The organism is Nocardia sp. NPDC102475 (assembly GCF_055584605.1).
Map to the genome: position 1 here is coordinate 115,343 of NZ_JBVJLS010000007.1, position 115,343 is coordinate 230,685.

Consider the following 115,343-nt stretch of genomic DNA (forward strand, 5'->3'; position numbering starts at 1 on the left):
CGATGTATGCCCGACCTTCGACGGCTTCGTAGTCCGCAAGTTTCGGCAGCCTGACGACCACGTTGCGTCGTGGGCCATCGCGATCAGGCACCTCGACGCTGACCAAGGTCGCTCCGTATTCCCAGACCGCCACCCTCACGACACCGTTGTCGAGCGCGAACTCTGAGACACCCCGTGATGGCCCTCGGCTGGTCCGGCCGACCACTCGACGCACGACTCGAACGCCCATCATAACCCTAGTTGAAGGAAAGTCCGGCGGCTCGGACCCGAGTCGTCCGTGCGGTAGCGGGTGAAACCGATAGCAAGCAACATCGGCAACACGGTCAGATCTGGGTTTGCTTCGGCACGTAGCGCGCCCGCCCCCGCTGTGCTGGCCTGCCGGACCGCGTAGCGGACCGCGTGAAAGCCGACGAGTTGAGCTGGCGACGCTGGATCCACCGCCAATCGCTGCATATACCAGGCGGCCATGACTTCCGGCAGGCCCGCTTCGTCCGGATTGAACGATGGCACCGGGCCGACGGTGACCGTCACCACCGGCGTCTCGCCGAGTAGACCAAGCCAGACGTGGCCACCAGCGACTAACCGTCGCGTTGATTCGGGGCTGCGTTGCGGCGCCTGGGTTGCAGTGGCCGTCGCCGCATATCGGTCGGAGCGCTCCACTAGCGCGTGCACCAGGTGCGAGTCTACGGCGACTTTCCAGCGGAGCATCATGCCGCCACCATCGCACGCAGTACGGGCGCGACCTCGAGTGCGAATCGTTCAACAGTCTCGATGTCGACCGGCGGCCGCGCGCCGAGGAGGAAATCACGGACTCCGAGCTCGACGTAAGGTGCCAGGCGATCCAAGCATTCGGCTACGGTCCCGAATCCGAGATATTCGGGTAGGTCGGCGCCGTGCCCGCGCCCGATGACAGCATTGCGCCTGTCCGTCACCGCATCTGTGGTCGTCCGGATCATCACGCGAAACGTCAATGAGCGCCGAAGTTCCTGGCTCCGGCCCGTGTCGTGGCACAGTTGGTCGAGCAGCCGCACCTTGTCTGCGTATGTCGTCAGGGGCAGCGTTGGGCTGTTCCATACGTCGGCATGCAGTGCGACCAGCGGCAACGTCCGCTGCTCGCCAACGCCACCGATGATCAGCGGCACCCTGCGCTGCACCGGACGAGGGTTTAGGTACGCTTCGCGCAGCCGATAATGGTTTCCGTCGAAATCCACTGGCCCACCGTCCCAGAGCAGTCGCAGGATCCGGCAGGTTTCGTCGAGTTGCTCGTATCGGGTTCGCAATGACGGCAGCGGGATCCCGTACTGTTCGACGGCGAGATCGGGTCCGCCGACACCGACCCCGAATTCCAGTCTGCCGCCACTGACCTGGTCGACTGTCGCGGCGACCGTCGCAGCGACAGCAGGGTGCCGCCAAATCGGGGACGCAACCAACAACGCGCACCGTACCCGCGGCGTAACCGCTGCTAGGGCTGCCAGCACGGAAGGACCGTCCATACAAGGCCCGCCTGGACCGAAGATCGGCGGACGATAGTGGTCAAACAGCGAAATCCAGTCGTATCCGAGTTGCTCAATGTCACGCCACAGCACCCGCATCGACTCGAAATCGGCATACTGCTGCCCGGAGTGCACACCGATACGGATGCGTTGTGGGAACTGGTAGACCATTTCCAGCCTATCCGTGGATGTCGCTCCAACCGGCTGGAAGCCAGTACGGCGGTATAGGTCCTGTGCCCGCCGGTTCCAGTCGTGCACGCTCAGCACTACCCGCTCGATCGATGGGTCCCCAGCCGACCAGTCGAGAACGGCACGAACCAGTGATTCGCCCACGTCCCGTCCCCTAGCTGCGGCCGTAACCCACAGTGAGATCAGCTCGACTTCACGACCACCGTCGCCGCGGGCACCGCTGATCATGCCAATCGGCTCCCCGGCATACTCGGCGACAAAGTTCGCCTCGACATCGGTGAGACGACTGCGCCACCGCTGCTCGGTATCGCCTGTGCCCTGCCAATCAGCGAGCTGCGAGTCGAATGCGCCCGGCGAGTCGGCCAAGGCGCTCAGGCGCAGCGCACGCCACAATCGCCATTCGTCGGGCCCGACTCGCCGGAGTTCGGTCATCGTCCTGCGGTCAATCCGGACACGCCCACTATGACCTCGACACCATCGACGGTGCCGGCGAAACCGTCGTCGAGGGCCTCGACCAAGCGGATCGACTCTGCCAACGTCTCGTCGGCGATAAACGCCATATGTCTACGGACAGCCGAAAACAGGGATTCCGGGCCAGAGATCGTGAGTTGGATACGATCGGAAATATCCAGTCCGGCTTCGCGGCGGGCTTGTTGCGCAACCCGGACCACATCGCGCGCCGTACCTTCAATCGCCAACTCGGAAGTGATGTGAGTGTCCAGCGCAATCGTCACCCCGCGCTGAGTCTCCACGGTCCAACCGCTGCGCGGCACCTCTGCCACCACGACCTCCTCCGGGGTGAGCTCGACCTGCTCGCCCTCGAATTCGATCGTGGCGATGCCGTGTTCACGTAGCTGCACGGCTATCCGCCGCGGTTCAGCGGCGAGGATGGTATTCGCGATTGCTTGTGTCTGTTTTCCGTACCGGCGACCGAGCATTCGGAAGTTGGGCTTCACATTGACGTCGACCACCTCACCTGTGGCGTCGAGCGTGCTTATCGTCTTTACGTTGAGCTCTTCGGCGATGTCATCGAGTAGTTCTCGCGGCAGCATGGTTCCTGGCGGGAGTCCGACAAAGCCACGAGCCAGCGGCTGGCGGACCCGCACTTTGCTAGCCTTTCGAGCCGCACGACCAGCCTCTACAGCGGCCCTCGCGAGGCGAACCTGTTCCGACAACACTGGACGGATCAGGGCAACGTCGACCATCGGGAACTCGGCCAGATGTACCGACTCGGGTGCCTCGGGCGAACCCGGGCGGACGACCTGCTGCCAGACCTCCTCTGTAATGAACGGCACGAACGGTGCGAGCAGACGTGTCAGCACGTCCAGGCACTTGTACAACGTCGACAGCGCATCTTGGTCTCCGACCCAGAATCGCTGCCTCGATCGGCGGACGTACCAGTTGGACAGGTCGTCGACGAAGTCGGCGAGTGTTCTCCCCGCGCCAGCGGTGTCGAAGTGCTCCAGCTTCTCATCGGTCTCACGTGCAACACGGTGTAACTCGCCCAGCACCCACCGGTCCAGGACCGGCCGATCCTCAACCGCCAGCGCCGTCCCTGGCTTCCATTCGGCGTGGCTGGCATACAGGCTAAAGAACGACGCAGTGTTCCAATACGTCATCAATAGCTTTCGTGTGATGTCGTCGAGTGGGCCGGACCCAACTCGGCGCGGTGCCCACGGCGAACCTGAGCAGGCCATGAACCAGCGGAGTGCATCGGCACCGTACTCATTCATCAGTGGGATTGGAGCAAGGATGTTGCCGAGGTGCTTGCTCATTTTGCGGCCGTCCTCCGCCATGATGTGCCCCAGGCAGACGACGTTCTCGTATGGAGAGCGGTCGAAAACCAGCGTGCCGACCGCCATTAGCGTGTAGAACCAGCCGCGAGTCTGGTCGATTGCCTCGCAGATGTACTGAGCCGGATACCGACGCTGGAAGGCTTCCTCGCTGCCAGCCACATAGGGATAGCCGAGTGCGGCGAACGGCATTGCGCCGGAGTCGTACCAGGCGTCGATCACCTCGGGTACCCGGGTTGCCACCTGCGCACAGTCCGGGCAGGGAAAGGTGACGGCGTCGATATAGGGGCGGTGCGGATCGAGATCGGTCAGATCCTGGCCCGTCAGCTGCCCTAGCTCATGGCGCGATCCGACTGGGGTCACATGCCCGTTTCCGCACCGCCACAACGGTAGTGGTGTGCCCCAGTACCGCGATCGAGACAGCGCCCAGTCGACATTGTTGTTCAGCCAATCACCGAAGCGGCCATGCTTGATATGAGACGGGAACCAATTCGTTTTCTCATTCTCCCGCTGCAGCTCCTTGCGCACACCGGTCGTGCGGATGTACCACGACGGCTGTGCGTAGTGCATCAGCGGCGTGTGGCATCGCCAGCAATGCGGGTAGGAGTGCTCGTAACGCTGGTAGCCGAACAGCAGGCCACGCGCACGCAGATCATCGATCAAGACCTGATCAGCGGACTTGAAGAACATGCCACCAACCGTGTTCACGTCATCAAGAAATGCACCGTTAGGGCCGATTGGGTTGATAACTGGCAGCCCATTGGCCCGGCATACCGCAAGGTCATCCGAGCCGAATGCTGGCGCCTGGTGCACGAGGCCAGTGCCGTCAACGGTGGTGACATAGTCGGCGAGTACGACGATGTGTGCGTCGGGGATGTCTACGAAATCGAACGGGCGGCGGTACCGTAGCCCCGCCAATTCGATACCCGGCACCGCGGCCAGTTGCTGCACCCCGTCTGTGCCGAGCACCGCCTCGAGTAGCGCCTCGGCCACAACGAACACGCCGTCACTGGTGCGGGCAATGGTATAGGTGACATCGGGATTGACGGCAATGGCGGTATTGGCCACTAGAGTCCACGGCGTCGTCGTCCAGACAAGTAGTTCGGCTGTGTCGTGTCCGGCCAGTGGCTCAGCTAACGGGAATCGGACATATACCGAGGGATCGCTTACTGTCTCGTAGCCCTGGGCGACCTCGTGGTCGGACAACGCCGTGCCGCAGCGCGGGCAGTAGGGGGTCACTCGGAAGTCTTCGGTCAACCGCCCGTCGGTAAAGATCTTCTTCAGCGACCACCAGACACTGTCGACGTACTCGGGCGACATCGTGGTGTACGGATGGTCGAGATCGACCCAATAGCCCATGCGCCGCGTCAGTTCCTCGAATTCACCAACATGACGCAGAACCGACTCGCGGCAGCGCGTATTGAACTTATCGATGCCTACCTTCTCGATGTCCGGCTTGCCGGAGAGCTGCAACTCCTTCTCCACAGCCAGCTCAACCGGCAGGCCATGGCAATCCCAGCCGGCCTGGCGCGGCACTGCATAGCCCTTCATAGTCCGATAGCGCGGAAACACATCTTTGAAGACGCGGGCCTCAACATGATGTGTCCCCGGAGAACCGTTCGCCGTGGGAGGGCCTTCGTAAAAGACCCAACTGACACCATCTTTCGTGCGTTCGATACTGCGCCGGAACACGTCATGCTCACGCCACCATTCAGTGATTCGAGCATCCATCGTCGGCAAGTCAAGCCGAGCTGGCAACGCGCTGAACGGAGACCCGAACGTATGCTTTTCAGACATCAATGCGATCCCTTGCCTCGTCGACCCGCATGGGTAGTCCACCACCTCATGCAGGGACGAAGCCGAAAGTCGCCTCGGCTCCGCGGTACCACCCCGCTTGCGTCGGCTGTTGCCGACACCCCTCGATTTTGTACCGCTATAACGTGCGGTCTTCCGTTCGGTTCTACTGGGAGGTTCGCCCTCTGTTCTTCCGAAAGCTCCCCGGTGATAGCCGGATCTGGGCCGTTGCCGCGAGTGTAACAGCTTGCGTCCCTGGGCATCTGCGTCGAGATAACGAACATCGCGATTACAGCGACCGCGATGACCACGAACACCAGATGCACTGCCGAACCCAGTTCAGCTGGCGCCGGATCACTGGTGCCACCGGTTGCCGCGGTAACGACGGCGCCGAAGGCGGCGACACCGAAGGCGCCGCCCACTGATCTGGCGAACATGTTCGTCGCTGTGACAACACCACGTTCGTTCCATTCAACGCTTGCCTGAGCGGCGATCATGGTCGGCGCTGTCACCAGTCCCATCCCAAACCCCGTCACAAAGCAGGCGACCGCTACCGCAGGCACTGTCGACCCAGGGGTCAGCAGAAGCAGAGCTGCGGCTCCGACCGCCGTGATCCCGCTCCCCAGTGACAGAGTCAACCGGAATCCGACGCGCAGATAGAGCTTGCCCGCCAGCGAGACAGCGAGTGGCTGGCCTAGAAGCAAGGCCCCGACGGCCGACCCCGTGAGCAGCGCGCTCGCGCCGAGCACACGCTGTGCGTAGGTCGGCACGTATGACGTGAGTCCGAGCAATACCGCCCCGGCGAGCAGGGAGATCGCGCTGCTCACCACAACCACTCGACGTCGGAAAACCCACAGAGGCAAAACGGGATTCGCAGCCCGTCGCTCGACCCCAAGGAACAGCGTCAGCATGGCTACGCCTCCCCCCAGCACGACCACGCTAGTTGGGGAGCCCCACGCCCAGGACCGCCCGCCCTCAAGGAGCCCGAGCACGACGGCGCCAGCGCCCACTGCCAACAACCCGGCCCCAAGAACATCAACCCTCTGAGGTTGCCGCGGTACGCGCTCGGCGAAACGGGCAAATAGCATCCACCCTGCAAGCGCCGACAATGGCAGGTTGAGCAGAAAAATCCACCGCCAACCGACATAGTCGGCAATCAGCCCTCCTGCCAGTGGACCGATGATAGATGACATCATCCATATGCTCGCGAAGTAGCCTTGCACCTTTGCGCGCTCTTGAACCGTGAAGAGGTCGCCGAGAATGGTGACCGAGATCGGAAGGACGGCACCCGCGCCGATCCCCTGCACAGCACGGAAGATGATCAGAGCGGTCATGTTTGCCGCCATTCCGCACAGCAGCGAGCCGAGCGCGAAAACGCCGATGCCGAAAATTATGAGCGGTTTGCGGCCGACGCTGTCGGCGAGTTTGCCGTAGATCGGTACGGTCACCGCCTGCGCAAGCACGTACAACGAGAACAACCAGGGAAACTGGGCGAAACCGCCGAGGTGGTCGCTCATCGTGAGCACGGCGGTAGCGACGATTGTTGTGTCCAAAGCCACCAACGCTGTGGCGAGCAGCAGCGCGGCAAGGATCGGGCCACGCTCAGAGCGCAGCCCGATCGCCCGCCCGGATTCAATCGTCACGCGCACCATCATGTCGACTTCTCACGCACGCGTCTTCAATTGTGTTCAGCCTGAACCGAAGTCGACGCGGACCCGCGGCGCAAGCACATGAGTTGCGTAGTGCCGCCGGCATCTTGCCCAGCTCGACATGGATCGGCCGGTGTTGACAGGTGTTGGTCAGCACGCAGCGACACCGTTACCGCCCGTGGCTATGACCACCTATGGGCCCGTATCGGTCAACACCTCCCCTGGGTCGTCCGGAAATCTGCCCTGCTCGAGGTAGTACCTGTCTGCGTCGGTAACCTCCGCACGCCACACCCCACCACGCTTCGACAGCACCACCAAACCCGCCATTCGAGCGCTCTGGCCGTCACCTTGTGGGCGTTGCCGGTCATCACACCATCCGCGGGCAGCCATACCCACCCAGCGCAAGACATCGAGCTGAGCTCCATTGATCGGATCGGTACGCGCCACCATCACCGACAGCCCGCGCACGAGATACAGCTGCTCGGAGGCAAACTCACAGCCTATGCGGCATCCCTGGCGGTATGACGCCCTCTGACGATTCTGTAGGTAGGGCCGGTCCCACGCCCCGACGACCCGCCGCGGCCAGGAGCCTGTGTCGGACGCAGCCACACCGACGTTCCAGCATGCTTGCACGCCAGCGTGATCGAATACCCCCGAAATCGTTCACGCACCCGACGGTGTGGCTGACCGCGACCTGGGCGGCGCGGTCGAGTGCCTCGACCACGGAGGTAAAGCCTTGGCCCACAATGTGATCCAGCGATCACGGACCAAACAACTCGGGATTGCCGACGGGTGGTGGCTGTCGTGCTGATCGCACCGGTCATCCCACCACAAACACCCGTCCACGAACTCATCCACGCCATACGCACCGCACCACGACAGGTCGCCACACCCATCGACCCCGGCATCGTCTACAGCATGTGCACCCTCGGCACCGCAGGACGCATCCACGACCGCGCAGTACTGGACGCCCTCGACTGGACCAGCGGCACCCGCCTCGGAATCCGCTGCTACAACGACGGCATCCTGCTCATCCACCCCACCGATCTCGGCACCGCACACGTCACCAGCGCCTACTTTCGCATCCCCTTCCGGCAACGACGCCAAGCAGACCTGGACATCGGTGACAAAGTCCTGCTCGTCGCTCACCCGGATCAACAGCAACTCGCAATCTACCCACCACCGATGCTGAACGCGCTGTTCGGCAACTACCTGCGGTCACTGGAGTCATAGCCGATGACAACAGACGTCCGCACAGTCGCCGACCCGACAGCCATCGACGCCACCCGAATCCTGTTGTCGCAGACAGGCACCGCCACAGACCTACTCACCACCCCCGCCGTACCCACCTTCAGCCAAGCCATCCCGAAACTGCGGGCCACCCTCACCCCGGGCACCCTGCGCACCTATAACACCCATCTCAACTGGCTCGAAACCACCTGGCACAACCACCCATTGGACCAAATCTCCAAAGCTGATCTCGACCACCGAGCCCACACCATCCAGACCACCAGCAGCGCTAAACCCGGCGCACGCAACGGAACCAGCGCACGAGAACACTTCGTCAGCACCGCACGCTGCCTCTACCGCTACGCCGAAGACAACAACTGGATCCACCCCACCCGAAACCCCGCCCGCCACCTAGCAATACCCACCCCGGCCACCATCGCAACGCCACGCGATCCCCTCTCCCCAACTCGCCGAGATCTGCCACGTCACCTCCCTTACCGGCAACGACCCCGAACTCGACACCCTCATCCTGCGCCTGCACATCGAAACCGCATGCCGCCGCAGCGGCGCCCTGCGCCTACGCCCCTGCGACCTCGACCCACACCAATGCCTAATCCTGCTCCGCGAAAAAGAAGGCATCGACCGCTGGCAACCCGTCTCCCCCACCCTCATGCGCCACCTCCTGCGCCACGCCGAACAACGCGGCAGCCCACCCCAAGGGCAGCTGCTGCGCTACCGCAACACCAAACCCATCACCGCCCGCCGATACGACCACCTCTGGACCCGCATCGGACAACACCTCCCCTGGGTCGCCACCCAACACATCACCACCCACTGGCTACGCCACACCACACTCACCTGGGTCGAACGCACCTTCGGCTACGCCACCGCCCGCACCTACGCCGGCCACCACACCCGAAAAACCCACGGCACCACCGCCACCTACGTCAAAGCCGACCTCCACGAAATCGCCGCAGCACTCACAGCACTCACCCAAGAACCCCACCCACTACTCACCAACCAACCCCACCCCATCACCCACTAACAACCACGGTGCCGGTCGCCCAACAACAAGCGACCGGCACCACCCTCCAACCAACAATTTCGCCCACGCCACAACACCTTTGAAGCAGCAAAACAAACCGAAGCCGAACCAACCACCAGAGTCCGACCCAGCCTCCAACTCAGCTACTTCTAGCGAAGCACTGAAAACTGTTGCAGATCAATAGCATTGAGACAACGGAACATGATCGCCCAGCCTGTGCTACTCTCTAGCGACGCACAATAGAAGCACTCGTGCACACACCTGCACCAATATTGTTGCGGCTCCGTGATCGATTCCCCTCTCGCGCACAGATTCACGTCAAACGTGACAGAAGTTCGTGCTCTGTGTGCGAGTGCCCTTGCACACACGGGAGCCGACCAGTGGAAACACGTTCTGACCTGCACCGATTTCTGGCATATCTGCCAAATTGCGTCACATCTGCCCCCTCGCGGAAGTTTGCTGGCGAGGGTGATAGCCGATGATCGCGCCCGTCATCCCGCCCCAGTCCCCGTTGCAGGAGCTCATCCACGGGCCTCTTCCGCCAGCCCCGGCGGTGCGTCCCGCCGACGGTGATGTCGTCTACGGGATCTGCACCGTCGGCGACGGGGGCCGCGTCCTCGACAAGCCCGGCTTCGCCGCCCTCGACTGGAGACCGGGCACCCGCCTGGAGCTGACCCGCCTCGACGCTGGAGTGCTGCTGGCCGACCGGCCCTCGACGGACACACCGCCATCGCCGCGGGTGGGTACTTCCGTATCCCGCATCGGCTGCGGCGGCAGGTGAGCTTGTTCGTCGGCGACCGCGCCTTGCTCATCGGGCACCATCGACGGCCCGTCTCACACTGAGGTGACCGACCAACACCGAACTCGATACCGCCGCGATGCAGCCCACACCGACGATGTCGCCGAGATACTCCGGGTGCGCCGGTGCCAGCCGTGCAACCGCGATCGATAGGTACTGGACCTGTTCGAGTTAAGCGCTTAAGCTCAGCCGCAACGACCATGAGTCCTTCGCCTCGGGACGCAGGGCCAGCCTCGAACTAACTGTCGGCGCTGCCCCGAGTCCTGCAGGCGGCAGGCGGCAGGCGGCCAGATCTTTCCTGTGCTGGACAGCGCAGGGTTCTCAACAACTGAAGGCATCGCGCTTCTCCGTGTCGGAGCGGCTCGGCGAAAGGATGAGGGATATTGAGTAACACGATCGACATCGATCCTGCGGTCGAAAGCCCTAGCTCGGGGATCATTCCCGTCTTCGACCCGTCCACCGAGGAGTTGATCGCAGAGGTCGTCGATTCCGACCAGGCGACCGTCGACGCGGCGGTGGCAAGGGCACGCGAAACATTCGAGTCGGGTGTCTGGCGCAAGCTGCCCGCCGCGCACCGCGCGGAGGTGCTCTTCCGCGCCGCGGACATCATCCGGGCCCGCACCGACGAGCTCGCCGAGATCGAGGCCCGTGACAACGGCATGAACGCGATGGCCGCGCGTCAGATCATCAAGGTGTCGCTCGAGATGCTGGTGTACTACGCCGGCTGGGTCGGCAAGATCCACGGCGAGTCGAGCAATCTCGTATCCGACGGACTACTCGGCCACTTCGAGAACTACCACACCTTCACTCAGCTGGAGCCGGTCGGTGTCGTCGGCCTCATCATCCCCTGGAACGGGCCGTTCTTCGTCGCGATGCTCAAGGTCGCGCCCGCCCTCGCGGCGGGCTGCAGCGCTGTTCTCAAGCCCGCCGAGGAAACGCCGCTCACCGCGCTGAAACTAGAGGAGATCTTCCGCGAGGCGGGTCTGCCCGACGGCGTCCTGAATGTCATCACCGGCTACGGGGAGACCGCGGGTGCGGCGCTCACCGCGCACCCGGACGTAGACAAGATCGCGTTCACCGGGTCGACGGAGGTCGGACGGCTGATCGTCAAGGCGGCCGCAGGCAATCTCAAGCGCCTGACACTCGAACTCGGCGGCAAATCACCGCTGATCATGTTCGACGACGCCAATCTGGAGAAGGCGATCATGGGGGCCGGCATGGGCCTGCTCGCCGGGTCGGGCCAGAACTGCTCTTGTACCTCGCGCATCTACGTTCAGCGCGGCATATACGAACAGGTCGTGGACGGTCTCGCCGCGTTTGCCAAGATGCTGCCGATGGGCGGAAGCGATGATCCCAACTCGGTCCTCGGCCCGCTGATCAGCGAGAAGCAGCGTCAGCGCGTGGAAGGCATCGTGAACGACGGCGTGGCCGCCGGCGCGCAGGTGGTGACCGGCGGCCAAGTGATGGACCGCCGCGGCTACTTCTATGAGGCGACGATCGTCACCGGTACCACGCCCGATATGCGTCTCATCCGCGAGGAAATCTTCGGGCCGGTCGGCTCGGTGATCCCGTTCGACGATGAGGACGAGGTGATCGCCGCCGCGAACGACACGGAATACGGGCTCGCCGGCTCCATCTGGACCGAAAACCTCGGCCGCGCCCATCGCGTCGTGAACGAGCTTCGCGCCGGCCAGATCTGGGTGAACTCCGCGCTCGCGGCGGACCCCTCTATGCCGATCTGCGGCCACAAACAGTCGGGTTGGGGCGGCGAGCGTGGCAAGAAGGGCATCGAGTCTTACTTCAACATCAAGTCGGTCTACATCGGCCACTGAGCGGGTCGACCGGGATTGTCGGCGGCAACGGTGTTCCCGCGCACTGGGGATGAATCCGGTAGAGGTGACTTCACCGGATTCACGGGCGATCGATCACCGTCTATGTGCTCCGCACGCTCCGGTGACCACGCCGCATCCGGCACCGGGTGCCGGGTGCAAGCTCGGCGCAGAAGTTGAACACCGGCCCGTTCCACGGACGGCTTCAGCTCCGCCATCGGTGATCTGCTCTTCGGTGACCGGATCGGGGATCGGAATCACCTCACCGGTCCCGGGCATTCACGGATCTAGTCCAACACCGATTGCACCGTCATGGGTATCACTCCTCGCGCATCTGCGACTTTGCTCGACCGGGTGACGGTCGGCCTCACCAACCAACCGTCACCCATAGATTAAGCGCTTAACCCAGCGCCGTCCAGAGGGCGACAATCCGAATTTCGGGGTTTTGCAGAGCTACATCGCCACCCTGGCGACGTCTGAGCGCGGCGTCCTGTCTAGGTCGAGGCGCGCACGACGAGCCGGGCGATGTCCGTGGGCTCGGGAGCCGATGGCACCGGATACCCCAGTTCGGTGAGGACTGCCGCGATCGCGGCGGTGGCGACGGCGGTGGGATCGAACTCCACGGTGGTCAGGGGCGGTGAACTGAACGCTCCCATGGGGTTTGCGTCCACACCGATGACAGCGAGGTCGTCGGGGCAGCAGAGACCGGCTTCGTGGATGCCGAACAGCACGAGGCCCGCGATCTCGTCGCTCTGCGCGCACACGGCGGTCACCCCGTCGCGCACCCACCCGGACACCACAGCCGCGACATTGTCCGGAGTGACCTCGCCCACGCTGATGGACGGCAGATCGTGCAGGCGTGCCGCCCGGGCAACGCCCTCGAACCAATAGTCCCCCAAGGCACGCCATTTCGCGATTCCGGTATAGGCGAAGGCGATCTTGTGGTGCCCACGCGAGACCAGATGCCCGACACGCAACGTGCCGACCGAGAGCAGCGGATCTCCGAGCGCGGGCAGCAGCCCGATCTCGATATGCGGCACCTTCGCCGCTCGCACCGCGGTCCGTACGCGGCTGCTCAGCGGAAACATGCTGACAACCGCGGTTGGATCGAGATTGCCGATGGCATCGAGGACCTGCTGATCGTCCTCGGTCTGGAAGATCTGCACCTGCAACAGCCCGTGGCGGGCGAGTTCGGTGGTCATCCGGTTACCGGCCTCGATCGGCATGTCACCGACCGCCACCCGCGGCACCACGTACAGCACCACGCCACCCTTACCGCGCGCCAGATTTCGCGCGGCGACATTCGGCCGATACCCCAACTGTTCGGCGGCGGCGTAGACCGCTCCCCGGGTTCGCGCCGAAATCCGCTTGCCCTCGGCATTGTTCAAGACATAGCTGACCGTCGCGGTCGATACCTTCGCCAGCCGCGCCACATCGGCGTTCGTAGGCCGCGCAGTCCTGTCCTCGACGCTCGACACGTCACCCTCACGAGCGGCCATGGCCTCATGATGGCACGCCGCGCCCTGCTCCTCCCCGTCGGCGGTGCTCGAAGAACTCCGCGGCGCGGCGGATCGAATTCTCCACCGGCTCCGGCTTCCACCCGAGTTCACGCTCGGCCTTGCCGTGGTCGAGCGGAGACATCAACTCGGCCATGCGCAAACCGACTGTGGCGAATGGGAGATCGCGGTTCACCAGACGGGCGGCCAGGTCGTTGCCACGGGCAGCGAGGTAGAGCAGTTTCAGAGGTAGGCCGATGGTCGGTGCGCGGACGCCCACGGCGGCAGCGGCGATCTCATGGACCTCGCGGCTGCTCATGTAGCGGTCGGAAATGATGTACCGCTCGCCGGGGCGGCCGCGACCGCCGGCGAGGACCATCGCCCGTGCAGCGTCCTCGATGCCGACCACCTCCGAGGAAAAATCGAAATAGAAGGGGAACCGCCCGGCGGCGACCCGGGCGATCACCGAACCGTGCGGTGTCGGCGCCCAGTCGCCGGGGCCATAGGTCGTGGAGACACACATGGCCACCACCGGGAGAGACTTTTCCCTGGCGTAGCGCATCACGAGATCCTCGGCCGCGACCCTGGCCGCGATGTAGGGGCCGCCGTCGTCCCAATTGTGTGGGTCGGTCTCGGTGACCGGGCGCTGATTGTTGATGGCCAGTGTTCCGGCGGTACTGGTGAAGACGAATTTCTCCAGTCCGGCAGCAACGGCGGCGTCCAGCACATGCCGCAAACCCTCGACATTGGTGCGGAACAGGGGCGCCGGATCGCGCAACCACATCCGCGCGTCCACGACACAGTAGTAGACGACGTCGCATCCGTTCATCGCCGAGCGCAACGCGATGTCGTCGAAAACCTCACCGTAAACGCGTTCGACGTCGAGGTCGTCGATTCCCTGTGTCGAACTGGTGGGGCGCAGCATCACCCGCACGTCCGCACCGTCGGTCGCCAACCGCCGGGTCACGTGGCTTCCCAAGAACCCGCTGGCTCCGATGACCAATTTCTTCGACTGTGTCATGGCCGCGGCATACCTACTTCAGCATGCTGCCCGCGTCGATCGGCAAAGGTACGCCGGTCACGTAGCGGGATTCCTCCGATGCCAGGTAGAGCACCGCATTGCTGATGTCGATCGGATCCACCCACGGCACCGGCAGGGTGTGGAACATTTGGCAGATCGGCTCGAGATCCTTCGGTCCCGGATTCTCCAGGTCAGGGCGGAACAGCTTGAAGGTTCCCTCGTTCAGCAACATATCTGTGCTGACATGAGTGGGATGCACCGAATTGACCCGGATCGAGTGCTGCCCCAACTCGACGGCGAAGGTTCGCATGAGACCGACCACACCGTGCTTGGCGGCGACGTAGTGTCCGACGTGCGGGTACGCCTTGAGGCCGCCGACCGAGCTGGTGAGGATGACCGAGCCGCCGCGCCCGGCCGCGATCATATGCGGCGCACCAGCTTTCACGGTTTTCCAGACGCCACCGAGGTTGACGCCGATCATATCGTCCCAAAGGTTTTCCTCGAGATCGACCAGCAGACCACCCTCGTTGCCGATGCCCGCGTTCGCGATGATGATGTCGAGGCGGCCCAGCTGCTCGACGCCACTGTCCACCGCCGCCTTCAGCGCCGCGTAGTCGCGTACGTCGACCTCGGCGGTGACGACGCGCCGACCTTCGGCCTTGACGAGATCGGCGGTGGTCGCCAGATCCGCCGGCGTCGGCATCGGGAAAGGTACGTTGTCCAGCTGTTTGCAAACGTCGACGGCAATGATGTCGGCGCCTTCCTGCGCCAACCGCACGGCGTGGCTGCGCCCCTGGCCGCGCGCCGCGCCGGTGATGAATGCGACCTTTCCTTCGACCCGTCCGGTCATGATTACCTCTATTCGTTGAATTGATTCGTTGGTCAGGAAGTGAAGGCGGGCAACGTTTCCCAGCCGCGGACGGTCGAGGTGGGCGACAGCTTGCTGTTGGCCGTGTCGATCTCCCACTCGGGGAACCGCGCCAGGATTTCCTCCAGCGCGATCCGCCCTTCCAACCGGGCCAACGCCGACCCCATGCAGTAGTGCGTTCCCACGCTGAAGGTCAGGTGTTGGCGGGTATCGCGATGGATATCGAAAACGTCACCGTCCGGCGCGAATTGCCGGTGGTCGCGGTTCGCTGCCCCGATAAGCATCATCATCACGCTGCCCTCCGGAACCGTCCGGCCATGCAGTTCGACATCCCGGGTCACATAGCGCGCGACGTGCGGTGCGGGTGGCTCGAACCTGAGCAGCTCCTCCACCGCGTTCGGTATGAGCCGCGGATTCTCGACCAGCTCACGCCGTTGCTCGGGATGTTCGGCAAGCACCTTGCCCGCCCAACCGATCAATCGCGTCGTGGTCTCGTTACCGGCACCGGACACCACGTTCACGTAGATCAGCAACTCATCGCGGGTCAGGCGCCGTACGACTCCGTTCTCGTCTTCGAACTCCACGTTGAGCAGTTCGGTCATGATGTCGTCGGAGGGGTGCTCGGTACGCCAGTCGATGTAGGCGGAGAAGATGTCGCCGGTGGCCATCCCCTCGGAGGCGGCCTTCATCGGCTTGCCCTCCTCGGTCCGCATTTGATCGTTGGCGAAGTCTCGGATGGCTTCCTGGTCTTCCTCGGGAATGCCGAGCAGCATGCCTATTGTGCGCATCGGCATCTGTGCGCCGATATCGGCGATGAAATCCAGCCGACCGGTACCGACCAGCGGATCGAGGCTGCGGACGCAGAATTGACGAATCTTGTCCTCGAGTTCCCGGATCTTGCGCGGAGTGAACATGCGGGACAAGAGCTTTCGGTGGATGTCGTGGACCGGCGGATCCTCGAAGATCAGAATTCCCGGCGGCATCTCGATTCCGGCCTTGATCAGCTCGAGGATGGCCCCGCGTGCGGAACTGTAGGTGCCCGTGTCGAGCAGGGCCGCATTCACATCGGCCCACCGGCTCATCGCATAGAAGTCGTGCTGCTCGTTGTAATAGATGGGCAGCTCCTCGCGGAGCCGCTTGAACATCGGATAGGGATCGGCATTGAGTCCGACATCGTAAGGGTCGTAATAGATGTCACTGATCGCACTGGTCGTCACGGAGATACACCTCTCTTCTCGAATTTCGCCATTTCATTTATTTGTTGGATAGCGAGGGTCGAGCGCCTAGGGCAGCTCGACCTTGCTCGCCAGCCACCGACCGTCGACGCGGTCCATGGTCATCAAGATGCGGTTGCGGTCGACGCGGGGCGTCGGGTTGGTCACATTGGTGATCTCGGCGTCGACGAACAGCATGATCACGGCCTGGTTCTCCGAGGCGGACTGCACACTCGCGGCGACGACATGTCCCTTGCTGACCGACTTTGCCTGCAGCAGCATCGGTTTGAGCTGATCGGCCGACTTGCTGTACATGCTCTTGAATTCCCCGGTCGCCCCGTTGAGGACGGTCGTGAAATCGTTGTCGATATGTGAGGAGTCGATGCTGGTCAGCGCTGTCGCGTAGTCCTGGGCGGCCGCCAACGCCGCCGCACCCGCGGCTTGGCGATCGTTGCGGGTCTCGAGTTTCCAGCCGAGCACCGCCGCGAGCACGACCGATACCACGACGAGCAGCATCAGGACTCCGCTCAGCGGGCGCGGCAACCATCGGCGCCAAGAGCGGCCGGACTTCCCGATGTCGTCGGACACTTCCGCGACCGCGCCGTCCTCGGCGTCGTCGGAGGCGGCGGCGGGCGCTTCCGCATCGGCAATGGCCAACGCCGAATCGTCGCGGCTCATCTCATCTGGATTCGCGGCCGACACCTGGTCCGACGCTGCACCCTCGCCATCGGACGAGACCGAGTCGTCGACCTTGTCCATGGCAATCACCGAGCTTTTGTTCATCTTTGTCTCCTGTTCACAATCGTCCTTCCCCCGGTGCGTTACCCCCCTTGTACGAACGGGCCGCCGTACGTCTGCGGAACGGAGTACGGCCCGGTCGGTGGCGGATCCGCTCGCTGCTGCGGATCCACGCCGGGGGGAATGGTCGCCGTGTTGTCGCCGGGCGGCCGCGGCGCATTCGCCGCGCCGCGTGGCAGGACCGACGGGTCGGAATTGGTGCACCGCGCGTGCAGGTACGGCTGCGGGAAATCCGGAATGGAGCCCGGGAGGCGCGGCAGGTCGTAGTCGCATGCGTACTTCGGGTAAGGACTCACCGCGGCCCACACCCCGCCGTCGTGCATGGCGGAGGAGATGGCATCGAGCGTCGAGCCGGTCCGCTGCTGCGGGAAGAAGAATTCTTGCAGCGCCGGTACGTGCAGGTAGGCCATCTGTGAGGTGGTGGCCAGGTTGCCGAGCAGCTGCACCATGGTCGGCGAGTTGTCAGCGATGATCTTGTCCAGCGCGGCCAGCGCACCCGGTGTGTTGTCGACCAGGGTCTGGTAACCGCCGGTCATCGATCCGACTCCGGCCATCGTCTGTGCCAGATTTGCGGAAGTCGCCCGTAGTCCCGGAGCGACGTCCCCGAGTGTGGTCAGTACCGCCTTGCTGTTGTGCAACAGCGAAACTGTCTGCGGCAGTACCGAATCCAGGGTCGAGAGCAGGAACATGCCGCCGTCGACGATCGCGGCCAGTTTTTCCGGACCTGCCGAACTCGCGCCGAGTTCGCGCACGATGGCCTCCATCCGGGCCGGGTCCAGCTGTGCCAACGTGCCGCTCATGCTGGCGAGCATGGTGGCCATAGTGACCGGGGTCGAGGTGTGGTCCTGGCTCACGACATCGCCGTCGGACAGATACGGCCCGCTGTCGGACGAGGGCAGGAAGTCCAGGAACTGCTCGCCGGCCGCGGACAGCGAGGCGACCCGTGCGTTCCCTCCCGCTGGGATCCGCACGCCGGACTGGATGGTGGCGACGGCAACGACCTTGTCTCCGTCGACGTCGACCGACCGCACGCGCCCGATCCGGACGCCGCGCAGCGTGACGTCCTGATCGGGCAGCAGGCCGCCCGATTGCGTTAGTTCCACCCGCACCTGAAACTGCGACCGGAACGGATTGAGCTGCAAGGAGCCCAACAGCAGGTACCCGGTACCCAGGACCAATACGAGCAATAGGCCGGCGCAGGAGGTCAACAGGCGGTGGCGCGACACTTGCCGCGCCGTGTACACCAGCGCCCGCGCGGGTGGCTCCAATATCACGTCTCGAACGACAGCTGTATTCATCGGCCCGGCTCAACCTTGTCTTTCAAGCGGTTCAGGGTGTATTCCAGCGATCCGATGAAGTTGACCCAATCCGTGGCGTCCGGCATTCTGCCGGCGGAGTCGGCGGGACTGTTCGGATCCGGCACCACACCGATGGCGAGCTTGGGGATATCGGCATTCACGTGCGCGGACGACGCACTCGTCACCTTCATGATGAGCGGGATCAGTGCGATCAGTGCGTCGAGATTCGCATCGGGATTGTTCGCTGAGGTGTTCATGCCCTCGGCCAGCTTGTCGACCGATTCGATCAGACTGCGGTCGTTGGTGCCGTTCACCGATGGGTAACGGGCGATTTGCTGGGTGATTCGGTTCACCTGCCCGATCAGTTCGACGATGCCCTGAGTGTTGTCGCCGATGACCTGCAGCGCCGGTCCGGCCGCAGCCATCGCGTCACTGACGTCGGCCCGCTGGGCTGCCAGCGTCGCGCTCAGATCGCCCGTCGTCGCCAGGATTTCACGGATCCGGTCGGACCGGGCCGTGAGGTTGTTCACCAATTGCCTGGTCTGCTCGATCATCTCGGCCAGGCGGTCACCGCGCCCGCCGACGGCCGCGCCGAGGCTGTTGGCCAGGCTGGTGAAGTTCTCGATGGCTCCACCATTGACGAACAAGGCGGCTCTGGTGAGCACCTCTTCGATGGTCGCCGCTGCCGACGTCGACTCCAACGGAATGCGCGCGCCGTCGCCCAGATCGGGAGCAGCGGGATCCGGCTTCGCCAGCGGCGTGAGTGCGACGAAGACGTCACCCATCGGTGTGGCCGAGCGCAATTCGGCAGTGGTCCCGGAGGGGAGCCGCACGCCGGATTTGATCCGCATCTGCACCACGGCCGTGTAGTTCTGGGCCCGCATCGACTCGACCTCGCCGACATCGGCGCCGTTGAGGCGGACCTTCGCTCTCGCCGGCAGGTTGAGCGCGTTGGCGAAGGTGGCCGTCAACGAATAGCTGTCACGGCCGACACCGGGCGCCGGCAACGGGAGTTTGTCCAATGTCACCGAACAAGCGGTGGCCGACCAGGCAGCAGCCGATACCGCCACCACAGCGCTGATGCGCAGGATGCGTTCTCGTGAGCCGAATTTCGTCATGTTTCTGTCATCCCTGCTATTTCGGCGGTGCTCCCGCGATGACCGCGAGCATCTGGCCGAGGCCGAAGTCCGGTCCCATATCCCGCGCGGTTCCGGTCGCACAGCCGAGCTCCTTCAGACCCAGAAGATTGCAAACCGACTTCAGCATCTGGCCGTCCAGCAGGAACTTGTTCAGGTCGACCGTGGCGCGCAGTGCGCCGATGTTCTGGTCGATGGCGTTGTACGCGTTGTCCGTCACCAGCGGGAAGACGTCGAGAAACTCGGCCAGGTTGTCGTTGTAGTCGGCCATGGATTTGGTGACGGTGTTCGAACTCGACGCCAGAGCCCGCAGATTGCCTTGATTGCGCTGCATGAGATCGGTCATCTGGATGATGATCTGATTGAGTTGCGCTCCGGTGTCACCCGCTCCCAGATTCAAATCGGCGAGTATGTCGCTCAGCTGGTGCACACCGGAACCGAACTCGCGCAGAGCCTGATCGTTGCGGGAAGCGGCCGCGGTCAGCGCGTCGAGATTCTGGACGACCGAGGTCACGGCGGCTCGGGTCGCGGCCCCGTTGTCCGGGCCGAGCTGGAGTGCGCGCGAGAGCTCGGTCATCGCGTCGCGCAGGTTGTTTCCGTTGCCGGCCACGATCTGCGATCCGACGTCGAGCAGACCGCCGACCGGTCCCTGCCCCTTGCCGTCCCCGCCCAGCGAGGTGGACAGCTTGTCGGCCATCGCCAACAGGCTGTCGAATTCCACCGGGGTCCTGGTGCGATCGGTGGTCAGAACGGTGTGGTCGGCCAGCACCGGGCCGCCGCGATAGACCGGAGTAAATTCCACATGCCGGTCGGTCAGCACGGAGTCCGACACGACAACCGCCTGGGCGTCGGCCGGAATCTTGACCCACTTGTCGATATCCATGGTGACATCGACGTAAGTCGCCCGCGCCTGAATACCGGTGACTCTGCCGACCCGCATGCCCAGAACCGAGACCGCGTTGCCGGTGTACACACCGTTGGCATTCGTGAACTGCGCGGTGATCGTGATCGATGTATCGATCGGGCCACTGGAACACCCTGCCACTACGGCGCCGATGAGGGCGAGGACCGCCAGCTTCGCTCCTCGGATCACGCTACTCATTTGCAGTCCTCGAAGTACGGTTGCTGGTTCACTTGTTTCGCGAATCCGCTCAGTGCGCACATGAACGAATCGATGAAGAGGCCGTCGGGTCCGTTGCCCACCATTTCCTGGCCGGTCCCGGTGGCGTTGGCGAACAACCGCCACGGCACCGGCAGGATCTGCAGAATGTTGCGCAGCAGGTCGTCGTGACCCGCGATCATCTGCATCATCTGCGTCAGATTCGTGAGCAGCTGCTGGATTTGCGGCCCGTCGTCCACCGCGATGGGCTTGAGCTGTTGGACCAGCGTGGTGGTGGCCTGCAGCAAGCCTTCGATGGCCTGCTGCCGGGAAATGATCTGCTGCAACACATTCCGGCCATCATTGACCATGGCCCCCAGCTCGGCCTGCTGATCGTGGAGCACCGTGACCACCTGATCGGTACTGTTCAGCAGCGATCCGATCTGGGTGCGCCGATCGGCGATAACCGAGCCGAGAGACCTGATGTTCTGCAGAACTTCGGGCATCAACGCCGGCGTACCGCGCAGTTGTTCGGTCAAGGCGTTCATCGTCTGCGCGACCCGATCGGCATCGATACTGCTGAAGGTTGTCGTGGCGTTCTGCAGCGCGGTCTGCAGGTCGTAGGGCACCTCGGTACGAGACAGCGCGATCGAATTATCGCGGAGGCGCCCTGCCCCGGCGGGGCGAAGTTCGACGTAGCGCGAACCCAGCATCGTCGTCAGTTTGATGGCGGCCCCGGTATCGGATCCCAGCGGCAGGCCGCGCTGCAGCTTCATGGTCACCACCACGTGGTCCCCGGCCAACTGCGTCCCGGTGACGTTACCGACCTCGATTCCGGCGAGGGTCACCGCGTCGCCGGCGCCGACACCGGCCGCCTGCGCGAAATCCGCCCGATAGGTCTGCTTGCCGAGGTGCAGCGAATTGACAAATAGCGTCACCCCGACGACAACCGCGAGAACGGTGACCGCCACCAGGCCGATCCGTAGCCTGCTGCGGTCCTCCAGCGGACGGCTGCGCATCCGCTGCCACACCGTGTTCAGTCGTCGCATCATTTCCGCCTCACCTGCAGATCCCCGAGTTCTCGACCTTGCCGCTGGGAGTCTTCGCCGCCAGAATCGTCGCGAGCAGCGGATCGAATCCGGGGATCATGCTCACGCTCACATCGCAGACGTATGCATTCACATAGGCACCTGTGTCGGTAATGCGGGACATACCTTGCAGCAGGTACGGCAAGTTGAAACCCAGGTAGGCGAACTTCTGCTTGTTGTCCATGAAGTGCTGGGCGAAGCCCGGTTGGCGATCCACGAAGGCATTCATCGAAGGACTCGCACCACGCACCACCTCCGCAGCGCGGCCCAGCACGCCGGAGATCGAATCGACCTGCTGGAACAGCGTGTCACGCTGGTGCGCAAGCGCATCGAAGATCCGGCGAGTCTGCTGCAGCACCGTCTGCAGGTTGCCGCTCTGCTTCGACAGGTCGCCCACTACCGCTCCGAGATTGTCGATCACCTGGCCCAGAGCCTGGTCCGGGCCCGCGAATGCCTGTGCGAGCGAGGTGGTTTCGGCAATCAGGGTGGTGATCGCACCGTCGTCGCCCTGCAGCGCCCGGACCACGGCGTTACTGATGTTGTCGACCTGTTGTGGGTCGAGCACGCTGAACAACGGCTCGAATCCGTTGAGCAGCTTGGAGATATCGAACGACGGCTCGGTGTGCTCGACCGGGATCTGCCCGCCCGGCGACAAGACCTTCGGATCGGCGAACTCACGTAGCGACAGTCCGAGATAGCGCTGCCCGATGAGATTCTGATAGATGACCGACGCCGCCGTGTTGCCGTACAACACCTGGCCGCGCTGGACCTCGAAGGTCACCTTCGCGCGGGTTCCCTCGAGTTCGACGGCTTTCACCCGACCGACTCGTACCCCGGCCATGCGCACGTCGTCGCGCGCGTGCAGGCCGGACACATCGGTGAATACCGCGGAGTACGTGTCGGTCTGCCCGCTGATGTTGCGTGACAGCGTGACGTACATCGTCCAGGTCAATGCGATCGAGACCACCAGGAACAAGATCAGCCCCAGCAACGGTTTGCGGTAACTCATCGAGGCCCTCCTGCCGGGGCGGGTTCGTCCGGCGCCGGGGTGAATTTCACATCGTTACCCCTGAGCAACGGGCCGAACAGGATGTCGGCCGCGGCGTTGGGCCCGCCGCCGAGGATCGAGGCAATCTGCTCCTGCTCCTGTCTGCTGCCGATCGCACCCACGTTTCCGCCGATCGGGGCCGGACTGCTCGCGGGCGCGGCGTTGGGCCCGATGATGGTGGGGCCGCCGACCGGCGCGGTGTGGCAACTGGGCCCTTCGAGATCGCCGTAGCGCGGGCAATCCGCACGTGTGTACTGCCGGTGTGGGGTGAGCTCGAGGATGATCTTGGCGGTCACGTTCTGATCCTCGGTGTCCCACAGCTGGACGAATGTGCGAGCCAGCCGGGTCTGCGAGACGGTCATCTGCACGAAGTTGCGACTTCCCTCGGCAATCGTGTCGAGTGCCGGGGACAGCTTGCCGGTGATGTCGGTGATCGTCGCGGTGTTGTTCTCCAACGCCGTGGCGAACGTCCCGGAGGTGGTCAGACCGCCCGTCAGCAGGGTGGCCAGCTGGTCTTTGCTGTCCGCCACGGCCCGCATGGGGCCCACCGCGTTGTGGACCGCGCTCAACAGGTCGGGTGCCGAGGACCGAAGTCCGGCCAGGGCATCCGACAGCGCGTCGAGCGTGGAGCCGGTCCCGTCCGGAGCCATCGCCGCGTTGAGTGCCTGTGAGATCCGGGTCAATTCGGCACCCGCCTGAATGGCCTCGGCGCCGCGGCCGCTGGTCGCGCGTTCGACGACGGCCAGGATCCCGAGTGTCGGATCCGATGCGGAACGCCCTGCGGCGGCGACGATTCGGCTCAGCGCGGTCAAGGATGTCTGCAACCGGACCGTCTCCAAACTCTGATCCTCCGGAATGCGCGCGCCCGCGGCGAGCGGCGCAGCCCGGTCCTTGTAGACCAATTGGACCGACGGCACCGCGAACACATTGCTCGGCACGACACGTGCGGTCACCGTCGCCGGAATTCCCGACACGTATTCGGGTTTCAGGTCGATCTGCACGTAGTTCGGGCCGCCATCGGTCGACGCCGTCACGCTGTCGACCTGACCGACCAGGACGCCCTGATACTTCACATCCGATTTCGCAGGCAGGCCGTCACCCACATTGACCAGCACCGCCGTAACCCGCACGGTCTCCCGGAAGACGCCTTGCGATCTGGCGATCATCAGCACCGCGGCCACCGCGAGGACCAGGAGAAAGGCGGTCCCCCGCAGGAGCAGCTGCCAGTCGGGCAGGACCTTGCCGTCGGATTCGAACGCAATCGACATCTGTTACCCACTGATTCTCGCGCCGGCGTCGAAGCCCCACAGGGTCATCGTCATCAGCAGATTCACGAAGATCATCGCGGTGATACTCGCGCGCATCGCACGCCCCGCCGCCACTCCGACCCCTTGCGGGCCACCCGAGGCGTAGAAACCGAAATAGCACTGGATCGTCGTGGTGATGATGACGAAGACGATGGCCTTCGACAGCGAATAGACAATGTCGGTGCCATTGAGCACCAGGCGGAAATAGTGTTCGTAGGTACCCGCCGACTGCCCGCCGGACAGACCGACGACGATTTCGACGGCAAGGTAGCTGGTCGCGAGGCAGGCCAGGTACAGCGGAACCATCGCCACGATCGAGGCCAGCATCCTCGTCGTGACCAAATACGGTATGGGGCGGATCGCGATCGAATCGAGCGCGTCGATCTCCTCCGCGATGCGCATGGATCCCAGCTGCGCGGTGAAGCGGCAGCCCGCCTGCGCGGCGAAGGCGATCGAGGACATGATGGGCGCCAATTCGCGGGTCACCGCCGTCGAGGCGATCATCCCGGTAGCTGGTGCCATGCCCAGCAGTTTCAGTGCGCTGAAGCCCTCGATGGCGACGATCGCCCCCGCCGCGGCACCGAGCACGAGAACGACCTGCCCGGTTCCGCCGCCCACGACGATGGAGCCGTTCCCCCACGTCACATTCGACAGAATGCGCATGAACTCCGTGCGATAGTGCCGCAGCACCACCGGAATACCGCCCAGCACACGGCCGAAGAAGGTGACCATGTACCCCAGCCGCATGACCGGAACCGCCACCGTGGTCCCGGCTACCATGACCGGCCGGACTCCTGGCGGATAGTAGCGCGACGCCATCAGAGAGTCGTCCTCGGAAAGAGGAGGGTGTACAACTCGGTGAATCCCGCATTCACCAGCATGAGCATGATGATGGAGGCGACGACGGCGGCGTTGACGGAGTTCGCGACGCCTCCGGGACCACCCTTGGTGCTCAGGCCTTTTTCACAAGCGACAACGGTGACGATGACGGCGAACACCACGGCCTTCACCATCGCCAGATAGAGGTCACCGATCCTGGCGAAAGAGGAGAACGTAGCCAGATAGCTCCCCGAGGTGCCGCCCTGGACATAGACGTTGAACAGGTATCCGGCCAGGAATCCGACGAAGGAGCTCAGAACCGTCAGCCCGAGCGCGACCACGATGCCCGCGGCCAAGCGGGGCACCACCAGCATCCGCAGCGGCGAGACGCCCATGACCTCCATCGCGTCGATCTCTTCGCGGATCGTTCGCGCTCCGAGGTCCGCGCAGATGGCGGATCCGACGGCTGCGGCCAACAGGATGGCCGTAACCATCGGCGCCGCCTGCCGGATCACCGCCAGGCCCCCCGCAGCACCGGCCAGTGAGGTTGCCCCGACCTGACCGGCCAGCAGGCCGAACAGGATCGACATCGTCGCGCTGATCGGGATCGCAACGGCGATGGTCGGCACATACGAGGTCTTGGCCATGAACACGGCCTGCAGTACGAATTCACGGAACGGAAACTTGCCCGTGACGATGTCGACGAACAGGTACTGGATCGCGCGCACGGCAAGGACGACCTGCCCGCCGACCGTCTCCAGGGACGCACCGGGATGGCGGCGCAGATATCCCCTTGCCCACAGCTCGATCTCACGGACCGCGGACCTCTCTGCGATCTCGCCCGAAGTCACCGGCATCTTTGCCCGTGCCATCATGTGTGCCTCTATCTGTCTGTGGTGCCGGAGTTTTCGATGATCAGTCGAGTCAAGGTGAGCGCGGCGAGTTTCCAGTCACCGTGGCGACGCACCCAGCGTTCGTGGTAGTGCCCGTACCCGGTCAGCGCCGACCCGTTGTCCCACACGACACGGTCCTGCATGGCCCAGATGACACGGGCCTCGTCGCCGTCGGCGTCGATCAGCGGCGTGTGGACCTGATGGGCGGTGCGGGCGCCGATCAGCGCGGTGCGGATCATCGCGACGGCGTTGTCTCGCCCGGTGATGACGGGGACACCGGTGTTGCTGTGGCTGACGTCCAGTTCGATGTCCGGGGTCATCAGGTCGGTGAGGGCTGCCCAGTCCTGGGTGTCGACGGCCAGGCAATAACGTGCTTTGGCCTGCGTCAGTTCATGGAAGGTGCAGACTATGTCGGGTGTGGCCATAGATGTTTCCCTCGGTTTGCTTCGCGAGTCACCCTCAGGTAGTGTTATCGAATACTCGATAATATCTATCAGATATTCGATGTGTTGACCGTAAGGCAGAGCAAGAAGGGAGTCAAGATGCGTGGTGCGATATCGGCACCGACCGCGCGCGTCGTCGATGTCGTGGAGTTGCTGGCACGTCGCGGCGATGTTCGGCTCCGCTATAGCGACATCGCGCGCGAATTGGACCTGACACTGGCCACCACGCATGCGATCTTGAAGACCCTGTGCGATCGCGGGTGGGTCACCCGCGATCCGGCCGGCAAGGCTTATGCACTCGGGCCCGGGCTCGCTGTCGTGGCAGCGGCGGTGAATACGCGCCCGTTCGTCGAGGCCGCTCGGGCCGCCGCGGTCGGGCTTGCGGCCGAATTCGGTTACGCCACATCGGTAACCGAGAAGGTCGCCGACTCTTTGGTGCTCACCGCGTTCGTAGCCGGTGAGCGACCGTGGCCCGGCGATCGCATCCCCTACGCGCCGCCGTTCGGCGCCGTGTTCGCGGCCTGGGACACCGCCGAGGAACGCCGCGCCTGGATCCAGCGGGCCGCGTCCACGAATACGGCGATCGCCGAGCGCCTGGACGACGCACTGGCCCGGATTCGCGAACGTGGATTCGATGTGGACTACACCTCACCCGCTATCGGGCAAGCCGCGAGCCTCATCGGCACGCTCGACACCGGCACGATCGCACTTCCATCGAATATCCAGGAGACCCTCGACCAGCTACGCGTGGAATTCACCACGCTCGGATTTCCGGACGTCACCTCCGCCCAACCCCACCCGGTATCCGCCATCACCGCGCCGGTACTCGACCCGCAAGGACACGCGGCGCTGCTGCTCTCGGTCCACCCCCTCGGCGAACTCCCGCCGGAACAGACCGAGACCATCGGTCAGCACCTGATCCGGATAACGACCGCGATCACCGGCGTCGCCCGGTCCGAGGCCTGACCGGGCGACGCGGTCCTCACATGCCGAACAGTTTCTCCTCTGCGAGCGGGTCGAGGTAGACGCGAGTGAGTTTGGAGCTTTTGATGCGCCAGCGGTCACCGTCGAGTGCGTAGGTTTCGTGGTAGTGCCCGAATCCGATGACTCGGATGTTGCCGGGAAAGATCAGCAGATCCTGCAGCGCCCACACCCCGGTCGCTGTGCTCGGCGACTGCACCTCGATTTCGGGCATGTGCCCCTGATGGACGGTCCGGGCAGCACCGATGGTGGCCTGGAGGTAGGCAATGAAGGCGGCCGCGCCGGTCGTGACGATTCCGGCCGAGCCGGTCGTGTCGATCACGACGTCGGGCGTCACCTGTTGCTCGAGCAGATCCCAGTCCTTGGTATCCACCGCCCGGAAATAGCGCGCCTTGACCTGCTTGATCGCGTAGACGGCCGCTACCGCCGCCGCGGGGTCCGGCGGCGCCTCGTCACCCGGGGCCGCAGACACACGTCCCGACACCGCTGCAGCCAGACCGAAGGCGGCCGCCCCGGTCCCGATCATGAAGGTTCGCCGCGTATAGGTCATGACTGGTCCGCCTGCAGGCGAGTCGATTTGATGCCCGTGATCACCCACCGGCCGTTACGAATGCCGTAGGTGTCGTTGTGGTGGCCGAATGCCAGGAAGCGGCCGCCGTCCGGCTTGACCAGTAGCACCTGCACTGCCCACGTTCCGGTCGCCGCGCCCGCGGCGGTGATCGCGATTTCGGGCATGTGCCCGTGATGGACCGTCACCGTTGTGCCGTAATCACGTTGCAGCGCAGCCACGTAGTTCGACGCGCCCGTGACACGGGTACCACCCAGTGCCGTCGCGTCCACGTCGATGTCATCGGCGAGGACGGAGCCGAATGCCGTCCAATCCTTGGTGTCGAGAGTGCGGAAATAACGTGCTTTGAGCGATTCGATCGCATTGATCGCCTGCAATGTGTCCGGATCCACCGCTGTTCCTACTCTTCCTGTTGTCGACGATCGCGACTGCGGCACCGTCGTGAAGAAATTCCAGCGGCAGAGCATGCAACGATCTATTATCGACTATTCGATAACTTGCATCGAATAGTTGACAGGACTTTAGGCTGGCCGGTGAAAACGCGTCAAGCCCAGGTTGCGCAACCCGGCACCGGGTACCGCGCCGCCGCCAAAGCCCGTGCCACTGAAGACGCCACAGTCAAGATCATCGGCGACGGCGCGGTCGAACTGTTGGCGGGTTCTTTCCGCGAAACAGCTCGGCACACAACACGCGGACAGTGACTCGGTGCCAAGGAACCGCGATGGCGCTGGGCGAACTCTCGCGGCTTGACGCGTTTTCAGCGCCAGCATAAGGTTTTGTCATCTATTCGATAGCTCTTATCGAATATTAGATACTTGACTCTGGCCTGCCACTGGAATTCCCTTCACGTCACCGCGGCAGGTCGCGATAGTCGACAACCAGGAAGGCGAGTGGAAACCGCGGTGGATCCGCAGACATTGCAGGTGATCAACGTGATCGAATCGCTCAAAGCGCATTATTTTCGCACTCTCGACACCAAGGATTGGTCCGCGTTCGGCTCCGTTCTCGCCGATGACATCGACGTGGATACCACGGCGGTCGGTGGTGACCGCGTAAGGGGAGCGTCGAACCACGTGGCGGCGCTGCAAACCGATTACGGCGATGCGGTGACGGTCCATCACGGGCACATGCCCGAAATCGCGATCACCGCCGCGGGCGCGGCGACCGGAACGTGGGCAGTGCAGGTGCTGTTGGTCAAGCCGGACGGCGGACGCTTACTGTCGTTCGGCCACGATCACGACACCTACGGCATTCGCGATGGCCGGTGGGTGATCACGGGCATGAAATCGACTCGCCTGCAGGCGGACCAGTCATGACCTATACGCGGCTAACCCTCATGACCGGGACGACAGCCCTCGGTCCGGCTCACGTAGCGGCGGTGGATCGTGTGGAATCCGGCGCCGCAGTAGCGGCTGTCCACGCGATCAAACAGCTCAAGGCGCGCTATTTCCGGGCGGTCGACACCAAGGACTGGGGGCTGCTCGAGCAACAGGTAATGCCCGACGTCGTGGTCGATACGACAGCCTCGGCCGGAATCAGGACGACCGGCGCGGACGCCTTGATCGGCTATCTCCAGGCCGTCATCGGTGCTGCCCGGACTGTCCATCACGGGCACATGCCCGAAATCGAGGTGCACACACCCGCCACCGCGACCGGTGTGTGGGCGCTGGAGGATCTGCTGATCTGGCCCGACAACATCCGAGGCAGCGGATTCGGGCACTACTACGAGACCTACACACTCGACGGTGACCGCTGGCGCATCAGCAGCTCCACACTCACCCGGCTCTACCTCGACCCGACCGCGGCGCAGAGACTGTTTCGGAGTAGCCGGCGATATCGGTGGAGTATCGGCCGATGGGCAGCATCCTTCCGCCGACGTCGATGATCTCGATGGTGCCTGTCGAATACAAAGTGCCACAAGGTATTTGAGGACAACATAAGATGGATCCGACCACATTGCAGACGATCGACACGATCGTGTCCGCCCGACCGGATGCATTGCCCCGTCGTCGTGCTCGCGTCGACCATGGCTGGGGATTAGCACACACGCGGTCGAACTTCCTGATCGACACCGCAGTGACAGCCGTCGGTCTCACCTGCGAGGCGTTCGCGAACGCGGATCCGGGACGCACGCCAGCCCAGAATGGTGTGGATCCCGCCGTTTCCGTGGCGGCCGTCCATTCGATCAAGCAGCTCAAGGCGTGCTACTTCCGGGCGATCGACACCAAGGACTGGGTGACGCTGCGACAACTGGTGACCGACGATGTCGTGGTCGACACCACCGCATCGGCCGGGATGAAGACGATCGGTGCGGATGCGTTCGCCGGATTTCTCCGGTCCGCGATCGGCTCCGCACCGACGGTGCACCAGGGGCATATGCCCGAGATCGATGTCGTCTCACCGTCCACCGCGACAGGGGTGTGGGCAATACAAGAAGATCTGCTGATCTACCCGGCCGACATCAGAGTCCTCGGATTCGGGCACCATCACGAGACCTATGCGCTCGTCGATGACCGATGGCGCATCAGCAGCTCAAAACTAACTCGGCTATATCTCGACCCCGTCGGGGAACAGAGACTCTTCGGTATGTGAGGGCCAGCCCGACCGTGACACCGGCCTCCAGCCACCGAGACGAAATGAATCCCTTGCCACACAACATAATCGAGCAAACAGCGCAACGGTACCGGGTGGTCCAGTGGGCCACCGGGAATGTCGGACGACCCGCTCTGCGCGCCCTCATCGAACACCCGAACATCACGCTGGTCGGGGTCCATACCCACACTCGGGACAAGGTCGGCACCGATGCCGGCCGCCTGTGCCAACTGCCGACACAGACCGGGATCACCGCCACCGGCGATATCGACGAAATCATCGAGTTGGGTGCCGATTGCGTGGTGTATACACCGCGCGTCTTCGACATCGACACCGTTTGCCGACTGCTGGCCACCGGCACGAATATCGTGACCACCCACGGCATGTTCCATCATCCGGCCAGCATGGATCAAGTCCTGTACGCACGCGTGGAGGCGGCGTGCTGGTCCGGTGGAGCCTCGATCCACAGCACCGGCCACAGTCCCGGCTTCATCACCGAAACCATGCCCATCGCACTCGGCTCGATCCAACGACGCCTGGACCGCATGACGATCGACGAATACACCGACCTCACCCACTCCGAAACCCCATGGACGCTGCTCGGCATGGGCTTCGGCATAAGCCAAGCGACCTTCGAGCATCACCGCCTGATCCAGGCCCGCCGCGCTATCGGCCCGTCACTGCGCCTGGCCGCCGACGCTTTCGGTCCGCCACTGGACGCGATCGACGTCCGCGGCGAACTCGCCACCGCGAACCAAGACGTCCAGGTCGGCGCCGCCGTATTCCGCAAGGGAACCGTTGTCGCACAACGGATCACGGTTTCCGGCACACGCCGCGGCCGTCCGCTTTTGCAGTTCCGCTCGACCCGCTACTGCGGTACCGACATCAGCACCGACTGGTCACTACGCCCGACCGGATGGCATATCTCGGTCGAGGGCGACACGCCTCTCGAGGTGGACCTGCGGCCGGGAGAAGCGTCGGTCCAGGCGAATGCGGCATCGCCGACCTACGCGGCCAATCGCGCCGTCAACACCATTCCCCACCTATGTGCCGCACCACCGGGCATCCGCACCGCCATCGACCTGCCACCCATTGCCGCGACACTGTGGTGAGCCTCGTCCCGAGGAGCTGCGATCCGATCCACGCGGACGTGGGACTGTTCACCTTTTCTGGCGATACGCTGGGACTGTCGAAAGGTGAGCGCATGGCGTCCGGTATTCGCGTACCTGCCGAGTGGGATACACCCCGCTGATGACCGACGGTGATCCACTCCGGACCCGCCGCGACAAGGTTACATCCGTCACGGCCGATTTGAGCGCGTCCGGGTTCGAGGGCGCCGAAGAGGTCGGGCGCGGCGGTTTCGGCGAGGTCTATCGCTGCAGACAGGTACGACTGGACCGCACGGTTGCGGTGAAGGTGCTGACCGCTGAGCTCGATGAGGACAACCAGGCGCGGTTCTTTCGCGAGCAGCAAGCGATGGGGCGCTTGACCGGGCATCCGAATATCGTCACCGTGCTGCAAGTCGGTGTCACCGCGAGCGGGCGTCCCTATCTGGTAATGCCGTACTACCCATTGGATTCGCTGGACGCGTGGATCCGTCGGCAGGGCCCCCTGCCGGTGCAGACCGCGTTGTGGATCGGGGTGAAGATCGCTGGTGCGCTCGAGAGCGCGCATCAGCTCGGCATCGTGCATCGCGATGTGAAGCCGGGAAACATTCTGCTCACCGATTACGGCGAACCGGCATTGACCGATTTCGGTATCGCGCGCATCGCGGGCGGGTTCGAGACAGCGACGGGGATCTTGACCGCGTCCCCGGCATTCACCGCGCCCGAGGTGCTCGGTGGCGACGACCCGACGTCGGCTGCTGATATCTACGGGCTCGGCGCGACCCTGTTCTGCGCGCTCACCGGGCATGCCGCCTTCGAACGCCGCCGCGGTGAGCAAGTAATGGCCCAGTTCGTGCGGATCACCAGTCAGCCGGTGCCGGACCTGCGCGAGGATGGCATTCCCGACGACTTGTCGGCGGTGGTGGCATCGGCGATGAGCCGGGATCCGCAGGCGCGGCCGTCAGCGGCCGAGGTGGGTGAGGCCATCCGGCAGGTCCAGCGCCACCACGGATACCCGCTCGGTGAGATGGCGCTGCACGGGAACACAGCCCCAGAGCCGCTGGACTACACCTCGGCGATGCGGGAATGGGGCCCTCCGGTGAAGGCTGAAGATCGCGGCAGTGTCGGCGAACTGCCGCTGGAGCTGACCAGTTTCGTCGACCGTCGCACCGAGACGGCCGCGGTGAAGAATCTGTTGTCCACCTACCGACTCGTGACGCTGGCCGGCACCGGTGGCGTAGGCAAGACCCGGCTGGCGCTGCGCGCCGCGGCCAACGCGCAACGCGATTTCGCCGATGGGGTCCGGGTTGTCGAACTGGCCGATGTGCGCGACCCGTCACTGCTGATCGACGTCGTGGCGGCATCCCTTGGCCTGCGCGACGATTCGACCCGATCGACGCAGGAAGTGCTGGTCCAGTTCCTGCAGTCCCAGGAAACCCTGCTCGTTCTCGACAACTGCGAGCAACTGTTGGTGGCTTCGGCAGAACTGGTCGAGACATTGTTGACGGCTTGTCCGAACCAGCGGATTCTGGTCACCAGCCGCGAGCCGCTCGACATCGCCGGAGAAGCGGTAGTTCGGGTGTTGCCGCTAACCGTGCCCGACCCCGATAGTGAACCGCCGCTGCGCGGACTGCCCAAATACGACGCCGTGACATTGTTCGCCGACCGCGCCGCCGCGGTAGTGCCGGGTTTCGAACTCTCCGACGACAATAAGGCGGCTGTAGCGGGTATCTGTTCCTGGCTGGACGGATTGCCGCTGGCGATCGAACTCGCTGCGGCACGGATGCGCGCCATGTCGCCGCACCAGATCCTGGCGCGGCTCACCGATCGATACGCACTGCTCACCCGCGGCAGCCGCACCGCGCCAACCCGGCAACAGACGCTACGAGAGTGCATCGACTGGAGCTACCAGCTGTGCACACCGGTCGAGCAGCGGATGTGGGCTCGGCTAACAGTATTCGCCAGTGCCTTCGAGCTCGACGCCGCCGAATACGTATGTGGTGTCGAGTTGGCGCCGGAGACTCTGCTGGACGCATTGTCCTCCCTGGTGGACAAGTCCATCGTGAACCGCGAGGAACCCGAAGGCGTCGTGCGGTTCCGAATGCTCGAGACCATGCGCGACTACGGTCGCGAGAAGCTGCAGAAGACCGACGAATACCAGGATCTGCGCCGACGACACCGCGACTGGTACCAGCAGTTGGTATTGGACGCCGAAGCAGGGTGGATCAGCGTTCAGCAGCTCGACTGGCTCGCTCGCCTCGACCGCGAACAACCGAATCTGCGGGAAGCGCTCGAGTTCTGTGTGTCGGATGCGAGCGCGGAGTCGGCCGAGGCCGGGTTGCGCACCGCCGCCGCGTTATTCGTGTACTGGAGCTTCCGAGGGCGATTCGGGGAAAGCCGACGCTGGCTCGACCGCATCCTCGACCACCCACACGCTCACTCGATACCCGATCGCGTCAAAGCACTGCATACGAGCACCTACATGGCTGCGGTACAGGGAAACCTGGAATATGCGGCCACCCTCGTCGAGCAGGCACGCACACTCGCTGAACAAGACCCCGAACCCACCACCGAAGCGCTGGCCGCATCAGCCGAGGGAGCCTTGGCACTGTTTCGCGGTGAACTCGATCGGGCGGTATCCGCACTCGAGCCCACCCTCGCGGTATTCGAATCCAATACTCGAGGACCTCTGTATATCTCCACGTTGTCCGACCTCGGATGGGCGCACGCACTCCGGGGAAACACCGAGCAGGCGATGCAGTATCACGAGCAGGTCCTGTCCATCACTCGAGCGTGCGGCGAATCGCTGTTCCGATCGACCACACTGTGGGGTATCGCCATCGCCGTATGGCAGCAAGATCAGCGGTCCCGCGCACAGGAGTTACTGCTGGAATCGCTACGAGTCAATCGGCGTGTGGCCAGCCCCGTCGTGGCGGCGCTGGCAATCGAGGGGCTGGCCTGGACCGACGCCGACCATAGTCGTGAACGCGCGGCCGTCCTGATGGGCGCTGCCGAACACCTGCTGCGCTCCGCCCCAGGTGTCACAACTTTTTTAACGGAGCTGACCCGCTATCACGACGAATGCGAGCGCCTCGTGCGTCGCGCACTCGGCGAACGAGGATTCGAGGCCGCCTTCCAGCGCGGGCAAGCCATGGGGATGAACGCCGCAGTGGCCTACGCCCTGGGAGAACCCCCAACCGCCAATCCACACGACTCCGGACCGACCTTGACCAAGCGCGAACGCGAGGTCGCCAACCTTGTCGCCCAAGGACTCACCAACAAACAGATCGCCGCAAAACTCGTGCTCTCCCAACGCACCGCACAGCACCACGTCGAACACATCCTGAGCAAACTTGGCTTCACCTCCCGCACCCAGATCGCGGCCTGGGTCATCGACGAAGCCCAGCAAGAGCCGGGCAGTGGATCCGACGCTGGTTTCGGCCCGATGCGCTGAACAGGATAGTTCATATCTCGGTAAACGGAATTTTCGGCTACCACACTGCTTTAAACCGGAATCGTGTGCTATATATTTGGTGGCCGAGCCTTGACAACCTCTCGCATTCATTCGATCGACCCGAGAACAATCAACAGCATGCGGTAATGCCACCGGGTTACTGCCGCAGCGGCATCCACCCTAAAGCTTGCTCTGTCAAATCCACCTCCCAGTGAGCGGGATGAAAGCGCACCGACCCGATCTCGCGGAGCGGGTCGAGATCGACATATTCCGCACGATTTTTATTTCTTCCGACTTCCCTTTCTCGGTGCTAAAAATGTAACCAACGTACGGCACCAGTTATACATACCTCCTATTACTTTAGGTAGATCGATTCGAGCCACTTCGGCTCAGAAAAACAGCAGTGCACGACATGAACCACCGGTGCCGCACGCCGAGTGGAGGAAATGCTTCGGGATTCAAAAAGACATCACCAATCGGGTCTGCACGGACCAGAGCACCGATTTGCTCGACCCTGCGAACATCCGCAACTGACCAAATTATTCGAGACATCCACTCAAAGAGGAGAAGAGATATGTCTACAGAAATCCATCGTCGGTTCCTTCCCAGACCGGGCGAGCGAGGTGTACTGCGCACTGCTGTCGCGTTGAGCACGGTGACAATGCTCGGCGCCGTCGGCATCTCGATCGCCAACGCCGAACCGTCCCCGCCGCCCGCTTTCCCTGGCGCCTTCTCGGCAACCGACGCGACCGCCGATATCGAAGCGATCAAGCAGCTCAAGACCAGCTACTTCGCGGATATCGACGCGAAAAACTGGGACGCCCTGCGCGACCTCCTCGCACCGGACGTCGTGGTGGACACCACAGGCAGCGGCGGCCCCATCCTTGTCGGCCGAGACCCGTTCATCGCCTTCCTGAAACTCACGATCGGTCCCGCCAAAACGCACCATCAGGGCTTCGATCCCGCGATCCAGCTGACGTCCGCGACGACCGCCGAGGGCGACTGGAGGTTGGAGGACATACTCATCTGGGGCGGCACACTCGGGGTGCACGGTTATGGCAACTACCACGATCGCTATGTAAACAGCAACGGCAAGTGGGTGATCAAATACTCCAAACTGACCCGCACCCGCCTGGATCTGATCAATCCCGATGACGGCACGGTAATACAGGCGAACGTTCCGATCGAGGAGATCGTCGAGAAAGTCAAGGATATCATCGGACCCTGGTAATCACGGCAAAGGCGGGAGACCACATACATGGTCTCCCGCCTTTCTGTTCGAGGCGAACCGACGACAGGATCGGACTCCACTCGGTGACCTCGATGCGTTTACCGGAAGATCGACTGAATTTCTGATCGAACCTTTGCCGTAATTCGAATGCAGAACGCATCAACTACCGGTTGTCCAGAATTCGATGTCGCGAACAGCTGAGGTGGATCCGAGCACGATGCCGGACATCACGGTGGAACTCGATCAGAAACCCTCAGCGATAGTTCATGTCACTGTCCTGGACCGGATATTTCCAGTTCTCGGACAGTGGGATGGGTTTTAGGGCTGGTGACCTGAAGGCGTAGGTATCGGGCGGTGAGTGAGTTTTGTACTGTGCCGGTTGCGGGGTCGGTGGTGACTGGTGACCAGGTGTGGTTGTCGCTGGATGCGGTGATTGTGTACGTCGGTGCGTGTTCGGCCCAGCGCGGGAGGATTCTGCTGATGGGTTGGTCGGTGCCGAGATCGACGGTGAGGTTTGCTTGGGCGGCCTCGGGTGCCCAACCGGTAGCGAGGCTGCCATCGACTGCGGCGGCTGCGTATCGGCCCGGTTCCTCGGAGGATGCAGTAACCGATGTGCATCGGGCGAGGTTTTCGGTGTGGTCCAGATCCGGTCGCCGGGTCGTGACGGTCAATGGCTGATCGGGACTGAGCTGGTGGATGCCGGTCGGGGTTTCGACCTGCATCGGTGCACCGTCGGCGAGCGTGATGGTGGTGCTTTCGGGTCCGAGTTCGGCGTCGAAAGTTCTTCCCTGCCAGTGCATTCCGTGTATGGACAACCCGGATTTCAGTTCGGGCGATAGGAGGGGGTCGATTCGGATCCTGTCCTCGCGTAGGCGCAGCCCGAGCAGTCCGTTGGTGAACGATTGCAGGAATCCACCGGCCGCGGTGACGAAGGTGAACGCTGGTGCGCTGAGCAGGACCTCCTTGAGACCACCGGTACCGCGCGACTCCGCGAATTGACCGAACGGTGCTCGCATGAATGAACGCACCGCACGTTCGAGATAGGTTTGGGTCACGCATCCGGGGCGCCCGATCGCGGCGGCGGCGATGGCGTGGATGGAGTCGGTCATCGCTGGGCCGTCGGGATCGGTGCGTTCGGCGTAGTAGTCGAGCGTCTGCTGCGAAACCTCTTGGGGCATAGGCCATTCCAGTGGATAGATCAGCAGCGCGGCGTCGGCTTGTTTGATCGGTGTGCCCGGATAGCCGTCGTACTGCAGGAAGGTTTGCCGTGCGGGGTCGAACGGTATGCGCAGCCGGTCGGCGATCGTGGTCCATTCCGGTGGGCTCGGTTCCCCGAGCAGGTCGGCGGCGTGTGCGGCATCGCGCAGGGCAAGCGCGGCCACGGCGTTGGTGTAGACGCCGTCTCGTACGTCGTTGCTGTATTCGTCGGGGCCTGCGACATTGTTGATGGAGTAGCTGCCGTCCGGATTCGGCGTGACTCGCGAGACCCAGAATTCGGCGACATTCGCCATGACCGGCCAGATGCGGGTGCGGAGATAATCCTTGTCGCCGGTGGCGAGGTAGTACTGCCAGGCGGCTAGGGAGATATCGCCCTGCAGATGGATCTGGTTCAGGCAGTGCGGCGGCAGCCAGCTCAGACATTCGCCCAGATCGCCGCGGCTGGCGCTGGTCCACGGATAGAATGCGCCACCGAAACCGAGCAGTCGCGCGTTCGCCTGCGCGGCCGGTAGCGTCTTGTACCGGTACTCCACAACCGATTTCGCCAGCTCCGGCGCGAACTGCAACAGCGTCGGGAACATCCACGTATCGGCATCCCAGAACACCGCGCCCGCATAGTTGTCGCTACTGAGCCCCACCGGTGAAATGCTGTTGTCCTCCTGAGAATTCGTGCTCGAATACAGTGAATACAGCGAGCCACGCACCCAAGCCTGGACTTCGGGATCATCCGGTATGACAATATCGCCGCGCCACAGCGCCCGCCACGCCGCCGCCGTGTCGGCGAGCAGCCGCGACCAGCCCTTGTCCGCGGCCCGCCGCGCGGCGTCGAACGCCGCAATCGCGGGATCCGAGGTGGTGAGCGTCGTGTCGACACCGACGAACTTCGTCACCTCGTAGGTTTCGTCCGCCCGTACCTCCCACCGCGTATCCCGGCTGATACTCAATTCGAGTGCCGGCGAAACCTGCTGTGCCGCCGATGCTGTCGTGCGTAACACTGAAGCGACCTCGCCGGTGACCGCAGTGCCATCAGTTCGGAAACCGACACCGATACTATCGGCGTCGCGCGCACCACCATCGGTCTGCGTCATTCGCCGCGACCCGGCACCGTCGAGCACATCGCTGACCGCGACCTGACCGGACCAGTGCGGAATCATCGTGAGCCGCACCGCCCCGACATGCTGATCGATGCGATCGGTGAGCACCTCGTACACCAGATCGGTGGCCTTGCCGTCGCGTGTGGTCCAGGTCAGGGAGGTGCGTACCAGCCCGCACCGCTGGTGCACGGTCTGCGCGAAATTGGTGATCTGCGCCGACGATGTCGCGCCGGAGTACTTCTCGTCGCCGACACCGACGGTGAGGCCGGACCAGTTCGGAATGGCCGCCGCGACCTCGCGGTCGGCGGCGACACCCGGCGTGTGACCGTACAGTCCGGCCACGAACGCGCCGTCGTAGCGTGGCGTGTACAGCGGCCAACCACTCAGCTCGTTCGTCACTGCGTAGCCCATACCGCGCGGGGGCACCCGCAGCCCGAGATAACCATTGCCCACGAAGGGATTCCGGTCGTAGGCGGCATCGACGGCGCTGCTCGACGGCGCCCACTCCGGCGCGGCGGCGAGCTCGTCATCCGAGCAAATAGTCCCCGCCGTCGCCTCGGACATGTGACGTACCGCGACCGCAGGAACCCGCACCACCAGCGCGAGGACCACAAGCATCGCCACAGCTATCCAAGCCCTGGCCCACACGCCGATCCGCCCGAAGCGCCTGCCGATCAAGGACAACTACGTACCTCTCCGTGTGGCGTACCCGTGGGTACGCCAGCGCCACCGAAAGTGGAGGCAAATTTATCAATTATTCGATACGATTTGACGAATAATAGAGAGAACCATAGTGGTGCGTCTATCGAGGGTCAAGGTCGATCGAGGGTCAGGAACCGTATTCCTGCTGCGATCGAGCAGGTTTCGTGCCTCATGACGGGTCGGTACCACGATCGGATGCGTCCGAAAGGTGGACCGCTACGTAGTCGCTGGGGCCGCCGGCAGCACGCTTGGCGGACCGGAGCCGACAGTGACCGCCGGTCCCAAGGATCTGCTCGACCTGGTTCCGGTTGACTACGCCGCCGAGCGCAGCGACCTACCGATCGCGACATCCACACCGAAGACGTCCACGGCAGTCACGCGGTTAGACGCGCGCTTCCACGGCGCCTGCCGCGCACCGTCACGCCGGCCCACCACGAGATCATCGGTTCCTATCTGGCGCGCCTCGCGTCGCTGAACCACCTTGATGGCGAAGAACTTTGGAAAAGCGTGAGCATTCCTGGACCGACACCGGCGCGACGGATCGTCACCGCCGAACGGGTGGCAGCTCTCACCGGCAGACCAGCCGAGCATTTGGCCGGGGCAGGGCACTACCCGAACTGCGAGCCACCGCCGAGCACTGGCCACTGTTCCGGCACGTCCCGCAACGGGGTTGCCTGCGCTGCGATGCCCGCCACCTGGGCGGGCCCGTCTGGCGGATCCTGCCGCACCACCGTTACGTCTGCACCCGACACCAGCAGTGGATCGGACCGCCCGATGATGACCGGTACGGCCCGTCGTTGCGGGGATGCCCCGAGGCGGTCGCCGCGCAACGGCGCCACCTGCGCCTGGTTCAACGCTTCGGCTGGGCCGCTGCCCATGACGGCACCAGTGCGGTCGAGCACTTCATCAGCGCCGTGCGCTGTGTATACCGCTACGCCGAGGACCACGGGTGGATCCGCCCGTGCGACAACCCCGCCCGCCAGCCCCCTACCTTTGGCTGCGCTACTTCGTATTCAGCTGAGCCACAACGCGATAACGAGATCCACTAAAGCTCGCGCCCGAAAGCAGCTCGGAATGGGCAGGGGCCGGAGGCAGGATCGCCCGCTTGCGACCGTCTATCGGGTGACGAGTCCTGTTCTGTAGGCGATGACGACCAGTTGCGCGCGGTCGCGGGCACCGAGTTTGACCATGGCGTGGCTGACATGGGTGCGGGCGGTCGCCGGGCTGAGGAACAGTTCGGCGCCGATCTCGTCGTTGCTCATCCCCTGCCCCACCAGCGCCAGGACCTCACGCTCCCGATCGGTGAGGACCGCGAGCCGATGTTCGGCGGCCTTGTCCGCCGTTCGTTGTGCGGTGAACTGAGCGATGAGGCGGCGGGTGATACGCGGTGCGAGCAGCGCGTCACCCGCGGCGACCACGCGGATGCCGTGCAGGAGTTCGGCCGGACCGCAGTCTTTGAGCAGGAAGCCGCTGGCACCGGCTTGCAGTCCTTCGAAGACGTAGGCATCGGTGTCGTAGGTGGTCAGGATGAGAATGCGAACGTCGCCTAACCCGTTCGTGGTGGCGATCTCCCGGGTGGCCGCGATGCCATCCATCTTCGGCATGCGAATGTCCATGAGGACGACATCCGGGCGCAGCGCGCAGGCTTTGTCCACGGCTTCGGCGCCGGTGGTGGCTTCCCCGACAACCGTGATGTCGTCCTCGATATCCAGCAGGAGCCGGAAACCGGACCGCACCAGCTGCTCATCGTCGACGAGCAGGACCTTGATCGGAGTATCGCCGTTCGATGCGCCTGTCGTGGCGTTCATACGTTCGCCCGTCCGGTCGGGGCCAAGGGCAGCCGGGCGGTGACCGCGAAGCCTCCGCGGGGGAGCGGACCTGCGTCGAGGTCTCCGCCCAAGAGCTGACAACGCTCACGCATACCGAGGATGCCGCGACCACCTGTGCCTGGATCGGCGAGCCCACCGTTCGCACGACCCTCCTCCGTGGGGTGAACTGCCCCATCGGTTTTCGAACCCGGCTGCCTGCCCTCGTCGGTCACCCGGACTTCGACGGTGTCGGCGCCGTAGTTCAGCGCGACCGTGACCCGGGTCGGCCCGACGTGGCGAATCACATTGGTGATCGATTCCTGCACGATTCGGTATACGGCGTTGCCGACCACATTGGGTACCGGCGCAGGCGGTGCGGTCGTCTCGAGGTCGACGTCGAGCCCGGCCTCGCGCGCCATGGCGCAGAGTTCATCGAGCTGCGCGAGACCAGGGTGCGGGACGCGGCCGTCGTTGTCGTCGCGGAGGACTCCGAGGATGGCCCGCATCTCCGCCAGTGCCCGAGAACTGGTCTGCTCGATGGCCTTCAGGGTCTCGCCTGCTTTTTCCGGTCGCTTGTCGAGCACGTGTGCGGTGACACCGGATTGGACGTTGATGATGGCGATGGCGTGTGCGACGGTGTCGTGGACCTCGCGTGCGATCCTGAGCCGTTCCGCGTCGACCCGGGCGCGAGCTTCTTCCTCACGATTTCGTTCAGCCAACTCGGCACGCTCGAGCGCTTGTGCCGCAATGAATTTCCGCGAGCGGACACTCTCACCGAGGGCGGCACTCATAACCGATGCGCCGATCCGGAAATACACCCAGCCGATGGCGGCTGGAGGTTCGATATCGGTGGCGGCGATCAGCCAGACCGCGGTCAAGGCGGCAATCCCGACACCGGCCACTACCAGCGAGCCACGCCCGTCGCCACGGGCGGTGAGGGTATAGAGGGCCACGAACAAGCCCAGCCATCCAGGCCCGTCAGGGAAATCGAGGGCATAGTAGGCCGCACTGGCGAGCGCGGTCATCGCGAACACCGCGACTGGCCAGCGGCGGCGGACGGCCAGGACCGCGCCCGGAGCAATCAACAGGATGTAACCGAGATATCCGAAATCGGACAGTGGGCGCAGCACAGCTTCGGGCTGCCCGCTGTTGCGTACAACGGTGCCCTGGACCTGCATCACGGTGATGAATACCGCCAGCAGCACGTCTTGTGTCCATGCAGGCAGGCGGAACAGTGTGACGCGATCCTGCATGGAGCGATCATAGAGTTCCCGGCTCGCCGAACAACTCCGACCGGTTGCGCGGCCGTCTACGCCGAGAAGCGCGTATCCGCGCGAGCCACCTACGTCGAACAACGTATCCATTGCCGCCGTCTGACCGACGACGCACCGGCGTCGAGACGCGAGGATCGTTGGCGTCTGATCAACGACGGAGACCTCCACGAATAACGCAGCCGGGTCCACGTCGTTCGACCGAAAGGATCCGCAATGTCGCTCCTCGATCTGTCTGCCGCACCGGTGGCCGCCCACATCTGGGTTGTCGCCGCCGGTTACGAACTCGGCGTCGGACGCACCGTGCCCAGCGTGGCAGCCGTACTCGGGCTGATCAGCGCCATCACCGGTGGGTTGGTGCTGGCCCGATCCCGTCGCCGCGGCACCGGGCAAGTCCAGATCATCGGGGCCCTGGTGCTCGGACCGATCAGCGCGATCGTCGGCGGGATACACGGGGCCAACGCCGCCGGTGGCCTCGGCACCGGCAACGGACTCGCCGGCGCCATCTTCGCCGTGGTACTGGGACTGACCGGCACAGTCCTCGGCGGGCTGGCTCTGGCTCGCTCCCGTCGGACCGACCATGGTGCCGAGTCGATGCCCACCTCGTGAATGCCGCCGCCAGAACCGGTTCGACAAGCCTTGCATCCGACCAGAGCCAATCCCAATCGCTCGGCGATTCCGGTGAAATCCTGGATTTGGTCAGCATGATCGCCCCGACCGGAATGCGAACGGGCACTTGATGATCGTACTTTGTGCGGGTGCACTGATCTTGGACCGGAGTCGAGCGAAGCAAACGGAATCCGAGTACACGTCGTCATTGACTCTGGCCTACTGAACAGACCTACGACCGGCGATTCGAGGTCAACTCATAGGTTGACGACCACAGAGTGAGTTGGGCGACACCGAGATCGGCGAAATACGTTCGCCGCAACTACACCGTATCCGGCAGAACGTGAGGGTAGGTACGCATGTGAGCCGAATGGCGGCAGCGCCGAGGGCGACGGCTTATCGAACGCGGCAGGCGCGCAGGCGTTTTCCGGGACGACCAGCCCGTGTCCTGGTTGGTCGCGGTCTACCACAGCGTTGTGCACGGCGCGGCCGCCGCGGGGCACCTCGCCGATAGCAATGCGACCGTGCTCATAACGACCACACCGCTGGCCGTCTACCCGCCACCGAATTGATCCGAGTGTGAGCCGTCAGCGACCGAACACACCGCGTGACCCGATGCTCGGGACTTCGCCGCCCAGTGGGAGGCCGGGGGTACCGGCCTCCCACCGTGGTTACCGCCGCGCGGCCGGAGTCGGCGGTAACTGATGCCGGCCGGTGGATTCGGATGGGCGGCCTGTCGATTCCCGCAGCACGCTCGCTGCCTGTGCGGCTTGTCGATGGCGAACCACGTGTGGTTTCGAATCCTGTTGCACCACACTGTATTTGCCCGCTGGACTGCGGTCCAGCCGGTGTAGCGCGCATGCCGCGACAATCCCGATGAGCGTGAGTCCGACCCACACCGCCCAATCGACGCCTGCCGCGCGGGCGGCACCCATCACAGCGCCGGTGGCCAGATTGCCGACCAGGATGCCGACGCCGACCACGGTGTTGTAGAAGCCGTAGTGGGTCGCCACCAGCTTTCCGCCGGACAGCGATACGACCGTGTCCATCTCGAACGGGAACACCGCGGCCGTGCCGACCGCGAGCAGCGTCGCCGCCAGCAACAGGACCACGGCCGCGGCGGCTACACCGAATCGACCCGGACCGGGCACCACAGCCAACGGCAGGAACGACACCGCCAGCACACCCATGCCGACAACCAGGCTGCGGCCGGTCCCCCACCGCGCGCGGAACCACGCGGTAATGCGCAGCTGCCCGGCAACCGCAACGGCACCGGACACCACGAACATCGCCGAGGTCAACGTGTCCGCGCGGGTACCGGCGATGAATTCGGCCTGCAGCGGCAACGCGAGATAGACCTGGAACGACAGCACATAGGAACCGATCATCGCCACCGCGAACGCGACGAAACGGCGGTTGCCGAAAACTGTTCGCCAATCCTCCAGCACGGAGGTTCGCTCCCCGGTCTGCTCGCCGCGACGGGTCGGCAACGCGAACAACTGCGCCACCGTCAACCCGGCGAATACCACCGCCGCCGCACCGGCCGTGACCCGGAAATCGAGTGCCATCAATGCCAATCCGACCAGCGGACCGGCGAGGATACCCGCTTGATAGAAGATGTTGAACACGGCGAACGCCTCTACCCGACGCTCGCCCGTATCGGCGGCGAGGTACGCGCGGACCGCCGGATTGAACAGCGCACCCGCGAAACCCGTTGCCGCCGAGGCGATCAGCAATCCCGGTAACGAGGTCGCGAACACCAGCAGTGCGAAACCTGCTGTGCGCAATAGACATCCAGCGACGATCAGCGGCTTGTAGCCCAGGCGATCAGCCAATGTGCCACCGACCAGGAACATGCCCTGCTGCGAGAAATTGCGCACGCCGAGCACGAGACCGACCGCCCACGCCGCCAGACCCAACGGGCCCGCCAGATATCCGGCCAGATACGGCATCAGCATGTAGAACCCGAGATTGATGCCGAACTGGTTGACCATCAGCAGCCGAGCGGCGAGATCGAAGCTGCGGAACTTCGCGATTACCGTCACGTCACCGGCCCCTTGTCCCGCACCGGATTTCGTGGATCGACAACGGTTGCGCAGCGGGTCCAGGAACGCACCACCCGCTGCGCCGGGTGGCTGATGGTAGCGGGCTCGACCGGTGGCGCGGCATCCAACAGCCCGTGCTCCTCGCAGTACGCGTCGTTGTAGACGGTGTCGAAATATCGGTGTGGACCGTCCGGGAAGACAGCTGCGATGCGGGTGCCCGCGTCATGTGTGCGCGCGGCCCATCCCGACACCAGCGCGACCGCACCGACACTCCACCCACCGCTGGCATGATGGGTCGCGGCCAGCGTGCGGCAGGCCCACACCGATTCCGACGGCGCGACCCAATGCACTTCGTCGAATGCTGCGTAGTCGACGTTCGACGGATGGATGCTCGACCCGAGCCCGCGCATCAGACGCGGACCCGCAGGTTGACCGAAAATGGTGGAGGACACCGTGTCAACGCCGATCAGCTTCAAGTCCGGGTTGAACGCGCGCAGCACCCGCGCAACCCCGGCCGAATGCCCACCGGTCCCGACCGCGCAGACGAGCACATCGATCCGGCCGAGCTGCTGGACCAATTCCAGCGCAAGGGATTCATAGCCGATGACATTGTCGGGATTGCTGTACTGATCCGGGCACCACGCATCCGGCTCGCGATCGAGCAGCTCCGCGACCCGGTCGCGGCGGGCCAGCTGCCAGCCCCCGGTCGGATGCGGCTCCGATACCGCATCCACCTGCGCACCGTATGCGGTGAGCATTCGCGCGACGATGGGCTCCAGGCCCGGGTCGGTCACCACAGTGACCGGATGCCGATAGACCATTCCGGCCAGCGCCAACCCGAGACCGAGTGTGCCGCTGGTGGATTCGATGATGCGCGCACCCGGCGCCAGATCACCACGTTGCTCGGCACGGCGCACCATGTGCAGTGCGGGCCGGTCTTTCATCCCGCCGGGATTGAATCCTTCGAGCTTGGCCCAGAATCCGCGATCCGCGGGCGCTAGCGGCGCGCCGACCCACAACACCGGGGTGTTGCCCACCAACGCTTGTGGTTCTCGGGCCGCCATCGGTGCGGTGACCAGAGCCAGCGCGGGTGCCTCGACGCGCTGCTCGAGCACGATCTTGTCCATGACTGTCGCTTCCTGTATCGAATCCGCCCCGTGGGCGGTGAAGACGTGAGCGGGAAACGAACACCGGCCGACGACAGCAAGCGACGGCCTGGCGCTGACCGATCAGCGTCGAGCGATACAGAGATGCGTCAGAATGACGCGACCGCGAGCGGCGGGCACGCGGATGACCGGCGGGCCCCGCACGGTCAGACCGGCCGGGGTCGCCGCGGCAACAGCCACGAGCGCCGCCACCAGGGCCAACGCGAGCAGCAGCAGGACCGGAGCCTGCCCACTCCCGCTGGGCAGAACCGACTTCAGCACGCAATGCCCGGCGTGTGGCGAACAGGCACACATGGGCGGATGGATGGCCGGGACGGAATGGTCCGCGTGCAGGTCGATCGAAAGCGGAATGACCGATCCCACCGCAGCATGACCAGCCGCACCGGCATGCGTGTGGGAATACTCTCCCGCCAGCGCACAGTCGAACATCGGCGCTACGAGCAGCACCGCCGCGAACAGTGCGAGCGCAGAGCTACCAAGCCGCAACCGACCGATGACACTCACAATGGCACCAGTGTAGCGACGGATTCCGAACGGACGTCGACGCCGCACGACAGCGACGCGGGGGCGCGCATACGGCTCGACGACCCATGCGAGCAACCGCGATACAGCGGTCCGAATACGCCCCGTGACGGTACGCCCCGATACGGCAGAGCTGGCGCTGCGACTCGACGGCGGCAATCGGTCCGACTCATCTGCGCAGCCTCCCCCCAACGAAACAACTTGACCACGAACGACTTTGGGACATCGAACCTCGACGACTCCAAGATACGCGATCGACATCCTGCGGCCACAATCTACTATCTCCGTACGTAGCCAGTGGATTTTATGTGATCAGATCCACGATCGGACGGAGCGCCACGCCGTCGAACTCGCCGCGCCGCCACTACTTTCCACGCTACCCAGACAAGTCGTGGTCACCACCCAACACATCACCACCCACTGGCTACGCCCCACCACCCTCACCTGGGTCGAACGCACCTTCGGCTACGCCACAGCCCACACCTACGCAGGCCACCACACCTGAGCCCACGGCATCCTGCTCGCCCGGACGAGGTCCGATTCCGTGGCTGTCAGCGTCTGCCGAGGCGGGTGATAAGCCCGTGCACATGCGCCTCGGCCGCCACGCGTGCGTCCTGTGCATGTCCGGATTCGAGGGCATCGACAATGCGTCGATGTTCGCGCAAGGCGACGCGGCGGTTGAGTTCGGAACGCCAGAGATCGCCGCGGTAGAGGTGGGTCTTGGCTTCGAGGCGGGCGAGTTCGTCGGCGAGCGGGCGGTTGCCTGCGCAGTCCCGGATGAACGCGTGGAATTCCACGTCGAGCTCAGTGTCGCGGGTCGGGTCGGCCGGGCAGCGCAGGTTCTCCTCCTGTGCGGTGAGGATGGTTGCGAGCTTCGCCAGATCGGATTCGGTGAGTGTGGCGGCGGCCGTCGCGGCGGCCAGACCGTCCAGCACCGCGCGGACCGCGAGTACGTCGCGCACCTGCTCGTCGTCGATGGCAGCGACCCGGGCCCCCGAATGCGGGACATTTACGGCCAGCCCCTCATAGATGAGCTGCTGGACGGCCTCGCGTACCGGGCTCCGGCTCACGCCGAGCCGGGCGGCCAAGGCCGGAACACTGAGCGGCGTGCCCGGCTCCAGCTCGCCGGATAGGACCAACTGCCTGACCTGCCGGTGCACGGATGCGCCGAGCAGCGCGGACGTAGTCGCCGCGCCGTGGTCGGTCATCGCAGTCGCTCCTGATCAGTGAGCAGCATGGGTTCTCGGCCGGGCTTGTGTTCCTGGGGTCGGTCGTTCGTCTTCGATGGTGAAGTTACCTTGCGGCCGGTAGTTGGCCTGCACGCGCTGGGCGAGGAAGTCGGCGGCGGTCGTCGGGGGGTACTTGTGGCGCGGCCCCTGGATGACGGCGTCGCGGTCGGCCTGGGCGAAGTAGGCGATGCTGTAGCGGTCGCCCTGGTACTCGCCCGCACCGGGGCTGCGGACACGGTGGAAGTTCGACGGCAGTTCGTCATCGCTCCAGCGGGTGAGCATGTCACCGATATTGCAGGTGATCAGCGCGGACGACGGGGTTATCGACGTCCATTGCTGCTCCTGCATCTCCTTGCCGGGGCAGACTTGCAGGCCACCCTGCCCGTCCCGCTGGAAAAGCAGTGTCAGACAGTCGAAGTCGGTGTGCGCACCCGCACGCCACCGACCCGGCACGCCCTGGAGTTCTGCCGGAACAGCGAAGTAGTGCAGCAGCCGAAGCGTGCTCTGATACTGCGCGGATTCCGGATCATGCGACTTGGTGAAGTGATTGCGGTCCAAGCCGAGGCGATCGGCGAAGCAGGAGAGTACGCGCATCGCGACTGTCCACGCCTCGTACTCGAAATCGAGCATGTCGGTGCGGAATCCGGCCAACTCCGCCTCGCTCGGCCACAGCTCGGCCATATGCGGGCGAGTGATCTGGTAGGACTCCTTCTGATCGGGCACGCCGATGGACGGGCGCACCTGACTCAGGCTCTCCCAGCCGGCGTTGTTCGCCTTGACCAGTGGATATCGCGCCTTGGTCGACTCCGGGAGCGCGAAAAACGCTGCGGTGCGGGCGAATACATTGTCGATCTGGTGCTGCGGGATGCCGTGCCCGGAGAGCTGGAAGAAGCCGATCTCGGTGGCCGCGGCCCATAGCTGGTCGGTGATCTCGGCGCGGCGGTCCGCGAAATCGGTCAGGTCGATGACGCGGATATCGCGGGCATCGGTCTCCACGCCGAGGCCGCCCATCTGCTGCTCGCGGGATACCTCGGACAGGTCGTAGCTGGCGGTCATTGTCAGTCCTTGTCTGCGTGGGGATCTCAGCTGCCGACGTTGATCGTCGGGTCGAGGACCAGGCCCTGGGGGATGCTCTGGTCGACGTACATCTGTGAAGGCACGGTCTGGAAGCCTATGGCGGAGCCGCCGACGCAGACCTCCAGCTTCACGCCGCTGTCCTTGGTCTGCGCGTCGGCGAAAGACGCCGCCATGCCCGAGAGCAGCGTCCGAGCATCGACGTCGCGCACCACGTCGTGCAATGTCTCAGAGAGTTTCAGCGTTCTTGACCTTCTCCGTCGAGTAGTCACATTGCGTGCAACAAAGGCGCATCACCAGTATTGTGGAAACGAATTACATGCAATATGTCTCGAGTTTCGAGCTGATTAACTATGGCCGCATGGCACTGAGACGCCGCGTGAGTGAGCCGGTATCCACCCGCGTGCTGACGCCATCACGAACAACCGGTTCCCCTTCCACCCACACCGTGTCCACCACGCCCGGTGAGGCTGTGGTCAGCAGGGTGGCGCCGGGATCGAGCACCGGTAGGCAGGCGAAATCGCGGTCGAATCGGACCAGCGAGAAGTCGGCAGAGTCTCCCACCGCGAGTCCGGGCGCGGTCGACGAGCGCCCGAGAGCACGGTTCGCTCCGCAGGTAGCCAGCCGCATCATTGTGTCGAAGTCCAGGATGTCGGCGCGCTTGCGGGTGACGCGCTGCAGGTAGGAGCCCATACGCAGGGCGAGCAGCATGTCCTGGGTGTCGTTGCTCGCAGCGCCGTCCACGCCGAGGCCGACATCAATTCCGGCGTCGAGCATCTCCAGCACGGGTGCGGCGCCGCTGCCGAGTCGCATATTGCTCAGCGGATTGTAGGAAACGGCCACGCCGCGGTCGGCGAATACCGCGCGGCCGTCGGCATCCAGATTGACGCAGTGCACCGCCAGGGTCCGGTCCCAGAGGAATCCGCCGACGTCGAGGTACTCCACCGCCGAGCGGCCTGCATGCAATCGGCACATATCCTCGTCGGTGGATGTCTCCAGTACATGTATCGAGACCGTCTTGCCGGTCCGCTGGGCGTACTCGCGCGCGGCGGCCATGCCATCGGGGGTCAGACAGCGCGGATTGGGGATCGCGAGCGCGGTGACGATGCGCGAGCCAGTCAGCCGAACGTCAAGGTCATCGATATGGGCGAAAACCTCTGGCAGCGGCTGCATCAGGCGCGGATCGATGCCCCATTTCCGGGTGATGTCGGCGCGGTCGGCGACACCGCGGCCGAGGATTACGCGGATACCCAGTTCATCCAATGCCCGAATCATGGCGTCGTGCACGGCATCCGAGCGATTCGGCCACATGTGCTCGACCACGGTGGTAACACCGCTGCGGAGTAACTCCAAGCCACCCGCGAGCGCGGAGAGATACGTCTGCTCGGCCGTGGCGGCGAGGGTGCGCTCCCCCACGCACCGCAACCATTCCAGCAGCGGAAGCCCCTCGCCGATACCGCGAAGCGCGGCCTGCTGCAGATGGGTGTGGGTATTGACAAAACCCGGAATCAGATAGCCGCCATTGCCGTCGACACACGGCAGTTTACGGTGGTCGGCAGCACCCGCGGCCGCTCCGATCGCGGTGATGGCTCCATCCAGCACGACGACGTCCTGACCGGACAGCCACTGAGCGCCCGTTCCGGCGCGCTGGTAGACGGTGACATTGCTGATGACAGACGAATAGGATCGATTGGGAACCACGCGACATTCCTCCTGGAAATGCGGCTGGTTCGCCCGCCTGGATTCGACGGCCCTGTCGTCCGTTTCAGCCATGAACGACGTGCGAGCCAATCTAGCGGCCCCGTATTTCCGAAGCGTTAACCCCGACCGAGCCCAACCTCGAGCCGCCCCGATCAGAGCCGCAGATCCGCCCCTACCTCGAGGATCTCGACCTGGGGCTCTTGTCGGCCTCCAAGAACGCGCCCAGCGCATTGGCTTCGGCCGCCACGGCCGCGCGCTACGCGGCCGACACGGCATCGGCTATCGGCAGTGAGATTTGCGTTGCAGTGCTGAGTGTTTCGGACCGGCGGCAAATTCAATGACCCGGCGCGGACCCGAAGCCTGTTGCCAGAGTCCGGATATCTGCCTCGGACAGCCTCGTGGGCGTGCCGCGGTCGACGAGATCGGCGAAACCTCCGTCATCCGCCATCACAGTGATCGTGTACAGCCGCTCGGTGCCGGAGGTGTTCAGAATGCGGTGTTCGGATCCCGGTTGCAGGATCAGCACGTCGCCCGCGCCGAGGTCTACGGCGTGCGTGTCGCTGTGTGCGCGGGCGGTGCCGGCCAGCACGATGAAGATTTCGGCCGAATCCTCATGGGAGTTCAGTGGTTGCGCACCGCCCGGCTCCCAGATCTCGAGGAATACGCTTGCGCTGGAGCCGTGTTCGGGTCCAGCGAGTGTGCACAGCCGTACCGTGTCCGCGGGTGAGATGAGAGCCGCCGACAGGTCGGCGAGGTGTCGTACGACGGGAGGTGCCCCAGCCATATCGGATCCTTTCGGGTAGATGTCGCTATCGCCGCGGAACGCGATTCAGCCGACGGGTGGTGTGAGCAGGGTGACCGGGCCGCAGTCGTGTCGGGTTACCGGCTGGCCGAGCATGTCGCGGGCCGGCACGGCGATCGTTGTTCCCTCCAGCATCGCCGCCGCGGCGTGGGCGACCTCGGTGGCCGCACTGGCCGGCAGTTCGCAGATAAGGTTGTGGGCGGCCAGAATTCGGGTGATCGGGAGCTTCGACAGGCGGTGCGTCGATTCGGCGAACCGGACTGGGTCGGCTCCGGCGCCGTGCAGCCAGTGGGCGGCGCCGAGCACCGTGTCACCTGAGAGCAGCGTGCCGGTGGTGTGGTCGAACAGGCACACGGTGTCCGGCGCATGGCCGGGCGTGTGCAGTACCTCGAAATGTCGTCCACCCAGGTCGATGATTTCGCCGTCGGCCAGCGCCCGGCTGATCGGGGTCGACGGTATCGCCCACTGCGTCAGGTCCGGCAGCGGGCGTAACCGACCGACTCGCGCCAGGGTAAAGAAATACTGGGCATCCAGCAGGGCGAACCGGTCGAACTCCGCGACCACCCGCGACATCGCCGCGGCATATGTTCGAAGGAACGCTGGATCGGCGGCGGTGTGCAGGCACCCGGAATTCGGGTCCGCAGCCGTGGGGTGCGCGGCGAAGTCGATAACGTCGACCTGCGCGGCGAGGTCGGCATTGCCGCCGCGGTGATCGATGTGGTGATGCGACGACACCACCAACACCGGCAGCGCCGTCAACGCCTGCACCACTTGGGATATCGGGGCGATGCCGAGCCCGGAATCGAATAGCAGCGCGGTGTGTTCGCCGATGACGAGGTAGCTGGCGACATGCCCGGGTTCGTTGATCAGGTGGATACCCTCCCCGATGTCTCGAACGTGGAACCAGGAGTCCGCTTCGGCACAGAAGGTGGGAGCTCGTGAGGCCACCGCAGCTCCTCAAATGTTGATGACAGTTACATTTGCGAATGTAGCGGCGCCGCGTTTCCGGGAGGTAAAAGTTGCGGACCGACCATCGAACCGAGTGAAGGGTGCAGTCCATCAACCCGGTCGCGACGAAAAGGTTCACAACAGTGTTACGCGGGCAATGTTCATCACATCAACATTCATGGCTACCGTCTGACCGGTGATCTCTCCCTTCGATGACCTCGACGCCGATCTACGTTCGGCATTCGCGCGGTATGAAAGGGCCTTGATGGCCAACGATCTCGCCGAACTGGACGCCATATTCGCCGACGGACCTCGGCCGATCCGCAGCGATCCAGCAACCGCGCTGGTCGGCCACGACGCGATCGCCGAGTTCCGGGCCGGGCGAGCCGGCGCACCGCCCCGCTCCCTCGTGCGGGTATATGTGCGCAGACTCGGCCCCGATGTCTCGGCGATCGTCGCGGAGACCCGCCGAGCGGACGGTTCACAGGGTGTCCAAACCCAAGTCTGGGAGCGCGGCAGCGGCGGTCGATGGGCCGTCACCGTGGCGCATGTGTCCGGCGGTCCCGCGCCCACCGACGGCAGTACGGTCAGCCCCGACTCATCAATTTGGCGTGTCGCGCCGGGCGAGGCGCCGCTCGTACGCGGCGGCCGAGGACCGCTCCGCGATGCGCGAGTGGCCGTCAAAGATCTGTTCGCGGTGGCCGGCCACGCGATCGGAGCGGGGAACCCGACCTGGCTGGCGGGAGCGCCGGTGGAGTCTCGCCACGCCGCGGCAGTATACGCATTGCTGGCGGCAGGGGCCGATATCACGGGTATCGCGACCACCGACGAGCTGGCTTTCTCACTTGCGGGCTCCAATATTCATTACGGCGCGACACCGAATCCGGTTGCGGCGCACCGAGTCAGCGGCGGGTCGAGCAGCGGTTCGGCAGCCGCGGTCGCCGCCGGGTTCGCCGATATCGGCCTCGGCACCGACACCGCGGGCTCGATTCGCGTCCCGGCATCATATTGCGGGCTCTACGGTCTTCGCACGACCCACGGGGTGGTCGCGCGGACGGGTCTGGTGGGTTTGGCACCGAGCTTCGATGCCGTGGGCCTGCTCACCCGCGATGCGACGCTGCTCGCCCGGGCGGGCGCGGCGCTGCTGCCGAATCAAGAAGTACATCCGGTCACCAGGATGGTGGTGGCACCGGAACTGGTCGATCTGCTGGATCCTGCCGCACGCGAATCTTTTTGGGCGGCGGTGCAGGCACTGACGCTGCGCGATGCGTCCGCTGGAAACGTATTGCCACCGCCGGAGACGATCGCGCTCGACTACCCCGACGGCGCCGGGCTCGACACTGTGCTCATGGCATTCCGCACGGTTCAGGCCGCCGAGGCGTGGCGCATGCACGGCACCTTCGTGTCCGCTCAGCCGACCGCGTTGGCGCCCGATGTCGCCGCTCGATTCCACGTCGGCCGCGAGATCGACGCCGCAACCGAGACCGAGGCGCGCGGTCTGCTAGACGACATGAGCACCCGGCTGCGGCGGATACTTCCCCCCGGCGTCGTCCTCGCGCTGCCCGCCGCCTCGTCGGCGGCTCCACGCCGAGACGCCTCGTCGGCGGACGTGGAAGCGGTGCGGCAGCAGACATTGCGACTGACCTGTCTCGCGTCGCTGGCAGGACTGCCCGCGTTGTCGATGCCCCATCTCCGGGCGGGAAACCTGCCGGTCGGGTTGTGCCTGCTGGCCGGACCAGGACAGGACTCCACCCTGCTCACCTTCGCCACTCCACCTTTCGCCCGACAGGACCGCCCCTGATGTCCCGAAACTCCTGGTCACTGTCCGGCGACCACGCGGATCTGCGTCGCCCCATCCATCCGCCACACTCGCTGGAGCTCGATGCTCGGCCGCAACGGGTGAGCCTCGATCTCGCGCGCACCGCGTTGATCGTCATCGATCTGCAGAACGACTTCTGTCATGTCGACGGGTGGCTTGCGCGCATTGGAGTGGACGTCTCGCCCGCACGTGCGGCCGTCGATACCGTGCGGACGGCGCTGCCGGCCGTGCGCGGGGCCGACATCCCGGTCGTGTGGGTGAATTGGGGCAACCGGCCCGACCGGGCCAACCTGCCGCCCGGTGTGCTGCACGTTTACGATCCCGCCGGCACTGGCGTCGGAATCGGCAGTGCGGCAACCGCTTCGAGCACCGCCGTGCTCGAAGCGGGCAGCTGGGGCGCGGACGTAGTCGACGATCTCGAGATCGCGCCAGAAGACATTCGCGTCGACAAGTACCGGATGAGTGGATTCGTCGATACGGTTCTGGATTCCGTGCTCCGCAACCTGCGGGTCGACACCCTGCTGTTCGCCGGCGTGAACGCCGATCAATGCGTGTTGTCGACATTGATGGACGCCGCGAACATCGGCTACGACGTGGTGCTACTCACCGATGCGGTGGCCACCACCTCGCCCGAATACTGTATGGAGGCAACGACGTACAACATCCGACAGTGTTTCGGGTTCACCGCGACCGCCGCGGACCTCGTCCGCGGACTCGCCTCCGTGTCCAGGTGAAGGCGGCCCCAACGTCTGGATAAGGGCAGCCCCGGCGTCCCGGTACCGCCGTTCCCTTCGTGCCGCCGGGGCCGCCGAATTCTATGCCGGACATTCAGCGCTTCACAGTTCGAGCACCAATCGTGCTCCAGCGCAGCGTGATACGCAGATCATCATGGACTCGCCCTCGGCGCGCTCCTCCGGCGACAGCACAGAGTCGCGGTGGTCGACCTCCCCGCTCACCACGCCCGTCTCGCAGGTACCGCAGGTCCCTTCCCGGCATGACGAGAGTGCGACCACGCCGCGTTCCTCGGCCACCTCGAGTATTGATCGGGTCGACGGAACCGTGAGCGTCAGCCCCGACATGGCGAGGGACACCTCGAACGGGACCGCAGCAGACTCCGCGATATCTCGCGCGACGAACCGCTCGGCGAACACATCGACCGCCTCGACTCCCGCGCAAGCGTCTTCCGCGGCGGCGATCAAACCTGCTGGACCGCAGGCCAGTACCGCGGTTCCCGGCGTCGAATCGGCGAGCAGCGCCGCCACATCCAGGCGTCCCGCATGCGCCGACTGATGCGGCAGCACCGCATCGCCGTAGTGTTCGCGTAGCTCACGCAGGTAAGCCATGGCCGACTCGTCGCGGCCGGTATATATCAGCCGCCAAGGCCGCCCGGTGCGCTGCGCGGCGGCGGCGAGCGCGAGCATCGGCGTGATCCCGATACCTCCGGCGATCAGCACGTAGCCGAGCGCACGCACGAGCGGAAAGTGGTTGCGCGGCGGCCGGATCGAGGCCGTTGCGCCGATCGACAGGAGTTGGTGGGCCCGGACCGAACCACCGCGCCCATGCGCCTCACGCAGTACCGCGATCCGATAGAGAATGGTGTCGTCGGGATCGGAAACCAGCGAGTACTGCCGGACGATCCCGTCGCCGAGCAGTAGGTCGATGTGTGCCCCCGCCTGCCATGGCGGTAGCCGGTCACCGTGCGGGTGGCCGAGGGTGAACTCGTCGATGTTCTCGGCCACTGGGCGGCGGTCGCGTACGACGACGGTGATGGAGTCGGAATCGTTCATCAGGGCCTCCAGAAAATTCGGGCCCCGCCTAGTTATTGGTCCCAGCCACGGGAATCCGCCTCGCGCCCAGCCGCTTTCACGACAATCAGCCTGGCATGCGGGCCGTCCACCACACGCCACCGGTGTGGTGTGCCGCCAGTGTAGTAGAGGCTGTCACCGTCGGCGAGTCGCGCGTGGCCATGGTCACCGAGGTCGACCACGATCGCCCCCTCGACCACGTACACCCACTCGTCCTCGTCGTGCTCGAAGTAGGGGCCGAATTCGGCGTGTACGTCGATGAATTCTTGCGGGTAGAACGATGCGCGCCCGTGCACCAACAGCCGGGTCGAGCCCTCCTCCTGCCCCGATCTGGCGATACCCCGCGGCAGCTGGACGCCCTCGTGGGAGCGGATCACCTGGCCCTCGGCGGTCCCTTCGGCGTCCTCGCCGCCGCGGGTGTCCGCCGCCAGCATCAGGTCGACCTGGGTGGTTCCCAGCGCTTCGGCGATGCGGGCCAGCGTCAGCATGCTCGGCCGTGCCAAACCACGTTCGAGCTGACTGAGGAACGGGTGCGAGATCTGCGCCTGCTCGGCCAGTCGGACCAGGGTGAGTCCGCGATCACGCCTGCGGCGGCGGATCTCGGCTCCGAGCATGGTTTGCGCGTCGTCGGGCGCCTTTTTGGTCACGTTCTCCACCTTTATATCCCACCACCGATCGTCGAGGTGCGTCACGGACGGGCACCCGCACGCTAGACCACCCATTGTCGCGTCGGCGAATTAACAAGACCGTAGCTAACTCGTTCATCTACCCGAAACAAGGCGGCTGAATAGTGCTAAATGTTGATCACATCAACATTAGCTCTATCCGTAACGTCTCGCCGACCAGCCACGGGCGGGCCACCACGATCTGTTTCTCTCTCGAAGGACCTCCATGGATCATCCACTACCGCAGCGTGTTTCGCGCCTGTGCGGGGCAACCTTGCCCGACGGCTCGGTGGTCGATCTCGACATCGGACGCGACGGGGGGCACTCGCTGGTGACCGCGGTTCGCCCGAGTGCACCGGACCGGAGCGACGAAACCTCCGACGCATCAATAGATCTGAGCGGTTTCGTGCTGTTGACCGCACCCGCCGAGCCACACGCACACCTGGACAAGGCGCTGACCTGGGATGCGCTCACGCCGACCTTCGGCAACCTCGGAGCGGCGATCGACACGTGGCGCCAGGGCAGTGCCGAACTGACCGAGGAGTCTTTCCGCAGTCGGGCGACCGCGGCGACATCGGCCCTGTTGCGCAACGGCACGACCGCCATTCGGTCGCACGTCGACATCCTCAGTGGCCCGGACCCGTTGCGCGGCATCCGCGCGGTGCATAGCGTACGCAGGCGATTGTCCGGGCTCGTCGACATCGAGATCGTGGCGATGACACCCCCGGCGGCCGATCCCGGACTTCTCCACGCGGCCCTGGACGCGGGCGCCGACTTGATCGGTGGCGCACCGCATATCGCGTCGGACCCGATCGCCGAACTCACCCGGCTACTCGACATTGCCGAGGCCCGCGGAGTCGGCGCCGACCTACACGTCGACGAGTTCTTGTGCGGCGACCACCACACACTCGCCCACTTCGCCGAGCGGGTCGCCGGGTGGCCCGCCGCCCGGACGCGCACCGCTGGGCACTGCTGCAGGCTCGGTACCATGGCCGCAGACGAACTGGACGCGCTGCTGGCCACGGTGGCGCGCAGTGGCGTGGGGATCGTCAGCCTGCCCATCACCAATTTGTATCTGCAGGGCTGGGATGACCCGGTCGCTATGCCGCGCGGATTGACCGCGCTCGCCGCGCTACTCGACGCGGACATCCCCGTCGCGGCCGGTGCCGACAATGTCCGCGATCCGTTCAACCCGATCGGCCGCAGTGACGCACTCGAAACGGCCGCACTGCTGATCACGGCCGGTCATCTGGCGCCGGAAGTGGCCGTGCACTTGGTTACCGATGGTGCGCGCGCGGTGCTCGGCTTGCCCGAGGCCGGCGCGAAACCCGGTGCCCGCGCGGAATTTCTCGCCGTACGCGGCAGCAGTCTGCTCGATGTTGTCGCGAACGCACCTGCCGACCGGATCGTCATTCGCGACGGCGCGATCGTATCGATCAGCCGAACCGACCATCGCACAGCCGATTTCGCAGTACTGGAGGTCTGATGTCCAGCATGCCAACCATGAGCGCCGCCCCGCCCCGCCCCGGTAGTCAGGTGCTCGGATTCGAATCGACCGAACTCACCTATCCCAACGGCACGGTCGCGCTCTCGGGCGTCGATCTGACAGTCCGGGCCGGTGAATTCGTCAGCGTCGTCGGGCCCTCTGGCTGCGGAAAGTCGACGCTGCTTCGAATCGCCTCCGGCCTGGAGTCCGCGACCGGGGGTTACACCCAGGTCGGCGCGAATCGGATCGGCTATGTGTTCCAGGACGCCACCCTGCTGCCATGGCGCTCGGTGCGTGACAATGTTGCGCTACTGGCCGAACTCGATCACATGGCCAAGGCCGAACGCTATCGCCGTGCCGACGATGCCATCGAGTTGGTCGGTCTCGCGGGGTTCGCCGATCACCTGCCGCGCATGCTCTCCGGTGGTATGCGGATGCGGGTGTCGCTGGCTCGTTCGCTCACCGTCGATCCCGAGTTGTTCTTATTCGACGAACCTTTCGGCGCACTGGATGAGATCACGCGAGAGCGGCTCGGCGACGAGATAACCGAACTGTTCGACGACCGCCGCTTCGCGGGCCTGTTCATCACGCATTCGGTGACCGAGGCCGTGTACCTCTCGACCCGCGTCGCGGTGATGTCGGGCAGGCCGGGCCGCATCGTCGAGGAGATCGACATTCCGTTCGACTTCCCGCGCCGACCGGATATCCGCTTCACCCCCGAGTTCACCGCACTCGCGAGCCGAGTCTCGCAGGCGCTGCGAGGAAGTCACGCATGAACGTCGAAACGCACACTGCCGCAACAGTATCCGAATCAGTTGTGACCACCGCCGCGGCGCGCACGTTCAAACTGCGTACGGTCCTTGCTCCGCTCGCGGTCCTGGCCATGGTGATCGGCGCCTGGTACCTGGTGACCTACACAGTGCTGGCACCGTCGCGCCGGTTTCTGATGCCGCCGCCGCACGAAGTGGTGACCGAAGGCCTGCTGGGCCCCGGGGCGCCGGATATGTGGGAGGCGTTGCAGCGGACCGCGACCGTGGCGTGCACCGGTCTGGTGATCGCCGTGGTCCTCGGGATCGTCTGGGCGGTACTGATGGCGCAAGCTGGTTGGGCGGAGATTGCTCTGTTTCCGTATGCGGTTGTGCTGCAGTGTATTCCGATCCTGGCATTGGTTCCGCTGATCGGCTTCTGGTTCGGTTTCGGATTCACCGCGCGGGTGTTCGTCTGCGTGCTGATCGCCCTGTTCCCGGTGGTGTCGAACACGCTGTTCGGGCTGAAATCGGTTGACAAGGGCCTGCGGGAACTGTTCGCGCTGCGCGCCACTGGCCGGACGACGGTGCTGCGCAAGCTCGAGTTCCCGGCCGCGATGCCGGCCATTTTCGCCGGTGTCCGGATCTCGGCCGGACTCGCGGTGGTCGGCGCGATCGTCGGCGACTTCTTCTTCAAGCAGGGCGATCCCGGCATCGGCATCCTGATCGACAACTACCGATCCCGGCTGCAGTCGCCCGAATTGTTCGCCTCGATCCTGCTGGCCTCCGGCCTCGGCGTCGTAGTTTTCGCGTTCTTCAGCTGGCTGTCTCGCCGGCTGGTCGGCGCTTGGTACGACTCCGCCCGCAACTGAAATCCCACCCTGCCGCTGCGCCCCTTTGGGAGAAACATGAGAACACTTAGTCTGCCGCGTTCGGCCCGCGTGACCGTATCGGCGATCGTCATCGGCCTCGCCGTACTGACCGGCTGTGCCCAAACCGATAGCCCAACAGCAACTTCCGGTTACAGCGGCCCGATCGGAGCGATCGACTTGAAGCAGGTCTGCCCGGCGAAAATCGTGGTGCAGAGCGATTGGAACCCGGAGGCCGAACATGGCGGCCTCTATCAACTACTCGGTCCGAACCCGGCGATCGACGCCGCGGGCAAGAGGGTCACCGGTCCGCTTTTCGCCCACGGCGAATACACCGGGGTGGACCTGGAGATCCGCGCCGGTGGCCCCGCGATCGGATTCCAAACCGTGACATCGCAGATGTATCAGGACGACTCGATCATGCTCGGCTTCGTCGACACCGACCAGTCCATCCAGTCCGCGGCCACCAACCCGACCACCGGCGTCTTCGCGCCACTGGAGATCAACCCGCAGATGATCATGTGGGATCCGGCGACCTATCCGAATGTGCACTCCATCAGCGACCTGAAGGCCGCGAAGGCGACCGTGTTGTACTTCCAGGGCAGCGCCTACATGGACTATCTGACCGGTGCCGGCATTCTCGACAAGAATCAGGTGGACGGCAGCTACGACGGCACACCGGCCAACTTCGTCGCTGCCGGTGGCGCCAAGGCGCAACAGGGGTTCGTCAGCACCGAACCCTATCTCTACGAACAGAAGATCCCCCAATGGCACAAGCCGGTGGCCTACCAGTTGCTGCATGACACCGGATTCCCCGTCTACAAGTCCGCGCTCGCGGTCCGGTCCGGGCAGCTCGAGGCCGATTCGGGGTGCCTGCAACGCCTCGTTCCGGTGATGCAGCAAGCCCAGCTCGACTATTTCGCCGATCCGGCCACGGCCAACGATCTGATCGTGCAGGCAGTCGACAAGTACGACACCGGCTGGGTATACGACACGGGCAACGCGGCCTTTGCGACGAAGCGGATGCGTGAGGCCGGTGTGGTCGGCAACGGCGGCAATGCCACGGTCGGTGATTTCGACACCGCGCGAGTTCAGCGGGTCATCGACATCACCCGGCCGATCTACACCGAGCAGAAAGTCTCGGTCCCCCAAGGACTGACGACCGAACAGATCGCGACGAACCGATTCATCGATCCCAAGATCGGGTTCGCGTCGTGACCGCCGCCTTGATCGAGGCCGGTGATCGTCCCGACTTCGGGCCCGAGCAACTCGACGGTCTGGTCGATGACCTGCTCGCGCTGCTCGGCCCGCGCGGCGTGAGCACCCTCGACCGCGCTCTGGACCGCGCCTCCCGTGACGGGTCGGGGATGAGCCCGATCCTCTCGGCCAAGCAACCCCTCGGGCGGCCGGACGCGGTGTGTTATCCGAAGACGGCCCAACAGGTTCCGGCGATTGTGCGGGCTGCGGTGCGTCGCGGTGTACCGATCACCGCGCGCGGCAAGGGCACCGGCAATTACGGCCAGGTGGTGCCCCGCTTCGGCGGCCTTGTCATGGACATGACCTCGCTGGGCGGGATCCGGGACCTCACCGAGACAACCATCACCGCGGAGGCGGGGGCCAGGATGATCAACCTGGAGCAGGCCGCGTGGGATGCCGGACGGCAGCTCTGGATGTACCCGTCGACCGCGCAATCCACGCTCGGCGGATTTCTGGCCGGTGGCTCCGCCGGCACGGGCACCATCGTGCACGGCCGCAACCACATGGGTTTCGTGGAATCCGTCGATGTCGTCTACGGCCACGAGGACGCCGAACTTCTCCACCTGGAAGGTGCTGCGGCACAACCGATGGTGCACACCTACGGGGTGGCGGGGATCATCGTTTCGGCCACGGTCCGGTTGGAACCACTGCAAGACTGGAAGTGCGTGTACGCCAGTTTCGGGTCCCAGCACGAGGCCTTCCCTGCCGCCATGCGCGCCGCGTCCATCGAACCGAAGCCGCGGCTGTTGTCCGCCGATGGTGCGACGATCGTCGACGCACTGCCGTCGGACCCCGCGTTGGTGCACGGCCGGGCCAGTGTCCGCGGCATCGTCGACGCCGCGGCGCTCGAGGAGACGGTTGCGGTGCTGGAGGCCGGTGGCGGCCGGATCGAGGCGGTGCGCGAGGGGCTGGCGCAGACGATGCGGTTGAGCACCCTGTCTTACAACCACCCGACCTGGTGGCTGCAGAAAGCCGTGCCGGACACCTACTTTCACATGGAATGCCAAGGCGACGCGCTCGTCACCCGGCTGCGGGAGGTGGAGAACGTCTATGACGGCGGGATGCTGCACTTGGAAGTCGGGCATCAGACCATGTTCGGGATGATCAACGGCGTCTACCGCGATCCCGAACAGGTATTCGCCGGGGTGCCCGCGCTGGAGGCGCTCGGCGTCAGTGTGCATTCGCCGCACCAGTCCTATGTCGATCTCGACGCCGATCGGGTCCGGGCGCTGGCGCGCAGCACCGATCCGAAGGGTCTGCTCAATCCAGGAAGGTGGCACCGGTGACGACATCCACCCGGCGCTTTGCCGATCTGACCACGGCCGAAGTCCCCGAGGCGCTGAGCCGCGACTCCGTGCTCGTGCTGCCCACCGGAGCGATCGAACCGCACGGCCCACATCTGCCGCTGCGCACCGATCTGGTGCTGGCCGAGGCCGTTTCCGGCGCCGCGGTCGATCGCGCCGCCGCCGAGGGCAATGACGTATGGTTGCTGCCCGCATTGGGTTACACCAAGTCCGACGAGCATGCCAACCTGCCCGGCGCGATGTGGTTGCAGGCGGAGACGATGATGCGCGTCGTGGTCGATCTGGGGCGCAGCATCGCCGCGACTCCGGCGCGGCGGGTCTTGTTCGTCAATTGCCACGGCGGCAACTCGGCCCTGCTCGAGGTGGCGCTACGTGAATTGCGCCGCCGATTCGACCTGCAGACCTTCCTCTACGCATCGCCTGCCCGGCCTGGGCCGACCGAGGAGGGTTTCGGCATCCACGCCGGATGGGCCGAGACGTCGATGATGCTGCACCTGCGCCCCGATCTCGTCGATATGACCAAGGCGAAAGCCGCTGTACCGCACTCGATCGCGGGCTACAAGCACGTCGGATTCGGCAAACCGGTCCGATTCGGTTGGCTCGCCGACGATTTCGCCGAGTCCGGCGTGATCGGCGATCCCACCGGGGCAGATGCCACGTTCGGCGCCGAACTGTTCCAGGGCACAGTCGATTCCCTGGTGCAGGCCATCCCGGAGGTCAGCACCTTCGATCCCGGCCGCGTCGGATGACCCTACTGACCATCAAGAATGCGACACTGCTGCCCGTCGGCGGAGATCGCGAGTGGTTGCCCGGCTGGATGACCGTCGATGCCGACGGCCGGATATCCGGTGTCGGAGAAGGGGATCCGCCCGCTGAGGGTGGTGAGGTCCGCGACGTGGCGGGCGCCATGGTCGCGCCCGGCTTCGTCTCCGCGCACAGCCATATCTACACCGGCGGCATGCGCGGTGTCGCCGCCAACAGCACGCTCTACCCGTGGGTCACCCGCAACACCGAGATGCTGCTCGCTGCGGGCGCCGAGGACCTGTACTGGCTCACCCTGGCCGGGTCGTTCGACTTTCTCGCCAACGGCATCACCTCGGCCTACAACTTCACCCAGAGCCGTGTGCTTGCGCTGTTCGACTACGCCTCCTCGAGTATGAAAGCGGCCGCTGTCCGGCCGCTCGAGTTTCTGACCCGCCAGATCGATGCCACCAGCGACGCGGGCATCCGATTCGTCGCCAGCGTCCGGCTCGACGACGAGCAACTGCCCGAAGACGAAGCGCTCGGGGCCTTCGGTGAGGTGATGGATTACGCGAAAACGACTGTGCCGCCACATCTTTACCTGGGGGGCTCGGTCTACGGATCCGTACAGTGGTCGACCTCACCTGCCACCGCCGAGCGCGAACGCACCATGATGGACCGTCACGGCGTCACCAACCAAGCCCATTTCGTCGAAACCACGGAACAACTCGACATCCAGCAAGCCAAGTTCGACTGGTACGACGAAGCCGGAGTCCTCGGCCCGGATTTCGCGTTCGGCCACTTCGTCCATCCCACCGACCGAATGATCGACCGCGCGGCTCAGACCGGATGCGCCATGGTGTGGCAGCCGATGTCCAACGGCCGCCTCGGATCCGGGATCGCCGACATACCAAGGATCTTGGCCACTGGCATGCGTGTGGGGATCGGGCTGGACGATCAATCGTGCACCGACGTGTCCGACCCCTTCGAAAACATGCGCACTGGTCTGTACACCCAACGCGCGCTGCACAGCGACGCAGCCATCCTGACACCGGCACAGATGCTCCGACTGCACACACTCGGCGCGGCATCGGCCATCGGCGCAGCAGACCGAATCGGCTCGCTGGAGGTCGGAAAATACGCGGACTTCATCATCGTCGACCCGTTCGACCCCGACACCGGGCCAGTCTGGGATCCGGTCGCCACCTATGTCTTGGCCTGCTCGACACGCAACTTGCGTGCGGTGTACGTCGGCGGGCACTGCGCATGGGCCGGTAGCCGCTCGACCCATCCGCTCGCCGATCAGGCCACTCGCGAACTGCACCAGCGAATGGTCCGAGTAGCAGCGGTCAATGGCTTTCACCCAGCCGTTCGGTCACAGACCCACCACTAGCCCGGCATTGGTCGCTGCCCACGGCGGCAGTGCGGACCTGACCGGTGAACCGCGGTGAGGTCGGCATCGACTGCACCATCCACACCACCCAGGGCGGCCACACCTGGCAATTCGCCTCGGCGGCCTGCACCTCGTCGTGCCCCTGGATAGTCGCCCACCTCGGGCTCCCCGTACCCGAGGCGACCTGAGCGGACGCTACTGGGCCCGCAAACCGATTGCGGGGTCGATGAATTGGTTGGTAACCAGGTTGGCGGCGGTGACACCGTCGGGAACCTGCTGACCACGACCGCGCAGCGTATCGGTCACGGCGGTGATGACACGGTCGACCCGGGCGGTGTCGAAATTGCCGAGGGTGTCATCGGTTCCGTTTCCGACGATCTTCTCCACGAGCTGAACTTTAACCGAGTTCGCATTGCCCGCGGCGGTGATCGGCGGACCGTCCGGAATGGTCTGCGCGATGCGCAGCAGTGCCTGATTCGTCGGCTCCGGGTTGGTCACGTAATCGACCTCGGCCTGCTGCAGTTTCGGGACCAGCTTGGTCAGGCATGGACTCAGTTCGGCGAGTTTGTCACTGCGGACCGACCATTGGTGCGGGTAGATCTCGTAGCCCGCCTTGTGCACGAGCAGGTAGCTCGTCGGCTCGAGCCAGCCCTTGACGTCATGTTCCCAGCGGTAGGGCTCATTGGAGACATAACCCTGCTGCATCACCTTGCCGCGTTCGGCGACGAACCGGCTCGGCGTCCCGTCGAAGGACGCGTCAGCTTGTTCGGGCCGGACGTAGCCCTTGGCGATCAGGTAGTCCATGTAGATCTTGCCCTCGCTGTACACGACGGGCGCCCCGGTCGCGGCCACGTCGTTCCAGGACTCGACATGATAAGTCGCGGGATCCCACATCACGATCTGCGGATTGATATCGAGAGAGGCGAAAACACCGGTGACATTGAACTTTCCACGCGCCTGCAGCGCCTCGTCGGTCGGGATCATGCCGAGGGTGATGCTGGGGTCCTGGTACATCTGCGCCGGAACGGGCTGCCCACCAAGGAACGGACCGCCCAAGCGCACTTCGACATTGACGCCGGTATCGCCGAGTGGGCCGGAGTAGGCGCCCTTCTTGACGTCGACGGTACCGTTGGGTCCGACCAGCTGGAAGGCGGCGGCGCGTTCCGGTGTTGCGTACCAATCCGTTTGGATCACGACGGTCGAGGGGCAGACGCCCGCGAGTTCGCCATCGCCGGTCGGCGCGGGTGTCGAGGTGGCACCGCTACAGGCGGTGAGCAGTGTGGTGCCGGACAGCGCGGCAGCGGCGAGGAGGCATTTCTTCACGGGATTTCCTTGGGGTCGAGCGGGTTCGGAGCAGAGCGAAGCGAGTCGGCGTTACCTGCCGCGACGGACACCATGTGCGCGGTCGACGCGCCCGGCGAGAAAGTCGAAGCACCAGAAGAGGATCAGACCCACCAGCGAGGACAGCAGCAGCGCCGTGAGCAACTCCTCGGTGGCCAGGCGCTGGCGGTAGACGTCGATCATGCGGCCGATGCCCGGCTGGCCCTGGCGAAAGAAGAAGTCGGCGACGATCGAGCCGATCACCGCCATCCCACCGGAGATCTTGAACCCGGAGATCATGGCCGGAAGTGCCGCGGGCAGCTGCAGTTTCAGCAGACGCTGCCAGCGATTGGCGCCGTGCAGGGTGAACAGATCATGTTCGGCCGCGGCCACCGATTTCAGGCCGAACAGCGTGTTGGTGACGATCGGGAACAACGCCACCATCACGCATACGATCACGCGGCTGCCGAATTCGTAGCCGAACCAGAAACCGAACAGCGGCACCACCGCGAGGATCGGAATGGTCTGCAGAATCACCGCATACGGGTACAGCGAATACTCGGCCCACCGCGCCTGACTCATGAGCACCGCGAACCCAACGCCGAGCACGATGGCGATGCCGAGCCCGACCAGCGCGACCTGCACCGTCGACCACAGCGCGGTCAGAATCTCGGTGCGCGCCACCGAATCCAGCAGACCGTGCGAGATGACCGCCTCGGGTGCGGGCAGCAGGAATCGCGACTCTTCGGCCAGCAGAAAGTGACTCGCGATCGACCACAGCGCGATGACCAGGACGAAAACGACGACCGGTGCGATGATGCGAATCGGTGTGATCGGCATGCGCCAGTGCCGTTTTCGAGTGGCCGATTCGATCTGACTCGCGGTCTCCGCCGCGACCGGACCCGCAGTGGCGGCGGTCATGCGGCAACCTCCTGTCCGGAGCCGCGCAGCGCGGCGGACACATCGGCGGCGATATCGGCGAACTCGGCCGTGTACCGCAGCTCCGGTGCCCGTGGAAAGCCCAGTGGTACCGGAATATCGGCGCACACCCGGCCCGGCTGCCCGGTCAGCACGACGATCCGGGTGGACATGAAGACCGCCTCGGCTACCGAATGGGTGACGAACACTCCGGCGAAACCATCGCGGCGGAACAACGTTCCAACCTCCTCGTTGAGCCGCTGGCGGGTCATCTCGTCCAGCGCACCGAAGGGTTCGTCGAACAGGAACAGTGCGGGCCGCATGGTGAGGGCGCGCGCGATGGAGGCGCGCATCCGCATGCCGCCGGAAAGCTGTGCGGGCTTGTGCTTCTCGAACCCGGCGAGACCCACCCGCTCGATGGCGTCGCGGGCGGCAGCCCGCCGGGTCGCCTTGTCCACGCCCGCGAGTTCGGCGGGCAGTTCGACATTGCGCAGTACACTGCGCCACGGCAGCAGGGTTGACTCTTGGAATACATAGCCGAGCTGGGCCGTCGCGACGTCGACAGTGCCCGCGGTGGCCCGCTCGAAACCGGCGGCCAGCCGCAGCAGCGTGGACTTACCACAGCCGGACGGACCGACCAGTGACACGAATTCACCACCGCGAATAGCGATGTCGATGTCGGCGAGCGCCTGAGTGCCGTTCTCGAAGGTCAGGGATACGCCGCGAAACGCAAGGGCCGGTGCGGCATCCGCGGGACTACGGTCGGCAGCGGTCGTATACGCAGATGCGCCCTGCATCGTCGACGCTGGAGAAGCCGTTGTGCTCATGAGCTAGTTCTATCGGCGGGTGATTGCCGAACGCGGTCGCCACGATTACGCGCCTGTTTCGTATACAATTTATTTCTCGGTAACGACCATACCGTCGCGGACGACGACCCGGCCACGTTTGAGCACCAGTTTGCGAGTCGGCAGCGCGACCACCGCGGCCGCCGGTGTCGGTGCGTCGACGACGAGCAGATCGGCCGATGCTCCGGCCATGAGCCCGTAGTCATCGAGTCCGAGAACCCTTGCACCACCGTAGGTTCCGGCGAGCAAAGCCAACTCGATCTCGGGATCGGCGACCAGCCGGTCCCGATACGCGACGCTGTTGATCCGACGCAGCATGTCGCCGTCGCCGTACGGGGTCCACAGATCCCGCACACCGTCATTGCCCAGCGCCAGGGTGGCGCCCGCGTCGTGCATGACCCGCACCGGCACGACGGGCGCCTCGCCGACCGCGCAGGTCACCATGGAAACGCCTGCCTCGGCGAGGTTTTCGGCGACTCGCCGCTGCTCATCGGGTGCGAGGGCCCCCATCGCGTACGCGTGGCTGATCGTGACCCGCCCGGCAAGGCCGGTAGCGCGGGTGCGCTCGATGATGAGGTCGAATTCCCAAGCGCCGAGGGCGCCGCCGTCGTGCAGGTGGATGTCTATCTTCGCGCCGTGGCGTTCCGCGAGGCCGAAGATCACATCGAGTTGCCCCACCGGATCCCGGTCATAGCCCGCCGGATCGAGACCACCGACGACCTCGACACCGGCCGCGAGCGCCGACGCCATCAACTCGGCGGTCCCCGGCCGGGTCAGCAGCCCGCCTTGGGGGAACGCGACCAACTCGACATCCACCCGATCCGAGTGCCGCGCGGCGGCTTCCCGCACCGCTTCCACACCGCCCAGACCGACCTCCGGATCGATATCGATGTGGCTGCGCACCTGTGTGGTGCCCCCGCTGATCATGGCGTCCAACAGGTTTGCGGCGTAGTCCGCGCTGGGCAGGCCGAGTTCGGGCCGCCGACCCTCACCGTTCGCGATGCGCCCGGGCAGGGTTCGGCCACCGGTGTTGGGTACCCATGGGCCACCGAACAGCGTCTTGTCCAGATGGCAGTGCGTATCGACCAGGCCAGGAAGTACCAGCGCGCCGGCCAGATCGATGATCTCGCCGTCCGGCGCTTCCAGCGCGGGCGCGATCTTCGCGATCCGTCCGTCGACGATGAGGATATCCGCGGTCTCGGTCGGCAGCCCAGGAATCCAAGGGCGTCCGCCTCGCAGCAGCAGGTTGTTCATTGAGCGTCCTCTCGGTATTCAGGGTGAGTCGTCAGTTGAGCAGCATCGTTGCCCCCGCACCCACGCCGAAGATGATGACCACGGCGCGGAAAGCGTTGGGGTGCAGCCGGTCGGCCAGCTTCGCGCCCACGACGCCGCCGACGAGGCAGGCCGGTGCGAGGACCGCCACCGAGAGCCAGTGCACGGGGCCGAACAATGCGACGGCGAACACGGCGGTCGTCGAAACCGTCAGGGTCAGTACGCTTTTCAGACCGTTCAGGCTGGTGATCGAGGCGTCGATGCCGAGGGCGAGTGTGGTGAGGACGACGATGCCCATACCGCCGTTGAAATACGCGCCATAGGCACCGCCGAGGAATACGCCCAGGAACAGGGTTGTCCTGGAATCCCCTTGTCGCGCGGTCAACTTCCGCGATACCAACGGCTGGGCGGCGAACAGTGCCGTCGCCGACAGAATCAGGTAGGGCACCAGCGCGGCGAAGATCTGCGGCGGCGCGGCGAGCAGTGCGATCACGCCGCCCACCGCACCGGCCGCCCCGGTCGCGACCAGACGCGGGACGAGCGCACGATAGTCGTCGAGTCGCCGCCGCAGCGCCGCCGCACCACCGAAATAGCCGGGCCAGACCGACACCGAATTGGTCACCGTGGCTGCGACCGGCGGCAGTCCGGTGGCGAGCAGTGCGGGAAATGAGAGCAGACTGCCACCCCCGGCAATGGCGTTGCATACCCCCGCGCCGAAACCCACGACGAGCAGTAGGGCCAGATGTGGGAGATCCATCCATGAAGTCCTTCCAACGGGTCCACGAAGACAGCCGCGGCCGAAATGGGCGGCGCGGCGCGAGACTCCGGCGATCAGCCGTTCACGGCGCCACGCTCGGGCGCGGAGAACCGGATGTACTCGCTCACAGCCCCTCCAAATGGCTCTTGCTGATACAGCAGTGCACGCCCTTCACCACATCCACCACCTGGGAGATGCGGAAATCCGCTGCGGCACTGAGGTACGCGAGCGCGACGGCCGGGGGTATCCGATAGCGCGCACCGAGGAACGTGATGGCATTGCGGGTGGCCTGTTTCACCGCCTCGTCCAGATCGGTGTCCAGGCCGAGCAGCAGGTGGTCGGTCGCGGTCTCCGCATACGGAAGAGCCAGGGCGGCAGCCATTTTCCGCGCCCCGGGATCGGCGTGCAGTGTCAGTCGCACGGTGGCGCGCAGCGGGGCCTCGAAGGCGGTGAGCGCGACTTCACCGTCGCCCATCGCGAAATGCGGGTCACCCGCGTAGAACATCGCGCCCGGCACCTGAACCGGAAGGTAAAGCCGTGCACCGACTCCCAGCATCCGCACGTCGATATTCCCGCCGTGCGGGCCAGGCGGCACCGAATGCACAGCCTGTTCGGTGGCCGCGGCCACGCCCATGATGCCGAGGAAGGGGTCGAGCGGAAAACGCAGCGCACGACCGTCACCGATATCTATCACCCCGCGCTCGGCCGCGTCGACGGTGGCGATCGTGCACACCGGCGGCACCGGACCATCCGGATCGTGGTCCCCGAGCTGCGGAAATTCGCCCGGCAGTGCACCTTTGCCATGCCGATTGCTGATGACGCCGTAGGGCGCGCGCCGCAGCAGTTCGAGCACCTCGACCTCGAGCACATCGCCGGGGCGCGCACCGCGCACCGCGATCGGGCCGGTCACCACGTGCGGCCCGTGCACGCTCGGGTCGTGTACGACCGAGCGCGCCACCTCCGCGGTGTCAGCCAGGATCTCCGTGATCCCACTCGCTGCGAAGAAGGCCGCCGGATCCCGGCCCTGATCCTCGAGTATGCCTTCGTGGCTGATGGTGTCCAAGCACACAGCCGTACCGGAGTCCACCGTGATCACCGGATCGGCGAGGGAATTCGGCAGCAGTCCCCAGGAGATCCGGTCGGGATCTGCGGGAAGGTATATGTCTGTGGAGCGGGCACCGGCACGCGACTGTAGTAAATTCATGGCATCCGATCCGACGGTTGAGGAAGTGGATCGTATACAACCACTGCTCTCAGTCGTCCGCCACCGCTAGCGACCGCTTGCAGGGTCGCTCGAAAGAATCGGCCAGCGACTGCTTGCAGGTCGCTCGGAACAACACCACCCAGCGCGCTGTGGGAGCCATGTGAGCAACACCACCCGGCGTATGACTCCGCAACAAGTGTGCCGAGCCATCCGCGACGACATCATCCGCGGCGTCTTCGCGCCCGGCCAACGCCTCACCGAAGACACCCTCGCCGAGCGCTACGGAGTCTCCCGAGTTCCGGTGCGTGAGGCGCTACGCAGCCTGGAGGCCGAGGGTTTCGCCTGGTCGCGCCCGTACGCCGGGACCTTCGTCGCCGAACTGACCGAGGCCGACGCCGCCGATCTGCTCGAAATCCGCGCCCTGCTCGAACCGCTGTGCGCGGGCCGCGCCGCCGTGCGCCGCACCCCGGAGCAACTCGGCAGGCTCAAGGAACTCACCGCACTCGGCCAGGACGCCGTGCGCGACGGACGGTTCGACGAGCTCACCCGACTCAACAGCCGCTTCCACGAGGTACTCGCCGAGGCCTCGGGCAGCACCCTGCTCAGCCAGCTGATCACCCAGCTCAGCTGGAAGATCGCCTGGGTATACGCGGTCGAACTGCCCAGGCGCGCCGAGGACTCCTGGCACGAGCACGAGGAGATCTGCGCCGCGCTCGACGCCGGCGATCCGGAGCGCGCCACCCAGGTGGTCGCCGCACATATCGCCCACGCCACCTCGGCATACCGGCGCCGCGACCGCGCCGCTGATCCAGCGGCGCAACAGGATCGGTAACCCAGACGTCGCATTTCTCGCCGCGGAACGAAACACGAGGGTCGTATACAACCTTTGTCCCGTTCTTCTCCCGGAGGTTGCCCATGGCGGATCTGCTGCTGCGCGACGCCCGCATCGCCGACGACGCGGCCCTGGTCGACATTGTCATCGACCAGGGCGTCATCATGCAGCTCGACCACCTACCGTCCGGGCGTGCCGACCACGAAATCGACTGCGCCGGACGCGTCGTCATCCCAGGACTTATCGAATCACACCTGCACCTGGACAAGGCACTGCTCGATCGGGAACGACCGAACCTCGATGGCACCCTGGCCGGGGCGATCGCGGTCACCGGCGAACTCAAGCGCACCTTCACCCGCGCGTCGATCCGCGACCGGGCGCGGCGCATTCTCGACCTGGCGATCACCAACGGCACCACCACGATTCGCGCCCATCCCGACGTCGACCCGATCATCGGGCTGCTCGGCGTCGAGGCACTACTCGACCTGCGCGAGGAGTATCGCGGCAGAATCGACCTGCAGATCGTCGCCTTTCCGCAGGAAGGCATCCTGCGTGCCCCCGGTACCATCGACCTGCTGCGCGAAAGCCTGCGTCGCGGCGCAGATGTCATCGGCGGCTGCGCCTACAACGAAGCGACCGTCGCCGACTGCCGTCGCCATATCGATCTCATCTTCGAACTGGCCGCCGAATTCGACGTCCCGATCGATATCCACGCCGATTTCGCCGACGACGCGACCGATCCCCGCTTCGCGCTCGCCGACTATATCGCCGAGGTCACCGAGCGCACCGGCATGCGAGGTCGAGTTGCGTTGGGCCACATGACTTCCCTGGCTGGACAGCCACCGAGGCAGCGACGCGAAACCCTGAACCGTCTGGCCGCAGCAGGCATCGCGGTCGTCCCGCTGCCCGCCACCGACATACATCTCGGCGGCCGCGCTGATACCACAAATATCCGCCGTGGCATCGCACCGATCCGTGAGCTCTGGGACGCGGGCATCACCACCGCGTACTCCTCCAACAACATTCGCAATGCGTTCACCCCCTACGGCAACGCCGACCTCCTCGACATCGGCCTGTTCCTGGCCCAGACCAGCCACCTTTCCACTCCCGCCGAGCTGACCCGGATCCTGACCATGGCCACCACCCAGGCCGCCGCCGTCATCGGGATCGCCGATCGCTACGGCATCCGCCCCGGCGCCGCCGCGGATCTCGTCGTCCTGTCCACCCATCGCGTCGCCGATGCCCTACTTGATCGCCCGGACCGCTGCTACGTCATCAAATCGGGCCGGATAGTCGCGCGTACCACGCGAACCCACGAACTGCTGCCCGCCGCCGATCCACCCGCACGGCAGCCACTGGCCAACTGACGTACGCCGAACAGCGGGCAATCCGGCCGGGGCAAGCTCCGGACCCGCTGTCAGAGCGCGCTCGCCACCCCGACCAGCCCTGAAAGTGCGCCATAGTCCCCCGGTATCGGCTCCGCATCCCGTTTGAGCTGTGGGTCTTGCTCAGCGAGATCGGCCGAGTATGCGACGGCCGTCACACGGCAGGCTCGATTCGACAGCCCGCAGCCGCGGGTTCCGGACAGTTCGAAAAGGATGGAGCCGCGACCATGGTTCGAATCGGCGTATTGGCACCCTATGTCGACGGTCTCATCACCTCTGGTGGATTCCTCCGCGATTTCGCCGGCACGCTGGAGGACTGCGGCGTCGAATCGTTGTGGACCGTCGAACATGTGGCGGTAGCCGAAAGTTACGAACCGTTGTATCCGTATTCGGACGACGGACGAATGCCCGGTGCTGAAACCGGGGTTGTCCCGATGACCGATCCGCTCGAGACCATCGCCTTCGCCGCGGGTTGCACGACCACGCTGCGCTTCGGCACCGCGATGGTCGTCGCGCCCCTGCACAGCCCGGTGGTGCTGGCGAAACGGGCCGCGACCATCGACCTGCACTCCGGCGGCCGGCTGTTGCTCGGATTGGGAATCGGTTGGCAGAAAGAGGAATACGCCGCCGTCGGTGTGCCATATCGCGCGCGGGGCGCTCGCCTGGACGACTGCATCGGCGCGATGCGGACCCTGTGGGCCGACGCTCCGGCAAGTTTCCACGGTACCCACGTGTCCTTCGACGGACTGCATTGTGTGCCGCAACCGGCCAGCGGTGCCATCCCAATCGTGTTGGGCGGCAATAGCGAACCCGCGGTGCAGCGCGCGGCGCGACTCGCGGACGGCTGGTTCCCCTACACCATCGGTCCCGAGGACTTCGCGCTGCGCGCCGACCTCATCCGCGAGACCGCCGCCGCGGCCGGAAGGGCCTCGGATGCCGTCGAATTCACCGCTTGGCCGGGCTCGTGTGACATGACACGCGAGTTCGACCCGGACTTCATCCGGCCGTATGTGACAGCGGGCGCTTCCCGGCTGGTGATCAACCCGCCCCTGTTCGGCCCGGAATCGTTACTCGGCCCCCGCGGCCTGGAGGGCCTGCGCGACTACCTCGCCCGCTATCAAGACACGCTGGAGAAACTGTGAAACCCCTGATCGACGTCGTCAACGTACTCGATGAAATAACCCTCCCAGCAGACCACGCCGATTCATGGCTGCAACGCTGGCATACCGACTACCTACCTGACGCGCACGACCAGCGTGGCATGCGCGTCGTGCGCGTATGGCGCTCCTACCCATCACCCGACACCGTCTCGATCCACATTCTGTGGGAGCTCGACGGTGGCTACGCCTTCTACGGTATGCGCAGCGCGGCCGGCGCCGATCCGGAGGTGAACCGATTCTGGGTCGAGTCCGACGCCATCGCCGTCACCCGCGACCGCCGCATGCTGCAACCACTGGAGGTGAACTGCTGACCCGCTGGTTCATTCGTACGCCGGTCGATACCGGTGTCGTGTTACCCGAAGCGGGGACGTCCGCGGTGCATGCCTGTTCGGCCGGGCCGGATCTGCCCGGCAGCTTCGGCGGATTGGGCATGACGTGGGACCTGACCGCAGATGTCGAGCCATGGCAAGCACTGCCCGGCCTGCCTACATCCGCCGATATCGTGGCGCTGACACCGGTTGCGTCGCAGCAGGTTGCGCTATCGGGGCCGCGAGTCAAACGGACTCTGCTACTGCGGGTCCGACCCGGCACACCCGAGCACATCGTTACGCGGTTCGAAGCGGACCTCACAGCGATGCCCCGACACATCCGCAGCATTCACTCGTGGGCACTGAGCAGAACCGACGCCGCCGCGGGCTGGACGCACGGATGGGAGCAGGAGTTCACCGACACCGACGGCCTCAACGGCGAATACCTGCTGCACCCCTATCACTGGACCTGCGTCGATCGCTGGTTCGACCCCGAGATTCCCGACGCCATCGTCGAGCCCGCCATCGCCCACGTCTTCCGCTGGGCCGACAACCCCATCCTCGGGTAGGGCACGCCGGGTGCGGCGGCCGGTAGGTCGCTGCATACTGGCGGCCGTGCAGTTCGGGATCCTGGGGCAGGTGGAGGTGCGGGGAACCGATGGGACTCCGGTCGCGGTGGGCGGGCCGCAAGTACGGTCGCTGCTGGCGGTTCTGGTGTCGGAGGCCGGGCGGGTGGTGTCTCGGGATCGGTTGATCGACGACCTCTATGGGCAGGAGCCGCCTGGTGATGCCGGGCATGCGCTGCAGTCCCAAGTGTCGCGGTTGCGGCGCGCGCTACGCGTCGCGGGGGCCGATGGTCTCGTGGAGTCCTCGGCGGCGGGCTACCGGCTCGCGGTCGATCCGGAACTGGTGGATATGCATCGGTTCCTTCGCCTCACCGAGGAGGGGCGCACCGCGTTGCGTGACCGGGATTCCGCTGCCGCTGTCGCGCTGCTGGACCAGGCCGCGGGGGTGTGGCGCGGCGCGGCGCTGGCTGATGTACGCGACGCGCCGTTTGCCGCCGCTGTGGTCGCCCGCCTCACCGAGGCGTGGCTGGCAGCCCAAGAGGATCGTGCCGAAGCCGCGCTGGCGCTGGGTGATCACCGGGCGGTGGTCGCTACGCTGCCCAAACTCGTTGCCGCACATCCGCTTCGGGAGCGAGTCAGGGCGCTGCTGATGCGCGGGCTCTATGCCGGCGGGCGGCAGGCGGAGGCGCTGGAGCTGTTCGAGCAGGGACGCCAACTGCTCGCCGACGAACTGGGCGCCGACCCCTCGGCGGAGCTGACGCAGGCGCACTTGACGATCCTGCGTGCGGACACCTTCGTCGGTGCCGCGGTGCGCCGCCTACCCGCCCAGCTCACCAGTTTCGTCGGCCGAGACGACGAGCTGGCACAGGTCGCGTCGTTGCTTACCCGGGCCCGCCTGGTGACGCTCACCGGTCCGGGCGGTACCGGCAAGACCCGGTTGGCGATGGAAGCCGGCGCCCGGGTTCGGGGCGAGGTTTGTTTCGTGGATCTATCGCCGTTGGTGGACGGCGCACAGGTGGCGCCGGAGATTGCGGTGACGCTCGGTGGCCGCGCGAGCGGCGACCACGAGGATGCCGAAGTCCGGGTGCGTGCCATGCTCGCCGACCGGTCGCAGTTGATCATTCTCGACAACTGTGAGCATCTGGTCCTCGATGCGGCCCGGCTGGTGCACCGGCTGTTGCGTGACTGTCCGGGCTTACGGGTGCTGGCGACGAGCCGGGAGGCCTTGCGTATCACCGGCGAGACCGTGCTCGCGGTCGGGCAGCTGCCGGTTGCGGCCGCGGAGGCGGCACTGGCCGACCAACTCGACTGCACCGCGGTCCGCCTGTTCGCCGATCGTGCCGCTGCCGCGCGGCCGGGATTCGCCGTCGACGCGGGCACGATCGCCGCCGTGCGGCGCATTTGCGAGCGGCTGGACGGGCTGCCGTTGGCCCTGGAACTCGCCGCCGCCCGGCTGCGCACTCTCGACGTCGGCGAGATCGACGCGCGGCTCGCCGATCGGTTCCGGCTGTTGGCGCGCGGGGATCGCACTGCCGAACCACGACACCGGACCTTGCAGGCGGTGGTGGAATGGAGCTGGGAACTGCTGGAACCGTCCGAACGCCTGCTGGCGCGACGCTTCGCCGTCTTCGCGGGCGGGGCCACCGCCGCCATGGTCGCATCCGTTTGCGAGCTCGACGACGCCGACGAACTGTTGGACAGTCTGGCCGATAAATCGCTGGTGGAAGTGCACAACGGCCGTTACCGGATGCTGGAGACCATCCGGGCCTATGGCTTCGCACGGTTGACCGAGGCCGGCGAGCACGAACGGTTGCAACGTGGCCTCGCCGTTTTCTCGACCGAGCTGGCCGAGCGGGCTGATCCGCTGCTGCGCGGCCCTGAGCAGCTCCATTGGCTGACGCGGCTGACGGCCGAGCACGACAACGTGCAGGCGGCGCTGCGCTGGGCGGTGAGCATGGATCCCGTACTGGCACAGCGGTTCATCGCCGCCCATGCGTGGCACTGGTGGCTGCGCGGTTATTCGGGCGACGCCGTCGAACTGGCAGGCAAACTGCTGCCCACCCTCGACCCGGCGGCGGACGTCGAAGAATACGCCTTCTGCGTAGCGGTCGCCGCGCGCGCCGGAACCGGGCCGCCGGTGCCGGTCACCCAGGCCGCCGCGGCCCTGTCTGGCATCGAAAAACCGTTGCGGCGACCACATCTGGTGTTCCTGCTGGCAACTGCCGGCGGCCTGCTCGACCTGCCGCCGGAGCGGCAGCATGTGCTGTTCGGTCCTGATCGCTGGTCGCAGTCATTCCTGCGGCTCGGTACCGGACTGCGGCACCTCATGTCCGGTGAGCCGCTGCTGGCCGAGCCTGAATTGCGCTGTGCCCTAGAGGATTTCCGCACTATCGGCGACCGGTGGGCAATCGCGACCACGCTCGACAAACTCGCCGTGGTCGCCGACTGGCACGGTGAACAACAAGCCGCCCTGGACCTCATAGACGAGGCCGTCGTCCTGCAGACCGAGCTGGGCGCCGGCGATGACGCCGCTGACCTGCTCAACCGGCGCGGTGACATTCTCGCCCGCGGGTCCGCCGCGTGTCGTGCGGATGCGGGCGCCGCCTACCACCGCGCCGCGGAACTTGCCCGTGCAACAGGCGCAACGGACGTGTACGCGAACGCACTGCGTGGGCTCGGCGATCTGGCGCGAGTAGCGGGTGATCTGTCCGTCGGCCGGGAGTACTACGACACCGCTCTCGCTGTGCCCGGCAACGACACGTTCGGCACGGCCGAGGCTCGGGCCCGCAGCCTCATCGGATCGGGCTGGATCTGGCTCGCCGAGGCAAATATCGAGCGTGCACTGGCGGCACACCGCGAGGCGTTCGAACTGGCGCGCGACCGGTCTCGGCCGGTGGCCGCGGCAGCGGTGGAGGGCATGGCCGGGATCGCTGTGGCACTCGGCGCGCAGGCACGGGGCGCGCTGTTGCTCGGCGCTGCCGACTCGCTGCGCGGCATGCCCGGGGTATATGACGGTGCGGCTGCCGATACCGCCGCAAGATGCCGAGCCGAACTCGGTGAACCGGAGTTCCGTGCCGCCCGCGAGCGCGGCGCCCGATGCTCGGCCGAGGAGGTCACCGAGTTGCTCGGTGAGCGGTGGTGAGCCGATGGTGAGGGCACGGTGATTGCCGTGCCCGACGCTGTGTGCATGACAACGAGACAGCAGTTCACCAGCAAGACCGTCCTCATCTCCGGCGCCAGCGTCGCCGGGCCGGCGCTCGCCTTCTGGCTTGCCCGCTACGGGTTCACCGTCACTGTCGTCGAACAAGCGCCCACTCTGCGCGAGGGCGGCTACAAAGTCGACATCCGCGGTGTGGCAATGGAAGTCGTCGACAGGATGGGTCTGCTGCCGCAAGTCCGCGAAGCGTCTACGGCGATGCGGGGCGGGGCCTGGGTCGACGATGCGGGCAAGGCACTGGCAACGCTGGGCCCCGAACTCATCGGCCTGCGCTCACCCGGCGACGACGAGGTCTTGCGCGGCGATCTCGCCCACATCCTGTTCGACGCCACCAAGGGCGAGGTCGAGTACCTTTTCGGCGACTCGATCACCAGCCTGGTGCAGCAGGCCGATGGCGTGACGGTGCGGTTCCGCAACTCCGCGCCACGCGTATTCGACCTGGTGATCGGGGCCGACGGCATGCATTCGGCGGTGCGCAGGCTGACATTCGGGCCGACCGAGCAGTTCGCCCGGCACACCGGCATGGCCGCCTGTGTGATCTCGGTGCCCAACTACCTGAACCTCGACCACTGGGAACTGGTGCATCCCACACCAGGGCAGGTGGTGCAGGTGTACAGCACCCAGCGGACCACGGCCAAGGCCCAGTTCATCTTCCAGGCGCCGGAACAACTGCCGGACCGGCGCGACCGCGCCGCCCAGCAACAGCTGGTGGTCGACGCGTTCGCCGATGCCGGTTGGGAGACACCGAACCTGGTGCGCGCCATGCCGGAATCCCCGGACTTCTATTTCGATTCCGTCAGCCAGATCCATCTCGACCGGTGGTCCCAGGGCCGCGTCGCGGTCGTCGGTGACGCCGCCTACTGCCCGTCGCCGCTGTCCGGACAGGGCACGAGCATGGCGCTGGTCGGCGCGTATGTCCTTGCGGGCGAATTGAAAGCGGCCGCCGGTGATCACCTCGTCGCGTTCGATCGCTACCAGCGCGCCATGCAGGATTACGTCACCGAGAACCTGACGCTGGGCTGGAACAATGCCACCCAGATGGTGGCGGCCGACCGCCGTGCGATCCGGACCCAGACCACCATGTTGCGCATGCTGCGGCACATGCCGTGGAAGGGCCTGGCCCTGCGGCCGATCATCAAGCCGCTGGAGCGCGCGGCCAATGCCATCCAGCTCACCGATTACTGAATCCCTCATCACCTGCGCTGTTCCCGACCGCAAGACCCGCATCTCCGACTGATTCGTGAGGAGTACCGAAATGAGTATCGCTTCCGGCCCGATTTTCCAGGTGGCGTGGGTTGTCCACGACCTCGACGCGGCCGAACGGGAATTCACCAACAGCTATGGCGTCGACAGGTGGGTCCGTATGCCCCGCATGCATTTCGGCCCGGAGTCGTGCAGTTATCGCGGTGCGCCCGCCGACTACACGATCGACACCTCGCTCGGCTATGTCGGCGGACAGCAACTGGAATTGATCGCGCCGGTCTCGGGCACGAACCTGTATACCGAAACGCTTGCGCTGTCCGGCCCCGGACTGCACCATATCGCCTGGGTACCAGATGATTTCGATGCCGCACTGGCAGCGGCGCGGGCATGCGGCACCGAGATCGCGCAGCATTGCACCGTTGCCGAGCTCGGCATGGAATTCGTTTATCTCGACGGAGGCCCGTTCGGCTCGTACGTCGAGTTGCTGCGGCTGCCCGCGGACGCACGCACGATGTTCGACACCATGATCCCGTCCGGATACCGGAACCCGTGGTCGCACGGATAACAGCAGGCGTCGACGGCGAACCGAGCGGGAACGGCGATGATCTTGCGTCGCAGCCCGAACGACCCAGGTTTCACTCCAGGCCGCCCCTGACGCCGATACACCGACTGCCGAATCGGTCCGCGGCAGCGTTCGATATCGGTGATGTGGTCGAGTGCCAATCCGTTGTGTCGCAAGGCGTCTATTCGGGATCTGTCCCATAGATCGAGCGGTACTCCTTGGCGAAGGCGCGGCGGCCGAGCAGGCGCCAGGCGAGTCTGGCGGCGAACGGCAAGTCGGCGAGGAACTTTCGGCGTTCGGCGTGCGGTACCCCCTGCAGGATGAAGCCGAGGAAGACCAACTGCCGGTCCTTGGGCACGGCGGCGCGTCCCCGTTCGCCGAGCGCCGCCCATTCGCGGGCGGTCATGACGCGTCCGACGAGCGGCAGGACGAGTGCCTCCTCCTCGGCCATATGCTCGTCGAGAGCTGCGGCGAGCGACGACAGCGTGGCCACGAGATTTCCGCGCGCCACAGGATGCGCCGATGCGGCGAATTCCTCGGCCTGCCGGTCCGCGCGGGCGATCAGTTCGGCGATCCGCTCATGCTGTTCCTCCATCCGCAGAATCAGGGCGCCATCGGTCTTCGCCCGCCCGAGCAGCAGTGGCCACATCAGCTCGTCCTCGCCGGCGTGGTGGTGATGCAGGCCGGTATCGAGTTCGGTGAGGAACTCGACGATGCGGCCCGCGCGAGCGGTATCGCCGTCGGCGACATCGCCGACGAGGCCGGGCAGCGCGTTGAAATGGCGGCGAAAGGCGTTGTGGACAAGCACCATGTCAGCCGTATCGGGGCTTTCGGTGGTCTGGGTCGCGGTGTTCATGGTTCTCACTGTGTGTCGATCCGCTTGTAGCGCACTTGCAATAGACTTGGCCGGTCATGGTGCGGATTCAGGTGCTCGGTTCGCTGGCCGCGCAGACGGAGCGCGGCAGCATCGATCTCGGCGGCCCACGCCAGCGCGGTGTGCTCGCCCTTCTGGTCGTGGCCCGCGGCGCGGTCGTGCCGATCGACCGGCTGATCGACGATCTCTGGCGCGGTGAGCCGCCGCCGCGCGCACTCGGCGCGTTGCAGGCCTACATTTCGCACTTGCGCAAGCTCCTCGAGCCGGATCGGCTGCCCCGCTCGCCGGCCACCGTGCTGGTGAGCCAGGCGCCGGGATACGCATTGCGGCTCACCCCCGAGGCGGTGGACGCCTGGCAGTTCGAGACCGAACTACGCAGCGCGCCAACGGATCCCGCACAACGACGGCGCAGTCTCGAAGAAGCGCTCAGCCGATGGCACGGCCCGGCATTCGCCGAGTTCAGCGACGAATCGTGGGCACAGCCCGAAGCGAACCGACTCGAGGAACTCCGCTTGGCCGCGCGCGAGCGACTGGCCGCGACACTGGTCGAACTCGGTGACCCGACCGCCGCTGCCGCGGAAGCGGATGCGTTGACGAGTACGCATCCGCTACGCGAGGAGGCGTGGCGTATTTTGGCGCTGGCACGGTTCCATGCGGGGCGACAAGCGGACGCGCTCGCAGCGCTACGTGCCGCCCGCGACATACTCGCGGACCAACTCGGCATCGACCCCGGCCCTGCCCTGGTCCAACTCGAGGCCGATTTGCTGGCGCAACGCATCCCTGTCGATCTACCCGCACCGGTTTCGTTTCCGTCGCCGACACCCGAGCCCCCCGCGGTGCATTCCGAATTCGTCGGCCGGACAAGGGAACTGGATGAGCTGCGGCGGGCGGCACGGGCGGGCGGCGCACCTCGTGTCGCCGCCGTGATCGGGGAAGCAGGCAGCGGCAAATCCCGCTTGCTGCAGCGGTTTCGGGCCGAGCTGGCGGCTGGCGGCTGGCGCGTGGTCACGGGCCGCTGTCCCGAGGAGGACGGCGCACCACCGGCCTGGGCCTGGGTGGAGGCGCTGCGCGAGCTCGCCGGCACGGTCGATCCCGGCCGACACGCCGAGCCGCTGGAGCCGTTGCTCGCCGACCGGCGCCACAAGTTCGGCGCCGATGCCTTGGTCGGGCGGTTCCTACTGCATCGCGCCGTCGGTGCGTACCTGGACGAGGCGGCACGGCAGCAACCGCTGGCGGTATTTCTCGATGACCTGCACCGCGGCGACTCCGAGACGGTAACCCTGCTCGGCAGCGTGGCGAAATCAGCCTCGATCCTGATCGTGATCGCCTACCGTCCCGACGAGATCGGGATGCCTCTGGAAGACGCGCTCGCCTCGCTCGCCACCGCGACCGCAGCGCGGATACGCCTGCGCGGCCTGGGTTTCGACGATGCGGCGGTTCTCATCCGGTCGGTATCGGGACACGATCCCGATCGGGCAACGATCGAGGCACTGGCCGAACGCACCGACGGAAATCCCTTCTACCTCACTGAAAGTGCTCGTCTACTCGCCAGTGAGGGCGCGCTCGTGGCGACTTCGGAGGTACCGGAAGGCGTCCGCGACGTGCTGCGCAGGCGCTTCGCACGGCTACCCGAGGTCAGCGTGTCGATCCTGCGCCTCGCCGCGGTGATCGGGCGCGAATTCGACATCGACGTGCTGATCGGCGCGGCCGAAATCGACGAGGACAAGGTCCTCGATGCCGTGGAGGCGGGCGTGCTCGCCGGACTGCTCGAGGAACCGGGTCCCGACCACGCGCGCTTCACGCACGCGCTCGTCCGCGACACCTTGCTCGGTGACCTGTCCCGCATACGGCGTCGCCGCTGGCATCTGCGCATCGCCGAGTCGATCGAGCGGACCCGACCGGACGACCTGTCGGCGCTGGCGCACCATTTCGGGGAGGCGCTCACCGCGGCGACGGCACGGCGGGCCGCCGACTACGCTCGCGCGGCGGGTGAACAGGCCGAACGCCGATTCGCCCACGATGTCGCGGCCGAAAGCTACAGTCGCGCCGTCATCGCGCTCGAACGGATCACCGGCGCCGACACGACGGCCGAGCGGGTCGCCGCGCTTTCGCGTTTGAGCAGGAGCCACCTCGCCGCCGGCTCCGGTCTACCGGCACGCGATGCACGCGACCGCGCGGTGTCGGCGGCCGACACGCCTGAATTGCTCGTCGGGGCGCTCACCGCATGGGACATGCCGACTCCCTGGCTGAATCGCGCGTACGGGTCCGTCGACCAGCGGGTGGTTGCCTCCATCGATGAGGCGCTGCGGACACCCGGGCTCACTCCGCAGGCGCGTTGCCGGCTCCTCGTCGCGCTCGTCCGCGAGATCGGCGGCGAGCTGCACGAACGAGCACGCGAGGCGGCCGAGGAAGCCGAAGCGCTGGCACGTGGACTGAGCGATCCTGGACTGCTCGGGCTGGCCTTGCAGGCGCGAACCTCGTTGTACGACACATCAATTCCGCTCGCCGATCGTGAACGGCTCGCCATCGAGTTGATCCGCCTCGGCGAGGACAACGATCTTCCCGCCTTCGCACTGATCGGCCGTAACGCCGCACTCCAAGTTGCCGCGGCCCGCGGCGACGTAGACCGCGCGAATACCGAACTCGCGGCCGCGACGCTGCTGGCCGACCGCTACCAGTGGCGCCAGGCCCAAGTCGCGAACACCATGGGCCGCGCGATGATCGCCCACCTGACGGGGAATCTCGAAGCGGCGGAACAGCATTATCAGCAGGCCCACGAATTGGAGAAGCGCCACAAAGTCTTCGATGCGGACGGCACCCTGCTGATCGCCCTGTTCACCATCCGTCTCACGCAAGGCCAGGTCGGCGAATTCGCACCGCTGCTCACCGAAAGGTTCACCCAACTCGGAAGTTCGGGTAACGACCTCGTCGTCGACCCGCTCGCGTTGGCGCTGCTGGCAACCGGTGACCGGCGCGGCGCGCGAGCGGCAACGCAGGCTCGCCGCCCGCTGCGTACCGACTTCTTCCGCTCGCTCTTCCTCACCGCGCGCGGCATAGCCGTCGCGGGTCTCGAACAACGCGCCGAGGCAGAGCAGGTGTACCAGCAGCTGCGCACCTACACCGGTCAGATCGCCGGCGCGGACACCGGCGCGTTCGCCGTGGGACCGGTCGACACCGTGCTCGGCGACCTCGCGGCGCTGCTCGGCAAAACCGACCGGGCGGCCGAGCACTACGCCGCCGCGGAACGCCTCGCCCGCCGCTGCGGATGCCGAGAGTGGATCACCACCGTGCACAACCGCATCGGTTTACAAGTCGACTACTAGTCGCGCCCGGAAGCTGGATAGCAGATCACGCATCAGCCACCAGAAGGAGCGCCGCCATGCCGACCGACCGTCAGCTCAAGACCTTGACCACCATCCACCGCGCGGTGATAAAGATCAGCGGCGGCATCCTCGGCACAACCTTCAAAGGCATGCCGACGCTCACGCTGACCACCATCGGCCGCAAATCCGGCCGACCACACACCGTCGTCCTCACCGCACCGATCATCGACGGCGACACGATCGTCATCGTCGCCTCCCGCGGCGGTGATCCCATCGACCCGGCATGGCTGCACAACCTGCGTGCGAACCCCGCAGTCCAGGTTTCACTCGAGCACGGCCCGAACCGGCCGATGACCGCTCGCGTCCTGCCACCGGCCGAGCGGGACAAACTCTGGCCCGAGGTCATCGCAGCCCACCCCGGTTACGCCGACTATCAGGAAATGACGACCCGAACAATTCCTCTGGTCACCCTGACCCCACTCGCCGATGAGATCGATACTGCCGGCGATACGCTGGGCATTGTCGAAAGGGAGCGCCTGGCGCCGATGTTCGCGTATCCGCCGAGTGGATTGCACGCCGCTGATGACAGCCGATGATCCATTTCGGACCCGCCGCGACGCGGTCACACCCGTCGCGTCGGGGGCGCGTGGACTTGGCTGTCAGCGCGCTCCGCACGTCCCCGTCGGGGTGTACTGGCAGGGGTTCTCGGTGCGACCTCGGTACTGATCGTGGCCGTCGCTGTTGGAACGCGCTCCGTAGCCGTAGCCACTGTTGCGCTGACTGTGGTCATTGCTGTTCGGGCGCGTTCCCGCTCCGTAGCCGTGACTGCCCCCGGGACTGTGCGAATCCCGCGGGCCGGCCGAGGCCGCGAAGAGGTGCGGCGAGGCGATCGTCATCAGCACCAGCGCGATGCTGAACAGCGTCGCGACCACCACACGACGCACCGTCCAGAACTTCGTCGCGATCTCCATAAGCCATCTTCCCCTCAATTAACGTACCGCTATATAACGACACATTAATCGATGGTACGTCGCATGGGAAGGCTCCACCTCGGATTCGTGCACATCAAATCGCCCGCAACGGCCTCCGAACAGAACCTGCGACGATCAGCAAAGCGGTGCGGCCAAACCTGATCAATCAGACCGTGAGGACCATCCGGTATCGAGCCCGTCCCTGTTCCATAGCGGTGTATGCCTCGGCGGCTTGATCCAGCGGCCGTTGTTGGATTCGTGTGCGCACGCCGGATTGGACCGCGAATTGCATCGTTTCCTCGATATCGCGGGCGGTGCCGGAGGCGTGGCCGGTGACGCTGAGTCCGCGGGTGATCAGCTGCATCGGGCTGATCGGCAGTGGCTCGGCGGAGACCCCGATGGTGATGAGCTCACCGCGCGGTAGCAGCCCATCGACGGTTTCGGCCATGGCTTTTGCGTTGCCCACGGTCCCCAGGACAACGGACGCACCGCCGAGTCCCCGCAACGCTCGGCTGACCTCGCCGGCAGTCGAGTCGATGTAGTGGTGGGCGCCGAGGGCGCGGGCGTCTTCGGCTTTGTCCGCGCCGCGGGCGATCGCGATGGTTTCGAAGCCCATCGCGTTGGCGAATTGCACGCCGAGGTGGCCCAGTCCGCCGACACCCAGAATGGCGACGCGGTCGCCGGGTACCGCCCGGGTTTCGCGAAGCGCGTGGTAGGTAGTGACGCCGGCGCAACCCATCGGCGCGGCCTCGGCCAGGGAGAGCGCGTCGGGGATGCGGGCCAGCGCATTGGCCGGTACGGTCACCGACTCGGCGTATCCGCCCGGGTACTGCCAGCTGGGGACCTGCATGTTCCGGCAGTGGATGAAGTCGCCGCTGCGGCATGGGACGCATTTGTTGCAATGCCCACCGAACCAGCCCACGGCAACGCGGTCACCGACGACGTAGTTGTCGACGCCTGCGCCGAGTTCGGCGATGGTGCCTGCGATCTCATGCCCCGGTGTCAGCGGCCACGACATGTTCGGAAATGCACCGCTGACGAACGCACGGTCGGTACCGCAGATCCCGCACGCCGAAACCGCAAGCCGCACATGGTCGCGCGGCGGTGCTTCTGTTTCGACATCGACCAGTTTCAACGCCGCACCGGCAGATTGCACGTGAACAGCCTGATGAGTAGACATCGGTATCCTCGCTTTCCCTGGAGAGCGGCGTCGGGGACCTCACCAGAGCGGACCGAGGCAGCGGCGCCGGCAAATTCTCGAACGGTAATCGGCCAACCTGGATGCCATCTACGCTGCTATCGCCTGCAACGACAGTGCCGGCAGCACAACGGTCACGGTCGTGGCACTACCTGGGCGTCCCGCTGTGCAATGGCCGGCCGCCGAGTCGCACATCCCGCGCGGCGTCACTGCAGAAGGCACCGGCCCAAAACGATGCCGGTGGCAATCATACGTCTGCCGGTCTTGCCATCAGGTGACAATCGTCTTCGACACCGCCAGGCCGATGAACCAGCATCGTCGATGCCGACGGGAGCAACACGGGCTGCGAGCGGCCCACGGTCTCGACTGCTGACGATGTCCCGGTTTGTCGCCACGTTCAGTCCGAATTCGGCCGCAATACCGCCGCGCCGTACCAGTGGCAGATCAGCAGCGCCAACTCGACGTCCAGCCGGTCGTCGATGATCGGCCGCCCGCGCCGCGAAACCGCCCGCCCGACCCGGTATTTCACCGAGTTGAAATGTAGATCGAGCTCCGCGGCAGCCGCCTTGTAGCTGGAACCGGCGCCCAGGAACACCCGCAGTGTCTCGCGCAGCCGGGCATCGTTGTCGTTGTCGGCGGCCAATTCGCCGAGCACCTCACCCACCCATTCGCCGACCTCCGCGCTGCCACCGCCGAGCAAAGCCGCGGCCGACAGCCCCGGATCGCTCGCCGCGATGATCCTCGGTCCTACATCCCCGCGGGTCAGCGCGACCGAGCGTGCCCGCAGCGCATACCGATGCGATCGACGGAAGCCCGACACCCCCTGGCCCATGATGCCGATCGCCAGCCGCGGTGCGTCCGGCCGCTCGGTCGCGAAATCACGGACCTTGCCCACCGCATCGGACTGCTCGCACCGATATGGCAGCCAGGCCCACGCGCTCGTCCGGTCGGCGGCCCCGATCAGCGGCGCCGCCGCCGTGCCGACCGCCTCGGCCAGCTCACGGACGAAGCGTTGCAGCCGATTCAGCTCGTCACTGCTCGCACCGGCATCGGGATACCAGAGGATCAACGCCAGGTGATGCCAACGCAGCGGGTAGCGGATGGCTTCGGTCGCGGCATCGACATCGACCGGCTTCTTCCCCGACAGCACCTCGAGTACGCGCAGCGCACGGGCGCTGTTGCGGCTCTCCAGCCACTGCTCGCGCTCGGCCTCGTACACCGCGACGACCTGCTGGGTGATCCAGTCGATGTAGTCGAACATCGTGGTGGTGATCGCTTCCGCGACCGTGACACCATCGGCGGGCGCGATATCGCTGGCCCGCAATTCGGCGAAGATCAACTCGGTCATCCGCCGATGGCCGATCCGATAGGCGCGCACCAGGGCATTGACCGGAACCCCATGCTGGGCAAGGCGTCTGGCGTACTCGATGGCCGCCGTGGGAGCGTTGATCCGAGCGACCGGTATGTCGTGCTGCAGTGCGTGCAGGACGGTATCGACATTGCCTTCCACGCTGGCACCGAGCAGTTCGACGGTGCGGGCGTCGCCGCGTAATTCTGGGATATCGTCCTCGAGACCGCGCCGCAGGATCACGCTGATATCCGTCACCCGCTCGTTCATGCGGGCGGCGATCCCAGCGACATAGCGGCTCACATCGACATCACCGTCGCGACGAAAAGTCGTCACTCCCCAACGGTAGTTACTCGGCGGCTACCGCGCGGAAAATTGCGGTGTTGTGCTCCGGGGATAACACCGGCAGCGAACTGCGGATCGTGGAAATCAATCCGAATCAGCTGGCCCGGGCGGCGTATTCGGACGGTGTCCACCTTGCGGGTGATGGTGAGCAGTACGAGCGTGCTCGCACGGGCACTTCGGAGACGTAGCCGTCGATGATCGGTATTCCGTAGCTGCGTTCGAATTCGGCCAGCAGTTCGACGTCGGCCGGGGCCGCGCCACAGATGGCGAACCGTACCGATGCGGTGTTCGGCCGGATTTGGGAGGGCAGATCCGACAGCAGTGCATATGTGGTCGGGACCGCGGAGATGTATGTGGCACGGCTGCGCTCGATCCGGTCGAAGAACGTCTTCGGGCTGAAGGCCACGGTGGCGCGGCCACCGGCGAGCAGCGGCGACAACGTGCCGACCACGATGCTGTTGACGTGGCACAGCGGCAGATTCAGCAGGCTGTGGTCGGCCCCGTCGAGTTCGAATGCCTCGATCACCATTGCGCACATGGCGTTGAGGTTGGCGTGGTCGACCGTGACGCTGTTGGGTTTGCCTGCGGTGCCGTTGGTACAGATGAGCAGGGCCAGTGTGTCGTTGCGGGGCCGTGCGGGTTCAGCGACATCGGGGTCCGCGGCGGTGAGATCGTCGGCGGGGATGACGGCGTGCACCGGAGCGTCGGAAGTGGGCCGCTGCGCGGTGATCAGGACCTTGGCGCCCGTGTCGGTCAGCAGGCAGTCGGCTTCCGCGGCGGTCAGCGACGGGTCGATAGGGGTGACCGTGGCACCCACACGCCAGGTAGCGAACAGCGATACGACAAAGGCGGCAGTGTTCGGCAGCATGATCGCAACCACGTCGCCGCTCGACACTCCCGCGGCCCGCAGGGTAGCGGCGGCACGCCGCACAGCGTCGAGGAATCCTGTGTTGTTCAGGTCAGTGCTGTCGTCGGCGACGGCGGCCGCGTCCGGTGCGGCGGCCGCACGACGGTCCGGAAGAGTCGAAACATTCATTGGTGTCCTCAGTAGGGGTACAGGGAATGACGACAACGGTAGGAATCACGCTGCCGCTGGACACCGTCCTGCATGAACGAAATTCGCCGCGGGCGTTGTCACCGGAGGACAATGCCCACCTCGCATTGCCCCACTGTAGTAACGGGGAGGTAACTCTCGCCTGGTCAGTTATCAGGCTTGCAAGCCCTGAACCGGCTTGTGCGTGTGGGCTTCGATATCCGTTATGGCCGCGTGCAGCAGTTGGTGGGCCAGATCTTGCAGCGCGCGGGCGCAAGCGAGTTCATCGCCGATGGCGGGGACGTTCTCGTCGGCAGGATTGGTGTGAGCGGATCCGGCCGCTATCAGTGGCTCATCTGCGCGGCCGATCAGCTGGGCTTTTACTTTGGTCAGGCGGTCGAGTTCTTCGATCGCGATGGAGATGTTCCAAGTTTTCGACGGCATTCGCACTGCCCTCCAGATTCAGCGGGGACTGTGTCGCTTCACCTCCAATATCGCACCATCATGGCTCGCGCACACCATGCTCGGTTCGGCGATTTTGTCGACCATGCGCTCGTATCGGGGCGATACCCTTGGGCAGGGAGGTTTGGCGGAAAGGAAATAATGTGGGGCAACTACGACATAGGCCGCATCGCGCGTAGCCGCCGGCTGAGCGCCTGGCGCTGATCTCCGAGCGACCGATGTACGAGCCGACCGATCTGGTCGATCCAGCTGAGCGAACCCGCACAGCACTTGCCGCTGTGGTGGCACGGTTTTCCAAGGCTTGGGCGTCCGGGTCCCCACCAGACCTGTCGGCGTACCTGCCCCGCGAACCGGCTGAGCGGCGCACGATACTGATCGAACTGATCAAGATCGATCTCGAATACCGCTGGCTTCGCTATCACTTTCCCAAACGACTGATCGAATATCGTGCGGAATTCATAGAGCTGCAAGATGGTCCGCTTCCGGCCGAGCTGGTCTACGAGGAGTTCCACGCCCTGCGCCGCGGTTCGCACACAGCCGATGCGGCTACCCTCGCCGAGGCCACCGCCACGGCGGCGGGTCCCGATCTCGCACAGCTCACGAGCGACTACCGCAGCACGATGATCGCTCGTCCGAGTGCCCAAATCCTTCTCGACACCATCGATGTCGGCCACCATATCGACGATTTCGACCTCCTGATGAGGATCGGGGCCGGCGCCTTCGCCCAGGTGTATCTCGCGCGGCAACAATCAATGCAGCGGCTGGTCGCGGTCAAGATTTCCCATAACCACGGCAACGAGCCACAGACCCTCGCGCAACTGGACCACGAATACATCGTGCGCATCTTCGACCAGCGCCTCGTCGCCGACGGCGAGCTGAAGCTGCTGTACATGCAGTACCTACCCGGGGGAACGCTGCTCGACGTGCTGCGCCTGCAGCACTCGACGCCGCCGGAATACCGCAGCGGGCAACTGCTGCTCGATGCCATCGACAAGGTACTTGCCGATAAGGGCGAGGTTCGGCCAACGGAATCAGCTGTTCGGACCCGGACCGCCGCACTGACGTGGCCGGAGACCATCGCCTGGCTGGGCCGCCGACTCGCGGACGCACTGCAGCACGCGTCCGACCGTGGGGTATTGCATCGGGACATCAAACCCGCGAACGTGCTGCTGAGCGCCGAGGGAATCCCGAAGCTGGCTGACTTCAATGTCAGCTCCAGCAAACACCTCAAGGGGACGAGTCCCCTCGCGTACTTCGGCGGATCACTGGCGTACATGTCGCCCGAACAGCTCGAAGCCTGCCATCCGGACCTCCCGGCGACGGCCGCCGACCTCGATACCAGAAGCGACATATACGCGCTGGCCGTCATGCTGTGGGAGTTGCTCACGGGACATCGGCCATTCGCTGACGAAACCTGCGCGGGTGAGTCGGAGACATCGCTGGCCCGCATGCTCGAACTGCGGCGCAGACCCGTCGAGTCGACGTACCTGTCGGAGCTTCCGCCGGATTGCCCCGCGGCGTTGCGCCGAGTGCTGCTGAAGTGTCTGTCGCCCGACCGCGAAGACCGCTACTCCTGCGGTTCGGAATTGGCCCAGCAGCTCGACTTGTGCCTCGAAGAACTCGCCCGCGACCTTGTTTATCCGCCGCCGAACAGTTGGCGGACCCGGCTTTCGCGCTGGCCCACCCCCGTCCTGTGGTTGTCTTCGCTGGTCGGCGTCACCCTGGCTACGGTCTACATGGCTGTGCACGTCCAGGAGCTGATCAGAGAGCGGCTGCCCGATGCCACCAACTCGCAGCTCAACAAGGGTGTCATCATTTTCATCCTCTGCGCCTCGCCGCCAGCCATCCTCATCTACGCGTATATGTCGCGTGATTTGCTCGCGGTGCCTCGCGGCTTGCGCGCCGGTAGACGCTACGACGAGGCAAAGCTCGCACGAGTGCGGTCGCGAACACTGTTCTGGGGCGACCTGTGTGCGATGAACACCCTGCTGTTCGCGGTGTGCGCAACCGTGACGGGGGTGATGTTGCTTCGCTGGTTCACCGACCTACCGGCGCGGCTGATGGTCCACGCGGCCGCGACCGTTCTGGTGGCGGGCACCATCTCCGTTGCCTATACATTCTTCCTTTCCACGTTCTACGTCGTCCGCTGCGTCTATCCCATCTATCTGCGCCACGGCCGCACATCGGCGCACGACGCCGCCTATCTGCGTGCGCTGCGTCGCAGACTCACGGCCTATCTCGCGGTGACGGCGTCGGTGCCGCTGGTCGGGGTGCTGGCCGGATTCACCGCACTCGAACCCGAGGAGCTTCCGCTCGTGCGCGATTCGGTTCTGGGGTTGTGCGCGGCCTCCGGGCTGGCGTTCGTCGCCGCCTATTGGTTGTTCCGCAAGCTGGATGCAGACCTGCGCGCACTCGAGCGAGTGGTTTTGCAAAAGCCTGACTCTCGCTGAGAGTGCTCAGTGACCGGATTGCGCCCTCGCGTCGACTGGAAAACCACGTACGGAATACCGGACCGATCGCAGAACTCCGCAGCGTAGGATTCACCCCAGGGCTTGTCGAAAGGCGAGGTCGGGATGCATGAAATGGCTATAACCCAGTACCTTGTCGACGCCGTCTGCAAGCATGCGCAAGGGCGCCTTGTGCATGACGTGACGGTCGAGGTCGGCGCGCTGTGCGCTGTGGTGCCCGAGTCCATGCAGTTCTGTTTCGAGCTTGCCACCGAGGGAACGATCGCCGAGGGAGCAAAGCTGGACCTTCGCATTGTCGAAGGGACGGCGCATTGCCGGAACTGCGGGGCGGAATTCCTCCTGCCCGACCTCATCGTGCTGTGCCGTTGCGGCAGCGCCGATGTCGAGATAACCGCGGGGCGGGAACTTCGAATCGTATCGATGGAGGTGAGTGAGCGATGTGCGCAACCTGCGGATGCGAGGGCGACGGGGTCGCTGTGATCACCGTCGGACATCAGGACCACGATCACCCGCACGATCATGGCCACCATGAGCATGGTCCCGGGCATGAACACGAACACCCCCACGAACATGCTCTGACCACGCTGACCCTCGAACAGAAGGTGCTCGCCAAAAACGACGAGCTCGCCGCGGCGAACCGTGCGCGATTGCGTGAACGCGGGATCTTGGCGCTCAATATGACCAGTTCGCCCGGCGCGGGGAAAACGACCCTGATCGAGCGGACGATCCGCGAGCTCGACTCGGTTCCGGTGGCCGTCATCGAGGGCGATCAGGCCACCGTGCTGGACGCGCAGCGCATCGACGCAACCGGCTGCAAGGTCGTGCAGGTGAATACCGGCGCCGGCTGTCATCTCGATGCGGACATGATGCGACGCGCTCTCGACGCGCTGGATCCGGCGCCGGGCAGTCTACTGTTCGTGGAGAATGTCGGCAATCTGGTCTGTCCGGCATTGTTCGATCTGGGCGAGGCGGGCAAGGTCGTGATCATCTCGGTCACCGAGGGCACCGACAAGCCGTTGAAATATCCGCACATGTTTGCCGCGGCGGAGCTGGTGCTGATCAACAAAACCGATCTGCTGCCATACGTGGACTTCGATTCAGCGCGATGTGTGGAGTACGCGCAGTCGGTGAATCCCGGCGTAAAGATCCTTCCGGTATCGGCGGCCACCGGCGATGGACTGGCCCTCTGGTACGACTGGCTCACGGCCCGGCTAACCGTCGGCATACCAATACCTTGAAAGCCCTTGGCTCTCAGACCTAGACTCATGTGATCAGAGTCACACGCGGAGCAGTCGGCGTAGCTGACCAGAGAAGTATCCGCGTGCCCCCGCTGCGGAAGGTGGCAGTCCGATGCCAACTCAGGAAGCAGTAAAAGCCGAAGACACCTTGATCCACGTCCTCTGGATCAATGCGGGACTCAGCTGTGACGGCGATTCGGTGGCCCTCACCGCCGCCACACAGCCGAGCATCGAAGAGATCGCACTCGGAGCACTCCCGGGATTGCCGAAGATTGCCGTGCATTGGCCGCTCATCGATTTCGAATGCGGTCCGACCGGCGGCGCGGACGATTTCCTGGAGTGGTTCTTCAAGGGAGATCGGGGCGAACTCGAGCCGTTCGTTCTGGTCGTCGAGGGGTCGATCCCCAACGAGCAGCTGCACGAAGAGGGTTACTGGTGCGGCTTCGGCAACAATCCTGCGACCGGTCAGCCGATGACGACGAGCGAATGGCTCGATCGGCTGGCGCCCAAGGCAACCGCGGTGGTCGCCGCGGGCACTTGCGCGACGTACGGCGGTATCCACGCGATGGCGGGAAATCCGACCGGCGCGATGGGTGTCCCGGACTATCTCGGCTGGGATTGGAAGAGCAAAGCGGGCATTCCGATCGTCTGCGTGCCCGGCTGCCCGATCCAGCCCGACAATCTGTCCGAAACCCTTACATACCTTCTCTATATGGCCACGGGCCAAGCGCCGATGATCCCGCTCGACGATGCGCTGCGCCCGAAGTGGTTGTTCGGCGCCACCGTGCACGAAGGCTGCGACCGAGCGGGCTACTACGAGCAGGGTGATTTCGCCGAAGAGTACGGATCACCGAAATGCATTGTGAAGCTGGGCTGTTGGGGTCCGGTCGTCAAGTGCAACGTGCCCAAGCGCGGCTGGGTCAACGGCGTGGGCGGATGCCCGAATGTGGGTGGCATCTGCATCGGCTGCACGATGCCGGGATTCCCGGACAAGTTCATGCCGTTCATGGACGAACCGCCGGGCGGCAAGATCTCCTCGACCGCTTCCGGGCTTTACGGGTCGGTGATCCGCAGTCTGCGCCACATCACCGGCCGCACCGTCGACAAGGAACCGCGCTGGCGGCATAAGGGCGGGAAGCTCGAATCCGGCGCGACACGCACCTGGTAGGGAGATATTTCGATGACAGAGATCATTCCCGATCCGTCGCTTCGCAAGATCGAACCCGACGCCCTGGTCGAGATGGCCTGGGATCCGATCACCCGCATCGTCGGCAGCCTGGGCATCTACACCAAGATCGACTTCAACAGTCGCGAAGTGGTCGAGTGCCACAGCACCTCGTCGATCTTCCGCGGCTATTCGATTTTCATGAAGGGCAAGGACCCGCGCGACGCGCACTTCATCACCAGCCGCATCTGCGGCATCTGCGGTGACAACCACGCGACCTGTTCGTGTTACTGCCAGAACATGGCCTACGGGGTCAAACCACCGCCCATCGCCGAGTGGATCGTCAACCTCGGCGAGGCCGCCGAGTACATGTTCGACCACAACATTTTCCAGGAGAACCTGGTCGGGGTGGACTTCTGCGAGAAGATGGTCGCCGAGACCAACCCGGGCGTACTCGAACAAGCCGAGCGCACCGAGGCGCCGCACGCCGGTGACCACGGCTATCGCACCGTCGCCGACATCATGCGGGCGCTCAATCCGTTCACCGGCGAGTTCTATCGGGAGGCGCTGCAGGTCAGTCGGTACACGCGCGAAATGTTCTCCCTGATGGAGGGCAGGCACGTGCACCCGTCGACGCTGTATCCCGGTGGGGTCGGCACGGTCGCGACGATTCAGCTGATGACCGACTACATGTCGCGGCTGATGCGGTACGTGGAGTTCATGAAGAAGGTCGTGCCGATGCACGACGACCTGTTCGACTTCTTCTACGAGGCGCTGCCGGGCTACGAGCAGGTGGGTCTGCGCCGCACACTGCTCGGCTGCTGGGGATCGTTCCAGGATCCAGCGGTATGCAACTTCGACTACAAGGACATGGAGCAGTGGGGCCGTGGGATGTTCGTCACCCCCGGCGTCGTCGTGGACGGGAAGCTGATCACCACCTCGCTGGTCGATATCAATCTCGGCCTCCGGATCCTGTTGGGCAGTTCGTATTACGAGGACTGGACCGATCAGGAAATGTTCGTCGCGACCGATCCGCTCGGCAATCCGGTCGACCGGCGCCACCCGTGGAATCAGCACACCAACCCGAGACCGCAGAAGCGCGACCTGGACGACAAGTACAGCTGGGTGATGTCCCCCCGCTGGTTCGATGGCAAGGACCATCTCGCACTCGACACCGGAGGTGGGCCCCTGGCTCGCCTGTGGACGACGGCGCTGGCCGGGCTGGTGGACATCGGTTACGTCAAATCCACCGGATCCAGCGTGCAGATCAACCTGCCCAAGACGGCGTTGAAGGGCCCGGTCACCTTGGAGTGGAAGATTCCGGCGCACGGCAGCAACACGATCGAACGCGACCGGGCGCGGACCTACTTCCAGGCCTACGCGGCGGCATGTGCGGTGCACTTCGCCGAGCAGGCGCTCGCTGAGATCCGGGCGGGCCATACCAAGACCTGGGAACACTTCGAGGTGCCCGACGAGGGCATCGGCTGTGGTTTCACCGAGGCGGTGCGCGGTGTGCTGTCGCACCACATGGTCATCCGGGATGGCAAGATCGCCAACTACCACCCGTATCCGCCGACGCCGTGGAACGCCAGTCCGCGTGACTCCTTCGGTACACCGGGGCCATACGAGGACGCGGTACAGGGCCAGCCGATCTTCGAGGAGAACGACCGGGAGCACTTCAAGGGCATCGACATCATGCGCACGGTGCGCAGCTTCGATCCGTGCCTGCCCTGCGGGGTGCACATGTATCTGGGCAACGGCGTCACGCTGGACAAGGTCCATTCACCGACGCAGGCGCTCACCGCGGAATGACAGGTCGGGCCGACGACGGGAGGCACAGCGTGGATGGTGGCCCGCAGCAGCGAGCCAGACCGATCGACGACAACCAGTGGCGGGGCGCGGGTGATCGGATCGACACCCTGCTGGATGCCTGTTCGGCAGGCGGCCCGGTGGCGCGCGAGCGCGCCGAGCGTCTCGTGCGTGAGGTCGTCGACCTCTACGGCGCGGCACTCGACCGGATCACGGCCGGGCTCGACGACCGGATCGTCGAGGAGCTGACCCGCGACGATCTGGTCGCGAGCCTGCTGTTGGTGCACGGCCTGCACCCGCACGACGTGCGAACCAGGGTGGCGACGGCGCTGGACAGCGTCCGCCCCTACCTCGGCTCGCACGGCGGCGATGTGACGCTGATCGATGTCGCCGACGGTGTCGTGCGGCTCGAGCTGTCCGGCAGCTGTCGCACCTGCCCTTCATCGTCGGTGACGCTGGAACTGGCGGTGGAGGATGCGGTGCGCGCCGCCGCACCGGAAATCGAGGCCATCGAGGTGGTCGCCACGGCGGAAGAGCCGCAGGCGGGGGTGATACCGGCCGAAGCGCTGTTCGCGCGGGTACACACCGCTGATCCGCCTGCGGGCAGCTGGATCTCCGTCCCGGAGCTCGCGGACCTGGCGGCAGGCGAGGTCGGCGGGTTCACAGTGGCCGACGTGCCGGTACTGGCCTGCCGGGTCGGCGCGGACCTGTTCGTCTATCGCGACCGCTGCGCGGCCTGTGGGCGTTCGATGGCGGGGGCCGCGCTGCATCGCAGGATGGGAGCTCCGGCCGGCTCGGCGGTGCTGCGCTGTCCGGGGTGCCTGGCCCATTTCGACGTGGTGCACGCCGGAACGCGGCTGGACGGCGAGGGGCATCTCGAGCCGCTGCCCGTGCTGGTGCGCTCCGGTGAGATCTCGGTGGCGGTGCCCGCGGAGGTCAGCGGATGAACCAGAGTCTGCGCGCACTGCGTCGCATCGTGACCGATCCGCCCCTGCCCGCAGCGGCCGGCGAGCGGTGCGAAATGTGCGCCGAACCGATCGGTGCAGAGCACCGGCATGTGGTGGATATCGAAGGCAGGCAGCTGATGTGCGTATGCGTGGGCTGCTATCTACTGTTCACCGATCAGCAGGCCGCGCTGCGCTACCGGGCGGTGCCCGACCACTATGTCTCGTTCCCCGACTGTGCGATCGGCCAGGGCGAATGGGACGCCCTCGAAATCCCGGTCGGCCTGGCGTTCTTCTTCGTCAATTCGGCGCTCGGACGCACCGTCGCGTTCTATCCGGGACCGGCCGGGGCCACCGAATCCGAACTGCCACTGCGGGATTGGCGGGCGATGCTGGATCGCCATCCCGAACTCGACCGGCTCGCACCGGATGTCGAGGCCCTGCTCATCCGGATGCCCGAGCGCGGCGGTCCCGGCGCGGTCCTGCTGCTGCCGATCGATGCCTGCTACGAGTTCGTCGGACGGATGCGGATGCTGTGGCGCGGATTCGACGGCGGCAAGGAGGCCAGGGACTACATCACGGAATTCTTCACCACGATGTCGGCTCGGGCCCGGCCGGAGGTGGCGTGATGAGCCCGGCCTATGCGATGACCTTCGCGGTGCTCGAGGTGCGGCCGGAACCGTACGCGGTCGCCCCGAATCTGTCGGCGCGCATCGGCATCGCCGCGCTGGCCGAGGAGCCGGTGCACGCGATCGCGCTGCGCGCCCAGGTGCGCATCGAACCCTTCCGGCGCGGCTACTCCGACGCCGAAGGCGCGGGGCTGCTCGACCTTTTCGGCCCGCGCGAACGCTGGCACGAAACACAGAAGTCGTTCAGCTGGATGCACTGTGCCACCATGGTGCCCGGCTTCTCCGGCGGCGCCGAGGTGGAACTGCCGATGCCGTGCACCTACGACTTCGAGGTCACCGGATCGAAGTACCTGCACGCCCTGCGCGAGGGCACCGTGCCCCTGATCTTCCTGTTCAGCGGCACCGTATTCATCAGGGGGGAAACAGGTTTCGCGGTTCAGCAGGTGCCATGGGACCGCGAGGACAAATTCGACATGCCGGTCGCCGTATGGCGTGATCTCATGGACGCCCACTATCCGAACTCCGGCTGGGTGCGGTTGCGCCGGGAGAATGTCGAAGCGCTGGCCGCCTACAAGTCTTCGCACGGATTGCTCGGATTCGACGACGCGGTCGCGAAACTTCTCACCGAGGAGTCCACGTCGTGAACGCCGCCATGACCCGCGCCCGCGCCGTCGCCGACGCCGTGCTGTACGAGGGGTATCTGCTGTACCCGTACCGGTCGGACGCGCGAAAGAACCAGTCCCGCTGGCAGTTCGGCGTGCTCGGCCCGCGCGGCGCGGCCGCGGCCGGATTCGGTGAGGACGATTCACTGGCCGCCGAGTGCCTCGTCCGCGGGACCGGTGCCACGCAGATCACGCTCACCGCGCGGTTCCTGCAATTGCAGCGGCGAACGGTCGAACTGGACGGGACCGAGCGCGCCGAACTGATCGTCGACGGACGCCGATGGGTCAGTTGGGACGAGGCCGCCGAATGCGAAATACCCTGTGGCCCTTGGTCTTTGGTTGACAATGCGATGCCGATCGAGTTACCGGGCTGGCAGGCGGCCGAACCGATTCCGGGATCGACGGCGGGCACGGTGGTGCGCACTCGAGCACCGATCGAGGGCACACTCGAATTGACCGTCGCCCCCGAGGGCGACTATCGACGCATCGGAATACGGCTGCGCAACAGCGGCGGCGCGGCCACCAGTTCGGACGACGCCACCGCCCGCTCCATGCTCGGCGCCCACGTGATCGCCGAACTCGACGACGGTGAGTTCGTCTCGCTCCTCGACCCTGAACCCGGCGCCGAGACGGCCGTCGAGCACTGCACCCAGCACCGCTGTTTCCCGGTGTTGGCCGGGCCGCCCGGCCACCACGGCGTTGTCCTGGTGTCGCCGATCATCCTCTACGACCATCCCGAGATCGCCGAGCAGAGCGCGGGCCAGCTGTTCGACTCCACCGAGATCGACGAAATCCTCACCCTGCGCGTGCTGACGCTCACCGACGACGAAAAGGAACGGGCCCGCGCCACCGACCCGAGAGCGGCCGAGATCATCGACCGCTGCGAAGGGATGACGCCCGAGGCCATGCACGACCTGCACGGGCTGTGGCGCGAGCCGGCGCCGCGCCTGGTTCCCGAGGTGCCCGAGGGCGTGAGCTGGTGGGATCCCGCGGCCGACGGCGCGGTGCGCCCGGATTCCGACGCGGTCCCGATCGCCGGGGTGCTGGTACGCAAGGGCAGCCGGGTTCGGCTGCGCCCGACACGACGTGCCGACGCGCACGACCTGTTCTACGAGGGCAGGGCGGCGCGCGTCACCTCGGTGCACGCCGACGTCGACGGCGAAACGCACGTCGGTGTGGTCATCGACGACGATCCGGCGGCCGATCTGCACGAATGGTATGGCCGCTACCTGTATTTCGCTCCAGATGAGCTCGAACCGATTGTCAACGGCGACGAGTGAAAGGAATACGGTCATGGAAGTAGTCGGTGTGGTCGCCATCGCGGTGGTGGCAGTCATCGTCGTGGGCGGTGCGTATGTCGGCATACGGTCGATCCCCGACCTCCGGCGGTATATGAAGATTCGCCACATGTGAGATGAGCGCCCGCGTGCTCATTGCCGGGATCGGCAATATCTTCCTCGGCGACGACGGATTCGGCCCCGAGGTGGTCAGTCGGCTGCCCACGGCGTGGGAGGAGAACCAGCGGATCGTCGACTACGGCATCCGCGGGTTGCACTTGGCCTACGACCTGCTCGACGGGTGGGATGCGGTGGTGCTCGTGGACGCCTTGCCGAATACCGGCGAACCCGGACGCGTGCAGATCATGCGCGCCGAACACGAGTCGGGGGCGACGACGGCAATGGACGCGCACGCGATGAATCCGGAGGCGGTCTTCGCCGCGGTGCGCGCGCTCGGCGGTGTTGTCCCGCCGACCGTCGTCGTCGGTTGCCAGGTCGACTCGGTGGCCGAGGGAATCGGCCTCAGCCCTGCCGTCGCAGCGGCCGTCGCCCCGGCGGCGGCCGAGGTCACGCGCATCGCGGCGCAATTGCGCGCTGGACAGGAGGTGTGAGGATGTGCCTTGGCATTCCGGGGCGGGTCGTGGAGATTCCGGACGGCTACCACGGGCAGATCGCCGTGGTCGAGGTATCCGGGGAGAAGCGCAAGGTCAATATCGGTCTGCTCGACGCGGATCAGTCCGCCGCACCGGGTGATTGGGTGATCATCCACATGGGTTTCGTCGTCGAGAAGACCGATGCCGATGGCGCGGAGCGGGCAATGGCCGGGCTGCGTCTGCTCGGCAGCGGAGAACAGTCATGAGCGAGCGTAGCGAGCGCCTGATAAACACAGCCGCCTGGGCGGTCATGACGGAGCCGAGCGTCAGCGAGGCGCAGTCATGACCGCCGACCGCGTTCGCCGCCGCCTGCTCGTGCGCGGCGTGGTGCAGGGCGTCGGATTCCGGCCGTTCGTCTACACCACGGCCGTCGAACTCGCGCTGACCGGCAGTGTCGCCAACGACACGGATGGCGTCGTCATCGAGATCGAGGGTGCCGAGGCGTCGGTGCGGGAGTTCATTCGCCGGGTGCACGACTCCCCGCCGCCGCTGGCCGCCGTCGTCTCGGTCGAGCAGACCGCGGTCGATATCCGCGGCGGTACCGGATTCCGGATCGGGGACACCCGGCGCGGCGGCGCCGGACGCACCCTGGCTTCACCCGATGTGTCGATCTGCACGGACTGCGCGCGCGAACTACGCGACCCCGCCGACCGCCGCTACCGCCACCCCTTCGTCAACTGCACCAACTGCGGTCCGCGATTCACCATCATCGCTGGGCTGCCCTACGACCGCGAGCGCACGTCCATGGCCGATTTCGCTATGTGCCCGCGCTGTGCCCGCGAGTACGCCGATCCCGCCGATCGCAGGTTCCACGCCCAGCCCATCGCCTGCCCGGACTGCGGGCCCACCCTGTCCTACGTCGGCCCCGGCGATCCGGCCCGACCAATCGCCGCCGCGCGCGAATTGCTGTGCGCCGGAGGCATTCTCGCGGTCAAGGGCATCGGCGGCTACCACCTCGCCTGCGACGCCGACAACGACACGGCCGTGGCCGAATTGCGTCGCCGCAAGCGGCGCGGCAACAAGCCGTTCGCCGTCATGGTCGCCGACCTGGACGCCGCGGCGCGCATCGTGACCATCGATCCCACCGGTGCGGCCCTGCTGAGCGGTCCGCAGCGGCCTATCGTCCTGCTGCCGCGTGGCCAACGGCCCGTCGCCGACGCGGTCGCACCGGGCAACCCCGACCTCGGCGTCATGCTCGCCTACACCCCACTGCATCTGCTGTTGTTCGGCCTGCGCGGCGACCCACCCGGCCCCGACGTGCTGGTCATGACCTCCGGCAATCTCGGCGGCGAACCGATCTGCTACGACGACGCCGACGCCCGCACCCGCCTGGCCGGGCTCGCCGACGCCTGGCTCGGCCACAACCGGCGCATTCTCGTCCCGTGCGACGACTCGGTGGTGCGTGTCGTGGACGGCGCCGAGCTGCCGGTGCGTCGCTCCCGCGGCTATGCGCCGCTCCCGCTGGCGCTGCCCATCCCGGTGCCGCCGACCCTGGCGGTCGGCGCCGACCTGAAGAACACCTGCGCTGTCGCCGACGGACGGTACGCCTGGCTCAGTCAGCACATCGGCGACATGGACGATCTGGCCACCTTGCAGGCGTTCGACACGGCGCGATCCCACCTGGAGGAACTCACTTGCGTGAGCCCGACCCAGCTCGCCGCCGATGCGCACCCCGGCTACCGTTCGACCGCGTGGGCCCGCGCGAACGCGGCCGACCGACCGGTGCACACGGTGCAACACCATCACGCGCACCTGGCCGCGGTGATGGGCGAGCACGGGATCGATGCGAACGAGACGGTCCTCGGCATCGCCTTCGACGGCACCGGGTACGGACCCGATGGCGCGGTCTGGGGCGGTGAGGTGCTCGTCGCCGGATACAAGGGCTACCGGCGCATGGCGCACCTGTCCTATGTGCCCTTGGCGGGCGGCGACCTCAGCGTCCGCAAGCCCTATCGGATGGCTTTGTCGCATCTGCGAACTGCGGGCATCGAGTGGTTCCCCGGCATCGCCTCGGTCGACGCCTGCCCCGAAGCCGAGCGGGCCGTGCTCGCGCACCAATTCGACACCGGGCTCGGCTGCGCGCCGACCTCGAGCATGGGCAGGCTGTTCGACGCGGTCGCCTCCCTGGCCGGGGTACGCCACGTCGTCGACTATGAGGCGCAGGCCGCGATCGAACTGGAAGGTCTGGCCCGCGGGGCAGGCGGTGCGGCGGGACGGTACCGATTCACTTGGCACGACGGCGATCCCGCCCGAATCGATCCTGCCCCGGTACTCGCCGAGGTCGTCGCCGACGCCGCAGGCGGCGTATCGCCCGCTGTCATCGGCGCCCGATTCCACGCCGCCGTCGCCGACCTCGTGCACGACACCGCACGGCGATTCGCCGCGCCCGAGTCGATGATCGCGCTGTCGGGCGGTGTGTTCCAGAACGCGCTGTTGTTGTCGAGCTGTACCCGTCTGCTGCGGCACGACGGATTCCGTGTCATCAGTCATCGCCGACTGCCACCGAACGACGGCGGGATCGCGTTCGGTCAGCTCCTGGTAGCCGGTGCGGTGTGAGTGAAGGAGACAAGCGATGTGTCTTGCGGTTCCCGGAAGGGTGCTCAGCGTCAACGAACGCGACGGCACGCTGATGTCGGAGGTCGACTTCGGCGGCGTGCACAAAGACGTGTGCCTGCAATACATCCCGGACGTGGCCGTCGGCGATTACGTCGTGGTGCACGTCGGGTTCGCGATCCAACGCCTGGATGAACAATCCGCATTGCGGACGCTGGCCGAGTTCGAACATCTGGGCGTACTGAAGGAGGAGTTCGGCGACGGTTTCGCGCTCGCGGCGAAGCAGGCCGGTGTCGACAACCCCGAAGCCCCACAACCCGGGGCTGACAATTCCGACGCAACCGCGCCGGGCGCAACCGTCGACGACCAGGAGGCGAAGTCATGAAATACCTGGACGAATTCAGCAATCCCGAGCTGGCGCGGCACCTGCTCGACAGTATCCGCGCCACCACCAGCAAGCGCTGGTCGATCATGGAAGTGTGTGGCGGACAGACACATTCGATCATCCGCCACGGCATCGATCAGCTGTTGCCGGATCAGATCGAGATGATCCACGGACCCGGTTGCCCGGTGTGCGTCACCCCGCTCGAGGTGATCGACAAGGCACTGGAGATCGCCGCACGGCCGGGGGTGATCTTCTGCTCCTTCGGCGACATGCTGCGGGTACCCGGCAGCCACAAGGATCTGTTCCGGGTCAAGAGCGAAGGCGGCGACGTGCGGGTGGTCTACTCGCCGCTGGATGCGCTGGAACTGGCCAAGAACAACCCGGATCGGCAGGTGGTGTTCTTCGGCATCGGATTCGAGACCACCGCGCCCGCCAACGCGATGACGGTGTACCAGGCCCAACGGCTCGGCATCGAGAATTTCTCGCTGCTGGTCTCGCACGTGCTCGTCCCGCCCGCCATCGCGGCGATCATGGAGTCGCCCAGCTGCCGGGTGCAGGGATTCCTCGCCGCCGGGCACGTCTGCACGGTGATGGGCACCGGCGAATATCCGCCGCTGGCCGAGAAATACAAGGTTCCGATGGTGGTCACCGGATTCGAACCGCTGGACATCCTCGAAGGCATCCGTCGCACCGTGCTCCAGCTCGAGGAAGGACGCCACGAGGTCGAGAACGCCTATCCCCGCGCGGTCGCCGCGGCCGGGAATCCAGCCGCCAAGGCGATGCTCGAGGACGTCTTCGAGGTCACCGACCGGGCGTGGCGCGGCATCGGCGTGATCCCCCTCAGCGGCTGGCGGCTGTCGCCGCGCTACCGCGACTACGACGCCGAACAGCGTTTCTCGGTCGGCGATCTGCACACCGCCGAGTCTTCGGTGTGCCGGTCCGGTGAAGTGCTGCAAGGCTTGATCAAACCTCACGAATGCGCCGCATTCGGCAAGGAATGCACCCCGCGGAACCCGTTGGGCGCGACAATGGTTTCCTCCGAAGGCGCCTGTGCCGCGTACTACCTGTACCGGCGTCTCGATCTTCCCGCGGAGGCCGCCCATGCCTGACACCAACGGCAGTCGGGCAGCCGCATCTCCCCCGCTCGACATCGATGGTTGGGTCTGCCCCATGCCGCTGCGCGACGCGCCCAATATCGTGATGGGACACGGCGGTGGCGGTGCGATGTCGGGCGAGCTGATCGAGCACCTGTTCCTGCCCGCATTCGGCGCGGCCGCCGACGCCGAGCTCGGCGATTCGGCGGTGCTCCCTCTCGGCGATGTGCGGCTGGCGTTCTCCACCGACTCGTTCGTGGTCAAGCCGCTGGTGTTCCCCGGCGGCTCGATCGGTGACCTCGCCGTGAACGGCACCGTGAACGATCTGGCGATGTCCGGCGCCCGGCCGATGGTGCTCTCGACCGCGTTCATCCTCGAAGAGGGCACCGCGCTGGCCGAGATCGCCCGCATCGCCGAAGCCCTCGGCACCGCCGCGCTCGCGGCCGAGGTCCGGCTGGTCACCGGCGACACCAAGGTCGTCGACGCCGGGCACGGCGATGGCATCTTCATCAATACCGCAGGCATCGGACTGGTGCCCGAAGGCGTGGACATCCGGCCCCAGCGGGCAAGGCCCGGCGATATGGTGCTGGTCAGCGGTGAGATCGGACTGCACGGTATCGCGGTGCTGAGCTGCCGGGAAGGACTCGAGTTCGGCACGACCCTGTGCAGCGATACCGCGCCACTGCACGGATTGGTCGCGGCCATGCTCGCCACCGGCGCCGATGTGCACGTGCTGCGCGATCCCACACGCGGCGGCATGGGCGCCTCCCTCAACGAGATCGCCCGGGCCGCCAATGTCGGCGTCGAACTCGACGAACGGGCGATACCAGTGCCTATCGGGGTGCGCGATGCCTGCGGGTTGCTCGGTCTCGACCCGCTGTATGTCGCCAACGAAGGCAAACTCGTCGCGTTCGTATCCCCCGCCGATGCCGACCGCGTCCTCGACGCCATGCATGCGCATCCCCTCGGCGCGCACGCGGCAATCGTGGGTCACTGCGTTGCCGAGCATCCGGGGATGGTGGTGGCCCGCACCGCCCTCGGCGGCACCCGTGTCGTCGACCTGCCCGCAGGAGAACAGCTACCGCGAATCTGTTGAACCGGCGGTGGCTCCGCCGGACGAGTGGGAAAGAGTGGGACCGTGGCGATGCCGACTATCACCACGAGGCTGCGAGATGCCTGGGCCGGATTCGACGGCGGGCAGCGTCGCGGCATCCTCGGCATGGCAGCGACGATCGTCATCCTGCACATCGTGGGATGGGGGACGCTGCTTTTGCTTGTCGTGCCCGACGAGTACCTGGTGGACGGCGCGATATTCGGTGTCGGGCTCGGCGTCACCGCCTACACGCTGGGGATGAGACACGCCTTCGACGCCGACCATATCGCGGCGATCGACAACACCACCCGAAAACTGGTGGCGGACAAGCAGAAACCGCTCACGGTCGGCTTCTGGTTCTCCTTGGGGCACTCCACGATCGTCTTCGTGCTCGTCGGGCTGCTGGCCTCGGGGATTACCGCGCTGGCGCGAAACCTGGAAGACCAGGACTCGCGATTGCAGCGGTGGACCGGGGTGTTCGGCACATCGGTCTCGGGCACCTTCCTGATCCTCATCGGACTGCTGAACCTGGCCGCGCTGATCGGGATCTGGCAGGTCTTACGCGCTATGCGGCGCGGCGGCTACAGCGAAGCGCAACTCGAGCGCGCACTGGACTCGCGCGGCTTGCTCAACCGGGTTTTGGCGCCGGTCATGCGCATGGTGCGCAAGCCGTGGCAGATGTATCCGGTGGGGCTGTTGTTCGGCCTCGGTTTCGACACCGTCACCGAAGTGGGTCTGCTGGTGATCGCAGGCGGCGCGGCCGCCACCGGGCTGCCCTGGTACGCGATTCTCGTTCTGCCCGTACTGTTCTCGGCGGGCATGTCGCTGTTCGACGCGCTGGACGGTTCGTTCATGAACTACGCCTACGGATGGGCCTTCGCCGGACCGATCCGCAAGATCTACTACAACCTGGTGGTCACCGGGCTCTCGGTCGCGGTGGCCCTCCTGATCGGTGTCCAGGAGCTCATCTCCATCCTCACCGAGAAACTCGAGGTCACCGGCGGGGTGCTCGCCTGGATCGGGGGCCTCGACCTGGCCGCGATGGGCTTCATCATCGTCGGCCTCTTCGCGTTCACCTGGGCAGGCGCACTCGCGATCTGGCATTACGGCGACATCGAAAGCCGCTGGAGCGCAACGCTATCGGAGGAACCGACCTGATGGACGGTGTGGAGATGTTCGCGCGCTACGCGTACGCGCCCAACCACCTCGGATACTGCGGGCCAGAGCACACCGCGGCGCTACGTGACCGCGATGGCGAACGCGTGCGGGTGCTGGCGCGCGGCTTCTCCGGCGCATGGCCGTACCTGCGGGCCATGTCGCGCCTGACGGGCGTCACCGACCCGCTCGACGAGCGACTGGTGGCGTCCTATTGGCTGGGTGGGGGCATCGGCGACGAACTCGACGGTCCCGAATTCCTGGCCGAGCTGCTGCGACTCATCGCTCCGATCGCGGGTGTGTACTGGTCCCATCTGGGGCCCGCCCTCGCTCCGGAGGCGGCCGCGAACCACAGCTTCCACGTCTTCGGCGTCTACCCGTGGACCAGGCTGCTGCCCGTCGCCGGCGGCGACCAGCCCTTGGAAATCCTCGACAACTGCCGCATCACCGCCGCGACGGTACTGGATCGCCACCGCGACGACCTCACGGTCGGGATCAGCCGGTTGCGCTGGGACGGCGCACGCCTATCACTGTCGGAGACGACACGCCGAACCATCCCGGTGTGGACCGACGGCTACGCCGCGCTCCCTGACGCGGCGCCGGGGGACGAAATCGCGCTGCACTGGGGACAACCGTGCGGGCGGTTGACCGCCGAGCAAGTCGACGACCTCACCAACAGCACAGAACGTCAACTGCGCGTGACGAACCGACGCCTGGCGGCCATCGACGGCTTCGGCTGAGGACTCTTCTGAAGGATGGTCATCGCTCCGAGGCGGTCTTCGGGGTGGCGGTGATGATCTCGAGTACCGCTGCGACCAGTTGGCCGTCGGGGTCGCAGAGGCGCGGGAGCGATCTGCGACTCAACAAGAGAGATCCGAGAGTGAGGTCTACCAGTTCGGCACCGACCTGCGCGGCGGAGCTGCGGCCTTCCGGCTCGAACCACGTCCACGCCCATTGCGCGGCACCGAAGATGAGCAGGCTCCGGATGCTGGTATCGACAGGGCGGAACTCACCCGACGCAATGCCCGCATCGACCACGCTGTGCAGGATTCCGATGTAATCCCGGCGCAGCTTGCGCCCCTCGGAATCTTCAGCCTCCTGCGCGAGCCGCGCGACCTCACGCTGGAAGGCGACGGTCCGATTCCGATCGTGCACCTGATAGAGCATGGCCGCGTGCAACAGCCCGGCGAGCTGCTCGGTCGGCGTGGCGAACTTCGACACAATCCGCTCGGCCTCGCCGATCCGCTGCCGCATGTAGGAAACATGCAGAGCTTCCAACAACCGCGCCTTCGTGCCGTAGTGATGCACGATCAGGCCCTGAGAGATGCCCAACTCGCTTGCGACACCACTGAAGCTGGTTCCGTCGTAGCCCTTCTCGGCGACATGGCGCGTGAAAATATCGAGAATGGCGCCCGACTTGCCCGGTCCCGTCGCACGCTCACCCACTGGTCCCACCCCTCCTCGGCCAAAATTTCCGGAAACTCTAGCACCCACCGACTGCTCGACCAGTCGTTGACTGAGTGCGCAGTCAGTATTAGCATTATGCGCCGAGACGCAGCGCCGCACTCGCCGCATCAACCATTCATCTCGAAATAGTCGAGCAACAACCTATGATCCAGCACGCCCACCCCGCCGAGGCCGTCATCGAACGACGAGCCTCCGAGCAGTTCACATGACCAGCCTCCGCGATAGCGCCGACGACATCGCCACGCGCATCGCCCGAGGCGGCGACCACTACGTCGGCATCTGCCGCAGATGGTGGTCAGCAGCGCCGTGAGCACTATGGACGCAGGCATAGCGGCACCGGAGGATAGTGCGATCGATGCGGCATCGGTGCTGTCGCCGGATCAACTGCTGGCCGCGATCGCGGGCCGTCTCACCGAGCCGTTCCCGATGGTCGCGTGGGCGAGAGAACTCGGCGACCTGCACGCTGCCCTGATTTCGGCGGTTTTGAATCCGCAACGGCATGCACCCGAAGTCACCGAGACGGCCCTGCATGCGGATATCGCGAAGGTCATCGACAAGATCAACTCTTGGGCGGCGTCCTACGTCCGTCACAGCCGCTGCGCCCGCCGCCACACCCACACCTTCGGTGAGGTGATCAGTCATGTCGCGAAGACCTACGCCGAGGCGTGGTGGACGGTGCTGCACGCCGACTGCGAGGAGCTCCGGCACTCGGCATGGGTCCATCTCAGCGAGGTCCGCGACGGCTACGAGCACCTCATCGGCGATATCCGGGCAGGCCGCGTCCAACTCCCACTGGGCTGGCGCGGCATCCGCCACACCCGACAAACCGACAGCACGGAAACCTATGCCGACGTGGCGGTCCAGGCCGAGCAGTAGCAGGCGGCCGAACATCGGCGCAGCGTGCGGGAATCGCGGTAGCGTGCCGCCTGATCACCGCTGCCCCGAGCAACACGACGCTGACAGCACGGTCCGAAGCGCTGGCGTGCGCAGAGAGCGATATCTACCTCCGGTTGTCTGTTCAGGTCTCTCGCATTGGCCGCGAACCCGGTAATGCATTTCGACAGCGGCGCCAGCCGGGCCGGCTCACGAGATCTCCCGTAGCGCGGCTACCGGGCATGAGTCCACGGCCGTGCGGGCGACGGTCACGAGATCGCCGGGCACATCGGCGCCTTCGAAACGGTAGATGAGCTCGGCGTTGTCATCGAGGCTGAATACCTCGGGTGCCTGTGCGGCGCACAGACCGTGTCCCTCGCACCGGGGGTAGTCGACGGCGATCTTCATGATGGATTCCCTAAGTTTGTAAGTGTCTGGGGTTGGTGCCCTGGATGCCCAGGGCGGTGGGGTGTAGCTGATGATTGATTGCAGCTGTTGTGGCTCGCGAGGAATGGCTGCCCCACTGCGCTGGACGCTCCGGCCTCTGATTGAGATCTGATGCGGTTCGTCGCTGGTTAGGGACCTGATGGCGGGGCTGTCCACGGGCTTCGGTTGCGTGAACGGAAGTGTGAGAGTGGCTCTGCGCCAACGGATCTGGATCGGCATCGATGTCGGCAAGATTGGCCATCATGTGTGCGTGGTCGACGAGAGCGCCTGGTCGCGCGACTGTGCACCCCGGCCGAGATCCGCGACGCCGGAATCGACGGTGTCACAACATATCTCACCGAGAACGGCGCTTGGCGCAAAGGTATCGACGCGATGGCCGCGCAGGCGGTCGCCGCGGCCGGAACCCAGGACATCGCCGTGCCCGGCGAGGCCACCACCGCCACGCTGATCAAGCGGCTCGCGGAAAAGCTGCTCGACCTCGACCGCGAGATCAAAGACCTCGACAAGCAGATCACCACCCGCTTCCGCGAACACCCGCAGGCGGGCATCATCGAGTCGCTGCCCGGCATGGGCCCGCACCTGGGCACCGAGTTCCTCGTGAGCACCGGCGGCAACGCCGTGGCCGAGTTCGCCACCCCAGGCCGGCTGGCCTCCTACGCCGGGCTCGTGCCCGTGCCACGCGATTCCGGCCGGATCAGCGGCAACCTGCACCGGCCCAAACGCTACAACCGCAGACTGCGGCGCGTGTTCTTCATGGCTGCCCTGTCCTCGATCAAGAACGAGGGACCCTCGCGAATCTTCTACCAGCGCAAACGCACTGAACGACTCATTCATACCCAGGCTCTCCTAGCGTTGGCCCGGCGCCTGGTCGACGTGTTGTGGGCACTGTTGCGCGACAACCGCCCTTTCGACACCAAGCCCCCGAGCGTCAACGGAGTCCCGATCGCGGCTTGACATCGTCATTGAGATTCCTCTATCGGGCTGGAATGAGTTGCAGCGGAAGGCGTTCGAAGCGGTGAATGATGTTGTTGATCGCCCATTCGGGTGCACCGGCGATCTCGATGCGATCGACATGCTCGACGAGTGCGGCGAGCATGGCGTGGGTTTCCAGCCGCGCGAGACCTTGCCCGGCGCAACCGTGTATGCCGTGACCGAAGCCGAGTTGGCGGGTGGCGTCGCGGCGGATGTCGAAGGTGTCGGGGTCGTCCCATTCCAGCGGGTCACGATTGGCCGAGGAGTAGATCACGACCACGCGTGAGCCCGCTGGGATGCTGGTTCCGGCGATGTCGGCATCATGAATTGTCTTGCGGGAGAACGCACGTAGCGGTGATTCGAATCGCACGACCTCGTTCACCGCGTTCGGTATGCGGGTGGGATCGTCCTTTAACATCTGCCACTGCTCGGGGTGCTGCGCGAAAAGGTACATGGCGCTGGCGATCGCGCTGATCGTGGTATCCAGAGACGGGGCCAGGTAATCGACGAGCAACGCAGGGCATTCGGCACGTGAAAGCTTGCCCTCGTCGCAAGCCTGCAGCACTTCCTCCCCCACGCTGCCCGGCAGCAGATCCCGCTCGCGGGCGAGCCGCTGCGTGAATTGCATCATCCCGATGCCCGACGGTGCGGTGCAAACAGACTGCCGATTCAGTGGCCCGAGCGCGTCGAATGTTGCTCCCGCCCACCGCAGCAAATGGTCCCGACCATGCTGGGGCCAGCCGATCAGATCCGGCACGACCGACATCGGCAGCGCGGCCGCCAATTCGACACCATCGATACGTCCCCGCGCGACCACCTGCTCGACGGCCGCGGCCGCCTGCTGGTCGATCGATTCGCGCATCGCTCGCAGTCCCCGCGGGGACAACCGGCGGGCCAGCAACGCGCGGCGACGTTTGTGATCCTCGCCGTCGCTATTGAGCGTGGTGCCCTTCGAGAGCCGGTTGGCCACCGGGTTCAACCCGACACCGGCTCCGGAGACGAATGTCCGATCGTCGAGCAGGACGGCTTTGCATTCGACATAACGCGGCAGCGCATAGGCGCGCTGCCTGGCCAGCCACACCACCGGCCCGAGCTCGCGCAACCGCGCATAGTGCGGATAAGGATCGAGAATGCCCTGGCGCGAATAGATATCGGGCCGGTAGACAGGGACGTTGGCTCGACTACGCATCAGAACCCCTTTTCGCGCGGTCATAGATGCGCACCGAATACGGTCACGACATAGGCGATGGCCAGTACACCGGAGCCGACCGACGGCGCGTACTCGCCAGCGCTCTCACCGGCCTTCACATGGGTGATGACAGCGCCGATCATCAACAGCACCAGCCCGATTCCGGCCGCCGCCCCGAGCGGCCACCACACCGTCCCGGCCAGCACGCCCAGCGCCCCGGCGATCTCGAGTACGCCGATGCCGCGGAAGGCGCTCACCGAGTAGCCGAAATGTTCGGCACGCTGACGCATCGGCGCCAGGGCCAGCACCTTGACCGCGCCGAGCGGCAAAAACCCGATCGCCAACAGCACGGCGAACGTGATGGATGCGACTGTCATCGACCCACACCTACTTTCCAGTGACTATCTGACGATATCATCACTCACGAAGATGCAGTCAGTCAAGGATTCTGAATATTTCGTCAGCACGACCGACATAGGACGACGTCGACCTAGCGCCCGCATCAATCGAATGTGACGAATTCGTCAACTTCTTTCAAGTGACTCTGCCATCATGAGTGCCGATATCGTCAGTTACCTGAAAGGAGTGGTCGATGCTCGGCTATCGCCACCCGCATACCGACCTACCGTGCGAGCGCGGCGCCGAACGCAGGGGCGAGGCGCGGGCGGGGCGGCGCGTCCTCGGATTCGTCGCGATAGCCGTCGCCGCGGTGTTCGCGGCGGTCGCGGCACTGCTGCCGATTCACACCGCGGATGCGCTGATCAAGGTTCCCGCACCGATTCGGCAGGTGACGATGGCGGTCGGCACCGGCGCAGTCCTGGACCTCGATCTCCTGATGCAGGGCAAGGTGCAGATCCAGTCGAAGGTCCCTGTTCAGGTGTCGTCTTTGGTGACCAGCGTCGAGCCAACGGATTCCGACAGCGTCACGCTGCGGGTCGCGCAGCAGACATCGAGGCTGGATCGCCAGGGGCAGGCCGGGTTACTCGACGCACTGGTCGATCAGGTGAGCATCAGCCGCACGAGCGGGACACCTCGGCGCGCCCCCGCACAGACGGTTTTCGAGCCCGGTCAGCGTCCACTCGAGACGGTCCGCAGCGGATTCCAGTACAAGTTTCCTTTCGACACCGGCAGGCACGACTATCCGTACTTCGACGTCATCTCCCAACAGGAGACACTCCTGCGGTACGTCGATGACAACACCGTGCGAGATCGCTTGGGCCTATTGCATTTCCGCTCGCAGGTACCGCCGGTCGACCTCGCTCCCCTGCTGCCGATGCGAGGCGAGATCACACTGCCCGCGGAATCGATAGGACGAGCCGGCGACCAGGAGGTGACGATGTCTTTGTACTACTCCGCCACCCGCGACATCTGGGTCGAGCCGGTGACCGGCGCGGTCATCACGGTGAGCGAATATCAGCACCGCTATCTGGCGACGGCGCCCGACGACCCCGCTGCCGTCACCGTCTTCGACGGCACATTGCAGTTCGACGAGCAGTCCGTCCACGAGATGACCGGCCAGGCTCGCGACGCCCGCAGGCAAATCGCCGCATTGCACGTCTACGGGCCCATCGCCGCCGCGATAGCCGCGATGGCGGCGTTGACCTTCGGCATCGCGCGCCTGAGAACACGGCATTGACCACACCCGTCGGAATCCAGGCCAACGATCGCCTCGCCCAGGACGAGAAGAACTTCATCGACCTCGCGCAGTCCTCCTACTTCGTGACCGAGAGCACGTGCTACTCGGTTAGCGGGCGTCAGGCACACCGGCAATGTCTTGTGGCACTTCGGCTTCGGCGTCGTGACCGAATCGGTGTTCGAGTTCGACGCCCTCGATGTCGAGGTCGGGGACGTAGCGGGCGAACCAGCGCGGGTGGTACCACATGCGGTTTCCGATGATGGCCATGACCGCGGGCACCAGGGTCAGCCGGACGATGAAGGCATCGAGCAGGACACCGACCGCCAGGGTGAACGCCAAGGGTTTGACGATGGGATTGTCGGTGGTGGTGAAGGCGACGAATACCGCGCACATGATCAGCGCCGCGGCGGTGACCACGCGCGCGGAGTGCGCGACGCCGTTGCGCACCGAACTGATCGCCTCGCCGGTCCGCGTGTACTCCTCCTTGATCCGGGATACGACGAAGATCTGATAGTCACTGGACAGGCCGAAGATGATGGCCAGCGTGATGATCGGCAGGAAGCTCAACGTCTGCGCCTTGGTAACATCGAAAACGCTTGCACCCCAACCCCATTGGAATACCGCGACCTGTGCGCCGAGGGCGGCGAAGACCGACAGGATGAACCCGACGATCGACGACAGCGGGACCAGAATCGTGCGGAACGCGATCGTGAGCAGTACCAGCGCCAGACCCACGACGACCGCGAGGAAGATGGGCAGCGCCTTGGCCAACTGGTTCGAGGTGTCGATGTTCGCTGCCGTCGTGCCACCGACGAGATAGGTTGCGCCGGTGCCGCTTTCGATGCTGTCGCGATCGTCACGCAGTCGGTGCACCAGATCGGTGGTCGCGGAGTCGTTGGGACCGGTCTTCGGGATGACCTGGACCAGCAGCAACCCGTTATCGGAGCCGGCGGGCTGGACGGCGGCGACGTCGGGCACCTGCCGCAGTCGGCCCATCAGTGTTTGTGCGGCGTCGGGGCTGGTAGCGGCCGACAGGTCGGTGACAACCAGCAGGGGTCCGTTGAAACCGGGGCCGAACGACCCGCTGACGATGTTGTACGCCTTGCGGGCGGTGCTCGACTCCGATTGCGTTTCACCGCTGGGCAATCCGAGATCCATGTGCGTGGCCGGGATGGCCAGTGCGGCGAGAATGGCGATACCGAGAACCAGCATCGGAATCCGGAATCGGGTGACGAATCGGCCCCACGCGTGCCCGAATGTGCGTTCGGGCTCGTAGGCGGCGATGCGCGCGACCTCCTGCGGCTTGCCCGGGTGCAGCGGCGGCGAGATGAACTTGGCGACCATATCGCCGGCGAAGCCGAGTAGCGCAGGCAGCAGTGTCAGTGCGACCAGCATGGCGACCAGCACCGCACCCGCGGCGGTCAGCCCCATGACGGTGAGAAAGGGAATGCCCGCGACCGCCAGCCCGCACAGTGCGATGATCACGGTTATCGCCGCGAACACGACGGAGCTGCCCGCGGTTCCGACCGCGAGCGGAATCGACTCGGCCGCAGCCATTCCCAGCACGATCTGGTGTCGATGCCGCGACAGGATGAACAGCGCGTAGTCAATGCCACAGGACAGACCGAGCATCAGCGCCAGCGACGTCGCCGCCGAGGCCACATCGACGAAGGCGGCCACGCCCAGAATCCCGGTGAGCCCGATACCCACGCCCACCAGCGCGGTAATGATGGGCAGTCCGGCGGCGACCACCGCGCCGAAGGTGATCAGCAGAATGATGAATGCCGCGACGATGCCGAGAATCTCCGGGGTATGCGGGATCTCGGCTGTAAAGCCCGGATAAACCGCACCGGAGAATTCCACTGTGAGACCGGCATCGCGAGCCGAGTCGGCGATGCGATCCACCTCGTCGAGAGTGTCCTCGCCGACCTCACCCGCCGACACCGCGAACTGCACGCTGCCCAATGCCACACGCT

The 115,343-nt window shown here is 65.4% G+C and carries 107 protein-coding genes and 1 pseudogene (2 of these 108 running past the window's edge); 55 read left to right on the plus strand and 53 right to left on the minus strand.

The genetic code is table 11. The annotated features are described in order from the left end of the window. The 5 genes in view from ACZ60G_RS14940 to ACZ60G_RS14960 are tightly spaced (each overlapping or abutting the next) and all read right to left on the minus strand, a layout consistent with a single transcriptional unit that may run on beyond the window. Window positions 1-232 carry the start of an aldose epimerase family protein gene (locus tag ACZ60G_RS14940; RefSeq protein ID WP_465810683.1) on the minus strand. 803 nt of this gene lie to the left of the window's left edge, so the window shows 232 of its 1,035 coding nt (coding positions 1-232); the start codon lies at window positions 230-232; the stop codon falls past the left edge of the window. Next, a complete protein-coding gene (locus ACZ60G_RS14945; RefSeq protein WP_465810684.1) occupies window positions 229-711 on the minus strand; it encodes a hypothetical protein in 483 nt (160 codons plus the stop codon). Before ACZ60G_RS14945 ends, ACZ60G_RS14940 begins: the two co-directional genes overlap by 4 nt. Continuing rightward, complete coding sequence (locus ACZ60G_RS14950; protein ID WP_465810685.1) at window positions 708-2,114, minus strand: LLM class flavin-dependent oxidoreductase; 1,407 nt, start codon at window positions 2,112-2,114, stop codon at window positions 708-710. Before ACZ60G_RS14950 ends, ACZ60G_RS14945 begins: the two co-directional genes overlap by 4 nt. Beyond that, window positions 2,111-5,272 (minus strand): isoleucine--tRNA ligase, encoded by a 3,162-nt coding sequence (ileS, locus tag ACZ60G_RS14955; protein WP_465810686.1) that lies wholly within the window; start codon window positions 5,270-5,272, stop codon window positions 2,111-2,113. The genes ACZ60G_RS14950 and ileS overlap by 4 nt, the downstream gene beginning before the upstream one ends. Beyond that, the gene (locus ACZ60G_RS14960) at window positions 5,272-6,924 is read right to left on the minus strand and encodes an MFS transporter (RefSeq protein WP_465810687.1); all 1,653 of its coding nucleotides are present in this window, start codon (window positions 6,922-6,924) and stop codon (window positions 5,272-5,274) included. The genes ileS and ACZ60G_RS14960 overlap by 1 nt, the downstream gene beginning before the upstream one ends. 798 nt (window positions 6,925-7,722) lie before the next feature. Between ACZ60G_RS14960 and ACZ60G_RS14965 the strand changes: the two genes are divergently transcribed. The 4 genes from ACZ60G_RS14965 to ACZ60G_RS14980 all read left to right on the plus strand — a co-directional run bounded on the left by ACZ60G_RS14965 (window position 7,723) and on the right by ACZ60G_RS14980 (window position 11,824). Continuing rightward, the gene (locus ACZ60G_RS14965) at window positions 7,723-8,151 is read left to right on the plus strand and encodes a hypothetical protein (protein WP_465810688.1); all 429 of its coding nucleotides are present in this window, start codon (window positions 7,723-7,725) and stop codon (window positions 8,149-8,151) included. A 538-nt stretch (window positions 8,152-8,689) separates the two neighbouring features. Continuing rightward, a complete protein-coding gene (locus ACZ60G_RS14970; RefSeq protein ID WP_465810910.1) occupies window positions 8,690-9,193 on the plus strand; it encodes a tyrosine-type recombinase/integrase in 504 nt (167 codons plus the stop codon). A 478-nt stretch (window positions 9,194-9,671) separates the two neighbouring features. After that, window positions 9,672-9,974, plus strand: coding sequence for a hypothetical protein (locus ACZ60G_RS14975; protein WP_465810689.1), 303 nt, complete (start codon window positions 9,672-9,674; stop codon window positions 9,972-9,974). Between the two features lie 401 nt (window positions 9,975-10,375). Next, complete coding sequence (locus ACZ60G_RS14980) at window positions 10,376-11,824, plus strand: aldehyde dehydrogenase family protein (protein WP_465810690.1); 1,449 nt, start codon at window positions 10,376-10,378, stop codon at window positions 11,822-11,824. Between the two features lie 491 nt (window positions 11,825-12,315). Here ACZ60G_RS14980 and ACZ60G_RS14985 read toward each other — a convergent pair whose 3' ends face one another. The 14 genes from ACZ60G_RS14985 to ACZ60G_RS15050 all read right to left on the minus strand — a co-directional run bounded on the left by ACZ60G_RS14985 (window position 12,316) and on the right by ACZ60G_RS15050 (window position 26,331). After that, the gene (locus ACZ60G_RS14985) at window positions 12,316-13,320 is read right to left on the minus strand and encodes a LacI family DNA-binding transcriptional regulator (protein WP_465810691.1); all 1,005 of its coding nucleotides are present in this window, start codon (window positions 13,318-13,320) and stop codon (window positions 12,316-12,318) included. Between the two features lie 4 nt (window positions 13,321-13,324). Then, window positions 13,325-14,338 (minus strand): NAD-dependent epimerase/dehydratase family protein, encoded by a 1,014-nt coding sequence (locus ACZ60G_RS14990; protein ID WP_465810692.1) that lies wholly within the window; start codon window positions 14,336-14,338, stop codon window positions 13,325-13,327. Window positions 14,339-14,351: 13 nt separating this feature from the next. After that, window positions 14,352-15,188: a mycofactocin-coupled SDR family oxidoreductase gene (locus ACZ60G_RS14995; RefSeq protein ID WP_465810693.1), complete on the minus strand. Its 837-nt coding sequence runs from the start codon at window positions 15,186-15,188 to the stop codon at window positions 14,352-14,354. Between the two features lie 32 nt (window positions 15,189-15,220). Beyond that, on the minus strand, window positions 15,221-16,423 hold the full coding sequence (locus ACZ60G_RS15000) for a cytochrome P450 (protein WP_465810694.1): 1,203 nt from the start codon (window positions 16,421-16,423) through the stop codon (window positions 15,221-15,223). A gap of 66 nt (window positions 16,424-16,489) precedes the next feature. Then, a complete protein-coding gene (locus ACZ60G_RS15005; protein ID WP_465810695.1) occupies window positions 16,490-17,203 on the minus strand; it encodes a hypothetical protein in 714 nt (237 codons plus the stop codon). A 38-nt stretch (window positions 17,204-17,241) separates the two neighbouring features. Then, window positions 17,242-18,516 (minus strand): MlaD family protein, encoded by a 1,275-nt coding sequence (locus ACZ60G_RS15010; RefSeq protein ID WP_465810696.1) that lies wholly within the window; start codon window positions 18,514-18,516, stop codon window positions 17,242-17,244. Continuing rightward, window positions 18,513-19,634 carry an MlaD family protein gene (locus tag ACZ60G_RS15015; protein ID WP_465810697.1) on the minus strand — a complete coding sequence of 374 codons (1,122 nt, stop codon included), beginning with the start codon at window positions 19,632-19,634 and terminating at the stop codon, window positions 18,513-18,515. The genes ACZ60G_RS15010 and ACZ60G_RS15015 overlap by 4 nt, the downstream gene beginning before the upstream one ends. Window positions 19,635-19,650: 16 nt before the next feature. Then, window positions 19,651-20,754, minus strand: coding sequence for an MCE family protein (locus ACZ60G_RS15020; protein ID WP_465810698.1), 1,104 nt, complete (start codon window positions 20,752-20,754; stop codon window positions 19,651-19,653). Continuing rightward, entirely contained in the window at window positions 20,751-21,803 is a 1,053-nt protein-coding gene (locus ACZ60G_RS15025; RefSeq protein ID WP_465810699.1) for an MCE family protein, read from the minus strand. The genes ACZ60G_RS15020 and ACZ60G_RS15025 overlap by 4 nt, the downstream gene beginning before the upstream one ends. A 7-nt stretch (window positions 21,804-21,810) precedes the next feature. Then, entirely contained in the window at window positions 21,811-22,848 is a 1,038-nt protein-coding gene (locus ACZ60G_RS15030) for an MCE family protein (RefSeq protein WP_465810700.1), read from the minus strand. Next, on the minus strand, window positions 22,845-24,155 hold the full coding sequence (locus ACZ60G_RS15035; RefSeq protein WP_465810701.1) for an MlaD family protein: 1,311 nt from the start codon (window positions 24,153-24,155) through the stop codon (window positions 22,845-22,847). The genes ACZ60G_RS15030 and ACZ60G_RS15035 overlap by 4 nt, the downstream gene beginning before the upstream one ends. A gap of 3 nt (window positions 24,156-24,158) precedes the next feature. Beyond that, complete coding sequence (locus ACZ60G_RS15040; RefSeq protein WP_465810702.1) at window positions 24,159-25,013, minus strand: ABC transporter permease; 855 nt, start codon at window positions 25,011-25,013, stop codon at window positions 24,159-24,161. Beyond that, a complete protein-coding gene (locus ACZ60G_RS15045; RefSeq protein WP_465810703.1) occupies window positions 25,013-25,888 on the minus strand; it encodes an MlaE family ABC transporter permease in 876 nt (291 codons plus the stop codon). The genes ACZ60G_RS15040 and ACZ60G_RS15045 overlap by 1 nt, the downstream gene beginning before the upstream one ends. Window positions 25,889-25,896: 8 nt before the next feature. Then, a complete protein-coding gene (locus ACZ60G_RS15050) occupies window positions 25,897-26,331 on the minus strand; it encodes a nuclear transport factor 2 family protein (protein WP_465810704.1) in 435 nt (144 codons plus the stop codon). 117 nt (window positions 26,332-26,448) lie between these two features. Here ACZ60G_RS15050 and ACZ60G_RS15055 point away from each other — a divergent pair, with 117 nt between their 5' ends. Beyond that, complete coding sequence (locus ACZ60G_RS15055; protein ID WP_465810705.1) at window positions 26,449-27,315, plus strand: helix-turn-helix domain-containing protein; 867 nt, start codon at window positions 26,449-26,451, stop codon at window positions 27,313-27,315. Window positions 27,316-27,331: 16 nt separating this feature from the next. Here the strand turns inward: ACZ60G_RS15055 and ACZ60G_RS15060 are convergent, their stop codons facing one another. Together ACZ60G_RS15060 and ACZ60G_RS15065 are read right to left on the minus strand one after the other, a co-directional pair. Beyond that, on the minus strand, window positions 27,332-27,880 hold the full coding sequence (locus ACZ60G_RS15060) for a nuclear transport factor 2 family protein (protein ID WP_465810706.1): 549 nt from the start codon (window positions 27,878-27,880) through the stop codon (window positions 27,332-27,334). Further along, a complete protein-coding gene (locus ACZ60G_RS15065; protein ID WP_465810707.1) occupies window positions 27,877-28,290 on the minus strand; it encodes a nuclear transport factor 2 family protein in 414 nt (137 codons plus the stop codon). Before ACZ60G_RS15065 ends, ACZ60G_RS15060 begins: the two co-directional genes overlap by 4 nt. Before the next feature lie 141 nt (window positions 28,291-28,431). Between ACZ60G_RS15065 and ACZ60G_RS15070 the strand changes: the two genes are divergently transcribed. From ACZ60G_RS15070 to ACZ60G_RS15100, 7 genes are all read left to right on the plus strand, one after another. Then, complete coding sequence (locus tag ACZ60G_RS15070) at window positions 28,432-28,599, plus strand: hypothetical protein (protein WP_465810708.1); 168 nt, start codon at window positions 28,432-28,434, stop codon at window positions 28,597-28,599. A 189-nt stretch (window positions 28,600-28,788) separates the two neighbouring features. Beyond that, on the plus strand, window positions 28,789-29,214 hold the full coding sequence (locus ACZ60G_RS15075) for a nuclear transport factor 2 family protein (protein ID WP_465810709.1): 426 nt from the start codon (window positions 28,789-28,791) through the stop codon (window positions 29,212-29,214). Then, complete coding sequence (locus ACZ60G_RS15080; protein WP_465810710.1) at window positions 29,211-29,783, plus strand: nuclear transport factor 2 family protein; 573 nt, start codon at window positions 29,211-29,213, stop codon at window positions 29,781-29,783. Before ACZ60G_RS15075 ends, ACZ60G_RS15080 begins: the two co-directional genes overlap by 4 nt. Window positions 29,784-29,839: 56 nt before the next feature. Beyond that, complete coding sequence (locus ACZ60G_RS15085) at window positions 29,840-30,490, plus strand: nuclear transport factor 2 family protein (RefSeq protein WP_465810711.1); 651 nt, start codon at window positions 29,840-29,842, stop codon at window positions 30,488-30,490. 44 nt (window positions 30,491-30,534) lie between these two features. Further along, window positions 30,535-31,602 (plus strand): NAD(P)H-dependent amine dehydrogenase family protein, encoded by a 1,068-nt coding sequence (locus tag ACZ60G_RS15090; protein WP_465810712.1) that lies wholly within the window; start codon window positions 30,535-30,537, stop codon window positions 31,600-31,602. Between the two features lie 139 nt (window positions 31,603-31,741). After that, complete coding sequence (locus ACZ60G_RS15095) at window positions 31,742-35,050, plus strand: protein kinase domain-containing protein (protein ID WP_465810713.1); 3,309 nt, start codon at window positions 31,742-31,744, stop codon at window positions 35,048-35,050. 574 nt (window positions 35,051-35,624) lie between these two features. Beyond that, window positions 35,625-36,281, plus strand: coding sequence for a nuclear transport factor 2 family protein (locus tag ACZ60G_RS15100; RefSeq protein ID WP_465810714.1), 657 nt, complete (start codon window positions 35,625-35,627; stop codon window positions 36,279-36,281). 269 nt (window positions 36,282-36,550) lie between these two features. Here ACZ60G_RS15100 and ACZ60G_RS15105 read toward each other — a convergent pair whose 3' ends face one another. The 4 genes from ACZ60G_RS15105 to ACZ60G_RS15120 form a co-directional block, all read right to left on the minus strand. Then, window positions 36,551-39,211 (minus strand): discoidin domain-containing protein, encoded by a 2,661-nt coding sequence (locus ACZ60G_RS15105; RefSeq protein ID WP_465810911.1) that lies wholly within the window; start codon window positions 39,209-39,211, stop codon window positions 36,551-36,553. Window positions 39,212-39,903: 692 nt separating this feature from the next. Further along, a complete protein-coding gene (locus ACZ60G_RS15110) occupies window positions 39,904-40,242 on the minus strand; it encodes a hypothetical protein (protein ID WP_465810715.1) in 339 nt (112 codons plus the stop codon). 168 nt (window positions 40,243-40,410) lie between these two features. Further along, entirely contained in the window at window positions 40,411-41,103 is a 693-nt protein-coding gene (locus ACZ60G_RS15115; RefSeq protein ID WP_465810716.1) for a response regulator transcription factor, read from the minus strand. Then, window positions 41,100-42,356 (minus strand): sensor histidine kinase, encoded by a 1,257-nt coding sequence (locus ACZ60G_RS15120; RefSeq protein ID WP_465810717.1) that lies wholly within the window; start codon window positions 42,354-42,356, stop codon window positions 41,100-41,102. Before ACZ60G_RS15120 ends, ACZ60G_RS15115 begins: the two co-directional genes overlap by 4 nt. Window positions 42,357-42,590: 234 nt before the next feature. Here ACZ60G_RS15120 and ACZ60G_RS15125 point away from each other — a divergent pair, with 234 nt between their 5' ends. After that, window positions 42,591-42,983, plus strand: coding sequence for a DUF6223 family protein (locus ACZ60G_RS15125; RefSeq protein WP_465810718.1), 393 nt, complete (start codon window positions 42,591-42,593; stop codon window positions 42,981-42,983). A gap of 443 nt (window positions 42,984-43,426) precedes the next feature. Next, a complete protein-coding gene (locus tag ACZ60G_RS15130) occupies window positions 43,427-43,555 on the plus strand; it encodes a hypothetical protein (RefSeq protein ID WP_465810719.1) in 129 nt (42 codons plus the stop codon). 99 nt (window positions 43,556-43,654) lie between these two features. Here the strand turns inward: ACZ60G_RS15130 and ACZ60G_RS15135 are convergent, their stop codons facing one another. From ACZ60G_RS15135 to ACZ60G_RS15175, 9 genes are all read right to left on the minus strand, one after another. Beyond that, window positions 43,655-45,028 (minus strand): MFS transporter, encoded by a 1,374-nt coding sequence (locus tag ACZ60G_RS15135; RefSeq protein WP_465810720.1) that lies wholly within the window; start codon window positions 45,026-45,028, stop codon window positions 43,655-43,657. Then, window positions 45,025-46,155: a PLP-dependent cysteine synthase family protein gene (locus ACZ60G_RS15140; protein ID WP_465810721.1), complete on the minus strand. Its 1,131-nt coding sequence runs from the start codon at window positions 46,153-46,155 to the stop codon at window positions 45,025-45,027. Before ACZ60G_RS15140 ends, ACZ60G_RS15135 begins: the two co-directional genes overlap by 4 nt. A 102-nt stretch (window positions 46,156-46,257) precedes the next feature. Beyond that, window positions 46,258-46,698, minus strand: coding sequence for a putative copper homeostasis (lipo)protein LpqS (lpqS, locus tag ACZ60G_RS15145; protein WP_465810722.1), 441 nt, complete (start codon window positions 46,696-46,698; stop codon window positions 46,258-46,260). A 569-nt stretch (window positions 46,699-47,267) separates the two neighbouring features. Beyond that, window positions 47,268-47,924, minus strand: a complete 657-nt coding sequence (locus ACZ60G_RS15150; protein ID WP_465810723.1) for a GntR family transcriptional regulator — start codon at window positions 47,922-47,924, stop codon at window positions 47,268-47,270. 15 nt (window positions 47,925-47,939) lie between these two features. Beyond that, window positions 47,940-49,001, minus strand: coding sequence for an isopenicillin N synthase family dioxygenase (locus ACZ60G_RS15155; protein ID WP_465810724.1), 1,062 nt, complete (start codon window positions 48,999-49,001; stop codon window positions 47,940-47,942). Between the two features lie 26 nt (window positions 49,002-49,027). Beyond that, window positions 49,028-49,234, minus strand: coding sequence for a hypothetical protein (locus ACZ60G_RS15160; RefSeq protein ID WP_465810725.1), 207 nt, complete (start codon window positions 49,232-49,234; stop codon window positions 49,028-49,030). 136 nt (window positions 49,235-49,370) lie between these two features. After that, window positions 49,371-50,720 carry an amidohydrolase family protein gene (locus tag ACZ60G_RS15165; protein WP_465810726.1) on the minus strand — a complete coding sequence of 450 codons (1,350 nt, stop codon included), beginning with the start codon at window positions 50,718-50,720 and terminating at the stop codon, window positions 49,371-49,373. Window positions 50,721-51,054: 334 nt separating this feature from the next. Then, entirely contained in the window at window positions 51,055-51,504 is a 450-nt protein-coding gene (locus ACZ60G_RS15170; RefSeq protein ID WP_465810727.1) for a cupin domain-containing protein, read from the minus strand. Window positions 51,505-51,549: 45 nt separating this feature from the next. Further along, a complete protein-coding gene (locus ACZ60G_RS15175; protein WP_465810728.1) occupies window positions 51,550-52,470 on the minus strand; it encodes an MBL fold metallo-hydrolase in 921 nt (306 codons plus the stop codon). A 196-nt stretch (window positions 52,471-52,666) separates the two neighbouring features. Here ACZ60G_RS15175 and ACZ60G_RS15180 point away from each other — a divergent pair, with 196 nt between their 5' ends. Continuing rightward, window positions 52,667-54,271: an AtzH-like domain-containing protein gene (locus ACZ60G_RS15180; RefSeq protein ID WP_465810729.1), complete on the plus strand. Its 1,605-nt coding sequence runs from the start codon at window positions 52,667-52,669 to the stop codon at window positions 54,269-54,271. After that, a complete protein-coding gene (locus ACZ60G_RS15185; protein ID WP_465810730.1) occupies window positions 54,271-55,023 on the plus strand; it encodes a cysteine hydrolase family protein in 753 nt (250 codons plus the stop codon). Before ACZ60G_RS15180 ends, ACZ60G_RS15185 begins: the two co-directional genes overlap by 1 nt. A gap of 102 nt (window positions 55,024-55,125) precedes the next feature. On the opposite strand, the gene ACZ60G_RS15190 is transcribed toward ACZ60G_RS15185, so the two are convergent. Both ACZ60G_RS15190 and ACZ60G_RS15195 read right to left on the minus strand, forming a co-directional pair. Continuing rightward, window positions 55,126-56,076, minus strand: a complete 951-nt coding sequence (locus ACZ60G_RS15190; protein WP_465810731.1) for a PDR/VanB family oxidoreductase — start codon at window positions 56,074-56,076, stop codon at window positions 55,126-55,128. Window positions 56,077-56,108: 32 nt separating this feature from the next. After that, entirely contained in the window at window positions 56,109-56,741 is a 633-nt protein-coding gene (locus ACZ60G_RS15195; protein WP_465810732.1) for a helix-turn-helix domain-containing protein, read from the minus strand. Between the two features lie 244 nt (window positions 56,742-56,985). Between ACZ60G_RS15195 and ACZ60G_RS15200 the strand changes: the two genes are divergently transcribed. From ACZ60G_RS15200 to ACZ60G_RS15235, 8 genes are all read left to right on the plus strand, one after another. Beyond that, entirely contained in the window at window positions 56,986-58,245 is a 1,260-nt protein-coding gene (locus ACZ60G_RS15200) for an amidohydrolase family protein (RefSeq protein WP_465810733.1), read from the plus strand. 8 nt (window positions 58,246-58,253) lie between these two features. Further along, entirely contained in the window at window positions 58,254-59,021 is a 768-nt protein-coding gene (locus tag ACZ60G_RS15205) for an ABC transporter ATP-binding protein (RefSeq protein WP_387285933.1), read from the plus strand. 107 nt (window positions 59,022-59,128) lie between these two features. Beyond that, window positions 59,129-59,863, plus strand: coding sequence for an ABC transporter permease (locus tag ACZ60G_RS15210; RefSeq protein ID WP_387285935.1), 735 nt, complete (start codon window positions 59,129-59,131; stop codon window positions 59,861-59,863). 36 nt (window positions 59,864-59,899) lie between these two features. Beyond that, window positions 59,900-61,078: an ABC transporter substrate-binding protein gene (locus ACZ60G_RS15215; protein WP_465810734.1), complete on the plus strand. Its 1,179-nt coding sequence runs from the start codon at window positions 59,900-59,902 to the stop codon at window positions 61,076-61,078. After that, on the plus strand, window positions 61,075-62,403 hold the full coding sequence (locus ACZ60G_RS15220; protein ID WP_465810735.1) for an FAD-binding oxidoreductase: 1,329 nt from the start codon (window positions 61,075-61,077) through the stop codon (window positions 62,401-62,403). Before ACZ60G_RS15215 ends, ACZ60G_RS15220 begins: the two co-directional genes overlap by 4 nt. Next, window positions 62,400-63,170 (plus strand): creatininase family protein, encoded by a 771-nt coding sequence (locus ACZ60G_RS15225; protein ID WP_465810736.1) that lies wholly within the window; start codon window positions 62,400-62,402, stop codon window positions 63,168-63,170. Before ACZ60G_RS15220 ends, ACZ60G_RS15225 begins: the two co-directional genes overlap by 4 nt. After that, window positions 63,167-64,555, plus strand: a complete 1,389-nt coding sequence (locus ACZ60G_RS15230) for an amidohydrolase family protein (RefSeq protein WP_465810737.1) — start codon at window positions 63,167-63,169, stop codon at window positions 64,553-64,555. The genes ACZ60G_RS15225 and ACZ60G_RS15230 overlap by 4 nt, the downstream gene beginning before the upstream one ends. A gap of 44 nt (window positions 64,556-64,599) precedes the next feature. Beyond that, window positions 64,600-64,743, plus strand: coding sequence for a hypothetical protein (locus tag ACZ60G_RS15235; protein WP_465810738.1), 144 nt, complete (start codon window positions 64,600-64,602; stop codon window positions 64,741-64,743). A 7-nt stretch (window positions 64,744-64,750) separates the two neighbouring features. Here ACZ60G_RS15235 and ACZ60G_RS15240 read toward each other — a convergent pair whose 3' ends face one another. From ACZ60G_RS15240 to ACZ60G_RS15265, 6 genes are all read right to left on the minus strand, one after another. Then, entirely contained in the window at window positions 64,751-65,878 is a 1,128-nt protein-coding gene (locus ACZ60G_RS15240; protein WP_465810739.1) for an ABC transporter substrate-binding protein, read from the minus strand. Between the two features lie 51 nt (window positions 65,879-65,929). Further along, window positions 65,930-66,796: an ABC transporter permease gene (locus ACZ60G_RS15245; RefSeq protein WP_465810740.1), complete on the minus strand. Its 867-nt coding sequence runs from the start codon at window positions 66,794-66,796 to the stop codon at window positions 65,930-65,932. Continuing rightward, window positions 66,793-67,620 carry an ABC transporter ATP-binding protein gene (locus ACZ60G_RS15250; protein ID WP_465810741.1) on the minus strand — a complete coding sequence of 276 codons (828 nt, stop codon included), beginning with the start codon at window positions 67,618-67,620 and terminating at the stop codon, window positions 66,793-66,795. Before ACZ60G_RS15250 ends, ACZ60G_RS15245 begins: the two co-directional genes overlap by 4 nt. A 69-nt stretch (window positions 67,621-67,689) precedes the next feature. Further along, window positions 67,690-68,892: an amidohydrolase gene (locus ACZ60G_RS15255; protein WP_465810742.1), complete on the minus strand. Its 1,203-nt coding sequence runs from the start codon at window positions 68,890-68,892 to the stop codon at window positions 67,690-67,692. A gap of 31 nt (window positions 68,893-68,923) precedes the next feature. After that, window positions 68,924-69,667 carry a sulfite exporter TauE/SafE family protein gene (locus ACZ60G_RS15260; protein ID WP_465810743.1) on the minus strand — a complete coding sequence of 248 codons (744 nt, stop codon included), beginning with the start codon at window positions 69,665-69,667 and terminating at the stop codon, window positions 68,924-68,926. 124 nt (window positions 69,668-69,791) lie between these two features. Continuing rightward, complete coding sequence (locus tag ACZ60G_RS15265) at window positions 69,792-70,871, minus strand: acetamidase/formamidase family protein (protein WP_465810744.1); 1,080 nt, start codon at window positions 70,869-70,871, stop codon at window positions 69,792-69,794. 181 nt (window positions 70,872-71,052) lie between these two features. Here ACZ60G_RS15265 and ACZ60G_RS15270 point away from each other — a divergent pair, with 181 nt between their 5' ends. The 8 genes from ACZ60G_RS15270 (at window position 71,053) to ACZ60G_RS15305 (ending at window position 80,107) form a co-directional block, all read left to right on the plus strand. Beyond that, window positions 71,053-71,703 (plus strand): GntR family transcriptional regulator, encoded by a 651-nt coding sequence (locus ACZ60G_RS15270; RefSeq protein ID WP_387283049.1) that lies wholly within the window; start codon window positions 71,053-71,055, stop codon window positions 71,701-71,703. Between the two features lie 83 nt (window positions 71,704-71,786). Beyond that, the gene (locus ACZ60G_RS15275; protein ID WP_465810745.1) at window positions 71,787-73,070 is read left to right on the plus strand and encodes an amidohydrolase family protein; all 1,284 of its coding nucleotides are present in this window, start codon (window positions 71,787-71,789) and stop codon (window positions 73,068-73,070) included. A 245-nt stretch (window positions 73,071-73,315) separates the two neighbouring features. Continuing rightward, window positions 73,316-74,230 carry a TIGR03619 family F420-dependent LLM class oxidoreductase gene (locus ACZ60G_RS15280; protein ID WP_465810746.1) on the plus strand — a complete coding sequence of 305 codons (915 nt, stop codon included), beginning with the start codon at window positions 73,316-73,318 and terminating at the stop codon, window positions 74,228-74,230. Beyond that, entirely contained in the window at window positions 74,227-74,559 is a 333-nt protein-coding gene (locus tag ACZ60G_RS15285) for a hypothetical protein (protein ID WP_465810747.1), read from the plus strand. Before ACZ60G_RS15280 ends, ACZ60G_RS15285 begins: the two co-directional genes overlap by 4 nt. A 119-nt stretch (window positions 74,560-74,678) precedes the next feature. After that, window positions 74,679-75,125 carry a Dabb family protein gene (locus ACZ60G_RS15290; protein WP_465810748.1) on the plus strand — a complete coding sequence of 149 codons (447 nt, stop codon included), beginning with the start codon at window positions 74,679-74,681 and terminating at the stop codon, window positions 75,123-75,125. Window positions 75,126-75,171: 46 nt separating this feature from the next. After that, on the plus strand, window positions 75,172-78,264 hold the full coding sequence (locus ACZ60G_RS15295; protein ID WP_465810749.1) for an AfsR/SARP family transcriptional regulator: 3,093 nt from the start codon (window positions 75,172-75,174) through the stop codon (window positions 78,262-78,264). 45 nt (window positions 78,265-78,309) lie between these two features. After that, window positions 78,310-79,524: an FAD-dependent monooxygenase gene (locus tag ACZ60G_RS15300; RefSeq protein WP_465810750.1), complete on the plus strand. Its 1,215-nt coding sequence runs from the start codon at window positions 78,310-78,312 to the stop codon at window positions 79,522-79,524. A gap of 70 nt (window positions 79,525-79,594) precedes the next feature. Continuing rightward, window positions 79,595-80,107, plus strand: coding sequence for a VOC family protein (locus tag ACZ60G_RS15305; RefSeq protein WP_465810751.1), 513 nt, complete (start codon window positions 79,595-79,597; stop codon window positions 80,105-80,107). Between the two features lie 178 nt (window positions 80,108-80,285). Here ACZ60G_RS15305 and ACZ60G_RS15310 read toward each other — a convergent pair whose 3' ends face one another. After that, on the minus strand, window positions 80,286-80,960 hold the full coding sequence (locus ACZ60G_RS15310) for a hemerythrin domain-containing protein (protein WP_465810752.1): 675 nt from the start codon (window positions 80,958-80,960) through the stop codon (window positions 80,286-80,288). Between the two features lie 56 nt (window positions 80,961-81,016). Between ACZ60G_RS15310 and ACZ60G_RS15315 the strand changes: the two genes are divergently transcribed. Next, complete coding sequence (locus ACZ60G_RS15315; RefSeq protein ID WP_465810753.1) at window positions 81,017-84,301, plus strand: BTAD domain-containing putative transcriptional regulator; 3,285 nt, start codon at window positions 81,017-81,019, stop codon at window positions 84,299-84,301. 56 nt (window positions 84,302-84,357) lie between these two features. Beyond that, window positions 84,358-84,897, plus strand: coding sequence for a nitroreductase/quinone reductase family protein (locus ACZ60G_RS15320; RefSeq protein WP_465810754.1), 540 nt, complete (start codon window positions 84,358-84,360; stop codon window positions 84,895-84,897). A gap of 63 nt (window positions 84,898-84,960) precedes the next feature. On the opposite strand, the gene ACZ60G_RS15325 is transcribed toward ACZ60G_RS15320, so the two are convergent. The 5 genes from ACZ60G_RS15325 to ACZ60G_RS15345 all read right to left on the minus strand — a co-directional run bounded on the left by ACZ60G_RS15325 (window position 84,961) and on the right by ACZ60G_RS15345 (window position 89,640). Further along, window positions 84,961-85,272 carry a hypothetical protein gene (locus ACZ60G_RS15325; RefSeq protein ID WP_465810755.1) on the minus strand — a complete coding sequence of 104 codons (312 nt, stop codon included), beginning with the start codon at window positions 85,270-85,272 and terminating at the stop codon, window positions 84,961-84,963. A 166-nt stretch (window positions 85,273-85,438) separates the two neighbouring features. Beyond that, window positions 85,439-86,452, minus strand: coding sequence for an alcohol dehydrogenase catalytic domain-containing protein (locus ACZ60G_RS15330; RefSeq protein WP_465810756.1), 1,014 nt, complete (start codon window positions 86,450-86,452; stop codon window positions 85,439-85,441). Window positions 86,453-86,867: 415 nt separating this feature from the next. Next, the gene (locus ACZ60G_RS15335; protein ID WP_465810757.1) at window positions 86,868-88,154 is read right to left on the minus strand and encodes a PucR family transcriptional regulator; all 1,287 of its coding nucleotides are present in this window, start codon (window positions 88,152-88,154) and stop codon (window positions 86,868-86,870) included. Between the two features lie 103 nt (window positions 88,155-88,257). Then, on the minus strand, window positions 88,258-89,199 hold the full coding sequence (locus ACZ60G_RS15340) for a class I adenylate-forming enzyme family protein (protein WP_465810758.1): 942 nt from the start codon (window positions 89,197-89,199) through the stop codon (window positions 88,258-88,260). A gap of 171 nt (window positions 89,200-89,370) precedes the next feature. Beyond that, window positions 89,371-89,640 (minus strand): DUF1876 domain-containing protein, encoded by a 270-nt coding sequence (locus ACZ60G_RS15345; protein ID WP_465810912.1) that lies wholly within the window; start codon window positions 89,638-89,640, stop codon window positions 89,371-89,373. A gap of 236 nt (window positions 89,641-89,876) precedes the next feature. Between ACZ60G_RS15345 and ACZ60G_RS15350 the strand changes: the two genes are divergently transcribed. The 18 genes from ACZ60G_RS15350 to ACZ60G_RS15435 all read left to right on the plus strand — a co-directional run bounded on the left by ACZ60G_RS15350 (window position 89,877) and on the right by ACZ60G_RS15435 (window position 107,523). Beyond that, complete coding sequence (locus ACZ60G_RS15350) at window positions 89,877-92,108, plus strand: serine/threonine-protein kinase (protein WP_465810759.1); 2,232 nt, start codon at window positions 89,877-89,879, stop codon at window positions 92,106-92,108. A gap of 123 nt (window positions 92,109-92,231) precedes the next feature. Beyond that, window positions 92,232-92,606, plus strand: a complete 375-nt coding sequence (locus tag ACZ60G_RS15355; RefSeq protein WP_465810760.1) for a hydrogenase maturation nickel metallochaperone HypA/HybF — start codon at window positions 92,232-92,234, stop codon at window positions 92,604-92,606. Then, window positions 92,564-93,364: a hydrogenase nickel incorporation protein HypB gene (gene hypB, locus ACZ60G_RS15360; RefSeq protein ID WP_465810761.1), complete on the plus strand. Its 801-nt coding sequence runs from the start codon at window positions 92,564-92,566 to the stop codon at window positions 93,362-93,364. The genes ACZ60G_RS15355 and hypB overlap by 43 nt, the downstream gene beginning before the upstream one ends. Before the next feature lie 112 nt (window positions 93,365-93,476). Further along, window positions 93,477-94,532 (plus strand): NADH-quinone oxidoreductase subunit B family protein, encoded by a 1,056-nt coding sequence (locus ACZ60G_RS15365; protein ID WP_465810762.1) that lies wholly within the window; start codon window positions 93,477-93,479, stop codon window positions 94,530-94,532. Between the two features lie 12 nt (window positions 94,533-94,544). Continuing rightward, window positions 94,545-96,341, plus strand: a complete 1,797-nt coding sequence (locus ACZ60G_RS15370) for a nickel-dependent hydrogenase large subunit (protein WP_465810763.1) — start codon at window positions 94,545-94,547, stop codon at window positions 96,339-96,341. Between the two features lie 29 nt (window positions 96,342-96,370). Beyond that, on the plus strand, window positions 96,371-97,285 hold the full coding sequence (locus ACZ60G_RS15375) for a NifU family protein (protein WP_465810764.1): 915 nt from the start codon (window positions 96,371-96,373) through the stop codon (window positions 97,283-97,285). Beyond that, window positions 97,282-97,911 carry a DUF5947 family protein gene (locus ACZ60G_RS15380; RefSeq protein ID WP_465810765.1) on the plus strand — a complete coding sequence of 210 codons (630 nt, stop codon included), beginning with the start codon at window positions 97,282-97,284 and terminating at the stop codon, window positions 97,909-97,911. The genes ACZ60G_RS15375 and ACZ60G_RS15380 overlap by 4 nt, the downstream gene beginning before the upstream one ends. Continuing rightward, window positions 97,911-98,555, plus strand: coding sequence for a DUF6084 family protein (locus ACZ60G_RS15385; protein WP_465810766.1), 645 nt, complete (start codon window positions 97,911-97,913; stop codon window positions 98,553-98,555). Before ACZ60G_RS15380 ends, ACZ60G_RS15385 begins: the two co-directional genes overlap by 1 nt. Beyond that, window positions 98,552-99,853, plus strand: coding sequence for a hypothetical protein (locus ACZ60G_RS15390; protein WP_465810767.1), 1,302 nt, complete (start codon window positions 98,552-98,554; stop codon window positions 99,851-99,853). The genes ACZ60G_RS15385 and ACZ60G_RS15390 overlap by 4 nt, the downstream gene beginning before the upstream one ends. 13 nt (window positions 99,854-99,866) lie before the next feature. Beyond that, window positions 99,867-99,986 carry a DUF6893 family small protein gene (locus tag ACZ60G_RS15395; RefSeq protein ID WP_373864772.1) on the plus strand — a complete coding sequence of 40 codons (120 nt, stop codon included), beginning with the start codon at window positions 99,867-99,869 and terminating at the stop codon, window positions 99,984-99,986. Between the two features lies 1 nt (window position 99,987). Further along, window positions 99,988-100,461: a hydrogenase maturation protease gene (locus tag ACZ60G_RS15400; RefSeq protein WP_465810768.1), complete on the plus strand. Its 474-nt coding sequence runs from the start codon at window positions 99,988-99,990 to the stop codon at window positions 100,459-100,461. Between the two features lie 2 nt (window positions 100,462-100,463). Beyond that, window positions 100,464-100,709 carry a HypC/HybG/HupF family hydrogenase formation chaperone gene (locus ACZ60G_RS15405; RefSeq protein ID WP_465810913.1) on the plus strand — a complete coding sequence of 82 codons (246 nt, stop codon included), beginning with the start codon at window positions 100,464-100,466 and terminating at the stop codon, window positions 100,707-100,709. A 76-nt stretch (window positions 100,710-100,785) separates the two neighbouring features. Then, window positions 100,786-103,059, plus strand: a complete 2,274-nt coding sequence (gene hypF / locus ACZ60G_RS15410; protein WP_465810769.1) for a carbamoyltransferase HypF — start codon at window positions 100,786-100,788, stop codon at window positions 103,057-103,059. 16 nt (window positions 103,060-103,075) lie between these two features. Beyond that, window positions 103,076-103,441, plus strand: coding sequence for a HypC/HybG/HupF family hydrogenase formation chaperone (locus ACZ60G_RS15415; protein ID WP_465810770.1), 366 nt, complete (start codon window positions 103,076-103,078; stop codon window positions 103,439-103,441). After that, on the plus strand, window positions 103,438-104,550 hold the full coding sequence (gene hypD / locus ACZ60G_RS15420) for a hydrogenase formation protein HypD (RefSeq protein ID WP_465810771.1): 1,113 nt from the start codon (window positions 103,438-103,440) through the stop codon (window positions 104,548-104,550). Before ACZ60G_RS15415 ends, hypD begins: the two co-directional genes overlap by 4 nt. Then, complete coding sequence (gene hypE, locus ACZ60G_RS15425; RefSeq protein WP_465810772.1) at window positions 104,543-105,631, plus strand: hydrogenase expression/formation protein HypE; 1,089 nt, start codon at window positions 104,543-104,545, stop codon at window positions 105,629-105,631. The genes hypD and hypE overlap by 8 nt, the downstream gene beginning before the upstream one ends. A gap of 48 nt (window positions 105,632-105,679) precedes the next feature. Then, complete coding sequence (gene nicT / locus ACZ60G_RS15430) at window positions 105,680-106,786, plus strand: Nickel transporter NicT (RefSeq protein ID WP_465810914.1); 1,107 nt, start codon at window positions 105,680-105,682, stop codon at window positions 106,784-106,786. Then, window positions 106,786-107,523 carry a DUF6390 family protein gene (locus ACZ60G_RS15435; RefSeq protein WP_465810773.1) on the plus strand — a complete coding sequence of 246 codons (738 nt, stop codon included), beginning with the start codon at window positions 106,786-106,788 and terminating at the stop codon, window positions 107,521-107,523. Before nicT ends, ACZ60G_RS15435 begins: the two co-directional genes overlap by 1 nt. 19 nt (window positions 107,524-107,542) lie before the next feature. Here the strand turns inward: ACZ60G_RS15435 and ACZ60G_RS15440 are convergent, their stop codons facing one another. Next, window positions 107,543-108,229, minus strand: a complete 687-nt coding sequence (locus ACZ60G_RS15440) for a TetR/AcrR family transcriptional regulator (RefSeq protein WP_465810774.1) — start codon at window positions 108,227-108,229, stop codon at window positions 107,543-107,545. Between the two features lie 336 nt (window positions 108,230-108,565). Here ACZ60G_RS15440 and ACZ60G_RS15445 point away from each other — a divergent pair, with 336 nt between their 5' ends. Further along, window positions 108,566-109,126, plus strand: coding sequence for a hypothetical protein (locus tag ACZ60G_RS15445; protein ID WP_465810775.1), 561 nt, complete (start codon window positions 108,566-108,568; stop codon window positions 109,124-109,126). Window positions 109,127-109,333: 207 nt separating this feature from the next. Here ACZ60G_RS15445 and ACZ60G_RS15450 read toward each other — a convergent pair whose 3' ends face one another. After that, window positions 109,334-109,531: a ferredoxin gene (locus ACZ60G_RS15450; protein ID WP_465810776.1), complete on the minus strand. Its 198-nt coding sequence runs from the start codon at window positions 109,529-109,531 to the stop codon at window positions 109,334-109,336. A gap of 306 nt (window positions 109,532-109,837) precedes the next feature. Here ACZ60G_RS15450 and ACZ60G_RS15455 point away from each other — a divergent pair. Continuing rightward, a pseudogene (locus ACZ60G_RS15455) lies at window positions 109,838-110,524 on the plus strand (transposase); the annotation flags it as partial. 19 nt (window positions 110,525-110,543) lie between these two features. On the opposite strand, the gene ACZ60G_RS15460 reads toward ACZ60G_RS15455, so the two are convergent. Continuing rightward, window positions 110,544-111,731 (minus strand): cytochrome P450, encoded by a 1,188-nt coding sequence (locus ACZ60G_RS15460; protein WP_465810777.1) that lies wholly within the window; start codon window positions 111,729-111,731, stop codon window positions 110,544-110,546. Between the two features lie 20 nt (window positions 111,732-111,751). Further along, window positions 111,752-112,108 carry a DoxX family protein gene (locus ACZ60G_RS15465; RefSeq protein WP_465810778.1) on the minus strand — a complete coding sequence of 119 codons (357 nt, stop codon included), beginning with the start codon at window positions 112,106-112,108 and terminating at the stop codon, window positions 111,752-111,754. Window positions 112,109-112,323: 215 nt separating this feature from the next. Between ACZ60G_RS15465 and pgfA the strand changes: the two genes are divergently transcribed. Then, window positions 112,324-113,367, plus strand: a complete 1,044-nt coding sequence (gene pgfA, locus ACZ60G_RS15470; protein WP_465810779.1) for a cell envelope lipid trafficking protein PgfA — start codon at window positions 112,324-112,326, stop codon at window positions 113,365-113,367. 108 nt (window positions 113,368-113,475) lie between these two features. On the opposite strand, the gene ACZ60G_RS15475 is transcribed toward pgfA, so the two are convergent. Then, window positions 113,476-115,343, minus strand: the 3' portion of a protein-coding gene (locus tag ACZ60G_RS15475) for an MMPL family transporter (RefSeq protein WP_465810780.1). Its footprint extends 361 nt past the window's final position; 1,868 of the gene's 2,229 nt are visible here — the last part of the coding sequence; the start codon falls outside the window, past its right edge; its stop codon occupies window positions 113,476-113,478.

What these genes read in the sequence shown, in the direction of transcription:
- ACZ60G_RS14945 (WP_465810684.1), bottom strand. Translation starts at nt 711, where the DNA reads ATGATGCTCCGCTGGAAAGTCGCCGTAGACTCGCACCTGGTGCACGCG.
- ACZ60G_RS14950 (WP_465810685.1), bottom strand. Translation starts at nt 2,114, where the DNA reads ATGACCGAACTCCGGCGAGTCGGGCCCGACGAATGGCGATTGTGGCGT.
- ileS (WP_465810686.1), bottom strand. Translation starts at nt 5,272, where the DNA reads ATGTCTGAAAAGCATACGTTCGGGTCTCCGTTCAGCGCGTTGCCAGCT.
- ACZ60G_RS14960 (WP_465810687.1), bottom strand. Translation starts at nt 6,924, where the DNA reads ATGATGGTGCGCGTGACGATTGAATCCGGGCGGGCGATCGGGCTGCGC.
- ACZ60G_RS14975 (WP_465810689.1), top strand. Translation starts at nt 9,672, where the DNA reads ATGATCGCGCCCGTCATCCCGCCCCAGTCCCCGTTGCAGGAGCTCATC.
- ACZ60G_RS14985 (WP_465810691.1), bottom strand. Translation starts at nt 13,320, where the DNA reads ATGGCCGCTCGTGAGGGTGACGTGTCGAGCGTCGAGGACAGGACTGCG.
- ACZ60G_RS14990 (WP_465810692.1), bottom strand. Translation starts at nt 14,338, where the DNA reads ATGACACAGTCGAAGAAATTGGTCATCGGAGCCAGCGGGTTCTTGGGA.
- ACZ60G_RS14995 (WP_465810693.1), bottom strand. Translation starts at nt 15,188, where the DNA reads ATGACCGGACGGGTCGAAGGAAAGGTCGCATTCATCACCGGCGCGGCG.
- ACZ60G_RS15005 (WP_465810695.1), bottom strand. Translation starts at nt 17,203, where the DNA reads ATGAACAAAAGCTCGGTGATTGCCATGGACAAGGTCGACGACTCGGTC.
- ACZ60G_RS15010 (WP_465810696.1), bottom strand. Translation starts at nt 18,516, where the DNA reads ATGAATACAGCTGTCGTTCGAGACGTGATATTGGAGCCACCCGCGCGG.
- ACZ60G_RS15015 (WP_465810697.1), bottom strand. Translation starts at nt 19,634, where the DNA reads ATGACGAAATTCGGCTCACGAGAACGCATCCTGCGCATCAGCGCTGTG.
- ACZ60G_RS15020 (WP_465810698.1), bottom strand. Translation starts at nt 20,754, where the DNA reads ATGAGTAGCGTGATCCGAGGAGCGAAGCTGGCGGTCCTCGCCCTCATC.
- ACZ60G_RS15025 (WP_465810699.1), bottom strand. Translation starts at nt 21,803, where the DNA reads ATGATGCGACGACTGAACACGGTGTGGCAGCGGATGCGCAGCCGTCCG.
- ACZ60G_RS15030 (WP_465810700.1), bottom strand. Translation starts at nt 22,848, where the DNA reads ATGAGTTACCGCAAACCGTTGCTGGGGCTGATCTTGTTCCTGGTGGTC.
- ACZ60G_RS15035 (WP_465810701.1), bottom strand. Translation starts at nt 24,155, where the DNA reads ATGTCGATTGCGTTCGAATCCGACGGCAAGGTCCTGCCCGACTGGCAG.
- ACZ60G_RS15040 (WP_465810702.1), bottom strand. Translation starts at nt 25,013, where the DNA reads ATGGCGTCGCGCTACTATCCGCCAGGAGTCCGGCCGGTCATGGTAGCC.
- ACZ60G_RS15045 (WP_465810703.1), bottom strand. Translation starts at nt 25,888, where the DNA reads ATGATGGCACGGGCAAAGATGCCGGTGACTTCGGGCGAGATCGCAGAG.
- ACZ60G_RS15050 (WP_465810704.1), bottom strand. Translation starts at nt 26,331, where the DNA reads ATGGCCACACCCGACATAGTCTGCACCTTCCATGAACTGACGCAGGCC.
- ACZ60G_RS15055 (WP_465810705.1), top strand. Translation starts at nt 26,449, where the DNA reads ATGCGTGGTGCGATATCGGCACCGACCGCGCGCGTCGTCGATGTCGTG.
- ACZ60G_RS15060 (WP_465810706.1), bottom strand. Translation starts at nt 27,880, where the DNA reads ATGACCTATACGCGGCGAACCTTCATGATCGGGACCGGGGCGGCCGCC.
- ACZ60G_RS15080 (WP_465810710.1), top strand. Translation starts at nt 29,211, where the DNA reads ATGACCTATACGCGGCTAACCCTCATGACCGGGACGACAGCCCTCGGT.
- ACZ60G_RS15085 (WP_465810711.1), top strand. Translation starts at nt 29,840, where the DNA reads ATGGATCCGACCACATTGCAGACGATCGACACGATCGTGTCCGCCCGA.
- ACZ60G_RS15090 (WP_465810712.1), top strand. Translation starts at nt 30,535, where the DNA reads ATGAATCCCTTGCCACACAACATAATCGAGCAAACAGCGCAACGGTAC.
- ACZ60G_RS15095 (WP_465810713.1), top strand. Translation starts at nt 31,742, where the DNA reads ATGACCGACGGTGATCCACTCCGGACCCGCCGCGACAAGGTTACATCC.
- ACZ60G_RS15100 (WP_465810714.1), top strand. Translation starts at nt 35,625, where the DNA reads ATGTCTACAGAAATCCATCGTCGGTTCCTTCCCAGACCGGGCGAGCGA.
- ACZ60G_RS15105 (WP_465810911.1), bottom strand. Translation starts at nt 39,211, where the DNA reads ATGCTTGTGGTCCTCGCGCTGGTGGTGCGGGTTCCTGCGGTCGCGGTA.
- ACZ60G_RS15115 (WP_465810716.1), bottom strand. Translation starts at nt 41,103, where the DNA reads ATGAACGCCACGACAGGCGCATCGAACGGCGATACTCCGATCAAGGTC.
- ACZ60G_RS15120 (WP_465810717.1), bottom strand. Translation starts at nt 42,356, where the DNA reads ATGCAGGATCGCGTCACACTGTTCCGCCTGCCTGCATGGACACAAGAC.
- ACZ60G_RS15125 (WP_465810718.1), top strand. Translation starts at nt 42,591, where the DNA reads ATGTCGCTCCTCGATCTGTCTGCCGCACCGGTGGCCGCCCACATCTGG.
- ACZ60G_RS15140 (WP_465810721.1), bottom strand. Translation starts at nt 46,155, where the DNA reads ATGGACAAGATCGTGCTCGAGCAGCGCGTCGAGGCACCCGCGCTGGCT.
- ACZ60G_RS15150 (WP_465810723.1), bottom strand. Translation starts at nt 47,924, where the DNA reads ATGACCGACCACGGCGCGGCGACTACGTCCGCGCTGCTCGGCGCATCC.
- ACZ60G_RS15155 (WP_465810724.1), bottom strand. Translation starts at nt 49,001, where the DNA reads ATGACCGCCAGCTACGACCTGTCCGAGGTATCCCGCGAGCAGCAGATG.
- ACZ60G_RS15170 (WP_465810727.1), bottom strand. Translation starts at nt 51,504, where the DNA reads ATGGCTGGGGCACCTCCCGTCGTACGACACCTCGCCGACCTGTCGGCG.
- ACZ60G_RS15185 (WP_465810730.1), top strand. Translation starts at nt 54,271, where the DNA reads ATGTCCCGAAACTCCTGGTCACTGTCCGGCGACCACGCGGATCTGCGT.
- ACZ60G_RS15190 (WP_465810731.1), bottom strand. Translation starts at nt 56,076, where the DNA reads ATGAACGATTCCGACTCCATCACCGTCGTCGTACGCGACCGCCGCCCA.
- ACZ60G_RS15200 (WP_465810733.1), top strand. Translation starts at nt 56,986, where the DNA reads ATGGATCATCCACTACCGCAGCGTGTTTCGCGCCTGTGCGGGGCAACC.
- ACZ60G_RS15205 (WP_387285933.1), top strand. Translation starts at nt 58,254, where the DNA reads ATGCCAACCATGAGCGCCGCCCCGCCCCGCCCCGGTAGTCAGGTGCTC.
- ACZ60G_RS15210 (WP_387285935.1), top strand. Translation starts at nt 59,129, where the DNA reads ATGGTGATCGGCGCCTGGTACCTGGTGACCTACACAGTGCTGGCACCG.
- ACZ60G_RS15215 (WP_465810734.1), top strand. Translation starts at nt 59,900, where the DNA reads ATGAGAACACTTAGTCTGCCGCGTTCGGCCCGCGTGACCGTATCGGCG.
- ACZ60G_RS15230 (WP_465810737.1), top strand. Translation starts at nt 63,167, where the DNA reads ATGACCCTACTGACCATCAAGAATGCGACACTGCTGCCCGTCGGCGGA.
- ACZ60G_RS15245 (WP_465810740.1), bottom strand. Translation starts at nt 66,796, where the DNA reads ATGACCGCCGCCACTGCGGGTCCGGTCGCGGCGGAGACCGCGAGTCAG.
- ACZ60G_RS15250 (WP_465810741.1), bottom strand. Translation starts at nt 67,620, where the DNA reads ATGAGCACAACGGCTTCTCCAGCGTCGACGATGCAGGGCGCATCTGCG.
- ACZ60G_RS15255 (WP_465810742.1), bottom strand. Translation starts at nt 68,892, where the DNA reads ATGAACAACCTGCTGCTGCGAGGCGGACGCCCTTGGATTCCTGGGCTG.
- ACZ60G_RS15260 (WP_465810743.1), bottom strand. Translation starts at nt 69,667, where the DNA reads ATGGATCTCCCACATCTGGCCCTACTGCTCGTCGTGGGTTTCGGCGCG.
- ACZ60G_RS15265 (WP_465810744.1), bottom strand. Translation starts at nt 70,871, where the DNA reads ATGAATTTACTACAGTCGCGTGCCGGTGCCCGCTCCACAGACATATAC.
- ACZ60G_RS15270 (WP_387283049.1), top strand. Translation starts at nt 71,053, where the DNA reads ATGACTCCGCAACAAGTGTGCCGAGCCATCCGCGACGACATCATCCGC.
- ACZ60G_RS15275 (WP_465810745.1), top strand. Translation starts at nt 71,787, where the DNA reads ATGGCGGATCTGCTGCTGCGCGACGCCCGCATCGCCGACGACGCGGCC.
- ACZ60G_RS15280 (WP_465810746.1), top strand. Translation starts at nt 73,316, where the DNA reads ATGGTTCGAATCGGCGTATTGGCACCCTATGTCGACGGTCTCATCACC.
- ACZ60G_RS15290 (WP_465810748.1), top strand. Translation starts at nt 74,679, where the DNA reads ATGACGTGGGACCTGACCGCAGATGTCGAGCCATGGCAAGCACTGCCC.
- ACZ60G_RS15300 (WP_465810750.1), top strand. Translation starts at nt 78,310, where the DNA reads ATGACAACGAGACAGCAGTTCACCAGCAAGACCGTCCTCATCTCCGGC.
- ACZ60G_RS15305 (WP_465810751.1), top strand. Translation starts at nt 79,595, where the DNA reads ATGAGTATCGCTTCCGGCCCGATTTTCCAGGTGGCGTGGGTTGTCCAC.
- ACZ60G_RS15310 (WP_465810752.1), bottom strand. Translation starts at nt 80,960, where the DNA reads ATGAACACCGCGACCCAGACCACCGAAAGCCCCGATACGGCTGACATG.
- ACZ60G_RS15315 (WP_465810753.1), top strand. Translation starts at nt 81,017, where the DNA reads ATGGTGCGGATTCAGGTGCTCGGTTCGCTGGCCGCGCAGACGGAGCGC.
- ACZ60G_RS15320 (WP_465810754.1), top strand. Translation starts at nt 84,358, where the DNA reads ATGCCGACCGACCGTCAGCTCAAGACCTTGACCACCATCCACCGCGCG.
- ACZ60G_RS15325 (WP_465810755.1), bottom strand. Translation starts at nt 85,272, where the DNA reads ATGGAGATCGCGACGAAGTTCTGGACGGTGCGTCGTGTGGTGGTCGCG.
- ACZ60G_RS15330 (WP_465810756.1), bottom strand. Translation starts at nt 86,452, where the DNA reads ATGTCTACTCATCAGGCTGTTCACGTGCAATCTGCCGGTGCGGCGTTG.
- ACZ60G_RS15340 (WP_465810758.1), bottom strand. Translation starts at nt 89,199, where the DNA reads ATGAATGTTTCGACTCTTCCGGACCGTCGTGCGGCCGCCGCACCGGAC.
- ACZ60G_RS15345 (WP_465810912.1), bottom strand. Translation starts at nt 89,640, where the DNA reads ATGCCGTCGAAAACTTGGAACATCTCCATCGCGATCGAAGAACTCGAC.
- ACZ60G_RS15350 (WP_465810759.1), top strand. Translation starts at nt 89,877, where the DNA reads ATGTACGAGCCGACCGATCTGGTCGATCCAGCTGAGCGAACCCGCACA.
- ACZ60G_RS15355 (WP_465810760.1), top strand. Translation starts at nt 92,232, where the DNA reads ATGCATGAAATGGCTATAACCCAGTACCTTGTCGACGCCGTCTGCAAG.
- hypB (WP_465810761.1), top strand. Translation starts at nt 92,564, where the DNA reads ATGTGCGCAACCTGCGGATGCGAGGGCGACGGGGTCGCTGTGATCACC.
- ACZ60G_RS15365 (WP_465810762.1), top strand. Translation starts at nt 93,477, where the DNA reads ATGCCAACTCAGGAAGCAGTAAAAGCCGAAGACACCTTGATCCACGTC.
- ACZ60G_RS15370 (WP_465810763.1), top strand. Translation starts at nt 94,545, where the DNA reads ATGACAGAGATCATTCCCGATCCGTCGCTTCGCAAGATCGAACCCGAC.
- ACZ60G_RS15380 (WP_465810765.1), top strand. Translation starts at nt 97,282, where the DNA reads ATGAACCAGAGTCTGCGCGCACTGCGTCGCATCGTGACCGATCCGCCC.
- ACZ60G_RS15385 (WP_465810766.1), top strand. Translation starts at nt 97,911, where the DNA reads ATGAGCCCGGCCTATGCGATGACCTTCGCGGTGCTCGAGGTGCGGCCG.
- ACZ60G_RS15395 (WP_373864772.1), top strand. Translation starts at nt 99,867, where the DNA reads ATGGAAGTAGTCGGTGTGGTCGCCATCGCGGTGGTGGCAGTCATCGTC.
- ACZ60G_RS15400 (WP_465810768.1), top strand. Translation starts at nt 99,988, where the DNA reads ATGAGCGCCCGCGTGCTCATTGCCGGGATCGGCAATATCTTCCTCGGC.
- ACZ60G_RS15405 (WP_465810913.1), top strand. Translation starts at nt 100,464, where the DNA reads ATGTGCCTTGGCATTCCGGGGCGGGTCGTGGAGATTCCGGACGGCTAC.
- hypF (WP_465810769.1), top strand. Translation starts at nt 100,786, where the DNA reads ATGACCGCCGACCGCGTTCGCCGCCGCCTGCTCGTGCGCGGCGTGGTG.
- ACZ60G_RS15415 (WP_465810770.1), top strand. Translation starts at nt 103,076, where the DNA reads ATGTGTCTTGCGGTTCCCGGAAGGGTGCTCAGCGTCAACGAACGCGAC.
- hypD (WP_465810771.1), top strand. Translation starts at nt 103,438, where the DNA reads ATGAAATACCTGGACGAATTCAGCAATCCCGAGCTGGCGCGGCACCTG.
- hypE (WP_465810772.1), top strand. Translation starts at nt 104,543, where the DNA reads ATGCCTGACACCAACGGCAGTCGGGCAGCCGCATCTCCCCCGCTCGAC.
- nicT (WP_465810914.1), top strand. Translation starts at nt 105,680, where the DNA reads ATGCCGACTATCACCACGAGGCTGCGAGATGCCTGGGCCGGATTCGAC.
- ACZ60G_RS15435 (WP_465810773.1), top strand. Translation starts at nt 106,786, where the DNA reads ATGGACGGTGTGGAGATGTTCGCGCGCTACGCGTACGCGCCCAACCAC.
- ACZ60G_RS15445 (WP_465810775.1), top strand. Translation starts at nt 108,566, where the DNA reads ATGGACGCAGGCATAGCGGCACCGGAGGATAGTGCGATCGATGCGGCA.
- ACZ60G_RS15450 (WP_465810776.1), bottom strand. Translation starts at nt 109,531, where the DNA reads ATGAAGATCGCCGTCGACTACCCCCGGTGCGAGGGACACGGTCTGTGC.
- ACZ60G_RS15460 (WP_465810777.1), bottom strand. Translation starts at nt 111,731, where the DNA reads ATGCGTAGTCGAGCCAACGTCCCTGTCTACCGGCCCGATATCTATTCG.
- ACZ60G_RS15465 (WP_465810778.1), bottom strand. Translation starts at nt 112,108, where the DNA reads ATGACAGTCGCATCCATCACGTTCGCCGTGCTGTTGGCGATCGGGTTT.
- pgfA (WP_465810779.1), top strand. Translation starts at nt 112,324, where the DNA reads ATGCTCGGCTATCGCCACCCGCATACCGACCTACCGTGCGAGCGCGGC.